The sequence below is a fragment of the Ruegeria sp. AM7 genome (genome assembly GCF_056535965.1).
The window spans coordinates 457,927-573,269 of the sequence record NZ_JBQFJE010000001.1 but is presented as its reverse complement, the minus strand read 5'-3'; the positions used below and the strand labels follow the sequence as shown (position 1 = coordinate 573,269).

The window sequence follows — 115,343 nt, the reverse complement described above, 5'->3', positions numbered from 1 at the left end:
AAGGTGCGGAAGAACACGCGCAGATCGACGGCGTTATAATCCTGACTGCCACCCTCGGGGCCGTAGATCAGGTATTTGTAATTCTCCAGCGTATAGACATCCTTGGGCCCGCCAATCTCGGGCGGGGGCAGGTTGGGCCGGAACGAGAAATCCAGCATCGACAACTGAGGCAGGATGATCAGGCCGATGGTCCAGAAGATCACCAGACCCAAGATCGCCAGCCCCATGCCGGTGCCGTTGCGGTTGAAAAACTCTTTCAGGAAACGGGGCATGCGATTTCCCCTATTCCGCCGCCAGCTCACCCGCCGGAACCAGAACCGCGTTGCGGGTCTCGTATTCCAGCCGGATGGTCTGGCCTGTGTGGTCCTCGAAGGACTGCCCGACATTGGGCAGGGACACTTTGATCTCTTTGCCGCCCTCGCCTTCGGTGAAGATGTTGAAGGCGTTGCCCTCGAACTCCTCATGCTTCACACGCGCCGAGACACAGTGATCGCCCGGCGCGTCGTCCGAGGCGATGGCAAAGGCTTCGGGCCGGACAAACATCATCGCCTCATCCCCTTCGCGCATCTTGCCCTGATTGGCGGTGGAAATCCGCGCCACCAGATCACCAGTGCGATTGGTCGAGATCACGGCCTCGGTCCCCATGACCTGCTTGATCCTGCCCCGGAACACGTTGTTTTCCCCGACAAATGAGGCCGCAAAGGCCGTGTTCGGGTCATTATAGATGGTCTTGCCATCGGCAATCTGGTCGATCACACCCGCGCGCATCACGGCGATGTTGTCGGACATGGTCAGCGCCTCGCCCTGATCGTGGGTGATGTAAATGAACGTGATGCCCACACGCTGCTGAATTTCGCGCAGCTCGGTGCGCATATGCTGGCGCAGCTTCAGGTCCAGCGCCGAGAGCGGCTCGTCCAGCAGCAATACGTCGGGTTCAGCACACAAAGCCCGCGCGATGGCAACTCGCTGACGCTGACCGCCTGACAACTCGCTGGGCAGTTTATCGCCCTGCCCCGGCAAAGCGATCATGTCCAGCAGCTCACCCGCGCGTTTACGGCGCTCCTTGGCGCTGGCTCCTTTGATCTCCATTGAGAAGGTGATGTTCTCCCAAACCTTCATCAGGGGGAACAACGCAAGGTTCTGGAAGATCAGTGCAGTGGGCCGTTTGTTCGGACCGATCCCGCGCATGTCGTTGCCACCGATCAGAACCTTGCCTTCGCTGGGATCAAGAAAGCCGGAAACGGCCCGCAAGATCGTCGTCTTGCCGCAGCCCGAGGGGCCAAGGAATGAAAAGAAATCGCCCCCGTTGATGTTCACATTGGCATCCCGCACGGCCACGAAATCGCCGAACCGAATCCACAGGTTTTCCAGATCTACACCGACCCCTGCACTCATTTTAGGTATCTCCGTCTGGTGCGGATGGGGACCACACCTAAATAGGGTCCGTCACGCCAAAGCGCACGGATGGATGGCCCCCCGCGACAGCGCGGAGGGCGTCGTTTCAAAGCGATCAGGCGCTTTTGAACTTGTTGACGAACTCGGTCCGGGTTTCGGCATACCACGGCGCTTCGGCCGGCCACGGGTTGAGGTTGGCCAGCGAGTCGCCCGGATAAGCCTCGGCGAAGTTCTTCTTGTAGGTGTCGCCCGAATATTGGTCGGCACCCAGAACCGGCGAGTTATAGCCGTGGCTGTCAATCGCCACACCAGCCGGCTTCGCCTGATAGGCAAAGTCGATGAAGGCGTAGATCTGATCCATATTCGCCGCACCGGTCGGGATCGACATGCCGTCAACCCAGGCCATCGCACCTTCGACAGGGGCTTGGTAATGCACCGGCTCACCTGCCGATTTCAACGCCAGCGGTGGGCCGTCCCAAGTCTGACCAACCACAACACCTTCGTTCAGCAGACCATTCTTCTGCGTATCCGCGTCGTTCCAGATCAGCTTGATCCGGTTCTTACGTTCGATGCACCAATCAGTAATCTGACCCCAGACCTTGCGCATGGTTTCTTCGTCATTATACGCCGACCAGACCGAACCCGGCTCCATCTCACCCGAACGCTCCATGTACAGACCTGCGCCCAGCATCATCGAATGCGCGCGCCCCATGGTTTTGCCGGCGTTTTCCTCGGACCATACATCGCCATAAGATGGCGCATCTCCTTCGGGCAGCCATAGGTCGGTGCGATAGGCAATGCCTTCGGTACCCCAGATATGCGGCAACCAATGCACGCCACTGTCGCCAAAGTTCCACGCATCCGTGCCGATCGAGGCCATAGCCGGGTTCACCAGATCAATCGGCACCTTGTTCATGTCAAAGGGCTGCAGCAACTCTAGCGGCTCCCACTGCAAGGACCGGTTGTTAGTGGGCGAGACGATGTCAAAGCCCTGGCCCTTGGTGGCCTTCATCTTGTTGATGATCTCTTCGTTCGAACCGATACCAGTATAGTTGACCTTGATTCCGGTCAGGGTTTCAAACTCCTGCAGGAAGGACGGCGGCAGGTAGTCCGACCACATCAGGATGTTGATTTCACCCGACGAGGCCAGCGCGCTTTTGCTGTAAAGCGGGGCAGCCAACGCCGCCGCACCAGCGCCTTTCAGGACTGTCCGCCGGGACAGGGGTTTACATTCAGTCATAGTCGTATCTCCCGTTTTCATTAGTTTTTTGTTTTTGTGTCTACACGCTAGACCTTTGCGAGACCTCTGTCAGTCCAAAAGTGACAGTTATCAATTTTCATAGGTCCAGTTTGCGCTGCTCTCTTGCACGATCCTGTACACAATTCAGCAAATGCACGGGTCTGGCCCGAAAAACATCAAAATTGCAGAAACGCTAAAAATATGCCGCTTGATCCACATGCCGATAAATGAGGCAAGACGGAGCAGACCCGCTTACCTTTCGAGTGAAGCAGGCAAAACCCTATACGAGAGTGCTTTAGTGATTTCCAAAAGAATCAGGATGTTGCGCGCATGCTTTTGCCATCATGGAACAAGTGCACTTTCTCAGGGCTAGCCGAGACTCCGACTGTTTGCCCTCTTTTGCCGCGTTGAATCCCTTGCAATTTGGCAATGACGGCTTCGGCGCCTTTACGACTCTCGAAATACAGCAAAGTCACCTCGCCCAATGCTTCTGTGAAATCGACAACGCCTTCGAACGCAGGGTTTTCGCCGGTGGGTACAAAGTGTTCGGGCCGGATGCCGACATTGACCTGCTTGCCCATGTCTTGCTCTTGGGTCGCGATACTGCTTGTAACCGTTCCGCCTGAATCCAGATCAACCACCGTCTCGGAACCAGTTTGCACGATGACACCTGGCAACAGATTCATCGCCGGAGAGCCTATGAACTGCGCGACAAACTCATTGTCGGGTGTTTCATAAAGCTCCAACGGAGTACCAACCTGTGCGATACCCTTGTTGGCCAGAACAACAATCCGAGTGGCCAGTGTCATGGCTTCAACCTGATCGTGGGTCACGTAGATCATTGTGCTGTCGGGCATCGCCTCTTTCAGGCGCGCAATTTCAATGCGCGTCGCAACACGCAGGGCGGCGTCGAGATTCGAAAGCGGTTCGTCGAACAGATAGACCTTGGGATCGCGCACAATGGCCCGCCCAATGGCAACCCGCTGACGTTGCCCGCCCGAAAGTGCCTTGGGGAGCCGATCCAGAAATGGTTCCAACTGAAGGATACGCGCGGCGCGTTCGACAGCGGCATCCACATCCGCCGCAGGCATCTTTGCGATCTTGAGGGCAAAGGCCATATTCTCGCGCACGGTCATGTGGGGATAAAGCGCATAGCTTTGGAACACCATCGCAATACCGCGCTGCGCCGGGGGCACATCGTTCATCACCTGCCCTTCGATCTCAAGCGTTCCACCCGAGATCTTCTCCAGCCCTGCAATCATGCGCAGCAAGGTGGATTTACCGCAGCCCGAAGGACCGACGAACACGATAAGCTCGCCTCGGTCAATGTCCAGGTTGATGTTTTTCAGGACGTCCACGTGGCCATAGGTCTTGGCCACGTCCGTGAGTTTGAGTTCCGACATAGCCTACCCCTTATCCCGCGCCAGCAGACAGAATTGCGCAGCGTCGAGGGACAACGTCCCTTCCCCGTCGACGCTGCCCAACTCCTCCCCGATTATGTGCCATTTTCCGTCCGGCAGAGTGACCTCAGCCGGGTCCGAACCCAGGTTGAAAGCGCAGAAAACCTGCTCGGTCGGGGCGTCGCGCAGAAAAGTCAGAACAGGGCCAGTTTGGGCCATCTCCATCTGTTCCCCGGACATCAGTGCCGGATGCGCATGCCGCAGCGCAATTGCGCGACGATAGTGGTGCAGCATCGAGTATGGATCCTGTTCCAGCCTATCCACGGCCCGTTCGGCTTGTGGTCCACTAACCGGCAGCCACGGTCGGCCAGCACTAAAACCCGATTGCTCGTCCTGCGCGGCCCAGACCATCGGCGTGCGGCACCCGTCGCGTCCCTTGAATTCTGGCCAGAATTCGATGCCATAGGGATCTTGCAGGTCTTCAAATGCCACATCCGCCTCGGGCAGGCCCAGTTCCTCACCCTGATACAGGCAGGCAGAGCCCCGCAAGCACATCATCAGAACTGCGTGCTGTCGAACGGCCTCGTCGCTTAATCCCCAACGCGTCGCGTGTCGCTGAACGTCGTGGTTCGAGAAGGCCCAGCAAGGCCACGCATCACCGGCCTTGTCCTCTAACTGATCGAAAACCTGTTTGGCGTAAGACGCGGTCAATGCGCGTTTTTCCAGAAACTCGAAGGCATAGCACATGTGCATCCGTTTATCGCCGGTGGTGTATTCGCCCATGATCTCAAGCCCGCGCTGCGCGTCGCCGACCTCACCCAGACAAGCGCGGCCTTCGTATTCGTCGGTTAACGCACGCAACCGTTCGAGGTAGGCAATATTCTCAGGCTGGCTTTTGGAGAAAAGGTGATCTTGATGGTTATACGGGTTCACCATCGGCGCAATCGAGGCGTTACGCTGATCCATCGGCAGGCCGGGGTTGTCGCGCAGCTGCTTGTCATGGAAGTAAAAGTTGATCGTGTCCAGCCGGAACCCATCGACGCCCAAATCCAGCCAGAACCGAGCCACATCCAGCAAGGCGTCCTGAACCGCCGGGCAATGGAAATTCAAGTCGGGCTGCGAAGTCAGGAAGTTGTGCAGATAATACTGCAACCGGCGCGAATCCCACTGCCAGGCCGAGCCTCCGAAGATCGACAACCAGTTGTTTGGCGGCGTTCCGTCCGGTTTCGGGTCCGCCCAGACATACCAATCGGACTTTTCGTTTTCGCGGTTGGACCGGCTTTCGCTGAACCACGGGTGCTGATCCGAGGTATGCGACAGCACAAGGTCGATCATCACTTTCAGCCCAAGCCCATGCGCCTGATCCAAAAGCTCTTTGAAATCCGCCATCGTTCCGAACATCGGATCGACATCGCGGTAATCGCTGACGTCATATCCGAAGTCCTTCATCGGAGATTTGAAGAACGGCGATATCCAGATCGCATCGACCCCAAGCGAGGCGATATAGCCCAGACGCTGAGTAATCCCTTTCAGGTCGCCAATTCCGTCGCCGTTGCTGTCCTGAAAGCTGCGGGGATAGATCTGATAGATCACACCGCCACGCCACCAATCGGACGCTGCTTGGGTTGCCTTCGTTGTGTCCACAGTGTTCTGCACGTTCATCAGAAGCCTCTATTTGACGGATCCGGCCAGCAGGCCCCGAACCAGATATTTTTGCATTGCGAAGAAAACGATCAGCGGCACTGCGATCGAGACAAAGGCCGCCGTGGCCAGAATTTCCCAGTTGCCGCCCCGCGTGCCCAGCAGCTCGACGATCTGGTTGGTCATGACGGTGGTCTGACCCGACGCGTCGATCAAAAAGACCTTGGCGACCAGCAGATCATTCCAAGTCCACAGGAACTGGAAGATCGCGAAAGAGGCCAGCGCCGGGAAACTCAACGGAAGGATCAGTTTGGTGAAGATCTGAAACTCGGTCGCTCCGTCGACCCGCGCGTTTTCGATCAGGTCTCGGGGAAGGCCAGCCATGTAGTTGCGCAGCAGGTAGATTGCCAGCGGCATCCCGAACCCGGTATGGGCCATCCAAACCCCAAGATAGCCTTTCCCGATCCCGATATTGAGGTGGAATTTCAAGAGTGGGATCAGCGCCAGTTGCAACGGCACCACCAACAATCCAACTACGGCAGCAATCAGCAGGGCGCGGCCGGGGAAATCCATCCACGCCAGCGCATAGGCCGCAAAGGCGGCCACCAAGATCGGAATGATCGTCGCCGGGATGGTCACAGTCAGAGTATTGAAGAACGCCCGCCCCATACTGTCTGAGGAATCTTCGGCCAACAAAACCTTGTGGTAATTGGCCAACGTGAACTCGGGCGGCAATTCTGCGGTCACGAATACACGGGCACCCCGGCTACCGGTAAATTCTTCCGAATTCTTCATCCGGTAGTTGCCTTGCGCGTCCACGGTGATCGTACCACCCCGACGCAGCTCAGCAGTGTCACCCGGAACAAATGCGTCCACGTCCCGAGAGCTGACACCCCATTGTGAGATCGTAGCCGTTGTGCCCGCGTCAAACAGGTTGCCTTCGATCACGTAAACCCCGTTTTCCAGAACCTGTGTGTCCGGCGCGGCGGACCGCAAAGTCAGGTTCTGTTCAGACGGGAAGAGAGATTTCCACCAGCCGCTTGTGGCAATCTGATCAGCCGTGCGAAAAGACGAGATCAACAGCCCAAGTGTTGGCACAACCCAAAGCACGACCAGAAATATGACCGAGGCATGGACGACCCAGCGCAGCGCCGGTTTGGTTCCTGCAATATCGCTCATGGCCTCACTCCATCTCTTTGCGCGCGTTGCGCACGTTCCAGATCAGGATCGGAGTGACCAGCAGCATGATCACCATGGCCGAGGCCGACCCCACACCCCAGTCATTGGCGCGGAACAGCTTGTCATACATGTAGTTGGCGAGAACCTGTGTCTCCCACTGGCCGTTGGTCATGGCAAAGACGATGTCAAAGACCTTGAGCACGGTGATGGTGATCGTGGTCCATACGACCAGAATTGTGGTCTTGATCTGCGGCACCTTGATACGGAAGAAAATCTGGAACGGGTTGGCGCCGTCCAGAATGGCGGCCTCGACGGTTTCTTCGGGGATGCCGCGCAAAGCCGCGGACAGGATCACCATGGCAAATCCGGTTTGTATCCAGATCAGGACGACCATCAGGAAGAAACTGTTCCAGAACGGGATGGTCAGCCATGTCTGCGGCTCTGTCCCTCCAAAAAAGATGTAAAGCGCGTTCAGCATCCCGATCTGATCCTGCTCGGCCGGGCGAGTGTCATAGACGAGCTTCCAGATCACCGATGCACCCACAAAAGAAATCGCCATCGGCATGAAGATCAGCGACTTGGCGATATTGCCCCAACGAATGCGGTCGGTCAGTTGCGCAACCAAAAGACCCAAAGCGGTGGACATCGCCGGCACGATGATCAACCAGAACATGTTGTTGCGCATGGCTTCCCAGAATTTGGGCTCATTCGCCATCTGGATGTAGTTTTCCAGGCCCACCCATTCATAGCCCCCACCGGGTACCCGATCCGTAAGGGACAAGCGCAGCGTTTCGACCACCGGATAGGCCAGATACAGGCCCAACGCCGCCAACGCCGGGAACAGAAACAACCACGGACGGATCATGTTAGCGCGGTTGATATTGCGCCCTGCATTCGGGCCGCGCGCCGGGAACAGCACTTTGTCCAGAAACTGGTTGGAGAGGTAGAAATAGCCCACACACCCTGACACGCCGATGGCGATGGTCAGCAGGCCCTGTAATGCCGGATGCATGCCGCGTCTCCCTTGCGACGGTGGCAGGCAACCCGAACTGGTGGGCTGCCCGATCAGGAACGCTTAGTCCAGCGCGTCCCAGGAGGATTGGATTTCGTTGGCAACCTCTTCCGCCGAGGTCCCGCCCGCATAGTCGACCATGCCGGTCCAGAACGTCCCTGCGCCAACACCGCCGGGCATCAGGTCAGACCCGTCAAACCGGAAGGTGGTCGCGCCCAGAAGGATGTCGTTCATCTTCTTCAACGTCGGGTCCGAGAACAGCGCGGTATCAACGCCCTTATGCGGTGTCAGGAACCCGGTCAATTGCATCCAGGTCTCGTGCGCTTCGGGGGTCTGCAGATACTCGATCAAAGCATGCGCGCCGGGGCTGTCATTGGTGATCGCCCAAAGCGTGCCCGCACCCAGAACCGGGCTGCCAAGATCCTTGCTTTCATAAGCGGGGAAGTAGAAGAAATCCGCATCTTCACCCACGACCGTGCCTTCCGGGAAGAAAGCCGGAATGAACGAGGCCTGACGGTGCAGATAGCATTGCGGCGGAGAGCTGAACATGCCTTTGGGACTGTCGCGGAAATCGGTTGTGGCCACGGCCCCTGCCCCACCGGCGACATAGTCGTCGTTGCGGGCGAAGGCTCCGAATTCCTCGATCGCTGCGATGACCTTGGGGTCATTGAACTTCATCTCATTTGCAACCCAGGCGTCATAATCCGCAGGCGATTGTGTACGCAGCATCATGTCCTCAACCCAGTCGGTCGCGGGCCAGCCGGTCGCTCCACCAGACCCCAGACCGATACACCAAGGCGTCTCGCCGTCCGCGACGATTTGGTCCGTCAGAGCTTTGAGTTCTTCCATCGTGGTCGGCACTTCGTATCCGGCGTCCTCGAAGTTCTCGGGAACATACCAGACCAGCGATTTCACATCGACCTTGTAGAAAAACCCGTAGAGGTTATCAGCACCGTCCGGGCCTGCGTAAGTTCCCAGATCGACCCAAGATTGGCCCGCAGCGTAATTGTCGCGAATCCAATCGGATGTGCCATCTGCCAAAGGCGTCAGAAAGCCGGATTTGGCCATGTCCGCCGCCAGACCGGGCTGAGGGAAAACCGCAACGTTGGGGGCCGATCCTGCTTCCGCGTCGATGCGGATCTGCTGTTCGAAACTGTCCGAGCCGACATAGGCGTACTCATGCCCGGTCGCAGCAGCAAAGCCGTCCAGCACCTTTTCGACATTTTCCTGATCCGGCCCCAACCAGGGGCCAAACACCGTGACCTTGTCGGCATGCGCCGCGCCCGCCATCAGGGCGAACGTTGCCGCGCCTGCGTAAAGCGAGTGTTTCATGAATTCTCCTCCCAACTCTGTCGCGCCCGTGAGACTCAGGTTTCAAAGCGCTTTGAATGCCGAGTTTTATCCGCTAACATTCAAGTTCTGTCAATATTAGGTTTGAATTTTGCCAATAAATTAATAAAACACGGGATGTGTAGAAACGGGTTGACCCAACAGAAAAACCCTCTCAAAACGGTTTGGCCACCAATTTGAAGGCGCTTTGAAGCGAAATGAACCTAAAGCAGCTCTCAGAAATCCTTGGTCTTTCGCAGACAACGGTCAGTCGCGCGCTGAACGGATACCCCGAGGTGAACGAGGCCACGCGAGAGCGGGTTCAGGCTGCGGCGACCAAACACGGCTATCGGCCGAACAGCCGCGCCAAGGGGCTGGCCACGGGGCGTTCTATGGTGATCGGGCATGTGATCCCCAGTTCCTCGCAACATGAAATGGTCAACCCCATCTTCGGGGATTTTGTCGCCGGCGCCGCCCGGACCTACGGTTCGCATGGCTATGACATGATGTTCACCAATGCCGACGATACCTCGATCGAACGCACCTATCGGGACTTGTTCCAACGCGGCGCAGTCGATGGGGTCGTTCTGCAAGGCCCCAAGGTCAACGAACACCGGATCGAGGTTCTGACCCGCATGGCGGTTCCGTTCATCGTCCATGGCCGCTCGACCGGGATCGAGGTGCCTTATGACTGGGTCGACGTGAACAACAAAAGCTCATTCCTGCGGGCGACCCGGTTTCTGATTGATCTGGGGCACAAACGTATCGCGCTGATCAATGGGTTAGAGGATATGGACTTCGCCCAACGTCGCCGCGAAGGATATCTGCAGGCTCTGCAAGAAGCCGATCTGACGCCCGAACCCGCCCTGATGCGCAGCGCCGAGATGACCGAGGTTTACGGCCATCACGAAGCCCGTGACATGCTGCAACTGGAGAACCCCCCGTCGGCCATCTTGGTCTCGTCAATGATTTCTGCCATCGGGGTGCGGCGCGCTTTGACTGAGGTCGGGCTGAAAATGGGGCGCGATGTGTCCGTCATCGCGCATGATGACGACCTGTCCTATCTCAAGAATGGGCAGGACGTGCCGATCTTTACGGCAACGCGATCCTCGGTCCGGCAGGCTGGGGAAATCGCCGCCGAAATGCTGATCGACCGGATCAAAGCACCGGACGACCCGGTTAAAACTAGATTGCTGGAGGCCGAACTGGTAGTTGGCGGCTCGACCGGCCCCGCTCCTGACAGGTTCTGAACATGAAATATACCCGCGCTGATTTCCCCAAAGATTTCCTCTTTGGTGTCGCAACCTCTGCCTATCAGATCGAAGGCCACGCGCAGGGGGGCGCAGGTCAGACCCATTGGGACACCTTTGCCCGCACGCCCGGCAACGTTGTGCGGGGCGAAAACGGAGATCTCGCTTGCGATCACCTCAACCGTTTCGATCAGGACTTTGATCTGGTGCGCGAGGCCGGGTTTGATTGCTATCGCTTTTCGACCAGCTGGGCGCGGGTTCTGCCCGAAGGACGCGGTCAGGTTAACGAAGTCGGGTTGGACTATTACGATCGTCTGGCCGATGCGCTGCTGGAACGCGGCATTCGCCCCTGTGCGACGCTTTACCATTGGGAACTGCCCTCGCCGCTGGCGGATCTGGGCGGCTGGCGAAATCGGGATATCGCTGGGTGGTTTGCCGATTTCACCGAGGTCATCATGGGCCGCATCGGCGACCGGATGTTCAGTGTCGCCCCCATCAACGAACCCTGGTGCGTCAGCTGGCTGAGCCATTTCGACGGCCACCACGCCCCTGGCCTGCGCGATATCCGTGCGACCGCCCGCGCGATGCACCATGTTCTGCTGGCGCATGGCCGTGCGATCGAGGCGATGCGCGGTCTGGGCATGTCCAATCTGGGCGCGGTGTTCAATCTGGAATGGGCCGAACCCGCCGATGACAGCCCCGAGGCGCGCAAGGCCGCCGATCTGTACGACGGTATCTACAACCGGTTCTTTCTGGGTGGCGTGTTCAACAAAGCCTATCCGCAAAATGTTCTGGACGGGCTGGAACCCTATCTGCCCGCGGGCTGGCAGGATGATTTCGACACGATCGGCGCGCCCGTCGACTGGTGCGGGTTGAACTACTACACCCGCAAACTGATCGCGCCCGCCGACACCGCCTGGCCCAGCCTGCAAGAGGTCCCCGGCCCCCTGCCCAAAACGCAAATGGGTTGGGAGATCGAGCCTTCTGCCCTTACACGTTTCCTGACCCGGGCCGCTCGTGAATATACCGGCGATCTGCCGATCTATGTGACCGAAAATGGCATGGCCAGCTCTGAGCGCCAGCAGGATGAGGACCGGATCGACTACCTCAACCAGCATTGGGCCGCTGTGAAAGACGCTTTGGATCAGGATGTGCCCGTCAAAGGCTATTTCATCTGGTCGCTGCTCGACAATTACGAATGGGCCCTTGGCTACGAGAAACGCTTTGGTCTGGTTGATGTGGATTTTGATACGATGGAGCGGACGCCCAAAGCGTCCTTTGAGGCGGTGAAAACTGCCCTCGCCGGTGCACAAGTCTCAGTCCCCCTGGCACAACCCGCCGGAGCCATGCATGAACACTGGAATCTGGTGGCTGATATCGGCGGGACTAACACCCGTTTGGGGGTTATCTCAAACGGGAAACTCACCGATCTGCGCAAATACCCAACGGGTCAGCTGCCGCAACTGCTCGAGGCATTTCACAGCCTGCGCGACGAGATTGGCACCGACCCCCGAGCGGTTGTCGCCGCCGGGGCGGGGCCGGTGCGAGATGGTACGATCCGACTGACCAACGCGCAGCTTGATTTGTCCGAGGACGACATCGGTCGTGCGACCGGCGCGCAGCATACCTTTGTGATCAATGACTTCACCGCAGCGGCGTGGTCTGTGGCCGAAATCGGTGCCGGTGACGTCGAAGTGTTGCAGGGTGCGGAAACCCCACCGGTCGGCACCCGCTTGGTCGTTGGGCCGGGCACCGGCCTCGGGGTTGGGTCGTTACTCTATTCCGAGGGGCACTATCATACGGCATCCGGCGAAGGCGGCCATGTGGGCCTATCCCCGCGCCACGCTGACGAGGTCGAAGTGTTTCGCGCCGCCCGCGAGGTCGCGCCCGAGTGTTTCTTTGACGACTCGCTAACCCTTGAAGCCGAGATGTTCCTGAGCGGCACCGGCCTGCCCATCCTCTACCAAGCCATCCAACTCGCAGCCGGTCAAGCCAACGCAGAAACCCAGCCTGCAAAGGATATCCTGCAAGACGCGCTGGCCCAAACCGACCCTCATGCGGTGCGCGCGGCCCATATGTTCACCACTCATCTGGGGGCCGTCATGGGCGATATGGCTGTGACCATGATGCCTGCGGGCGGTGTTTTTCTGGTGGGCGGCGTGGCCGAAAAGAACCGATGGCTGTTCAAGGACGCCTTCCGCGACGCTTTCAACGCCGGGGGTCGGTTCAGTGAGCTACGCCGGTCGATGAACCTCTATGTCTCGGAACAGGATGAATTTGGCATTGTTGGCGCTAACAATTTCTGCAAAAGTGCGCTCGCGCGTCGGATGGCCTGACGCGGCCAAACCGGAAAGGTCCCCGAATGATCTTGTGCTGCGGTGAAGCGCTGATCGACATGATCCCCGCCCCGACCACCGACGGTGGGCAGGGTTTTGTCCCCCATTCCGGCGGGGCGATTTTCAATACCGCCATCGCGCTGGGTCGTTTGGGCGCATCGGTCGGAATGCTCACTGGTTTGTCCCGCGATATGTTCGGGGATCAGCTTGCCGACGCCCTAACCAACAGCCACGTAGATCAGACGCACGTCATTCGCTCGGATCGTCCAACGACTTTGGCATTCGTACAGTTGAAAAACGGCCACGCGACCTACTCGTTTAACGACGAAAACTCGGCGGGCCGAATGCTGATGCCCGAAGACATGCCGCCGCAGTTGGCCGGTGTTACGGCCCTTTATTTTGGCGGGATAAGCCTTGCTTGCGAACCCTGCGCTGATGCCTACGCTTCGGTTCTGGAGCAGCATGGTTCTGACCGCGCCGTTATGCTGGACCCTAACATCAGGCCGGGATTCATCAAGGATGAGTCACGGTATCGAACGCGGTTGAACCGGATGATCTCGCAGTCGGATATTGTAAAAGTATCGGACGAGGATCTTGATTGGATCCTTCCCGGACAAAAAGGTACCGATGACAAAGCCCGGCGATTGCTACAAGACGGACCTAGCGCCGTGATTGTAACAAAAGGCAGCGATGGGGCTTCGGGCTATTTGGCAGACGGAACAGAAATATCGACACCCTCCAACCCGGTCGAAGTTGTCGATACGGTAGGCGCTGGCGACACGTTCAATGCAGGCGTTCTTGCAGAGTTGCAGAATTCCGGTCACTTGACCAAGTCAGCCGTACGCCATCTCACAACTGATACGCTAGGCGCAGCCCTAATCAAAGGAGCACAGGTTGCTGCGATCACTGTATCACGCGCCGGAGCAAACCCACCATGGGCGCATGAGCTTTGAGCTGAAGAGGCACAGATGAAACGATCTGAAATTAATTCCATCAAATCCGAAGCAGAGGCATTCATTCACTCTTTCGGCGCCGTATTGCCTCCGTTCGCCACGTGGTCGCCTGACCGTATGCGCAGCGATGATGCGCAAGGGATTCGAGACCGTGGTCTGGGCTGGGATATCACCGATTACGGGCAAGGCCGGTTTGATGAGCTGGGATTATTCCTTTTCACCTTGCGCAACGGCGACGTGACCGATCTGAATAAAGGCCGGGGGATGCTTTATGCCGAAAAGCTGTTGGTGTCCCGCGACAAACAGCTTTCGCCGATGCATCGCCACATTATCAAGGCCGAAGACATCATCAACCGCGGCGGCGGCGATCTTGTGATGGAGATTTATGCGTCGGACCCGGATGGTGACATTGACCGCGATAATCCTGTCGTCGTCCCCAGTGACAGTTGTCCTGTCACCATCAAACCCGGAGAGCTATTGCGCCTGCAACCGGGAGAAAGCGTTACGCTAATGCCCGGGATATGGCACGCCTTCTGGGCGGAAAAGGGCGACTGCCTGATCGGTGAAGTCTCCACAGTTAACGACGACCGCACGGACAATGTATTCGAAGACCCTATCCCGCGTTTTGCAACGATCGAAGAAGATGTTGGGCCTGACTTCTTGCTGGTATCGGATTACTAGCCACATAAGTCCGTTTTACTAAACGGAAAAACCCGGTATCATTCTCAGGCGCACTGCAAAGCTGTGATAATGTGTCAGCGGTGAAAGGGCCCGAGGATGGTAACAAAAGCCGAGTTGGAAGCAGAAGTTGCGGAGCTCCGTCGACAACTGGCCGAAAGGTCCCAGACTGAAAACCCTGCCAGAAGCGAAAGCGTAACTGAACAGATATCGGAAACGCTGGATCAATGGACCTCGCAGATTGACGAGGTGCTGACGGAATTTGAGGATATCCCTCATAAGAAATCGATTATGTTTGCCATCGGAATCTTCGCGGTTGGCTACCTGATGGGCCGTTCCCGGTAGGAGACCACGCATGAGCCGCATATCCCGAAATATTTCGATCATCCTGCGCGCCGAACGCCTGATTGCGCAACGGCAGGTTGCTGTCGCAGCGAAACGAACCGGCATCTACGCCGCGGCAGGATTTGCCATCGGTCTGGCGGTAGTGATGCTGAACATAGCCGGCTTCTTCTGGCTTTCGGCGACGCTGACCAAACCTGTGGCTGCTCTTATTCTGGCCGGGCTTAATCTGGTACTCGCCGTCTTGCTGGCATTGATCGCGAACTCGATGACTGCGTCGACGGATACAACCGCAGCCGTCGAGCTGCGCGATATGGCCCTGCAGGACATCGAGGTTGAAATAAAAGAGAACCTGACCGAAGCGCGAAATGTTGTCTCGGGCGTCCGGCGCGATCCAATGGGCGCGCTGACGCCAGAAATCGTCAGTGCGCTGTTGGGTTCCGCGCTCAAGTACGCGCGGAACCGCAAGACGAAAGCAGATTGATTACATCATCGCTGCAGCGGCCCGCGCAATCACCATCTCTTCATTCGTTGGGATCGACAGAATTCGGACTCGGCTGAAATCGGTCGATAGAACTGTACCGCCATCTGCATTGCGTGCGTGGTCCATATCAATTCCGATCCACCGCATCCCATCACATACCATTTGCCGAATTGGGGCTGAGTTTTCGCCAACACCACCGGTAAAGACCAGTGCATCAATCCCCTCCAGTGCGGCCGACAACGCGCCCAACTCCCGACGGATGCGGAACACGTAATAGTCGATGGCTTTGCGCGCATCGGGCGTATCGGCGGCCAACAGAGTCCGCATGTCCGAAGAAATACCTGAAAGACCCAACAGTCCTGACTTGCGATACAGGACTTCGGCGATTTCATCGGCAGACATGCCATCTTGCTGCATCATGTAAAGCACAACACCGGGATCCAGTTGCCCGCTGCGCGTCCCCATAGGCAAACCATCCAACGCCGAGAACCCCATAGTCGATGCAATGGCACGCCCTCCGGACACCGCGCACATTGAAGCACCGTTGCCTAAATGCGCGATAACCACTCGTCCATCGTAAAGACCCGGTGCGATCTCTTTCAGCTTTTGTGAAATGTAGTCATAGCTAAGTCCGTGAAAGCCGTACCGACGCACACCTTTGTCATAATAGCTTTGCGGCAGCGCGAAGGTGTCATTGACCCACGGGTGTGTACGATGGAAGGCGGTATCGAAACAAGCGACCTGCGTCGTGTCGGGGAAAGCCGCACTGGCGGCACGAATGCCCGCAAGGCTGTATGGTTGGTGCAGCGGCGCAAAGGGGATAAAGCTGCTGAGAGTATCAATAACAGCGTCGTCGATGCGAACAGGCTCGGAATATACGGTGCCCCCATGCACCACGCGATGCCCGATCGCACGGACATGAATGTCAGGCAGATATTCCTGCGCCAGTTCCAGAAACGCATGGATTGCTTCGTCATGGCTTTTGGTATTGCTCAAAGGCCGGTCTATCGACCGCCCACCAGCGGATTGCGCCAGCAGACGCGGCGCGTCGCCCAAGCGTTCAATCTGTCCACGCCACCGCATACTGGGGCGATTTTCATCCACCAGTTCATACAGCGCAAACTTGAGCGAAGAAGAGCCGGCGTTCAATGCCAGAACATGATCAGCCATGGATTTTGCCTTTGGTTGCATTGGCGTGCAGCGCTGCCACTGCACAAGATGCCAGGCGCGACGCGTCGTCGTCTGACCGGGACGTCAGGATAATGGGCGCTGCTGCCCCTAGAACGATGCCAGCGGCCTCGGCATGAGAGATAAAAGTAAGCTGTTTCGCCACCATATTTCCGGCCTCGATATTCGGAGCGACCAGAATGTCCGCAGCGCCGCCGACCTCGGACGTAATACCTTTGGTTCGTGCCGCGTTCAGGTCAACCGCGTTGTCCATCGCCAGAGGGCCGTCGACCAAACCGCCTGTGATCTGACCCCGTTCGGCCATCTTGGACAGCAGCGCTGCGTCTACTGATGAGGGCATATGAGGGTTTATCGTTTCAACCGCCGACAACACCCCAACTTTCGGGGTTTCGATCCCTATCGAGTGCGCCAGATGAATTGCGTTCTGGACGATATCTGCCTTGGTCTCGAGGTCAGGCGCGATATTGACTGCGGCATCCGTTACCATGATCGGCCGCGACATGCCCGGTACGTCCATCACGAATACATGCGACAGTCGCCGCCCGGTCCGCAGCCCCTTTTCCCGACGCAGAACCGCGTGCAACAGCTCATCAGTATGCAGATACCCCTTCATCAAGGTTTCCGCCTTTCCTTCGACCACCAGGTCTACTGCCTTATGCGCAGCTACCCCATGGCTGGCGGCTTCGACGATCTCGATACCTGTCAAATCGGCACCCAGTTCGGCTGCAGCGGCTTCGATCTTGCCTCGGTTCCCCACAAGTATGGGCGTGATGATGTTGTTGGCATGGCCCAGCAAGGCACCGCCAAGCGAATTGGCATCCTCGGGGGCGACAACCGCTGTTGGCATCGGATCAAGCGGGCGCGCCTTTTCCAATAGCGCGTCGAAATGGCGATGGCGCTGAACAACAAGACCCGGAACTTCGACCGAGTCGAACTCCATGTGTTGGGCGGGTGGCGTTACCTGAACACTTCCGCTGAGGACCAGAATATTGTCGCCAACGCGGTGCACTTCGGTTGTGCAGATCAGATCGCCGTCTTCCAGCTTTTCCGCGACAGTAACAAAGGCCGTCAGCTCATCCCCTGCCAAGACCGGAACATGAAAGGCTAAATCTGCACGTCGGGTCTGCGTCCCTGCGCCCGGCAGAATATTTCCCAACACCGCCGCCACGAGGCCCGCAGGCCACAACGCAGGTGCAACCGCTTCGGGCCGACCGTCGCCATCGCCATCATAAGCCGCCAGATGCAACGGGTTATGATCACCTGATGCCGAGGCAAACGCGTACAGGTCGTCGACTGTACACAGTCTGGTCAATTGCGCCTCATCGCCAACTTCCAGTTGCGAAAACGTTCGATTTTCGAGGATTTTCATTCTGTATCAACTCTGCTTGATTTCAGCAGGCCGCTTTGCAGGTCTGCGAGTCTTTGATGTTTGAAGTGCCGCTGTCTTAGGCTCTGGCGCAGGCAGGTCAAGCACTTGTCGCAAGTCTCGAACCATAGCTATCAGCTCGGTTGTAGGTTGCGGAATATCTCCAACAATCCTCTCGATCAGATCAACAGCTTTGCTGCGCTCTTCCTCGGCGGGTAATAGATCAGACAAACTGTCGAGGGCGCTTTGTTCGTCAAACGTCGTTATGATCGTCTGTTCGTGCAAAAGGCGGCGACGCTGTTCAACTGTCAGGTCTTTGAACGGGTCCTCATGTTTAAACACATGAGCCCAACGATCCAATATTTCCGAGCGAAAACTCTGATTGCTGTAGGCCAGCAGGATCAACATGCGGACGACAGCTTCGGCGACACCCCCTTGTTTCATATGGGCCAAAGCGGCCTGCACTTCGGGAAGGGCCTTCAGTCCTTCGGGGTCTGGCAAGGTTCGATGGGCCGCATTTTTTCGCCCAAACCACGTCGCCACCGGACCGCCCCACATAGAAAAGAACGCGGCTTCGTACCAGGCATCGCGCAGGTCCCGGCCCAGGTCCATCATCTGCTCGATCCAGTCCCCTGTCAGTTTCTCCAATTGCAAAAAGGGATTGTCCTGCGCAGCAACCAAGCGATTTTCCTTGGCCAAGTCAGCGGTCATTTTCACGGGCAACATCGTAGGCTGAGCAGAAGACGCCAACGCACGTTGCTGCCGCAAAGGATGAAGATCTTGCAAAGCCTGACCCGTGGTTGGCGTAACAGCAGATTGCACGAAAGGGCGGCCAAAGGTTTCGTAGATATTTGCCTGCGTTTCCGACATATGCGCTACAGCAGCAAAACATGTCTCGTCCTGCTGCCCGTCATCCAGCGCTGCCACATCTTTCAGTGTCCGCTCCAAAAAGCGGACTTCGAATTTCTTGTCGAGCCCCTCGCCCTCGACGTTTTCGATCTTCATCTCATAAAGCCCCGGCGCCATGGCTTCGACCGTTTCAAGGGTCGAGGCAAGCTCGGTATGCTCTTTCCGGGCGACCTTGGACGATACGAAAATACCCAGATGCCCGACTTCGTCGTGCAACATGTAAATGATCCGCTGACCGCGCAGGCGGATTTCTTCTTCGTCGGTATAGGTTGCGGCAATCCAGTTCAGCGCCTGTTGAGGCGGTGTGATATTGTCGCCCTGGCTGGCAAAAACAAAAATCGGGCCCTTCACTGCCTTGATGTCGATTGGCACGCCGGGCTCCAGCTGCGCCGTGTTCTTGACCAAACGATTGCCCACAAACAGCTGCTCGACGATCCAGTGGATTTCGGCTTCGTTCAAAATGAAGTAACCACCCCACCAGCGTTCAAAGTCCAGAAACCGCTGGCGGCCGCCTTCGGGATCACGATAGAGATCAAAGTACTTTCCAAAGTAATTCCGGCTGGGGTTCAGTTGTTCGAAATTCATCACCAGATTGGCACCGTCAAACTTGCCGGCACCCAGATCGGACCAAAACATCGGCTGCCATGTCCCGCCCAGAACTCCGGCATTGTACCGCATCGGGTTTTCCCCGACTTCGCCTGACCAAGGGGCAATCGGCGCTCCGTTCAGCACAAGCGGGCCCGTCAAATCGGGGTTGCAGGCCGCCATGATCAACGTGGCCCAACCGCCCTGACAGTTACCCGTGACAACAGGTTGAGGGCTGTTGGGATGGCGAGCGCTTACCGTTCTGACAAATCCAGCCTCGGCATGCATGACATCGGCGAGGGTCTGGCCCGGCACCGGGTCACGACCAAAGCTGACAAAATAAACCGGGTGCCCTTTGGATAGCGCTACCCCGACCTGACTGTCGGTTTTAAATCCGCCTATTCCACCACCGTGGCCCGCCCTTGGATCAATGATCACATACGGGCGTTTGGTGTCGTCGATTTTGACACCTTCAGGCGGCACGATCTGCAACAGCTGGTAGTTGCAAGGCCGCTTGAGCTGCGCGCCATCCACCACAACTTCGTAATCGTAAACCAATACGGGTGGGCACCCGGCAGCTTCGTGTTCAAGGAAAATATCGCCGCGCTCACGCAGCACATCCATCGTCAAAGCGACACGCTGGCTTGCGTCCTTCAGGTAATCCGCCCAATCCTTCGCAATAAACGATGAGCCAGCAATTCGCGCAGACGCGTCTGCAATGCCTTGAAGCAGGTTTCGCGTGCGCTCGGAGTGATCCGTCGCGATTTTACTGGATTGCAACGCAGCTGACTTTGACAGCAAGTTCCATTTGACCTGCGATTGTTCCAGCGCATTTTCAACGGCACTAAAGGTTGTGTCATTTGCGACGGCTGCATCGCGGGCCATATCGGCCCCGAACTGCAGAGACTTGGAATGTGTATTCGGTATCATGAGGACATCCTTTAACCGACGATACTGTATCCGCCGTCGATGGGATGGACCCCACCGGTGACGTTGAATGCTTCGCGACTGGCAAGAAAAGCGGCATAGGCACCAACATCCTCGATCGTCGCCAAATGGTGCGTGGGTGCTCGGGCGGCGGCATCTGACAGCAGGGCATCGAATTCAGCCAGCCCAGAGGCAGCCCGTGTTTGTAACGGGCCAGGCGACAAGGCGTGAACCGAGATATCCTTTGGCCCCAGCTCTGCAGCAGCATATCGAACAGCAGCTTCAAGCGCCGCTTTGACCGGGCCCATGATATTGTAATTCTCGACGACCCGGCTGGCACCCAGAAACGAGACCGTCATGCAGGTGCCGCCATGATCCATCAATGGCTCTGACAGACGGATCATCCGCAAGAAAGAATGGACCGAGATATCCATGGCCAATGCAAACCCCTCGGCCGAGCTGTCCACAACGCGACCATGCAAATCATCACGCGGAGCAAACGCGATCGAATGCACCAGTGTATCCAGCCGACCCCACCGCGCGCCAATCTCATCAAACAGCGCCTGCGTCTGGTCTGGTTTTCGGACATCCAGCGGCATAACGATTTTTGCCCCGACCTGATCCGCGAGGCCTCGCACATGCGGTTCGGCCTTGTCATTGAGATAGGTCAATGCGACCTCGGCCCCCTGCGCATGCAGGGCGCGGGCACAACCCCAGGCAATCGACTGATCATTGGCCACGCCAATAACCAGCGCTTTCGTTCCATCCAGGCGGAACATGGTGCCGATCCTCTCGTTTTTTCTGCGCTGCAGCATAGGCGATTCCACCCAAAACCACAAAGTTTACGCTACGGCATAGCGTCCAAAACCGCCCATGCCGCAGCGCCGCATAACAAGAGAATGTAACAACCGCACAAGAGTTGTGCTGAATATCGGCGGGTTGCCAATCAGATGTCTAAAGTGTGCTCTTTCTCCCAGCGTGAGAAATGGCTGACGAAGGAATTCCATTCCTGATGCTTCATCTTTAGGTAGGCGCTGGAAAATTCGTACCCCATAGCCGCCTTCAGCCCCGCGTCACTGTCATAGGCGCGCAGCGCGTCCAGCATGTTCAGCGGCAGTTTCGGTGCGTCGGTCACGGTGTGACCCTCAGCATACATGTCGATATCATGACGCGGGCCGGGATCGGCTTTGGAGCGCAGCCCAGACAGCCCCGCCGCGATGATCACCGCCTGCAACAAGTACGGGTTCGCGGCCCCGTCCGCCAAACGCAGCTCGAACCGGCCCGGACCGGGCACGCGCACCATATGGGTGCGGTTGTTGCCCGTCCACGTGACGGTATTGGGTGCCCAGGTCGCGCCCGACATGGTGCGCGGGGCATTGATGCGTTTGTAGCTGTTCACCGTGGGGTTGGTGATCGCAGCCAACGCGCTGGCGTGTTTCATGATACCGCCGAGGAAATGCTTGCCCTTCTCGCTCAGGCCCACTTCTCCGGTGGGGCCGTCGCCTTCACCCGCGAATACGTTGGTCTTGGCCTCAGCCCCCGGTGCATCCCAGACCGAGATATGGGCGTGGCAGCCATTGCCCGTCAGCCCCTCGACCGGTTTGGGCATGAAGGTGGCGCGAAAGCCGTGTTTCTCGGCCACGGATTTGGTCATGAACTTGAAGAAGGAATGCTTGTCGGCGGTGCGCAGAACGTCGTCGAATTCCCAGTTCATCTCGAACTGGCCATTGGCGTCCTCGTGGTCGTTCTGATAGGGACCCCAGCCCAGATCCAGCATATAGTCGCAGATCTCTCGCACCACGTCATAGCGGCGCATCACGGCCTGTTGGTCGTAACAGGGCTTGGCGGCGGTATCGAACGGGTCGCTGATCTGTTCTCCGTCGGGGGTCAGCAGAAAGAACTCGGCCTCGACCCCGGTTTTGACATGCAGCCCTTCTGCGGCGGCCTCGTCGATCAGACGGCGCAGAACGTTGCGCGGGGCTTGGGCCACATCCTCGCCCTCCATCACGCAGTCGGCGGCGACCCATGCAACCTCGGGCTTCCACGGCAGTTGAATGACCGAGGACGGATCAGGCACCGCCAACATGTCTGGGTGCGCCGGGGTCATGTCCAGATAAGTGGCGAACCCGGCAAAGCCTGCGCCTTCGACCTGCATCTCGGCGATGGCTTGTGCGGGGACCAGCTTGGCCCGTTGTCCACCGAACAGATCGGTGAACGAAATCATGAAGTATTTGACGCCTTTTTCCTTGGCGAAAGCTGCCAGATCTGTCGTCATGGTCGGCTTTCCTTTCCCTGTTGAACCCAAAAGAAAAGGCGCGGCCCCGGTCAGGGTCGCGCCCGCTTGTCTCAGAACCCCGGCTTGCCCGGATACCACTCTGTCCCCGCCAGAGGCACGCGCGCCATGGCGGCAGCCTCCATCGTCAGGGCGCACAGGTCTTCGGGCTCCAGATTGTGCAGATCATTGTGGCCGCAGGCGCGCGCGATGGTCTGCGCCTCAAGCGTCATGACCTTAAGGTAGTTCCGCAGACGCCGCCCGGCCTCGACCGGGTCAAGACGCGCGGCCAGTTCCGGGTCTTGCGTGGTGATGCCCGCCGGATCGCGGCCCTCGTGCCAGTCGTCATAGGCCCCGGTGGTGGTGCCAAGCTTCTGATACTCGGCCTCCCATTTCGGGTCGTTGTCCCCCAGCGCGATCAACGCCGCCGTACCGATAGCCACCGCATCCGCACCCAAGGCCATCGCCTTGGCCACATCCGCACCATTGCGAATACCGCCCGAGATCACCAGTTGCACCTCGCGATGCACGCCCAGATCCTGCAACGCCTGCACGGCGGGGCGGATACAGGCCAGCGTCGGGATACCCACATGTTCGATGAACACATCCTGTGTGGCCGCGGTACCGCCCTGCATCCCATCCATCACCACCACATCGGCCCCGGCTTTCACCGCCAGCGCCGTGTCGTAATAGGGGCGCGTCGCGCCGACCTTCACGTAGATCGGCACCTGCCAGCCGGTGATCTCGCGCAGTTCGAGGATCTTGATTTCCAGATCATCCGGGCCGGTCCAGTCCGGGTGCCGACAGGCGGATCGTTGATCGATCCCCTTGGGCAAGGTGCGCATTTCGGCCACGCGGTCGCTGATCTTCTGACCCAGCAGCATCCCGCCGCCACCGGGTTTTGCGCCCTGACCGACTACAATCTCGATTGCGTCTGCTTTGCGCAGATCGTCGGGGTTCATGCCATAGCGCGAAGGCAGATACTGATAAACCAGTTTCGAGGAATGACCGCGTTCCTCGGGCGTCATACCACCGTCACCGGTGGTGGTCGACGTACCGGCAGCTGACGCTCCGCGACCCAGCGCCTCTTTCGCGGGGCCAGACAGCGCACCGAAACTCATGCCTGCGATGGTGATCGGGATATCCAGCTGGATCGGGTTCTTGGCAAAGCGCGTGCCCAGCGTCACCGAGGTGTCGCAGCGTTCGCGATAGCCCTCCAGCGGATAGCGGCTGACCGAGGCCCCCAGAAACAGCAGGTCGTCGAAATGCGGTACCTTGCGTTTCGCGCCGCCGCCGCGAATGTCATAGATGCCCGTTGCTGCCGCCCGCCGGATTTCCGCATTGACCGGGTTGGAAAACGTCGCAGACTGTATCGGCATCGTGCGTGGTGTGTGATCGTCCATAACCGTCTTCCTCAGTATTCTGCCGCGTTGTCGACATCGAAATTGTAAAGCTGCCGAGCCGAGCCATAGCGTTTGAACTCTTCCGGCTTGGCATCCGCGCCCGCGCGCTCCAGCAGGTCTTGCAACAGGGTCAGATGTTCGGGACGCATCTCTTTCTCGACGCAATCAGCACCCAGACTTTTGACCGAGCCGCGCACGAACAGCCGCGCCTCGTACAAGGAGTCCCCCAACGCATCGCCCGCATCCCCACAAACCACCAGCGTACCCGCCTGCGCCATAAAGGCAGACATATGACCGATATTGCCATGCACCACGATGTCGATCCCCTTCATGGAAATACCGCAGCGCGAGCTGGCATTGCCCTTGATCACCAACAACCCGCCATGGCCCGTCGCCCCGGCATATTGGCTGGCGTCGCCTTCGACGATCACCGTGCCCGACATCATATTCTCGGCCACGCCCGGCCCGACCGAGCCTTCGACCCGAACGGTCGCCTGCTGGTTCATCCCCGCACAGTAGTACCCGGTCGAACCTTTGACCGTGACCTCAATCGGGGCATCCAGACCGACGGCGATGGCATGGCTGCCCTTGGGGTTCTGAACCTGCCACTGGGTCTGGTTTGTCTCGGTGCTTTGGGCCTGAAGGGCGGCGTTCAGCCCACGCAGGCCCTGTTCGGCAACATCATAGCTCTGCATGTCAGTGGCTCCAGAAATAGACGGTTGCGGGTTCGGGTTCCCAGACGCGGGCATCCTCGATTCCCGGCAGGTTGACCAAGGCGCGGTACTCGCTGCCAAAGGCCACATATTGATCGGTCTCGGCCATCACCGCCGGTTTGCAGGCGATGGGGTCGCGAACCACGCCGAACCCATCCTTGGTTCCGACCACAAAGGTAAAGAACCCGTCGAGATCCTCAAGGCTGCTTTCCAGCGCCTCACCCAGAGTGGCCCCGTTTTGCATTTTCCATGTCAGATAGGCCGCGCCGACCTCGGTATCGTTCATGGATTCGATCCGAACGCCTTCACGCATCAGCTTGCGGCGCAGGGCGTTGTGGTTGGACAGCGACCCGTTATGCACCAGACATTGATCCGCGCCGGTGTTGAACGGGTGTGCCCCTTCGGTGGTGACGGCGGATTCAGTGGCCATGCGTGTATGGCCGATCCCGTGGCTGCCGGACATCGAGGTCAATTGGAACCGCTCCGCCACCTCCCGAGGCAATCCCACCTCTTTATAGATCTCGATCGCGTCACCGTCGGACATGATCCGAAGGCCAGGGCGCAATTCCCTCAGGGCCTGCCGCGCAGCGCCGACTTTGTCGTTGGCCATGCTCAGAACCGCATGAGTGTCATTGCGGCCCAGGCTGACAGGGCTGGTCAAGACGTCGGCCAAATCTTCGGCCAGAGTCTGAAAATCCGCGTCCGGATTGTCGGATTGCACGGTGAGCTTTGCCTGATCTCCGACGGGTCCATAAATCGCGATCCCGGCGCTGTCCGGGCCGCGATCCGTCATTGTGATCAGCATATCTGTCAGCATCTCGCCCAGTTGAGGCTCGAGCGTTTTGTCCTTCAAAAAAAGGCCGACAATTCCACACATGTGTCAGCTTCTCCTGTGTTGAGTTGGGCAGACGCTAACACCTGAACTTTAGGTTATCAACAAAGGGAAATTAATATTCATATGGGGAATATTTTCGGCTATCTATTTCCCCCGCATTCAAAAATCACGGACAGCAACCCCGCAAAACCTCAGCAGCGGGTTATCAATCGCCGAATCGTGACTAACGCGTCTGCGGATATGAGATGATCGACAGGTAGCGGGCTGGCAGTTTGCGCAGCACCTCGGGTCCATGCGGTGCGTCCGCATCAAAGAACAACGTATCCCCCGGCTCGAGCAGATAAATTTGATCGCCGTGTCTGTAATCGACTTCGCCTTCAAGCATGTAGAGCATTTCAATTCCGTCATGCTGGAACGTCGGGAAAGTGTCGGACTTTTCCGTCAGCGTGATCAGATAGGGTTCAACCACAACACCGCTGGCATTAGACCCCATATGACCCAAAAGGCTGTATTGATGGCCTGCGCGTGTCCCGGCCCTCTCTGTTTCAACGCCCTTTCCCGCTTTGGTGTGGGTTGCGTTTCGGGTTTCTTCAAATCTGCGGAAAAATGCAGTGATCGGCGTGCTTAGGGCATTGGCCAGAGATTGCAGCGTCGTCAATGAAGGCGATGTGTATCCGTTTTCGATTTTTGACAGCATACTGATGGACAACCCGGTCAGCCCCGACAATTCCGCAATTGTTACGCCCTGCTGTAACCTCAACGCGCGGATTTCCCGACCGATCGCCGTTTCGAGGTTCTTTTCACCGGGGTCCCTGACCTTGTGTGGATCCTGAGAAAACTGAGGTTTGGACCTATCGTTTGATGCTTTCACCAACCTATCCTTAACGCCTTTCGCTTCGTCGTTATCGCCTGCAATTTTCCTGAAGGGAAACATATTTTCAAAACTATATTCCTGCGCAACCTCCGGTGATTTGTGTTGACCGGCGATCTGATCTCGGGCAGTGACGCATTTGATGGTTCCCTGGGGCATGCTCCAGCGGTGAAAAGGGAATACGGTGAGGTTTAAGTGCCAAGTCCGTAACTGCCCCCGCAACTGTAGGCGGTGAGCGAAGCCAATATCCCACTGACATGAATAATGTCGGGAAGGGTGGCCAAGCCTCGACCCGCAAGTCAGGAGACCTGCCATCGCAACCGAAACCAACCCGGGGCGGGGCGTCCTGGAAGGAGGCTTGATGGTACCTCGTATGCCTTTACGCGCGACCGCGTTTCAGTACGGCCCCAGTGGCCGTGGAACAGGCGCTTGATGGCCGAGCCCACTGATCATTTTCTTCTGATCTGCGCGACCTGTCAGGGTCTGGAGGCAGCGCAGCACATTGCGGATGCCTTGTGCCCTGAATTGCCTGAGGGTTTCGCAGTGCGCACAGTAGATTGTATGGCTGGATGCGATCACCCGGTCACTGTCGGATTTCAGGCCCTGGGAAAAGCCCAATACCTGTTTGGTGATATCGGCACCGAGCAGGAGCTGAATGCTCTTGCCCAATTCGCCACACAATACCTGGGCAGCGCAACTGGTTGGACAAAGGCCACAGACAGGCCTGCGCCTCTGATAAGCAAGACATTGGCGCGCATGCCGGCGTTGGCTGTTCGAGGAGCTCGATGATGAGCAGACCCTTCCTGCAGGCGCGTGGTGTAGCCTACTATTCTTTTCACGGTGACGTTCTGTTGCAGGACATCTCGTTCGATCTGGAAGAGGGGTCGGTTCTGGCCATTGCCGGTCCGAATGGCGCTGGCAAAACCACTCTGCTGAACTTACTATGTGGCGCTGAAGCTCTGTCTGAAGGCGACGTTCTGGTGCAAGAGCAGAGCTTGAAGACATTGTCAGCGACGGAGCGCGCCCGAAAAATTGCCGTCGTTAGTCAGCAGGAATATCCCGATGGGCGGTTGCATCTGCGTGACTATGTGGCACTTGGGCAAATTCCAATTCGCTCGGACCGCTCCTCTGAAGATCACGCAAACGACTTGACGCGAATTCTGGACCTGACCGGCCTTTTGGAGCTTGCCGACAAGCGCATGGCAGTGTTGTCGGGTGGCGAACGTCAGCGCGCCCATATCGCGCGTGCGCTGGCACAGAACCCTACACTTTTGTTTTTGGACGAGCCGACGAACCATTTGGATCCCGACGCCAAAGGGCGGATGTTGTCGCTGGTCGCTGGACTGGGGATAACCGTCATAATGATTGTCCATGACATTGTCATGATCCCCGAATTCGCCACCCATGTCGCGTTGATGAAATCTACCCGGCTGACCGGCTTTGGCCCTGTTTCCGAGGTCCTGACGACTCAACATGTGCGCGACACGTTCGGCGTCGACTACTTATTCTTTCAGCACGACGGTCGGATGATCCCCGCGCTGGACATACGAAAAACCACTGTTTCCCAACCCTCCAGGAGATTTCCAAAATGAAACATATCTTGTCCGTGGCTCTGGTTATGGCCATGGCGGGCGGTGTTGCTGCGCATGAAGTGACCGTAGACAATTGTGGTGAACCGTTAGTGTTTGAAACCCAGCCCGAACGGTTGGTCGTACATGACATGAACATGACCGACATGGCCTTTGCGCTGGATCTGCAAGACAAAATCGTCGGCCTCACGGGCATCACCGGCTGGTACAAAACCAGTCCTGAATTCGACACGCTACGTGGAGATATCCCCGAACTGGCACCGAAATATCCATCGGTGGAAAATATTGTCGCGGTAGAACCCGATCTGTTCTTCGCCGGCTGGTACTATGGAATGCGTCCCGGTGGTGATGTAACGCCAGAAACACTTGCCCCGTTCGGGATCAAAACCATGATCCTGACTGAAAGCTGCGTTCATTTGCATAAAGACCGCCCCGAGGCCAGCATGGACCTTTTGTTTGACGACATTCTGCGACTGGGCAAAGTCATGCATGTCGAAGACAAGGCCGAAGCGCTTGTATCTGGTTGGAAGGATGAACTGACCGCAATCGAGGCACAAACCGCAGACTTACCGAAACCTCGAGTGTTTCTGTTGGATGGCCCGGCGGACGCTCCGTTCACTGCTGGGAAATACGCAATCCCCAACGCTATGATAGCAGCGGCGGGTGGTCTCAACGTTACCCGTGATATGGACACAAGCTGGGGTCGCACGTCATGGGAAACCGTGGCAGCCGCGAACCCTGAGTTTTTAGTGCTGTTGGACTATCAAACCGGAAACGGAGCCGCGGATACGTTCAGGTTTCTGCAAGAACATCCTGTGATGTCACAAACCGACGCGGTCAAAGACGAGCGCTGGATCGGTTTGCGGTACGAAGAATTGACCCCTGGGCCGGCAAACATTCAGGCCATCGCAAAATTGGCAGCAGCCATGCGCACGGGTCTGAACTGATTTGGGCCGTCTGGGGCTGACACTTTTGATGGGGGTGGCCATTCTGGCCGCCCTTCTTCTGGTTTCGACAATCTACGGAACCACATCCATTCCTCTGTCCGATACGGTCTTAGCTATTCTGCTCGGCGCTGGTTTGGTCGAGGGAGACATGTCACCCCTTCACCGCATCGTCTTCGACCTGCGCCTGCCCCGCGCGCTTTTTGCCGCCGTGATCGGCGCTGGTCTCGGAGTTGTTGGAGTTGTGCTGCAAACGACTACGCGAAACGATCTGGCCGACCCGTTCCTGTTCGGTCTTTCCTCTGGTGCGGCGGCGGGGGCAGTGTTCGTCATTACGGTGACTGGTGACATACTGGGGTTCTGGACTTTGCCGATAGCAGCATTTTGTGGGGGTCTCGTGGCCTCGGGCATTGTGCTGGCTCTTGTCCACGGGCTGCGAACCAGTGCACCGGAAAAACTCATCCTGGCTGGGCTTGCCGTGTCGTTTCTGTTCTCGGCGTTGACTAATTACCTGATTTTCGCAGGCGACAACCGTGCTGCGCATTCTGTCATCTTCTGGATGCTGGGCGGATTGGGTCTGGCGCGTTGGGAAACCTTTCCGCTCGTCTGCGCGGGTTTGATCCTAATTCTGGCCTATTCACTATATCGCAGCCGTTGGCTGGACGCCTTGTTGACCGGTGACATGACGGCGTCGACACTGGGTGTCCCGGTCCAGTCGCTGCGGTTCAAGATGTTCTTTGTTGCTGCTTTGGCTACAGCTGTATTTGTCTCAGTCGCCGGGGTGATCGGGTTCGTCGGGCTGATGGTTCCGCATATCGCGCGCGGAATTGCCGGACCACTGCACACCCACTTAATCCCTGCGGCCGCGGTGGTCGGCGCTGTTCTGCTGACCGGGTCCGATATCCTCAGCAGGCTGCTGCTGGCCCCGCAAGAACTGCCGGTCGGCATAGTGACCACCTCGTTAGGGTCCGTTTTCGTGTTCATTTTGTTGCTGAGAACTGCAAACGCGAAACGGTAGGTCACACGGAGCCTGTTCACTCATTCCTGGGCTGAAAACTGTAGTCATCCGTCAAATTCCGACATTCATTTAAAAATATATCCTAGATCAACCTTAAGAGTGCCCAAAAAATGATCTAAATCAAAACCGGCTCGGTTCAAAAACGCTAAGCGGAAATTAGCGAACAGAAGAAACGACGAGAGCCAGGTCAAAAATGGACCAAGTGACGACCCGTCGCGCGTTCCTGCGCGCCCGATTTCAAGAAGAGGTCGGCAAAATAGCCCGACCTCCGGGATCGGACGACCGTGTCTTTTTTGATCAATGCACAAAATGCCGAGACTGCGTCGAGGCTTGCCCTGAAGGCGTTCTTTCAATCGCGGCAGATGGATTTCCCGCGTTCACTCCAGCTGACAATCCCTGCACGTTTTGCGGCACGTGCGCTGAAGCCTGCCCAACACCGGCGCTTGATATCAGCCGATTGGCCCTGTGGCCGTGGCGCGCGTCGGTTGAAAAGCAAGCATGCCTATCCATGAACGGCGTCAGCTGTCGCATCTGTCAGGACAATTGCGAGCAGAGTGCAATCCGCTTTTCGCTCCAAACCCAAGGGCGCGCGGAACCCGCTTTGAATGTTGACGCGTGCAATGGATGCGGATTGTGCGAGGCGCTTTGTCCTGCTGACGCACTTACACTGAAGCATAACCCTCAACCTCAAATGGAAGCGATACAATGAACATCTGCGGTTGCCTTGCCCATGTCGCGCCGGACTATGCCGCCAATGCGGCACAATCCATGGCCGCAACTCCGGGCGTCGAACTCCACGCCCAGACCGAAGACGGCCGTTTCGTCGTCGTTGTCGAAGATACCCCTGAACGCCTTGCGTCCGAGACCATCATGGATCTGCACCAGATCCCGGGGGTCGTGTCTCTGACGTTGACCTATCACCATTTCGAGGACCTCGCAGAGACCCGCCCGCGTCCCGATGCCCCAAGCCAAACCACCAGCCGGAGGCTCACGCTATGACACATTCTGAATCACGCCGGACATTCCTCAAGGCCACTGCGGCCACAGCCACAGCCTCGGCCGCCGGTATTCCGCTGGCCACAGGCGCAGCCGACGCTCAGGCGGCAACGCCGGATATCCGCTGGGACAAGGCCGCGTGCCGGTTCTGCGGAACAGGCTGTTCCGTTCTGGTTGGCACCAAGGAAGGCCGCGTTGTGGCCACTCAGGGCGACCCGGACGCACCAGTGAACCGCGGCCTGAACTGTATCAAGGGCTATTTCCTGTCCAAGATCATGTATGGCAAAGACCGCCTGACCACTCCGTTGCTGCGCAAGACCAATGGCGAATACGACAAGAATGGCGAGTTCGAACCGGTCAGCTGGGACGAAGCCTTTGATGTCATGGCCGCCAAGTGGAAAGAGGCGCTGGCCAAGAAAGGCCCAACCAGCGTGGGCATGTTCGGCTCGGGTCAGTGGACGGTCTGGGAAGGCTATGCCGCCGCCAAGCTGATGAAAGCCGGCTTCCGCTCCAACAACATCGACCCCAACGCGCGCCATTGTATGGCCTCGGCTGTTGTTGGCTTCATGCGGACCTTTGGCATAGATGAGCCGATGGGCTGCTATGACGATTTCGAACACGCAGACACGTTTGTTCTGTGGGGGTCGAACATGGCTGAAATGCACCCGATCTTGTGGTCACGCCTGACGGATACGCGCCTGACCAAACCGGGGGCCGAAGTGCATGTGCTGTCCACCTATGAACACCGCTCGTTCGAATTGGCAGACAATGGCATGGTCTTTGCGCCGCAAACCGATCTGGCGATCCTGAACTACATTGCCAATTACATCATCCAGAACGGCGCAGTGAACGAAGAGTTCGTCAAGAACCACGTCAACATCACCAAAACCGCCACCGATATCGGATATGGCCTGCGCGACAATCACCCGCTGCAGGAAGCCGCTGAAAACCCCAATGTAGGCAAGATGGAACCGATCAGCTTTGAGGAATACGCCGAAGCGGTTTCCAAATACACGCTGGAATACACGTCCGAACTGTCCGGCGTTCCCGCCGACAAGCTGGAGCGTCTGGCCAAGCAATATGCCGACCCCAACCGCAAGGTCATGAGCCTGTGGACCATGGGCTTCAACCAGCACACGCGCGGGTCGTGGGTGAACTCGTTGATGTACAACGTCCACCTGCTGGTGGGTAAGATCTCTGAGCCCGGCAACTCGCCGTTCTCGCTGACCGGCCAACCCTCTGCCTGCGGTACAGCGCGTGAGGTCGGCACCTTTGCCCACCGTCTGCCCGCCGACATGGTGGTGATGAACGACAAGCACCGCGAGATTTGCGAAACCGCTTGGAACGTGCCCGCAGGCACCATCCCGGCCAAGCCCGGGTTCCACGCCGTTTTGCAGCACCGTAAGCTGAAAGATGGCGATCTGAACGCCTATTGGGTGCAGTGCACCAACAACATGCAGGCCGCGCCCAACATCAACGAAGAAGGTTATCCCGGCTATCGCAACCCCGAAAACTTCATCGCCGTGTCGGACCCCTATCCAACCGTGACCGCCCTGTCCGCCGACCTGATCCTGCCCACCGCGATGTGGGTCGAGAAAGAAGGCGCCTATGGCAATGCAGAACGCCGCACCCAATTCTGGCGGCAGCAGGTCAAAGCGCCGGGCGAGGCGAAATCCGATCTGTGGCAGCTGATGGAGTTCTCGAAACGCTTCACCGTCGAAGAGGTCTGGGGCGAAGAATTGCTGGCCACCATGCCTGAACATCGCGGCAAGACCATGTATGACGTCCTGTTCGCCAATGGCACCATCGACAAATACCCGCTGTCGGAAACCGCCGAAGGGTTCGACAATGACGAATCCGAGCACTTTGGCTACTACGTCCAGAAAGGTCTGTTCGAGGAATATGCCGAGTTCGGTCGTGGTCACGCGCATGATCTGGCCCCGTTCGAGACCTACCACCAGGCCCGTGGTCTGCGCTGGCCGGTCGTGGACGGCAAGGAAACGCTCTATCGTTTCCGCGAAGGGTATGACCCTTATGTACCCGAAGGGGCCGACGTGAAATTCTATGGCCATAAGGACGGCAAAGCCAAAATTATCTTCGCGCCTTACGAACCTGCTGCTGAAGAGCCGGACAATGAATATGATTTGTGGCTCTGTACTGGTCGGGTTCTGGAACACTGGCATTCGGGTTCGATGACCCGTCGGGTTCCGGAACTGCACCGCTCCTTCCCGTCGGCTGTTGTTTTCATGCACCCCGACGACGCCCGGGATCGAGGTCTGCGGCGCGGTCAGGAAATTGTTCTGTCGACCCGTCGTGGCGATGTCACCAGCCGGGTCGAGACCCGTGGGCGCAACAAGGTACCACGCGGACTGGTCTTTATGCCCTGGTTCGACGAAGGCCAGCTGACCAACAAGCTGACGCTGGATGCAACCTGCCCGCTGTCGAAGGAAACCGACTACAAGAAATGCGCCTGCAAGGTCGAGCGCGCGTAAGAGACTGGCAAGGCAAAGGTAAAACCCATGTCAGGTGTTGGCTCTCCCCTCTCGCCGCAGCGGCGCCGGTTCCTTCAGGACTCGGCGCGCGCCGCAGGTGGCTGCGTGGCGGCCGGGTCCATGTTGGCCTGGTTGGCACACGACGCGCGGGCTTTGCCAGCCGAGGCATTGCGTCCCCCCGGTGCCTTGTCGGAACAAGACTTCCTGTCCGCCTGTATCCGTTGCGGTCTGTGCGTGCGGGATTGCCCCTATAACACGCTGAAACTTGCCGAGCTTGGCGTCGATGCCGTCGCCACCGGCACACCCTATTTCACCGCGCGAGACGTGCCCTGCGAGATGTGCGACGACATTCCCTGTGTCGCCGCCTGCCCCACCGGGGCGCTGGACCCTGCGCTGGACAATATCGACGACGCCGATATGGGAGTGGCCGTTCTGGTCGATCAGGAAAACTGCTTGAACTTCCTAGGGCTGCGGTGCGACGTCTGCTACCGTGTCTGTCCCGTGATTGACGAGGCAATCACGCTTGAGACCGCGCATAACACCCGTTCGGGTCACCATGCGCTGTTCCTCCCTACCGTCCACGGCGACCGCTGCACCGGTTGTGGTATGTGCGAGAAAAGCTGCGTTCTGCCCGAAGCCGCGATCAAGGTTCTGCCCACCCGGCTGGCGCGCGGCAGCAGTGCCGACCACTATCGCAAAGGCTGGGAAGAAAAAGCCGCCAATGGCGCGCCCGTGGTCGAAGGTATCATCGACCTGCCCGACCGCCTGCCCGGACCGGGCACCGATAATCTGGTCACGCCGGGCGGCTTTGCGCCGGAGTACAATTTGCCGGGGGCCGGACAATGAGCGCCCGCACTCATATGCCTGTCGGACAGGAAGCCGTCGAAGTTAGAGGCTGGATCGGCGCGCACAAGTACCTGCTGCTGCGCCGTGCCTCTCAACTGTTCTTTCTGGTCCTGTTTTTGCTGGGCCCATGGTTCGGCATCTGGATCGTCCAAGGCACGCTGGCCGGGTCGCTGACCCTTGGCGTGTTACCGCTGACCGACCCGCTTGTGCTGCTGCAAAGCGTGGTTGCCGGGCACTGGCCCGAGCTGACCGCCCTGATCGGAGGCCTGATAGTTCTGGGCGCCTACGCGCTGATCGGCGGTCGCGTCTATTGTTCCTGGGTCTGCCCGATCAACCCCGTAACCGATGCCGCCCATTGGCTGCATCGCAAACTGGACCTGCCCAAAGGCTGGCAACCCAAACGCGGTACCCGGCTGTGGATCCTAGCTACGGTGCTGATCGTCTCGGGTCTGACCGGCGTCATTGCGTGGGAGCTGATCAACCCGATTACCATACTGCATCGCGGGCTGATTTTCGGCGCGGGCTTTGTCTGGGCGATGATCGTTGCGATCTTCTTCTTCGACCTGTTCGTGTCACGCCACGGATGGTGCGGGCACCTGTGCCCGGTCGGAGCATTCTATGGCCTGATCGGCACCAAAGCGATGTTGCGTGTCAGCGCGCCCAATCGCGCAGCCTGTGACGACTGCATGGATTGCTTTGCCGTTTGCCCGGAAAACCACGTCATATCACCCGCGTTACGCGGCAAAACCGGCACCACACCGCTGATCCTGTCGCCCGACTGCACGAATTGCGGCCGCTGCATTGATGTCTGCGCAGTCGATGTCTTCAAGTTTACTCACCGGTTCGACGACCAGGTCGCCGCGCCTTTCGATACCGTTCCCGCGCCCGAGGGGCGCGCAGCCAGACCTACCTAAGGGAGTGCCAAGATGAACAAGCCAATCCTGACCGGCGTCGCCGCCTTGATCCCCGTCATCCTTCTGAGTGGGTTCGCCCTTGCCCAATCCGCGCAAGTCGAAGCCTTGCGCGGGGCCGAGGTTGATGAACCCGTTCCACTCGATCAGGTCCACCGCACGATCGAAGGGCGTATGCAGAGAAATTACCGACAGCAACCTCCGCTGATTCCGCATTCAATCGACCAGTACCAGATTGATCTGCGGACCAACCAATGCCTGTCCTGCCACGACTGGACAAAAGCTGGTGAGCGCAATGCACCAACCTTGTCTATGACGCACTACCTGGATCGCGAAGGACGTGAACTGGATCAAATCGCCGGTACTCGGTACTTCTGCAATCAGTGTCATGTTCCGCAGGCAGACACGCCCGCGCTCGTCGACAATGCTTTCGAACCTTCTTCCGGAAACTGATCCAACGCTTGACTGAAAGGAGCACCGACATGGCAGACTCCCCCGAAAAACGCGGCTGGATTGGCCGCATCTGGAACGCGATCTGGACACCGGCCGTCATGTTCAGCTCGGGTTTTCTGGTGCTGGCAGGTTTTCTGGCTGGCATCCTGTTCTGGGGCGGGTTCCACTGGACCCTGGAACTGACCAATACCGAAGAATTCTGCACCTCGTGTCACACGATGGAGACCAATCTGGGCGAATACCGCGAAACGGTTCACTATAACAACCACTCGGGCGTCCGGGCGATTTGTTCGGATTGTCACGTTCCCCATGAATGGAACCACAAAATCAAGGCCAAGATCATGGCTGTCAAAGACGTTTATCATGAATTGGCTGGCACAATCAGTACGCCTGAAAAATACGAGGACCATCGTCTGAGTATGGCCTCGGCTGTGTGGAAAAAGATGAAGGCATCGGACAGTCGCGAATGCCGCAACTGCCATAACTTCGACTACATGGACTTCACTATTCAGGAAACCCGCGCCGCGTCCGAACACCAAAGGGCGATCGACAACAACATGACATGCATCGACTGCCATCAGGGCATCGCACACAGCCTGCCGCCCGGATACCTGGAACAATACCAAGAGGTGACGGAAACTCTGGCGAGCAAAGCGTCTGGAACGCTGCAAGATCAGGTTGCTGACGGCAGCGCAGAAATCCGGTCATTCCTGACCAAGCAGGCCGACTGAGAAAGGGCACGATATGCTTGAACTTCTGGGAACAATCGGCGCCAACATTATCAGCCTGCCGGGCATCTTAGGCCTTGCGCTGGGTATGATGACCCGCAACCTGATGCTAGGCGCGGTTATGGGCGGTGTCGTCGGTGTGCTTGAAACGCTTATCTTTGCACACTGGTCCTTTGCCAATATCCAGACCATCGAATTGGTTATCGCAGTTGTCGTCGGCTTCTGTGCCGGAGCACTTGGATCGGCGATCCGCATCAAAGGTGCGACTGTCTAACCATACGGTATCGGCGACGCGAACCACCGCGTCGCCTACGCGCTTCCCGTTGCGCGCCTGAACGCTCAACTTGATCCAAAACCGTTTCCGCCGCATGATCCTGAAATGGGTTTTGAAGTCGGAACATGGCTGCAAGAACTTGGGATGGGTCAGTACACCGATGCGTTTCGGCAAAACGACGTCGATGCGCGTGCGCTGCCTCTGCTTACGAATGACGACCTCAAGGAAATAGGGGTGACATTGGGCCACAGGAAAATCCTGCTGGCTGCCATTCACGAATTTGATCAACAACACGTTTCCGATTCTTCGGCTACTTCTTTGCTTCCGGATCAAGCAGTCAAAAACGATGAGGCCGAACGCAGGCATCTGACGGTGTTCTTCGCTGATCTTGTCGGCTCGACAGAACTGACGAACCAATTGGACCCCGAAGACATGCGCCTGCTGTTGCAAACCTATCAGGACGCAGTTGCAGGTGCGGTATCACGCTATGGCGGCTTCGTCGCCAAGTATCTTGGCGATGGATTGCTGGTCTTTTTTGGTTGGCCGCGTGCATTCGAAGACCACGCCTTGCGCGCGGTTAAGGCCGGTTTAGAGGCTATCTCCCGGGTTCAAAAGCTCCGGACACCTTCCGGTCAACCGCTGGCCGCACGTATAGGCATCGCAAGTGGCGATGTAGTCGTTGGCGATACAATCGGCGAAAACACACATGAAGAAGGCGCGATGACGGGCCCGATCCTCAACCTTGCTGCTCGGTTGCAGGAAAAAGCCCCGCCGAACACGGTTGTTCTGACCCAAGAGGATTCGCAAGCGATGCTACATCGTATTTTCGAATTCTCGTCGCTTGGGCGCGTCGACCTTAAGGGATTTGAAGACCCCCGAGAGCTCTTGCAGGTGGTTAGTGAAAGGCAAGCTGAAAGCCGGTTTAAAGCAGCACATCGTGATGACGGATCAAACCAGCTTGTTGGGCGCAGTTCCGAAAAGGGTATCCTGCAACAAACCTGGCTTCGCGCCCGCGCAGGACAGGGTGAAGTCATTCTGCTGACCGGAGAAGCGGGCATAGGTAAATCACGCCTGACAGAAGAATTTCTGAACGACGTTACGAAGGCAGGTCAGGCAGATATCATCAGACTGAATTGCTCGCCATATCTAACCAGTAGTCCGTTCCATCCTGTAACCGAGCGGATATCACAGGATGCGGGAGTGGAGCCAGGATTCGACGATGACCAGGTGTTGCGCCACGTCCGGGCCATGCTCGAAGCGCGGCAAGGCATCGACTTGGATCAGGTTCTTCCCGTTTTTGCAGCCTTGGTCGCCCCCGCAAGCGCATTGGCTCGGGATATTCTGGACCTGTCTCCGCAGGAACAGCGCGACATAACCGTGCAAACGTTGATAAAGACGGTGCAGGCGCGGTCGCAGGTTAAACCGGTCGTTCTGTGCGTCGAGGATGCGCATTGGATCGACCCGTCGACGAACGCCTTGCTTGATCGGTTCCGGGCGATCTGCGCAGATTTGCCGCTGATGATCCTGATCACGCACCGCCCTGGCTGGGAACTACAGCACGACGCCGGTGATGCGCACGTCCAGACCCTGCACCTGCGTCGTTTCAACTTTGAACAGGTTGAAAACCTGATCCAAAACATATCGGGCCAGTCACCAGACGAGTCACTGGTTCGCCTGATCATGGAAAAAACCGACGGCGTGCCTCTATTCGTCGAAGAACTTACCAGCGCATATATGGAAGCCGGAGACGAAAATCTGGCCGTTCCGTCTTCGTTGAAGGGCGCATTGATGGCCAGGCTCGACGCCGTGTCGCCAGAGGCAAAGCAAATGGCGTTGACAGGCGCGGTCATCGGTCGCGAGTTTGCGCTGGACCTTCTGGCGAAGGCAATTGATCTGGAAAGACCGGACCTGCAGTCGGGGCTGGCAGAACTGGTGGAAACGGGACTGGTGTTCGAAAGCGGACACAGCGGCGGCCAATTTGTTTTCCGGCATGCCCTGATCCGCGATACCGCATACCAATCCATGCTGTCTGCGACCCGAAGAGCCCAACATGCAAACGTAGCCAAGGCCCTGACACGTCTGCGATCAGCCGAGATTGCGCGCCGACCTGAATTGGTCGCAAGGCATTTGACCGAAGCAGAAGACTGGCAGGTTGCGTTCACGCAATGGAAATTGGCAACAGAAATGGCCCTTGCCCGGTCTGCCAGTCAAGAAGCGATGGCCAACGCGACCGAGGCACTTAATGCTGCAGAGAACCTTGGAACGCAAAACAGCGCCGAAACAATCACGGCGATGGTTCTGGTTGGGCGCAGCTACGACAGTCTTGGGGATCTGCCTCAAGGGATTGCCAAGCTCAAACAAGCCTCCGACGCGGCCCGAACACTGGAACATGCCGAACTGTCCGCAGACATCGCGCAGCACTTCGCGGATTCGTGCATGATGTCCAGCCAACGTCACAATGAGGCGATCTCATTGTGTCTTGAGGCACTGAATGGTCTGCCCGAAGACGACGAAAGACGCCAGTGCCAGTTGATGAGCCAACTCGCTCGGGCCTATATGTTTATCGGTCAGTTTAGTGAAGGGGCGGAGTACGGCCACCGCGCCATGAAACTGGCGGCAAATCTCGGTGACTACAAATCGCAGTTCTCAGTCATGATGATGCGTTTTGGTGCCCCGTTTGTGGCTCGGCAGGATGAAGAGGCGCGAAATTGGCGGCAAAACCTGCAAGCCATGCACGACGTAGCCGAAAAACTAGGCACGATTGACCAAGGGCGCGACCGGACCCTCAGCCTGTTTGTTGGGGCCGAGATGGCTGACAGGGTTATGCTTGACCGCTCGCTCAAGCTGCTGACAGAGGTCTCGCAAAAGGACAATCACCTGCAGCTTTACTGGGTTCAAATCCACGCGCGCGCGATGGTTGCCATCATGGAAGGCGCATGGCAACAAGCCGAAGCATTCGCGACTGAGGCTGTAAAGATCGGCCGAAAAACCCACGGCAAACACATCGAAGGTGTGTTCGGAGTGCAGATGTTCACGATCCGACGCGAACAGAACCGGCTTCACGAGGTCGCTCCGGTAATTAAGAAACTGATGGAGGAAGACCCCGACGACATCACTTGGAAACCTGGCTTTGGTCTTATCGCCGCCGAGTTGGGCTATTCCGACCCGGCCGAGCGGATCCTCAACGAATTGGCGGCAAAAGGGTTCGACCTACCGGCAGATGCCATGTATTCAACTACGCTGTCATATCTTGCGGATATTTGTGTCGCGGTTGGCAGGCAAGACCATGCGCAAACGCTGTTTGACCTGCTTTTGCCCTACGAGGACCTGACGATCACTGCTGGTGCCACCACCGTTTGCACAGGGGCGGCCGCACGCCGGCTAGGCAATCTGGCAACCTTGCTGGGCGATCGCGACATCGCGGAACATATGCTGACCAAAGCAATCGAGATCGACACAAATATGGCCAGCCCACCTTGGATCGCGCACAGCAAGGCTTCATACGCGTCTGCTTTGCGAAAATTCGGGCATAAGCAGAACCTCGAACATGCGTTTCACCTAGAGGCCGAAGCGTTGGCAATCGCACAGAATTTGGGTATGATTTCCCTTATGTCTAAGCTTGAAGGAACCGTCACTTAGTTCATGAACGCATGCCCTGGGGGTGCATATGCCAAGATATATTATTGAACGCCATTTCGCCGAACAGCTGAATATCACGGACGACAGCAAAGCGCACATCAAGGAAATTAACGATGAGGAGGGGGTCGAATGGATCTTCTCGTTCCTTAGTGCCGATAAACGCAAAACCTATTGTCTTTACGAAGCGCCTGACGAGGAAAGCCTGAGAAAAGCAGCCGCGCGCCTGAATATTCCGGCAGATGTTATAACTCCGGTAGATCGGATAGATCCGGGAGTTTTCGCGTAAGACGCAATAATTGAAACTCCAATTTCTATCAGAGGCAAGTGGCAAGAGACCTTCCATTATTAAGGAAGGCATCGATTATGTTCGACGTAAAAACTCTGCATGGGACTTCGGCCCAAGTTGACCAGTCTTCACTGGATGATCTTAGTGCGGCTTTACGCGGTGGCGTGTATTGCGAAGGTACTGCGGAATACGACGCAGCACGCACAACCTGGAACAGTATCGTGGATCGCCATCCTGGATTCGTCATTCAGGCTTTGGGTGCAAGCGACGTACAAAAGGCAGTGAATTTTGTAAGGGACGCTGGTCTGGTCATGTCAGTTCGATCGGGCGGACATCAGATCGCCGGTCACGCTGTTGCTGACGATGCGGTTATGCTGGACTTGTCCCAGATGCGATCAGTCCACGTAGACCCGATGGCCAGAACTGCTCGGGTCGCACCTGGCGCCTTGCTGGGCGACGTTGACCGCGAGACGCAGGCCCACGGCTTGGCCGTTCCGCTCGGTATCAACTCGACAACCGGTACAGCCGGATTGACCCTGGGTGGAGGTTTCGGCTGGACCACACGCAAGTTTGGCATGACTATCGACAACCTTCTTTCAGCCGAGGTGGTCACAGCGGAAGGTATGATCGTCACTGCATCACCGTCCAGCCACCCCGATCTATTTTGGGCAATCCGTGGTGGCGGGGGGAATTTCGGCGTCGTCACCTCGTTTGAATTCCAACTGCATCCTCTCGGTCCTCAGGTCCTATCCGGACTGATTGTTCACCCCATCGAAGCCGCGCCAGGCTTGTTGGCCGAGTATGTGCAAATAGCGGATTCTGCACCCGATGAATTGACAGTCTGGAGCGTGATGCGCAAAGCGCCCCCTTTGCCCTTCCTGCCCGAAGAATGGCACGGGCGGGAAGTTCTGATCTTTGCCGCCTGCTATGCCGGCCCCATGGGAGATGGCGAGGACGCCATGAAGGAACTACGCGGGTTGGGCTCTCCGATTGTGGATGTCATTTCGCCCCACGCCTTTGTGGACTGGCAGGCGGCGTTTGACCCGCTTTTGACACCGGGTGCGCGAAACTACTGGAAAAGTCACGATTTCAGCACGTTGTCATCAGATGCGATAACGGGGTTGCTGAATGGTATCTCCAGCTTGCCCGACCCGGCATGCGAGGTGTTTATTGCGCATGTGGGCGGTGCCATGGCCCGCGTGTCTTCCGACGCCACTGCATATCCGGAACGGTCCGCCCATTTCATCATGAACGTCCATACCCGGTGGGAGGACCCGCAAAAAGACGACGAATGCATTGCATGGGCACGCGCCCTCTATGATCGTATGACGCCCCATGCCACCGGCAGCGCCTATGTCAATTTCATGCCCGAAGATGAGGCCGATCACATGGCCGGTGCCTACGGTGAAAACGGGATGAGACTGGCCAAGGTCAAGGCGCATTATGATCCGGAAAACCTGTTCCGGCTGAACCACAACATTCTGCCTGCCTGACGCGCGGCGCTATACGGGAAAAGATGATCGGGCCAACCAGCTGCTGAGGTCTTTCTCTGCCGCGACGATGGCTTCGTTGTTCAGAATCTGAGACGTCATTGCTTTTGATACGGCGCGGACACGTTTGTTGATCGCGACATCGCCGGTATCAATCAGCAAATCGTTCACATCCAGTTTTTCGTATATCGAAAGCAGTCGGTTTTGTATCGTCCGCAGCGCCAGTTTGCGACGGGCAGCAATCGCCTTATCCGGCAAGCCAAGCGCAAGATCGGTCAGGATGGCTAGTTCAACCTCGGTCAGGGCTTCACCGGACCGGCTCTGATCCCTTTGAATCTGATGAATCTCGCGATCCACCATGATCTGAGCCTCAAGCAACACCGCCCGCAACGCCAGATGCATCCGGGATGGGCTGGCCGTCTTTAGGACATAACCATAAGCCGCCTCTTTCGGCACGATCCGAGCGATGCCACGCAAGTAAGCCTCATCCGAGTAGTTTGACCAGAATAGAATACGCGTGTCAGGTCGTTCTGACCAAATGGTGCGCGCGGCCTCGATACCATTGCGCTCTTTCATGCGCAGGTCCATGACAATGGCTTCAACGGCGTCTTGACGGGCCTGAATTTCTCCGTCCCGGCCATTTGTCGCCAGACTTACCTCTGACGCCTCGGGCAAAGCTTCTTGAACCAATTCCTTCAAGTAATTGGCATGCATCGCGTCGTCTTCGACCAACAGAACTTTCATGCACTCACCTTTCTGTTGGGACATTCGGACACCGGAAGACAAACACTGATTTCAGTGCCTTCAGAACACCGTATGTCAAACTGCGCGGCGATCAATCTGGCGCGTGTGCGCATATGGGTCAGACCACCAGACGCCTTTTTTGTCTCGAGTGCGGAGGCGCTTGCGCCATTGTCCCTGATCCGCAAGTGAAGCCCTTCGCGACATTCGATCTCGACCAGGATCGAAGAAGCATCCGCATGACGTACAGCATTGTTGATGGCTTCTTGTGCAATCCGAAACAAAGCGATCCGCTTGGTTTGTGGCAGGTCATCTATCAGACCATCAGAAAAATCACGCACGTCGATCTCGATGTCCTGATCAGCGCCTACCGCGCGCTCTAAATGAGTCCGGACAGCGTGTTGAAAGCCAAACAGCTCCAACAACGATGGAATGGATGTATCGATTATTTCCCGCAGACCCTGAATGCAGATCTGCAAATTGCCGCGGAGCACTTCGATGTCTTTAGCTGTCTTACACCGCTCCAACTCACGACTGATACGGGTCATGTCGGCCAAAGTCTGATCATGCAAGTCCATGCCGATCCGTTGGCGCTCCAGTTCCAACGCATCTGTCAGGCTAAGTGCACCTAGACGCAACCCTTCCTCACGGGCTTGTAGTTCCGCACGCATGATCGCTTCGCGCCGTGTTTGTTCATTTGCACGCAAGGCATAGAAATATGGGGCAAGGATATCTGCGATATTGCGCACTTGTTCCAAGGCCTGTTCATCGTAGAAATCGGGCTTTCGGGAAGAACAGTTCAGCGCCCCGATCGTACGGCCAAGTACCTTCATCGCAACATTCACACGGCTGCGCATTTCGTGCCTGATGATGGGTCCGCAGTCTGCGCCTTCGAAAACGTATCGCGGGTCCTCCAAAGCATTTCCAGTGAGTAGACTGTCACATTCACCGCGCAGTATATCGCGCACCGGAGATACCTCGACAGGAGCCCGCGTGCGGCTCCAACTCGTGCGAAGACCTACTTCGTAGCTTGTATTCCAGTTTCCTTTGTCGTCGATGAGACAAACATCCAAATGATCGACCTGCAGAATGCGGTCGATCTCGGACTTGACCGAGCGCAGCGCGGATTTGATGTCCAGGTTTCCCGCCAGGTGGTTGGAAATCCTAAGGTAGTAGGCAAGATCAGCCATCGACGCACTTTCAGTAAATCGGCCAACACACCAGAGTATAGAAGTCTGCCCCGATCCTGTCATGCGGATTACCGCAACAGTTTTGCGGGAACCCGCAAGCTTTGCGCGCATCCTACTCTTAACCTTTCGGACCTGCCGGGGAATCTTTTCGACATCGTCCCGGAGGAGCGGGCGCGGTTTTTGTGCGGCGGATCGGCCGCCGAGGGAGGAAAGAATGACACTCAAGGCCATTATGCTCGGCACAGCCGCCGGGATCACGGTATTCGCAGCCACCAACGTCGTGGCGGACACATCTGACAAGCGCATCGCCTTGTCCAACAACTATGCCGGTAATTCATGGCGCCAAGCGATGCTGGAAAGCTGGCAAAAAGTCGGAGAGGCCGCGGTTGCAGACGGTAAAGTTGCTGCCGCTGATGCCTTTACGACGTCCGAAAACCAGGCCACCGAGCAGGCTGCGCAGATCCAAAACATGATCCTGCAGGGGTATGATGCGATCGTGATCAACGCAGCCTCGCCCACAGCGATCAACGGCGCCGTCAAAGCTGCCTGTGACGCCGGAATTACCGTTGTATCCTTTGACGGTATCGTACAGGAACCCTGCGCATGGCGCATCGCCGTCGATTTCCAACAAATGGGTCGCGAACAGGTCAAATACTTGGCTGAACGCTATCCCGAAGGCGGTAATCTGCTTGAAATCAGGGGCTTGGCAGGCGTTTTCGTGGACGACGAAATCAGCGCCGGCATCCATGACGAAGTGAAGAACTCCAACTTCGAAATCGTGGGTTCGGTCCATGGCGATTGGGCTCAAGATGTGGCTCAGAAAGCCGTTGCGGGTATTTTGCCCAGCCTGCCCGAGATTGTCGGTGTCGTGACCCAAGGCGGTGACGGCTATGGAGCCGCACAAGCCATCGGAGCCACCGATCGGGCAATGCCAACCATCGTTATGGGTAACCGGCAGGATGAGCTGCAGTGGTGGTCAGATGAAAAAGCCGCGAACGGTTATGAAACGACTTCGCTGTCGATTGCACCCGGTGTCAGCACCCTGGCCTTCTGGGTGGCACAACAGGTTCTGGACGGAAATGAGGTGCCCAAGGACCTTACCGTTCCCTTCCTTGCTATTTCACAGGACGAACTTGAAGACGCGTTGAAAACCACGCCCAAGGGTTCGGTTGCGAATGTCGAATACTCCTTGGAAGATGCCAAGGCCGTGATCGCTTCGTCCAAGTAAATCGATGAAAGACTTGCAAACGATATCCGGCGCACCTGATGCGCCGGTTGTCGCGCTGGACGCGGCCCATATGTCATTTGGGCCGGTTCAGGCGCTTCGGGCCGCGTCGATCGAGATCAAAGCCGGGGAATGTGTTGGTCTTGTTGGCCATAACGGCGCAGGGAAATCAACGCTGGCCAATGTGATCAATGGGCGTTTAACCCCAACAGAAGGTGCGGTTCGGTATCGGGTCTCGGACCCCGCCCATAAAAACAGCGAAAACGCGCAGGCGTCCGGAGTGCGCAGCGTGTTTCAGGAACTCTCGCTTTGTCCAAATCTGACGGTTCTGGAAAACCTGCGGATCCCGTATCGCAATATGCCGCGCAAAGGCTGGCGCAAAATCGCGTCGCAGAAAATGTCGGACGCTCTGGACCTTGTCTTTCCCGGCCATGGCATTCGCCCTCGCGCCACAGTTGGCGATCTTAGTATTGCCGAACGTCAAATGGTCGAGATCGCCATCGCTTTCGCCGACCGCGACAGCGAGCCCAGTCTTGTCATTCTGGACGAACCAACCTCGTCGCTGGATGCGGCAATCGCTCAGCAGTTGCTGGACCATATCAAGCGTTACTGTTCCGAGGGCGGAGCGGTTCTGTTCATTTCGCACATGATGGGCGAAATTTTCGACGTCTCAACCCGCATCGTGATCATGAAAGACGGTCAGATCGTCGATGACAAGCCGGCACAGGCGTTTACCCGTCAATCCATCGTTGACGCAATGGGGCATGTCGCACCAGATGACGACGGGCAGGGCAGCGCGCGATCCGAACGGGAGCTGGGGCCTGTCCTTGTCAGCTCTGCTATAGGGCTGAACGCGCGCCAGGGCGAGATTGTGGGTTTGGCCGGTCTGGCCGGGCATGGGCAGGCCGAAGCGCTGGCTCAGATCTTCTTTGACCATTCCTCCGTCTGGAAATCAGGCAAGCGCCCCGAGGTTGTTTTCGTGGCCGGTGATCGCGCCCGAGACGGTGTGATGCCCTTATGGTCCATTTTGCGGAACCTATCTTTGACGACCTTACCGGAGTTCAGCAAACGCTGGATGGTCGACCGACCGGCCGAGTCGGGGCTGGTTCAGAAATGGAAAGACCGGATCGGGATTCGCACAGACAACCTGCTGAACCCGATACTATCTCTGTCCGGCGGCAATCAGCAAAAGGTCCTGTTTGCCCGTGCCCTTGCGTCCTCGGCCCCTTTGGTCGTGATGGACGATCCGATGCGCGGCGTGGATATCGGAACGAAAAAAGAAGTCTATCAAATGATTCAAAACGAAGCCGCCAAAGGCCGCAGCTTTCTTTGGTACTCGACCGAGACCGACGAAATTCTGGAATGTGACCGGGTCTTTGTGTTTCGCGCTGGCGAAATCGCTGCAGAACTGGTCGGTGATGCGATCAACGAAGAAAACATCCTGCATGCTTCATTCGAAATGCAGGAGGCAGTGCAATGAGCGGCGATCGTCTACGCCTGGCCCTACCGGTTTTGTCGCTTGTTGTTTTGTTGGGGGCCGTGTTCTACCTGCAGCCCCGCGCGATGAGCTATTTTGGTCTGAACCTGCTGTTCAATCTTGCCATACCAGTGGCTTTGGCCACCATCGCCCAGATGATGATCATCATGGTCAATGACATCGACTTGTCCATCGGGACGTTTGTCAGTTTTTGCGCCTGCGTTACGGCGACATTTGTCCATGACACCCCTGTCATTGGCTACATGATCCTTGCCGCAGCCATCTTGGCTTACGCGCTGCTGGGTGCATTGATCCAATTACGCGGATTGCCCGCCATCGTTGTTACATTGGGCATGTCCTTTGTCTGGGGAGGCCTAGCGGTCTTGATCCTGCCATCCCCCGGTGGAGCGTCGCCGGAATGGCTGAAAACACTGATGAGCCTGAAGACTCCGCTGGTTCCGATCGCCGTTGTTGCACCACTGGTCATTGCATTGGCCGTGCACTTCTTGATCAAGCGATCTTGGATCGGAGTGATCCTACAGGGTGTCGGCGGAAATGACCGTGCAATGGAACGTGCCGGATGGTCCTTGGTGCGATTGCGGGCTTCGGCCTACGGGCTGGCGGGGCTGTTTGGCGTACTTGCAGGGATGTCTCTGGTCGGGCTGACAACCGCCGCGGATGCCAATATCGCGCTGCGTTATACGCTGTTGTCGATAGCTGGCGTCATTCTCGGCGGCGGAGAATTCGTCGGCGGTCGCATTTCTCCTTTCGGGGCCGTGATTGGTGCTTTGACTTTAACGCTGGCCGCCAGTTTCCTGTCGTTTCTGCGCCTGTCACCGGACTGGCAGATTGGCGCGCAGGGCGCGATCCTGATCCTTGTTCTTGCCGTTCGGCTTGTGTTCATCCGCAAAGGGGCCGCTGCATGACCGACAACGCATCAGAACCGATGACCGCTGAAACCCCCGTACGCGCGTTACTAAGCAAACCCTGGATTTGGGCGTTTCTTGCGGCTGCCATTACCTTCGGCGCAACCAGTCTGATCGCCGGATCCGGGGCCGGGTCGCTGTTTTACGCCGCCCTGACCTTTGCGTCTTTTTCGGCCATTGTCGGCATTGGTCAGATGTTGGTTATCACTTTGGGGCCCGGCAACGTGGACCTGTCCATTCCAGCTTCGATGACTTTGGCAGCCACGCTTGCTTTGAAGTTCATGGACAGTGAAACCGCGATGATCTTGCCCGGCCTGCTGGTCGCAATCGGGGTTGGAATCGGCTGCGGGATCATTAACTTTGGCCTGATACTGTTGCTGCGTATCCCGCCTATTATCGCCACGCTTTCAGCCTCGTTCCTGTACCAGTCGCTTGCGATCTGGTCGAACCGGGGCCTGCGGATCAAACCGCCCGAACCGTTGGCAGAATTCGCAACCGGTGGCGCACTTGGTATTCCGAACATCGCCGTAGTCGGCATCCTGTTGGCCATCCTCGCGTGGGTCGTGCTAGAGCGCGCAATTGCCGGCCGCTGGATTTCCGCAATCGGTCAAAACCTGCGCGCCGCCCGTCTCAGCGGAGTGCCCGTCAACGCAGTACGTTTTGGCGTCTACGTGAACTCGGCCGTCTGCGCTGCACTTGCGGGGTTTTTACTCGCCAGCTTCTCGGGCGGGGCCAACCTGAACATGGGAACCGAATACATGTTGATGTCAATTGCCGTGGTCGTGATCGGAGGGTCATCCATCGGTGGCGGCAATTCAAATGTGCCCGGTATCTGGGGTGCCGCTCTCTTTATGTTTTTGATCGTCTCAATGCTGAACTCGTACGGGCTAGGGGCCGGAATTCGGTTGATCCTGACCGGTGTCGTTATCGTCGGGGTCGTCGCATTGGCCAGTCGCAAAGGATATGATGTATGACCCTTTCGCAGACATATGAAATTATACGCCCGGAATTTCGCGATCTGATCCACACCAATGTGGGGCTTTCCCGAATATCTGCGGGACATATCTGGACTGAAGGTCCTGTTTGGTTTCCTGCTCATAATCTGCTGCTGTTTTCAGACATTCCGAACGCGCGGATATGTCAGTGGACACCCGACGGAGGGGTGAGTGTTTACCGGCAGCATTCGGACTATGCCAACGGCAACACCCGCGATCCGATGGGTCGTCTGGTAACCTGCCATCACGGAACCAGATCGGTGATCAGGACCGAGCACGACGGCAGCAGGTCTGTGATTGCAGATCGCCACGCGGGGAAACTCCTGAACTCTCCCAACGACGTGGTCGTGCGACAGGATGGTTCCATTTGGTTCTCGGATCCAACCTATGGAATACTGTCAGACTTGGAAGGGTACAAAGCCGAGCCCGAACAGGACGGCAGTTTCGTGTATCGTGTCGATCCCAATTCGTTTGAAATCACTGCGGTCACGAAAAGCTTTGTCCAACCAAACGGGCTGGCATTTTCAAAGGATGAAACTCGTCTTTTCATCGCTGAGTCCGGCAGCAGCCACGATCCATCTGTACCGTCTGTTCTTCGCGTTTTTGATGTGGGCGAAGATGGCACTCTTGCGAACGGCGCTGAGTTTTGTGAGATTGACAACGGCCTTCCTGATGGGCTGCGTGTAGATCGACACGACAATATCTGGTGCTCGGCAGCGGACGGGGTTCATGTATTTTCTCCTGACGGTGATCTGCTAGGAAAAATCAGAGTGCCCGAAACCGTTGCCAACCTGACTTTTGGTGGAGCGCGGGGAAATGTTCTGTTCATCACCGCATCGACGTCCGTCTACTCGATCTTTGTCAATTCGGCCGGAGCCAGACCCTAGTCTATAGGGCCTTTAAAACCGACCAGCTTTTTGGCGAACTTACCTGTTTTGCCCGAAACCTTTATGTTGTTGAGCGCGACAACGGCTTCTGTATTCTCAAGACCCGTGCCGCTCGCGGTACACAACTCGTGCAGCAACTCAAGCAACCCACCCAAATCTCGTGGCACATCGTCGGGCAGGTCCACCAACATCCAGGACAAGGCGCGTCTGACCGCCTTGCCATGCTGAGCGGACACACCTGCCACCTCGGCCAAACGCTTGGTCCATCGCCGCAGCGGCAACGCTGCGAAAAAGACAAGCTGACGGGCGGCGGCAGCGAATTCGGTCGGACTGAACGTCCTCTGCGCGATGACCGTCGCAAGCGCATCAACCGAGCTTGTTCCGATCCCTTCATCGGCGCTAGCCAAATACCAAGCCAACATTGCGTGAGACATCGGACCGGTGTTTAGTCCCGGTCTGAAGAAAGGGTCCAAAAACATCAGACAGAAGTGGTTGGTTAACTTCTGATCGAGTTCCAACTCGAAGATACCAGACAGAAAAAACAGTTCTGATTGCGAGGGTCTAAGTAAACCGACCCACGGGCTTGGGTGAGTGAACCAACTGACACCTGGATCACCAAGATATGTGTGCGCAAGCTTTGCCGGCACAGCAAAACCCAATTCTCGGGGTAGATGCTTGGGTATCTCAGGCGAAATGTCCACCCGCGGCATAGGCCAGAAATATTCGTCGATCCGACGAATTTCGGCGTGGAACGTATAAATTGCTGGTACACCCGCTCCGGGAATGGAGTTTCCGACCAACTTCTGAACTGCGGGATCAGGTCTACATGGCAGCCGTGAAGCCCAGGCAAGCGCCCATAATTGCGGATCTTTCTCGGGAATGTGATCTGCGCCCATTGCGTAGGCCAGGGCTCTTTCTTCCTCGGTTTCGGGCGTGAAATCCAAAAGGGCTGCTTCGCGATCCTCTGGCGCGAGTCGCATTAGCGCCAACTTAAAATCCGCCTGTCCCGGAACCAACTTCTTCTGCCGGTACTCATTCATACGCTGGATCAGCTGTTGCGGAGCCAGGTATCCACGATTGTCGGTCGGAGCAGACAACATGGGTACCGATAGACCGGCCTGCACAAATGCCAGCAGTTCAGCAGAACGCGCAGAGAACATACCAACAAAGCTGTTTGGATCGGTTCCCAAAGGAATATGACCGGAGTATCGGGGCTGCAGGGAAGGTTCTATTTCCGCCACAAAATCGCTACCGCGCGCCCACGCGAGGGCCGTAGCTGCAATAGGAATCTGCAGATGGCTTCTGCTTTCAAGCCCAGCATCAATCCCGCGCGCCCTCAACTGGTTTGCCCGCTTGGCCAACGGATTCAGCAAAGGCTCTGCTGACGCGCCAAAGCGTGCCATGCCATCCAGAGCACGCTCGGTCAGTACTGCATCATCGCAGTGTTCAAGCAGCGCCAAAAACGTTTCAACAGCTTCTTCCGCCGACGCAACTGGAACGACGTCTTCGAGCACTGGAGTTGGGTAAGGGGTTTCATTGGTTTGGACAGGAGCGTCTTGCAGATGAGCGGCAAGTCGAGTTTGAACAGTAGGAGCTGCCAACTCCAGGTAATCCCGCATCCCAGCCTGTATTTCGGCATCTTTCACCTGATCAAGTTCTTCGACCAAATCAAGCGCCAGCGCCTGAACCTCTCCGGCCTCAGATATCAGGGCCGAAACGGCGACTTTGGCCAAGTCATGCACGCATTGGGGATGCCGTTTGGCACTGCTTTTCAATAGCTTTATCGCGAGTTTTGCCGATGATTTTTGCCTACTTTGAAGCGCCGGTTCAATAGAAGTCACAAGTAAAGTCGGGTCCACCCCCCCATTTGTGTCCATCCGTTTCAAAAACTTAAGGGCGAATGCAACAGTGGGTGGAACAGGGCTGCTCAGCAAGTCGAGGTAACGGTTTGCCCGGTGTGCAATCTCATCTTCCGTGGGATTCATAGCGACGTGGAACCGGGAATACCACCCAGCCCTGAACTGGCCAAAGTCCCGCTCTAACGCATCCAAAGATGCATCCAGAAGCCTTTGCCTGTCCAAAGCTCCGTCCTGGCTGAGTTCAATCAGTAAGTTGGCCCATGAAACATTTCGCCCACAGTACTTATCGCATGCGGCTAGGCTGAGGTCGCCGCCACCTTCGACCTCAAAAAACCGCCAGACATCCTCGGCAAGAAATTGTGTGCGAGCCAATTCCGGAATGCCGGCCTGTCCAGCATAATATCCAAGTATGTAAGCATCAGTTTTGGGGATGGTGCAAAGCCCCTTGTTAACAAGGGCCTGGATTGTAGTAATCAATCGAGGGTTATCTTCGACCGCAGCTTCGGCCCACGCGTTCATCCAGCTTGGGTTCAGTACGGCAAAAACCTCCTCCAGCGGAATTGAACTTGGCAGAATGCGCCAATCGCCGCAGCTGTATTCGGACGGGCGCGCCGTTGCCAAGACAGCCACGCCCAAAGCCTCCAAATCCTTGGCGAGATCAACTGGAGGTTTGAGACCTTTGAACTGAACGTCCCAGGCTGCTTTCTGCTGACGCTTTTGAACTTTCAGCGCAGTTGGAGCAAGTTTACGGCGGTCTTCTTCGGAAAGATCGGCCAGTGCCTTCAGGACACGCTTGGCCGACTTTGTCGTGACCAACCGGATGAAATCCGCTTCGTTCAATGCAAACGCTCCAACTCCATCTCCACTGCAAGAACATGCTTGCAGGGCCCCCGCGTCGTCTGATGTTTGGCGTACCACGGACAAGTACAACTGTATCCGCCTTGAGAGAGACGCACCCGGTGAGTAACGTTTTCACTGACTACGTCGGCGCCATTTTGCGACAACGTCACAGCCTTGCTGTCAAAAAGCGCCCGCGCGGACTTGAGACGAGGGTTGAGCGCCCGCAGACGCTCCAGACCAAACGGGAGCTGCCGGTGGAACCAGGCGTTACGAGAAAGGTCAAAACCAACTTGGCCAATTGCCGCCAGATGTGAGATCGCCTGACGAATGTCTGCGCCTGATACGCCACGTTCATGCCCCATAAACGCTAGGTCGAGACTATCTTGCCAATTCAAATGGGCGCGAATGATCGGAACGCAGCTGTTCGGATGAACCAAATCAGACAGCAACCGTCCATCCCCCGAAAAGCCGCGCCAAGGCTCTGCGTTCAATACCAACGTGAATCTCTGAGAGCCGAAATCCAACTCCCAGGCAGAACTTCCAAGTGACGGGTTTCCATAAACATTCAAATATCGCGCTTTACTCGCCAGAGTCTCCAAAACACGTAAACGATGCGCCCCACGCAAAGGTACACTATCAGCGCTTTTACGCGTCATCGTTCGCACACGGTTTCCCGCGGCAGAAACCCAGAGCAAATGATCGGATTTTGAACGCGGCAACGTACGCAAAAACCTTTGTGCCGGCACGGACGGAAGGGAAAAAACCTTCTCCATACCTGCAAGATGCCCTTGTACTTCGGCGAACCCTTTCAGCCAGCGCAACGGCAGCGGAACTTTGCGTTCTGTCACGCAGCCTTTTTCATGCGCAATATCTACAAAGGATGAACCGATTCCGATTGTTAGTTCGCTGCTTGGTTTCACCTGCGCCAACAGAGCACGCAATTCAGGCCCAAAATCCACATTCGCAGTGCCAGTTCTCCGCTTTTCCACCTCAAGCGACTCCTGCTCGAGGTCCAGTCGCGCATACACACTGCAACAGGCGGAAAACCCTTCAAACCGGACACATTCTCGCCCGACGGTCGCAACCGGGTCAGCTTCGCGCAGGATTCGCGCCAGCATGGCGGGCGGAACATAGAATCGTGAACCAACAATTTCAGATATCGCGCGCAGAGCTTTTGCGGTCAAGTCCGGCTGAATGGCTTTCGCTTTCAGATAAGTTTGCGCGCTTTCTGGCTGGCCTTTGTCCGAAGCCAATCGCAGAAACTTTGCTTGTCCGGAACCCGCCAAGAACGAGCGGCCATCATAGCTATAGATATAATCAATTCCGCTCATTCCGGAGCCCTAAAAACCTGTCAAAGGATGTAAATACTCTGAGCAATGTTAGCTAGCTGAATGAAATCTTTGCAACCATCGCAACTCGGGATTTGGTCTTTTCTTTCAAATAACCCGAGCTCGATATATATACTTTTCTAATAAATGCGGATGTAAATTCAGGTTTTCTCAATGCTTAAATCCGAGCTCAGATCTTTCCATGCGGTTGCGACATTCCGAGGGTTCTCAGCTGCCGCGAGGGAGCTCAACATCACGCAACCTACGCTCTCGACACAGGTAAAAGACCTCGAAAGCCGCTATAATATTCAACTTTTCAACCGCGTTGGGCGTGAAGTACATCTGACAAACGCAGGCGAAGAATTGTTAGCCATTACATCGCGATTGCACCAGGCTGAGATTGACGCCGAAACGCTGCTGGAGTCGTTTCGGGGATTTCACGCCGGTCGCCTCAGTATTGCCGCGGTCGGTCCTTTTCATGCAACGGATATGATCGTTGCCTTCAAATCCAAATACCCGGCGATCGACATTGAGGTTTGGTTTGGCAATTCGCAAAGGTGTTTTGATCGGATTCTGTCCTACGACGCTGATGTCGCCATCCTGGCCGAAGTTCAATCTGACCCCCGAGTGACAACTCAGCTCTATAGTACACACCAAGTAGTGGCGTTCGTAAATTCCGACCACCCTTTTTACCATAAGGAAAGTATCTCAATTGCCGACCTTCACCGACAACGAGTAGTCCGACGCGAGGTCGGTTCCACCACGCGGTTGGCCATCGAAACCGAAACGGAAAAACGAGGAGTCGTTCTGGATCCAATTCTGGAGTTGGGGAGCAGGGAAGCTATTTGGAAGGCTGTAGAACAGGGTATCGGAATCGGCTTCGTCGCCGATTTCGAATTCGTTTCACACCCCAATCTGCGCGCAATTCCGCTTAGAGATGCAAAGGTTGAGACCCGCTATTATCTAGCACATTTGAAAGAGCGCGGAGACTCTCGACTTGTCCAATCCTTCTTTAAAACAGCATTAGAAGCCAAGTGACGCTGGCTGCTTCCGAACCATTTCGGCTGGCTCATTTGTTGCGAACACCACGCTGTTTTCTGGCTTCAGCCTAGACTGGCATTTTCTCTTTCTGACCATCAGTCTAAGATGTGTCAAAGCTCTCAGGACCCAGGGTTCCGTTCGTGAAAAATGACTTAGTACCACCACCTGCCCCTCGCGAGGAGCTTAGAGCCGCGCGCAATCAGGGTGCAAAATTCTTGGCGCTTGCTTTCCTGTTCAGTGTGTTTGTTAACCTTTTGATGCTCACCGGCCCTCTTTTTATGTTGCAGGTCTACGACCGGGTGCTTGGTTCACGCGCGGTGGAAACGCTGGCAGCGCTTTTTTTGTTAGTCGCTCTGCTATATGCCCTGATGGCCATGTTAGACTATGCCCGCGGTCGGATTGTTGCGCGGTTTGGTGCACGGTTCCAATCCCAGCTGGATGAACGGGTGTTTGACGCCACTATGCGCAGATCTCTGCATCCACAAGTCCGTGCAGCTCCGGCAACGGCCCTGCGGGATCTGGAATCCATTCAAAACCTATGCTCATCACCGGTATTGCTGGCTGTGATGGATATTCCGTGGACACCCGTTTTTCTGGCGGCCATTTTCCTTTTTCATCCGCTGCTAGGATGGTTGGCCATCGCAGGAGGTGCGGTTTTGGTCGTCATCGCTCTGATGAACCAACAACTGACGCATCGCAAAATCGCCGCCGCACAATCTGCTTCGGCCAAGGCCAACTCATTTTCGGAACATGCCCGCCAAGCCGCTGAGATTGTGCGCGCTCAGGGTATGCAAACAGACATCACCAACCGCTGGCAGCGACAGCGGACGGACGCATTGCGGCAAACGATTTCCGCCAGTGATTGGACGGGCAGCTTTTCATCTCTGACAAAGTCCCTCCGTCTGTTCTTACAATCTGCCATGTTGGCCCTTGGCGCGTTGCTGGTGTTGCGCAACGAAGTGACGCCAGGTGCTATGATCGCCGCGTCGATCCTACTGGGCCGAGCATTGGCCCCGGTTGAACAGGCTATAGGACAGTGGTCGATGGTTCAGCGCGCCAAAACTGCATGGGGCTCATTGAACGAGTTCCTGCAATCTACGCCGCCCGACGCTCTGCGCACAAAACTGCCCACACCCGAGGCCAATTTAACGGCCAAGACGGTCACGCTAATTCCGCCTGGCGCGGAAAGTCCGACATTGCGCAATGTGTCCTTGTCTTTGGAGCCGGGAAAAGCGCTCGGCGTGATCGGGAAAAGCGGGTCAGGAAAGTCAACACTGGCAAAGGCGCTTTTGGGCCTTTGGCGTCCCGTAAATGGAGAGGTCCGCTTGGGCGGGGCAACCTTGGATCAATACGATTCCGGCGAGTTGGGACAGCACATTGGATACCTGCCGCAGGATGTGACGCTGTTCAACGGAACCGTCTCGGAAAACATCGCGCGCATGTCCGAGAACCCGGATGCTCAGGCCGTGGTAGACGCCGCCAAAAAGGCAAATGCTCATGATCTGATTTTAACGTTGCCCAAAGGCTATGACACGTTTCTTGATGGCAATGACAGCCAGCTATCAGGTGGCCAGAAGCAACGTATTGCTCTAGCACGCGCGCTCTATGGAAATCCGGTTCTGCTTATATTGGATGAGCCGAACTCGGCCTTGGATGCCGATGGAACCGAGGCACTGAACGCGGCAATTCGCGGTCTCAAGTCCGAAGGAAAATCCGCCATCATAATGACCCACCGCCCGCAGGCAATTTCAGAATGCGACGACCTGGTCGTTATTGAAAAAGGGCAGGTCGTGAAATCCGGAAATCGGGACGAGGTTTTAGGAGCTATGGTACAAAATGCCAACGTGATCAAACGCGACCTTAGCAAAACGACTGTCAAGGTAACCCGAGAAAAGGCGAGCGACTGATGCCGGAACAGGACGCAAATAATATACGGCCTGTCTGGCGCATAACTTTCCCTGCTATCGTCGGGTTTGTTGCCTTGGCGATCCTAGTTGGTGGGTTGGGTATATGGTCGGTTCGTACACGACTTGCCGGTGCCATCGTGTCCCAAGGTACCATCGAAGTGGAAAGCAATCGTCAGGTCGTTGAACATCCCGACGGCGGCGTAGTCGGAGAGCTTTTTGCCCGCGACGGAGATGCAGTGGATAGCGGCGACTTGCTGGTGCGGCTTGATGATACTTTCCTCACCTCTGAAAAAACCATTGTCGAAGCGCAGCTGTTCGAGCTTCTGGCGCGCAGAGCCCGTTTGGAAGCCGAACGCGACGGTGTTTCTATCGACAACCTGGCGGCGCAGTTGCATGAGCTTCAAATGCAAGAAGGTTTGGCCGATGACCTTGTCTACGGACAACAGCGTCTGTTCGAAGCGCGCCTGGAAACGCTGACACAACAGACCGGACAATTGCGCAACCAGCTTGTTCAGATTGAAAGTGAGATCAAAGGCAACGATTCTCAACTGGCTTCCCTGCGCCGTCAGATGGAGCTGATCAACGAAGAACTGGAAGACCAGCAAAGCCTGTTTAAACGTGGTTTAACCCCTGCAAGCCGCGTTCTGGCCCTGCAGCGTGAACAGGCTAGCCTGACCGGGGAAATCGGACGTCTTGAGGCATCCATCGCGCGACTTCGCGGGCAGATCGCTTCGACGGAAATTGAAATCGTCGAGTTGACCGCGACACGGCGCGAGGAAGCCATTGCAACACTGAGGGACATTCAGGCCCAGATCGCAGAACTTGCGGAAAGGAGATTGTCGTTAACCGTTCGCTTGTCGCGCCTGGATATTCGGTCTCCGGTCACCGGCACCGTTTATGGCAGCGAGGTATTTGCCTTGCAATCGGTGATTCAGGCAGGTGAGCCTATGATGTATATTGTGCCGCAAGACACACCGTTACTGGTTGCAGCACGAGTGGATGCGATCCATGTGGATCAGCTGCATGTCGGGCAACCCGTTCTGCTGCGCTTCACAGCCTTTAACCAACGTGAAACGCCGGAAATAGCGGGCAAGGTGATCAATGTGTCAGCCGACACTTTCACTGACGAGGCAACAGGTCAAACCTTTTACCGCGCTGAAGTAACACCCGATGACGGCCAGGTCGAACGTCTGAATGGCCAGGAACTGCTACCTGGTATGCCTGTTGAGACTATGATCAAGACGGACGAAAGAACGCCCCTTTCCTTCCTCGTCAAACCGCTATCAGACTATTTCAATCGAGCATTCCGTGAATGACCTGAGAACGGGCTTAAACTGACTCGAGGTTACCTAGCAGAATTGAGGTCATGTCAGCAGCCAGGACATTGTCGACCACCACGATATCTGCGCCCGTCTCGTAATTGACATTGGTTCTGGTGACACCAGAAAGGTCGGCATCGGCGTCGATAAAAACCCATTCCGCCTGGTGTGAAGAAGATTGCCCAACGGCCACTTGCAAGACCGCAAGCGCATCCAACGCGTTCACTGCACCGTCCCTGTTGATATCCGCCGCAATCAGATTTTCGGCGGTAGCCGGCCCCCATGTCGGGTCAAGTCCAACCGCAATACGAAGAACCTGAAGAGCATCAAGGGCTGTAATGTCTCCTGACGCCGTTGAATACCCTTTCACGATATCCAACTCACCCGTGAAGGTTCCTGATGGCAGGCCCAAGTCGAACACCCCATCGTCGTCAGCCCGCACGCTCACGGTCCCGCCTCCATCTATCGAAAAGCGGATCTCAGCGTCGCTTAACCCCGCATTTGTAGATGTGGAATCAATCGTAATGTCACCCTGAATGCCGTCCGAGCTGCCGGGATCAAGCCCACCGAAGTTGCCAAAATCGACGGGAATGTGGTCCGGCCCTCCAAATCCCGCCCCGAACACCTGTACAAGCGACAACGGGCTACCCGTGTTCGAATTTACCTCGATCGTTTCATTCAGGTACTCGATTACCGCACCTGTTGCCGTGGACGTAAAGGTCAATTGTTCGGGCGTTCTGAGTAGAGGGTAATCAAACACATCCAACCGATCGATCCCGGCCTGAAAATCCGTAATCGTAATAGGGTCACTTCCGTATTGGGCAACAAAAATGTCCGCACCAGCCCCGCCCGTCATTATTGTCGCTCCGGTGCCCGCAATCAGAATATCGTCCCCTGCTCCACCGTTCAAAGTTGTTTCCAGAATGCTGCCGCTGAGGATGTCGTTCTGACTTGTTCCGTTCACAGTACCGAACCCGTCACGTACGATGCCCAAATTGGACACATCGACGGACAGCTGTGTCAGTCCCGCATCCTGCTGCGAGGCTACAAGTATCTGCAACTCGTCACCCACATGTGCAACGCTGAAGGCTTCTACGTTTTGCAGACCGCTTTGAAGCGTATCTTCGAAACTGTTTTGGTGAATCAGTTGCCCGTCAGGCGTCATGGTGAACAGTGTAATACCGTCATCTCCTCCGCCGGCGACAACGAAAACATGGCCGTTCACCTCGACAACCTCGAGATCCTGAACATTGCCAAATCGTGTGTGCAAAGAATCCAGCACATGATCTGTGGGGGTCAAACTGCCGTCACTGCCAAGCATCATGACACTCAACGAGTTGCTCTGGGCACCGGCAACCACAACCCAGGACTGACCGTAAGCCTGAACGACTTCCACTGCGGTCGGTGTCGCAATCCCCAAGGTGCTAAGCGTGTCAGCATTATCCACTTCACTGATTGCGCCTGTTCCGTGATCGATACTGAAGGTTTCGACTGTCCCGGAAGTGGCATCGCTGGTCACCAGAATCGAACTGGACCCAATCTGTATCACTTGCATCGAATCAGCTTTGCCCGTGCTTGACCCCGCAAGACGCACAGTCCCATCACCGTTGAGGTTATAGGTCGCAATCTCCCCGGTGGTTTCATGAGCTACAGCCAAAATTCCACCAGACAACTGGGCCACGGCAGAGACATCCCCGCCTCCCACAAGTGTTCCTGTTTCTTGTAGCGCCCCGATTGTGCCGTCTGGATTCAGTTCATACCCAACCAATCCGCTGGCCGAGCGCACGTCCAACACCAGTTGGTCCCCGTCAGCAAAGGAAACAGGTGTTCCAATACGTCCAACCTGAAACGAGATCGAACCCGCAAAATACTCGGTGTCTTGCACTTGCGGGATCGCACCGTCGATCAGTTTCCAAACAACCACGCCGCCGCCTGGGCCCGTCACGCTGTACAGATACGTTTCTCCGTTAAACGTTTTTAAAGCCGTATCGCCGATACCTGAATCGAGCGCTGCACTTCCCGTTGCAACCACTCCTTCGAACTGAAGCATCATAACCATCACCCCACGCCACATCTGGCTTCGTGAATAGGATGACCTGATGCCCAGACCGAAACAAAAGCGCGATTGTGGTGAAAACGAGGAGTTCAGTTTCAGATTAACACAAATTTTTCAGGTCCGACCGCATGAGTCACAGATGGGAAAGACAGATGAACAGCAACTTGCCCCATCGGGCGGACGCGGACACCACATATGAGGGTAAGATGACCAAAGAACCTGAATCCAGAACCCCTACGCACGAATTGCAGGCGAAGGCAGCTGACAAGTCCAAACTACACAAGTGGATCGACGGAAAGATGCGCCGTTGGGCCGGAACAGGACTAGCCGGTGGTCTTGGTTCAACTCTGTTGGCATTGCCCGCACTTGCTCAGGCCACTATCGAGGAACTCTACGCCTTCCAATTCGCGGAAACCATTCCAGGTGTTCGATCGGTCAAGCTGTTGAAGGACGGAGATGTTCTTCTGAAATTGGCAAATGGTCAAACGATGGTCGTTGCAGCTGAAAAGGTTCAAATTCTTGAAAGCGGCGCCATTATGATAGCCGAGGATGCGGTGGCCGAAATTGCACAATTCAGCCTGGCGGCCGAAGCTGGCGGCGCGGCTAGTGCCGGTGGCATCAGCGGCGTAGGCGCTGCACTTGGGGGGCTTGGGCTGGCAGGGGCTGCAGCAGCCGGCGCAGGAGGAGGAGGCGGTGGCGACTCTGCTCCTCCCCCGGCTCCGACCTACCCTCACCTGAACCTTTCTGGTGTACAATCCACCGCATTGAGCAGTGCCGCATTGAACATAAACTCGGCTGAAGGCGCGGAGTCAGTCCAAGTTGCTATTGGAAGTTTTGTCGCGCCGGCCACCTTGAACAGCGATGGAACCTGGAGCCTGTCTTTATCGCCTGCACAGGCAGCCAACCTACCTCAAGGCGTGACAAGTGTTGTCGTCCGCAGCCTCGACGTTGATGGGAACGAAATCTCGACTGAGACGGTCATTTTTGACATCGATACATTGCCACCAAACGTGGCAATTTCAGGACTCTCAGCTGGGAACGTGATGAACGCAGCCGAACAGGCAACTGACTTGATAGTCTCTGGCACAACAGACGCGGAAGATGGACAAACAATTACGGTTACCGTCGGAGGTCAAACCTATACCGGATCAATCTCAGGAGGACAGTGGGCCGTCACGGTTCCCAGCTCGGATCTGGCTGCATTGTCCGATGGTTCTACGATTACTGTTACCGCTGACGTCCAGGACGAGGCCGGAAACCCGGCCGTTCAGGCTACGACCAGCATCGAAACCGATTTCACCGCACCGGCTGTCACTTTAGATCAGGTTGCAGGTGGGTCGATTGACCTTATTGATGTAGGCAGCGACTTGTCACTGACCGGCACGACCACGGCCGCCGACGGGGAAACAATTACGGTAAACTTCAACGGTCAAACATATTCGACAACGGCCTCGAGCGGCAGCTGGAGCGTTTCGGTTCCGGTCGCCGATCTTTCGGGGTTAACGACGGGAACGCCGGTATCTGTAAACGCGGTTGCCTCTGATGCCGCCGGTAACGTTTCACCTCCGGCCTTCAGTTCTGTACCCGTGGACCTGACTGGCCCCACTATCGCTATCTCACCACTGCCCGTTGGAAGTGTCATCAATGCCGCTGAAGTTGGGGCAGATCTGACCATCAGTGGAACAAGCGGAAATGTACAGGATGGACAGCAGGTCACAGTAACAGTGAACGGGCAGACATATACCGGCAATATCACGAGTGGCAGCTGGAGTGTAACCGTCCCCACAGCTGATCTGGTCGCCCTCAGCGACGGTGGCTCATTCACGATTACGGCAGACGTGATGGACACAGATGGTCTTAATGCCCCTCAGGCCAGCGCGACTTTAGACAAAGACGTGACCCCCCCGACCCTGAGCATCGACAGCTTTTCTAGTGGAACCGTTTTAAACGCATCCGAGCGGGGAACTGATTTGACGGTTACTGGATCGTCGACAGCGGAAGACGGCCAAGCTGTCACTGTTGAAATCAATGGGCAGACATACATTGGAACCGTGTCCGGTGGCACCTGGAACGCCACCATCCCTGCGGCACATCTGTCGGCGTTGACTGATGGCGCTACGATTTCTGTCGCTGCCAATGTTTCGGATGCAGCGGGCAATCCTGCATCCGAGGCCAGCAGCAGTTTTAACACGGACTTTTCGGCTCCGACGATCAATATCACCGGGCTATCCGATGGCGCTGTCCTAAACGTATCTGAGCAAACCACCGACATGACAGTTTCTGGGACATCGGATGCTGCAGACGGCACGGTTGTCACTGTTAAAATTGTTCGCCCAGACGGAACCGTGGATGTTTCCGGGACGACAACGGTCTCAGGTGGCACATGGAGTTACACTGCCTCTTCAACGGCGTTGGGTACATTGCAAGATGGGGTCACGTACAATGTCACATCGACGATTGCGGACGCAGCCGGAAATGTTTCCAGCGACACCGGGACTTTGCAAACCGATTTTAGCGCACCTTCCATCACGTTGGATGCGCTGCCAATAGGGCCAATCCTGGATATCAATGAAGCAACCAGCGATCTTGTGGTCTCGGGGTCGACCAGTGCAGAAGACGGACAGATTGTTTCAGTCACATTGAACAATCAAACTTACACAGCTGTTGTCACCGGAGGGACTTGGTCCGCGACAATCCCAACGCTCGACCTTTCATCTTTGTCGGACAGTACCGGATTCACCTTGTCAGCGACGGTCAGCGACACAGCAGGCAACTCGGCGACGCCAGCTACGACAAGCCTTACGACTGATTTGCGCCCGATTTTGACTATAAACCAGACGGGATCAAATAGTGCGGTTGACCTTGGTAGCGCCCAGAGCTCGGGCGTTACAGTTTCCGGAACATCAGTTGGTTTGAGTTCAGGACAAAGTGTTAACATTACGCTGAACGGGTCTCCGGTCGGGTCTGCGACTGTGGCCGCCGATGGCAGTTGGTCTTTGCCGGTCAGCGCGACAGCTTTCACCGGCATTGATGCAGGGGACAATTTGAACTTTCAGGCTTCGGCAACAGTAAGCGGAGGTTCCGATCCTCTTCCGGTTTCGGACCAGAACAATGCTCACGAACCTGGAGCGTATACGATTGTCCAAACAGACAGCAACGGCTCAACTCTGACTTTCGAAATTTACGCAGACCCTGGCCGAGATATATCGAGTGGCTTGGCAATCACTGCAGAACTCGGGTTTGACCCATCGGTCGTAACGTTCGATTCCGGATCGGATGTTGAAAACGGGGCTTTTGACCTGTTTCTCACCAATCCGGTTGGAGCATCGGCAGTAAGTTTCGGCGGAGCAGCCACTGTGTTCACGGATCTTTCCCAACCTTTAGTAACTTTCACCATGACGGTACAAGACACCAGCCAGCCTGTAGTGTTGTCCGTGACAACACCTGACGGTGGTCCAACAGTTTATCACTTAGGCACGGACGGTGACGAAACCCTCACGGCAACCGATGTCGACAACGTTTTGCGCGGTCAGGGAGGCGACGATTCGATCGACTTGACCAGTACGGGACGAGACCTTGTAGTGTTTGAAGCCGACCCAGCGGAAAACGGGGTGGACACGATTACAGGTTTCACTTTGGGTCCCGTTGCCGACGTCACCGACGCATTGATGTTCAGCGGTCTCAACGTAAGTTCCTTGCGCGGCAATGGAACCGGAGTTGAGACCCTCGGCGCAGGGGACGCTTTGGGCGGGAATACCGGCGTTGTGGGCTTCACGACTGTCTTGTCAGATCTGACAACTGGCACCATCGAAACGGCAGTTGAAAGCCTGACTGGCGTACAGAATGGGGACGAGATCTTCGTACTCGCCACCGACGGCACGGACAGCGTACTGGTCAAGGTTGATTATTCGGCTCCGGGATCGGCAACGGTCGATACTGTCGCTCAGTTCACGGGATTGAATGATCTAAGCGGACTGAGCGCGGACAACATCCTACATACCGACCCGACCGGCGCGTCGGTTTAAATTCCTGCCACGCTGCCGGCAATTATTGCTGGCAGCGACTCCAGAACGGAAGTCCGCACATGTCAAAAACTAACTTGGCACCAGTGACCTACTGTCGCCACAAAGACAAAGGTTGGTCTCGTTTCAAGACCTACCACTTCGCAGAAAACATTACGCATTGCTCTGTTGTTCTCCAGGAAATTTTTCAGGCAGCGTCAGCATATCCAATTGTTTTCAGACAAATTGGTCAACACATCATGCCGGTCGCTCTGCTTTCAATGAGCGAAACACAGACTTCACCTTTTATTGCGCCGGATGGTCGCTGGCTTGCAAGCTATGTGCCAGCTGGATTGCGCTGCCCCCCTTTTGAGGTGGAAGTAACAGACCCGCAAACCGAAGACTACAGACTAATGGTCAACGAGCGTTCCGAGTTGATTGGACTAAAATCCGACGGAGAACCTTTTTTCGATGACACTGGTGGACTGTCGCAAGAATTACGCCGCGTTCTAGTCTTTCTAAAAGCCTGCGCGATCGAGACCAACAAAACACGCAAGCTATGCCAGATGATCTCTGATCTCGGTTTTCTTAAGCCCATAGAAACTTTCGAAAGCGTTTCACTACCTGAAGGTTGCTTTGGTGCATCGCTTCCAAGAGTACGAGAAATGCCATCAGACACCTTAGCGTTTTTATACGAAAGCGGTGCCCTGCTTTTGATCCATGCACATAAGGTTTCTATGGCTCATTGCACCTGGATTTCGCGCGCTCAAGAAAAATTGACTTATGATCGCCTTGCAAAACCATTCACAGAAAATTCAGAAGTATCTGATTTCATTCAAGCATTAGCGTGCGCCCAGTCGGATGAAATGATAGAAACCGGTGAAATGTGAACTGTAATGTCAAATCTCAGATTCACCCCCATCACAAAACTGCTCTTTGTTCTTTGTTGCTTATCAGGATGTGCTTCCGCACCTGACTTGGCGTTTGTTGAAAAGTCTTTTGAGCACGGATCGGTCGGCTTTGGCGCAACCGCGCCTTCACATGAATTGGCAAAAAGTGAGTTCGGTCAACTCGTACGTTCGGCCGTTCAAAATAGTCCCTCCAACGCACGTAGCGCAAGCAGATATGACCTTGCAATTGCAGATCGCGATTCCGCCCGGGGCGCATTTCTGCCACGCGTTTCAATGGGGATTAACGCCAGATCCGAACGCGTGGACAGCGATATTGCAGGTGTGACGCCCTTCGTTCGGATATCGCAACTAGTATATGACGGCGGCGCTGCGTCCGGAGAATTGACTGCCGCGAAAGCCCGAGTTCTTGAAAGTCGCGGCGATCAACTGCAAACTGCCGCTGCCATCGCCCTAACCGCAATTGAGGCATATGTCTCAGTTACTAATCAAAGAGAGATTCAAAGAATTTCCCTTGAAAACGTGGGCGTCCATGAGGAAATAACGCGCCAAATTACAGAGCGTTTTGAACAGGGCGCCGGTTCAAGCGCCGATGTATTGACCGCGCAGTCCCGCATGGCAGACGCGCGGACACGGTTCGCAGATGCCAGAGCCCGCACAGATCGAGCTGAAGCTCAGTTTCATGAAGTGTTTGGCCACGAACCTGGCACCTTATCACCAGCGATAGAAGCTCCAAGCGTGCCAAAAACAGATGCACAGATCATTGCCGAAAGCCCTCAGGTTCGCCGCGCTGATGCTTCTTTGCTGGCGGCTAAATCGCAACAGTCAGCGGCGATTGCTAGACGCCAACCCGACATAGAAATAGCGGCCTTCACGGATCGCGATGACGACAATGATGCGAATTTCGGCGTTGATCTATCGTTCAACTACGAACTTGACAGCACAGGCCAACGAAAAGCGGCGATTGCCTCAGCAGAAGCTCAGGTCAAAGAGGCAGAATATGCAAGAGAAGATCTGGTTCGTCAACTTCGCCGTGAGTTAGAATTCGTGCGCTCTGACCAAATGGCGGGAGCGGAAAGACTACAGGCAGCTCGGATTGCAGCAACCGTTAATGCTGACAGCGTTAAAGCTGCTCGCGCTCAGTTCACCATAGGACGGCGCAGCCTGATCGAAATCCTCGACGCACAACGCGACTTTGTCAACGCACAGGAACGGCTAATTCTCGCCGAACAGAGTTTCTTTCTGACAAACTATGCGGTGCTCAGTTTGACGGGGGACATCCTTGATCTGTTGGGAATCCAGACGTTTGAGCATGGAGCAAATCAATGATCGACCTGCGTTCCCTAACCAAAAGGACAGATTTACCTGATCTGGAAACGTGTTTGATTCACGTAGCCTCATCTTTGGAAAGATCGATTTCAGTAGCCAGTTTGCAGGCTGCACGGTCCGGGGTATCGGGGAACTTAACCATTCCCCACGCGATTCAAGTTGCGCAAAATGCCGGACTCCAAGCTGGTTTTGGCGCTTGGACGCTCTCGAGTTTCGACAATACGTTGGCTCCTGCCCTGTTGTTTTTAGAAGACGATCGCGTCGTGGTTTTTCATGGGCGCTCGACCAGTGGCAGGGTCTTAATTTATGATCCAAGTCTGGGTGAAGAGATTGGTGAAGTCTTGGAAAACAATCTCCAAGATGTTTATACCGGTTATGCGATCGTATTTCGCCGGTCTCAATCCGAAGATACAAAAAACAGCGGGAACCCCACTGCGGGCCATTGGTTCTGGTCCGCGATGGCAGCAAACCGTTGGTCCTATTTTCAGGTTGTCCTGGCGGCCTCGATTGCCAACCTGCTAGGTTTGTCCACCTCTGTTTTCATCATGGTCGTCTATGACCGTGTTTTACCTAACGAAGCCAAGGAGTCACTAATTGCGCTGACAATAGGCGTTGGGTTGGCTTTGCTGTTCGACTTCGCCCTAAAGTTGTTGCGGGCAGGGTTCATTGATCAGGCTGGGCAGAAAGCCGACTTGATCATCGGGCGTCGGATTTTCAATCAATTGGTTGATCTGCGCATGACTTCTCGTACCGGTTCGACCGGCGCTATGGCGAGCACAGTTAGGGAATTCGAAACTCTGCGAGAGTTCTTTACTTCGGCAACCCTCGTCGCCTTAGTGGATTTGCCGTTCATTGGCTTGTTCATATTTGTAATTTACTTGGTCGGGGGCCCTTTAGCACTTGTGCCCGCTTTGGCAGTGCCGGTTGTTCTGATGACGGGTCTGATTGCTCAACCAATTCTGTCACGGCTGGCCGAGCAAAGTTTTTCAGACGGGCAATCCAAGCAATCCGTACTGGTCGAAACTGTGTCAGGGTTGGAAACCATCAAAACAACGGCGGCGGCACAACAAATGCGTGCCCGTTGGGAAGATGCTTTGGAACGGCAGTCTTCCCACGGCGTGAGAAGCCGTGCAGTTACGCAATTTGCACTAAATTTAACGGGTTTCACGCAACAAGCGGCCCAAGTGTTGATCGTGTTCTACGGAGTTTTTCTAATTGCCGATGGTCATGGAAGTATGGGTGCGCTTATAGCTTCGGTTATGTTGACAGGACGGGCATTGGCGCCGCTTGGGCAACTGGCCCAGACACTTACACGGATCAATCAGGCCCGAAGTGCCTTTAAGAACCTTAACGCACTGATGAACGCCACGAATGAACGACCTCAAGGTCAAAAGTGGATACGTCGACCTGAATGCCAAGGCCAAATAACATTCAGAAACGTGGAGTTCACTTATCCAGAGCAGGCGGACGCTACTTTGTCGGGCCTTTCCTTTGATATCAAACCCGGAGAAAAAGTCGCAATTCTCGGCCCAATCGGCTCGGGGAAAAGCACAGTCACACGGCTGTTGCTTGGGCTATACCAGCCCCAATCCGGGTCTGTGATGCTTGACGGAGTGGACATTCGCCAGTTGGACCCCGGGGATCTGCGTCGAAACATCGGGACCGTTCTACAGGATATCTGGCTCTTCTCAGGGTCGATACGGGACAATATTGCAAGTGGCAGCACCAGGCCTCGCGACCGGGACATTATCGAGGCCGGTAAAATTGCAGGTGTAGAAGATTTTACCGCCAACCGATCCGGGGGGTATGACTTAATGTTGTCAGAACGTGGCGAGGGTTTATCAGGTGGGCAGCGGCAGTCTATTGCCCTAGCCAGGGCTCTAGTAACTCGCCCTCCAATTTTGTTGTTGGATGAGCCGACCAGTGCGATGGACGTCAAAACTGAAGCGAAAGTAATAGACCGCCTCAAAAAAGCGACGACGGATACTACGATGGTCATCGTCACCCACAGAACCAGCCTGCTGTCATTAGTGGACCGTGTCATTGTTATCGAAAATGGACAGGTCAGCGCCGATGGTCCCAAGAGTATCCTAACTAGCCACACCCCTGCTCAGCGGAGGCATCTGAATGTCGCAGCATCATGATTTCGCGTCATTGGCACGGGAAATGCGCGGACGGTCACCTTTTAAGGGCTCGATCCTGTTATTGCTCATATTGGCGTGTCTTATCAGCGCGGGTTTGTGGGCCTATCTTACGGAACTGGACGACGTAACACGTGTAGACGGCCGGGTGGTTCCATTGGCGGACGTCCAGCTGATCGAAGCAACAGAAACTGGTGTGCTCCAGCATCTGCACGTGAACGAAGGTCAATTCGTGGAAAAAGGCGCGCTGCTGATGGAGTTCGACACGACGCAAATCGATAGTCAATTCAGTCAGGAACAACAGCGCGCTTTTGGATTAATGGCACGGGCGGAGCGGCTGATGGCCGAAATTGAAGACCGTGAGCTCTTTTTTTCCAAGGAACTGATGGAAGGTGCGCCGGACGTGGTCCGATCGGAAACTGCTTTGTACCAAGGTCGTCAGTCAGAGCTCATCGCTGAGATCGCGATCCTCGAGCGTCAACGGGAGCAGAAACAAAGGGAGTATGAAGAAGGGCTGGTAGACAAGTTAACAGCCGACGAAACTCTTAAGATCCTAGCTGAAGAGCGCGCCATCATGACGCCGCTTGTAGAAAAACGGATGGAACCCGCCACGACGCTGTTGACTCTGCGCCGTAATGAAGCCGAGTGGCATGGGCGCAGAACACGTGCGCAAGCGGTGACCAACAGGCTGCAAACCGGCCTCGCAGAGATTGACGACCGAATTCGTGCGACGCGCAGCCGGTTTCACACCGCAGCCTTGACTGATCTTGCTATTACAACGGCGGAATTGGCAGCGCTAAAACCCGTTTTGCCGGCTTTGCAGGATCGCGCAAGTCGCGCGCAAGTTAGATCTCCGGTTCGAGGCGTGGTCAACCGGATTCACAGAACCACGATTGGTGGGTTGGCCCGCAGCGGAGAGGAATTGATCGAGTTAGTTCCACTCGGGGACAATTTGCTTGTCGAAGCCTACGTGCGTCCAGATGATATCGCGTTTTTGCACGCCGGACAGCCGGTGAAGGTCAAAATCACCGCTTATGACTTCGCGCGATACGGTGCGTTGGATGGGGAAATCGTCCGGATCGGTGCGAACACGATAACGCGGTCAGAACGAAATGACGAAGAAGTTTTTGTCGTTGAGATCCAAACCCAACAGTCTTTTCTGGATGCCAACGGAGTGGCAGTTGAGATCATTCCTGGCATGATCGCCGAAGTCGATATTCTAGCGGGACGAAAAACTGTGATGGAATACCTGATAAGACCCGTCGTCAAAGTCAAAGAGCAAGCTCTGCGGGAATAGAAAGAAGTTCTGAAGGCGGGCCAACCGAACTAATAACCTGAAATCACTTGGCGACCATGGACTGAAAAACTCATAATGCCGCACGCTTATTGCCAAACGACATCTCCCAGAAAAATGTAGCCTGCACCATAGATCGTTTTGATTAATCTGGGGTTTTTGGGGTCTTCACCCAATTTTGTACGCAGTCGGGATATTCTGACATCCATCGCCCGATCGAAACTATCCCCTGCGGCACCGCCCAAAGTCTCTTGCATATGTGCCCGACTGATCAACCTTTTTGGGCTTTCCAGAAACAGCCGCAAAACTTCCCCTTCGGCGTGGCTGAATGGGGTCTCGGTCCCTGCTCCATCATCCAGAATGTAGCGATCGAAATAGGCAGTCCAGCCGTTAAAATGCGCCACATCAGAATGAGTTGGTCGCACCCGCGGCGCTCGCAACCGGGCCCGTATACGCGCGACAACTTCGGCAGGATCAAACGGCTTGGTGATATAATCATCAGCACCCAATTCCAAACCGGTAACCCGGTCCTGTACCTGCGCTCGGCCCGAGATGATTATGACCGCTGCGCCTTGCTCTAGCGCCAGGCGATGCACCAGCGCCAGACCATCTGTGTCAGGCAATGAAAGATCCACCAGGCACACGTCTGGAGTAACACGTTTCAACGAGGCTTCGAACTCGCGCGCACGAGAGAAACTCTGGGTCCGGAAGCCTGCCTCCTCCAACGCATCGGTCAGTATCCGTCGAATTTCAGGTTCGTCATCAACGATCGTGACCAGTGGTTGGGTCATCAGGCGGCCTCGGTTCTGATCAGGGCGCAAAGTTGAGCGCGGGTGAATGGCTTGCGTAAAACTGGTGCTCGGACAAGCGCTTGTTTGTGCAATGGGTCGGAATAAGGCAGCGAAGTCATTAGAATGCAGGGCACCGATGCGTTTATGTCGTCCAAAAGATTCAATCCGGTCTCCTCTCCCTCCAAGCGGATATCCGACAGTACCAAGACTATGTCCTGTAAATTTTGAACCAAAGCCAAAGCCTCGGATTTCGAAGTTGCCTCGATCACGGAAAATCCCAGTTCGACCAGCATGTCGCGGAATTGGCTTCTGAGCGCGTCGCTGTCTTCGACGAGCAGCACAAGCCCCTCTTGCACGGGCGGAGCCGATCTGTACGGCAAACGCAGCACCACAGAGGCGCCAGACGGTGTGTTGCGCAGATCCAAATCGCCGCCAGCCAGTTTGACCGTGTCATAAACCATTGGCAAACCAAGCCCAGACCCCTTATTCCCCTTGGTGGTAAAAAACGGGTTGAGTGCTTTGTCCAATGCTTCAGGAGAAAAGCCGGGGCCGGTATCGGAAACCGCGATTTCCGCCCAGATGCTACCCACCTTATGCGCGCTGATGGTAATCTGACCTGTTTCACCACAGGCATCGCGCGCATTTAACACAAGGTTCAGCAGGGCATCCTGCACCATGCCCGAATCCAGCATCAAGGCGACGTCTGGCAGTGTATTGACCACCGATAGCCCAACACCGCGCGGCAACGACGGCGAGGCCAGAATGCGCAGGTCTTCAAGTAACCCACGCATATCGGTTGCCTTGGGTTGAGGAGTGCGATTGCCCGTCATATCCGCTATTCTGTTCAGCAATTGCCCTCCGCGGCGGGCGGTCTGCTGCGTGGCGGTGACCAACTCACGGGCATATTCCGGCAAGTCCATCTTTTGCAGTCGGGATTGCATTCCAAGAATGATCGTCAAGAGGTTCGAGAAATCATGGGCAAGGCCGCTGGTCATCTGGGCCGCCATGGCCCGACGGCGCGTTTGCTGCAAGGCGACCCGGGCTTGTGTTTCTTCGGTGATATCAACTGACATGACATAAACCCCGCCTTCTTTGTCTGGCGTGAAAGAAACACGAATACGTCGCGAACCCTGGTTTTCGGTGAACTCGAAAACGGATGTTTCCCCGTCATACGCTTTCTGAAGGTGCGGCTCGACTTTGTCATACGCCGCAGCACCCAATGCCTCAGAGATATGAATCCCTATTATATCGGAAGGACGGCCTGGCATCACTGAGTTCAGACGTCGATTGGAATAGTCATATCTTCCTTCAATATCCAAATGCGCTATATGAGCAGGCATCATTTCAGTCGTCATGCGCGTGCGGGCTTCGATTTCGGTCAACTGCCGCTTGGCTTCTTCCAATGCCGAATTTGTAGAAGCCAGCTTTCGGTTCGCTGCCGACAGTTCCTCGGCCCTGTCCAAAAGTTGCCCAGACAGTTCTACCGAACGGGCGCGCAGCAGGGCCTCAGCCTGTTTGGTGCTTGTGATATCTGTATAAACTGCTACCCACCCCCCCTTCGGCAACGGCGCGCCCTCGACCGAGATAACCTGACCGTTGGCTCGAACGCGTTCAAGGTAGTGGGGTTCAAAAGTCAAAGCCTGTCGGATTCGGCGTTCGACGATCTGGTCAGCATCCGCATCATCGCCATACTCACCATGTGTCGCCAGATAGTGGATGGTATCCCGAAACAGCGCACCGGGTTTGACGAGGTCATCGGGCAGGTCAAACATCACCTGAAACGGTCGATTGCTTACAACCAGTCGCAGCTGACTGTCATAGATCGACAACGCCTGACCAATCAGATTCAACCCGGCCGACGTCATCGCTTTGATCTGTTCTTCGGTGATGTCCAATTTCACCCTCCCCGAGTTATATCCGTAACATCGGAAATCTCGCAGGTGTAGAGGCGTTAGCGCCCAAGGCCACGCAGAATTCGATCAATGCCTAGAGCGAGACTTTGGGCCGTCGGATGTAATCGCACATAATGACAACGTGTGGTCCATATTGCGCATTCGGTGCCGCAACATTTGGCGCGTAAGCCGGGCCAGTTCGGGTGCGTAGTCGGGGTTGAACGCCACGTTTTCATGCTCTCCACGGCCCGTGTGGTCAAAAAGCATGGGAGGCAGGTCCGCAGCGAACTCGACCAGAGTAAAGCGGTCATCCCGCAATATTCCAAGGGATGAATCGCTGGGATCAGTCCCTAGCTGTTGCTGCCAGATCGTGGGGTTCAAAGGTTCCGAAAAGTCCAGCTCACTAAAGGAATAGCTGCGCCAGTCCTCGGGCAGGTTCCCACGCAGCAAAGGCAGCAGAGACCGCCCATCCATCGAATTCGGAATGGATTGCCCAATCCAGTCGAGAATAGTCGGGGTAACATCGATGGATTCGGTCGGAGCAGAAATCACGGAACCCGCTTGGTCTCGATTGCCAGGCAACCGGATCATAAGGGGCGTGTGATAGGCCCCATCATAGACGGTCATTTTACCCCAGCTGTTTCGATCTCCGAGCATCTCTCCGTGGTCAGCAGTGATAATGATCAAAGTGTCGTCATACTGGCCACTGTCCTTCAGGAACTGGACGACCCGTCCGATATGGTGATCAACTTCCGTCGCCAACCCCAGATAAACGGACCGCAGAATTTGGATATTCTCAGGCGTCGGATCAACGTTCTTAAAACCCAGGACGAAATCAGCAGCAGTCTGTTTTTGCATAGTAGGTGCAAAGAACGGATGAACTTCGGCCTCGCTGTTCGCGCCCCCAAGCCCGGCAGGCAGAGGGAGCGACGTCGGGTCATACATGTTGTTGTAGGGGGCAGGTGCCACAAGGGGTGGATGCGGGCGGATATAGGTGAGATGCGCAAACCAATTCTGCCCAACAAACGGCGCCATACTATTAAGGAATACATCCGTCAAAAACGCGGTGTCACTGTCTTTTGCCGCGTACAACGCTGGGTCATTCAGTTTGGGCTGCCCACCGGATTCAGAGACCGGTGAATGGACATCCCAATAGCTGTCAAAGGAATAGCCCTGTTTCATCAAGTGCGACCGCCATGGATAAGACTCTTCTAGTCGCATCTCGACCACTTCTTCGAACCCGGCCATGGGTTGTTCATAAGACCGAAGAACAGGGTCATTTGGGTCGTGTATCCTAGGGTCGGCCGTTGTGTCGGTATAGCCAAACAACAAAGGCGAATAGCCAGCCTTTCGCATTTCACTTGCTATGGTCGGAGTGTCGTGGCGCAAAGGTGTTCCGTTTCGCACGGATCGATGGTTCATCGCATATTGCCCGGTCAGGATAGAGGCGCGCGACGGGCCACAAGGGTTGGTCACTGAAAAATGCCTGTCGAACGTCACCGCCTCTTGCATGAAGGCGCGCATGTTGGGCAGGTCGACATGTCCCGCCAGTGCGCCGTTCAGACAATCGGCCCTAAGCTGGTCAATAATGATAAAAAGGACATTCCCGGCGCGTTGCATCCCAATTCCTCTGATCCTGCTGGCTTGGCTTTTGATGCGGACATTGTCCGGGTTCTGCCCAAGCAGCAACAGATTCGTCACACTTGGCCTTAGTTAAGATCAGACTTGAAACGTGTTTGTCGGCTTGGTCGATCAATCCTGCGTCTGAAACTGTCACACATGCGCTATTGAGAGGAGAGAATTACCCGAATCTTTCGAAAAATACGTTGCAGCGCACGCGTGTTTTAAATCACATACGCTCATGACCCGACCAACCGTAAATTTGAACCATGATGCTGAAGGCATCAGCATTCTAGTGTCGGGTGAACTTCTAACCCAAACCCTAAGCAGTATAGAAGCCGCATTCACATCCTTCACGCCTACGGGGAACAAGGTCGTTGTCGACCTGTCAGACGTTAAGGCAATGGATACAAGCGGCGCATGGCTGGTCGCCGATCTGACGCGCCGGGTACAAAAGGCAGGGGGTGAGATTGATCTTCATGGTGCGTCACCTGCCTATTCCGACCTCATTGCGACTGTGTTCAAAAGCATCCCCGATGACCCAGTAACTGAAATTCACCATCGCAGCTTTGGAGACTGGGTGGAAAGCGTCGGCAAGCGGACGGCGGGCGGGTGGAAAGACACCCTGTCGATGCTGGACTTTCTTGGCCTGACGCTGCACCGACTAGGTCGGACCCTTCTGAACCCACGCAGGCTACGGCGAGCGGCTCTGGTCTCGCAGATGGAAGAGGTCGGTTTCAAAGCCATTCCGATCGTTGCCTTGATGGGTTTTCTGATTGGCGTCGTTTTGGCATTCCAAGGTGCAACCCAGTTGAAACAGTTCGGCGCCGAGATTTTCGTAGTCGAACTGATCTCGATCTCGGTTTTGCGGGAATTGGGCATCCTTCTGACGGCTATTATTGTGGCAGGTAGGTCCGGTTCGGCTTTCACGGCGTCCATAGGCTCGATGAAAGTGCAGGAAGAGATTGATGCCATGCGCACCTTGGGCCTGGACCCAATCGAGGTTCTGGTCATCCCGCGGGTGGTCGCCTTGCTGATCATGTTGCCGATCCTTGGCTTCATTTCCGATATCTCCGCCCTGATCGGCGGCGGACTGATGAGCTGGATCGACCTCGACGTCAGCCCCGGAATGTTCGCGACGCGGTTAAAGGAAAACACAGGCATTTGGCAATTTGCGATCGGCATGATCAAAGCCCCCTTCTTTGCGCTGGTCATTGGGGTGATAGCCTGCTGGCAGGCAATGCAGGTCAAAGGGTCTGCTCAAAGCGTCGGGCAAAGAACAACTTCATCAGTTGTCCAATCCATATTTATGGTTATTGCACTGGACGCGCTGTTCTCGATCTTCTTCTCGGTCATGGGGGTCTGACATGGATGGAACCGTGCTGCAGAAAACTACCCAGGCCGACACACAGCGCGAAGCCGTCATCCGTGTACGTAACCTGACCAACCAGTTCGGGCCGCAGGTGGTCCACCAGCACCTTGATCTGGACGTCTGGCGCGGTGAGGTACTGGGCATCGTCGGCGGGTCAGGTACTGGTAAGTCCGTTCTGCTACGGACAATTGTCGGGCTGAACAAACCTGCAGCTGGCAGTATCGAAGTTCTGGGCGTCGACGTGCTGAACGGTCCAGAACAGGAGCGTCGAAGGATTGAACAGCGCTGGGGCGTTGCATTTCAGGATGGGGCGCTGTTTTCGTCACTGACCGTTTTGCAGAATGTCATTGCTCCTTTGCGCGAACATACTGGCATAAGTGAAAGTCTTATGTGCGCTCTTGGCAGTTTGAAAATCAGCCTGGTTGGTTTGCCACAACTGAGTTGCGGCAAGTTTCCTTCGGAACTTTCGGGCGGGATGCGCAAGCGGGCTGCGCTGGCCCGTGCGTTGGCAATGGATCCCGAAATCGTTTTCTTGGATGAGCCCACGGCCGGGTTGGACCCGATCGGAGCCGCCGCTTATGACGATCTGATCGGAGAACTGCAAAATGCGCTGGGATTAACTGTATTCATGGTCACGCACGATCTGGACAGCCTGTATGCCATTTGTGACCGTATTGCCGTTCTCGCGGAAAAACGCGTTTTGGTTGAAGGGCCGATTGAAGAAATGACCAAAGTCGATCATCCTTGGGTGCAAGAATATTTCACCGGCCCTCGGGCGCGCGCAGCGCAAGAGAAAGGGCAAAGCAGGTAGAACCATGGAAACCCGAGCGAATTATATCCTGATCGGCGCCTTCACCCTTGCGGGCATACTAGGTGCTTTCGGGTTCTTTCTGTGGCTCGCCAAATTCGAAATCTCGCGGCAATACGCTTATTATGATGTGTTGTTCGACAACGTCTCGGGCCTATCCGCTGCTGGTGGAGTCAGCTACAATGGCCTGCCGGTAGGTCAGGTGATTTCTCTGAATCTCGATGAAAATGACCCTTCAAAAGTACGCGTTCGTCTGGAAGTCGACGCAGAAATCCCGGTTACGACAGAGACAATCGCTCAGTTACAATCGCTTGGTGTAACAGGTGTCAGCTATGTCGAGCTGGCCGGTGGTTCGCCCACAGCCGAGCGTCTACCGCAAGATAGCCTCATCAAAAGCAAACGCAGCGCGATACAATCCTTATTCGAAGGCGCTCCGCTGCTGATGGAAAAAGCAATAACGTTGCTAGAAGACATCAATGAGGTCGTCGACGACAAGAACCGGCAGGCGGTTTCGGATATTCTTGAAAACGTCGCTTCGGCCACTGGTCGCCTAGATAAGACACTGTCAGACTTTGAAGGCCTGTCGTCTGATCTGGGCGGAGCAGCGCGTGAGATTTCTGCTTTCTCAAAACGGCTTGATAATCTGGCCGACACAGCGGAAACAACGCTGGAAACTGGTACTGACACTTTAAAAAGCGTTAAAACAGCGTCCGAATCCGCCGCAGCTGCCTTGGACAGTGCAAAGGTTACTTTTGAAACAGCGGATCAGGTCATCCAACAGGATCTCAAACCATTCATTGAGCAAGCTTCGTCTTTGGCTGAGAACTTGTCGGGCCTGTCCGATGAAGGCAGCGTCGCGCTGGCAACCGTTTCCGAGACTTTCCTGAATGCAAACAAAACCCTTGGTACGATCACAGGTGCGATGGAAGCGGCCAAGGGAACCCTCACCTCGGCCGAGCGTGCCTTTGACTCGGCGAACCGAGTGATTAACGAAGACGTGGGAGAGGTGGTTGCAGACATTCGTAACGCAGCCAATCAGGTGGCGAACACGGTCACGCGGGTAACCGACCGGCTGGACGAAATATCAGCTGATGTTCTCAGTGCTTCAAAGTCCGCTTCTGAATTGCTAGGCACGATTGACGGCATCGTTCAGGAGAACCGTCGTCAACTGTCTGATTTCATGCGAGTTGGCTTGCCCCAATTCACTCGCTTCATCGAAGAATCCCAAAGGCTTGTCGTTAGCCTCGATCGGTTGGTCGACAAGGTTGAACGCGATCCTGCACGCTTTTTGCTGGGAACCCAAGCATCGGAGTTTCGCCAATGATCAGGATATTCCTTGCTTTACTGGCGGTTGCGGCCATCTCGGGCTGTACAGGGCTGGGAACGCTTACGCAGGCGTCTAAACCGAACGATCTCTACTTGCTCACGCCAAAAAGCACATTTTCAACGTCCTTGCCGCGAATCCAACGACAGATTGTAGTGGAAGAACCGACCGCAACAGCGGCGGTCAATACGGATCAGATCGCGGTGCAACCTACACCGCTTCAGGTGCAATACCTACCGCGGGCGCGTTGGGTGGACCGGGCACCTTTGATTGTTCAATCCCTGCTGGTCGAAAGCTATGAAAACAGCGGAAAAGTCGCTGCAGTCGGACGGTCCATTGTGGGTTTGCGCGCGGACTATGTCATAGTACCAGACCTACGCGAATTTCAGGGAATCGTCGTAGCACAGCCCGACGGCTCATCAATTGTACGGGTCGAAGTCAGAATGAATATCAAAATCATCGATGAGTTCGAGGATAAGATCATCGCGTCGGACTCGTTTCAAGAATATGTCATTTCAGAAAGCGACCAGACACCCGATCTGGTCAATGCTTTTGACGTCGCATTGGGCAAGACCATGCGCGACGCTGTCGAATGGAGTATTCGGAGAATACACACCCACGCCAGCAACAACCCTAGGTCTTTCTGACAGAGGTTGTTGGGTGCCGCGTAGGACGGCACCCGTTGTGACTAACGTTCAAGCGATTGCGCGAGGCGCATCAGCGTCACAGCTTCTGAACGATACCCAAACGGATCATCGCCACGGGATGTGCTGGCCAGTGCGATGGCTTCATCATAAGACCAACCATTTAGATATTCACCTCGGCGTAGTAACTGGCCGAACCCAGCAATGGCATATGAGAAACCAATATCTTTGGTCACGTCGCCCTGCTCTGTGAAAATCGGTTCCTGGATCAATTGGCTTTCTTCTGAGCCCGGTGCTTTGAAGCGCAGCTTCAAGTAGCCAATCTCTTCAGACGCGTCGGACACCACGCTGTCGGCATAGCGAAGAGGTTGGTTCCTAATGGCTTCAGACCCCACCGGTGTCACTTCGTATATCGCCGTGACCGAATGCCCTGCCCCAATATCTCCGGCATCGACTTTGTCGTTTGTAAAGTCCTCGCGTCGGAGGCTTCGGGTTTCATAGCCGATCAGGCGGTATTCAGCGATCTGAGCGGGATTGAACTCGACCTGAATCTTCACGTCATTTGCGATCGGGAACAATGCACCTGTCAGTTGGTCGACCAGAATTTTACGCGCCTCGCTTAAGGTGTCGATGTAAGCGGCCTGACCGTTCCCATTCTGAGCCAGCGTCTGCATGACCTCATCGTCAAGATTGCCGCGCCCAAATCCCAGAACGCTGAGATATGTTCCGCTGTCTCGCTTGCGAGCAATAAAGTCCCGCAGCGCTTCGGGATCAGCCATCCCAACATTGAAGTCACCATCCGTCGCCAAAAGGACTCGGGTAACCTCACCTTCAGCAGACATAGTTTCCGCCACTTCATATGCTTGCTGTAAGCCGGCCTGCCCTGCAGTCGAACCACCGGCTTCAAGGCGCTGAAGGGCAGCTAGGATCTTACCTTGATCAGAGGCAAATGTCGGTTCCAGAACTTGTCCAGCGCTGCCTGCATAGGTGACGATGGACACCTGATCCTCGGGCCGCAACTCAGCCAGCATTAAGCGGAAGGACTTCTTGAGCAGCGGCAGTTTATTGGCGTCCTGCATCGAACCCGACGTATCGATCAGAAAGACAAGGTTAAGCGGCGGGCGTTCCTCGACCACTGGCGTCGTACCTTGAATTGCGACATGGACAAGCTGAGTCCCATCGTTCCAAGGGCTTGGGCTTACAGTGATCGAAGGTCGGAAAGGCGCCTGACCCTCGGGCAGAGGATAGGCGTAGGGGAAGTAGTTTATCATTTCCTCAATACGCACCGCATCACGCGGGGGCATTTTGCCATTCAGCAACGACGACCGAACGATTGAATATGAGGCCGTATCGACGTCGATCGAAAATGTGGACACGGGATCGTCTGCTGTAATTTTCAGCGGGTTTGTTTCGGCAGTGGCAAACGCCTCAGTATCCCTCTCGAGGGACAAGCCATGCAGGCGCGACAGCTCAGATGGCGTGCTGCCGCCCTCATCCGCAGTCAGGGCATTACCGTCTACGACGGATTTCTGGCGTGTAGCCCGCTGGTTTCTCGGCTCAGACAATGGGGCGGCGAGTTCGGCCAACACTGGGGCTTCAAACCCTGGCTCACTGTTACCGAGAGCATCTTCAGCATCTGCCACCACATTTTGTTGGGCATCGGATTGGACTTGTTCCCAAGACGTCGGGTTCGGCACATAGCCACGTGTCTGCGGCAGGACCACAATCAAAGCAACGGCTGCAACAGCTGTCGTGGCTGTCAGCAGACCACGGTGTGAGAGGGCATTCAACATGGATTTCGCTCCTTTTGTCACGCGGGCCAACGGACCTCGCCTGACAGTGGGACGGTCCTGGGCGGACGATCCTTGGAGCGCCGCAAAGTTTTTTTGCGCCAGTTTCATATTGGCAGCTCGACGGGTTGCGTCTGGTCCCGGGGTCGAGACGTCCATTACTTTCTTCAACTGCTCAAGATCATCGGTCATTGCGCCAACTCCTCTTGTCGCATTGCACGTAGACGCTTTCGAATTTCAGCAAGACGCCATGACACGGTACCTTCGGACACTCCCAATACTTCACCCGCCTGCGCATGCGTCATCTCATCTTCAAGGGTCAGGGCCAGCGTCTCCTGCAAGTCGGGGGGCAACAACCGCATCGCTGTTTGCAGCCACTCGACGGCTTCCGCTACCTCGGCTGCTTCGGCGCGGCGCAACTGCTCAACGTCGCCCCACCCAAGCGCGGCTCTGCTGCGCGTCGCCTGCCTGCGGCGTGTGTCCTCGACGGCGTTCACCACAACGCGATACAACCAAGTGGTAAATTTCGACCGCGCTTGAAACCCGGCAATCTTGGACGGCAAACTGGCACAGATATCCTGAGTAATATCCTCGGCCTGTTCCTCGCGGCCGGTCAATCGATAGGCCAGACGGAAAATTCGATCGTAGTGACGCTCCAGAAGGGTAGCAAACGCTTTAGCGTCCCCTTCAATCGCGGCTTGAGCCAAGTCTTCATCCGACGTTTCCATGCGCATCACGATGAGTAAGACGCATCTGAAAGGTCAATCCTTGGCGGCATTCGTAAAAAAATCAGAAATGTTCGGATGTGGCTTGTTCCCAATCAGCCGCATACTCATTCGGAATGGAACCTGAAAGGAAAGCACCGGAATCCACCAGCGTATATAGATCAGCATAGGAATTCTCACGCTCATCCGCGGTACGGCGCCGGATATCTGATGGGTGCAACTCGGCGGTGGTTTCTTTGCCCATAGCCCCAAGGATTTCTACAAAGCTTTCCACAGTCGCGTCATGGTAGCGTTGAACACGCTTGCGTTTTTGCGGTACGTTCACCGCTCTCCCCCTGATCGGGTCTTGGGTCGCCACGCCGGACGGGCATCTGTTTGTGTTGCAGTGCAAGGCCTGAATGCAACCTATCGCGAACATCATCGCCCGGGCCGAGTTGCACATATCGGCACCCAACGCGAATTTCTCGATCATGTCATATCCCGTCGCCACTTTGCCCGAGCAAATGATCCTGATCTGATCCCGCGACCCTACACCGCGCAGGCAATTGTTGACGAAGATCAGAGCCTCGTTCAGAGGCATCCCCAGTCGATTGGTAAATTCGACCGGGGCTGCGCCGGTGCCACCTTCGGCACCGTCAATGGTGATGAAGTCCGGCACAATCCCTGTTGCAAGCATCGCCTTGCAGATCGCCATGAACTCAGACGGACGTCCAATACACAGTTTAAACCCGACCGGCTTACCACCTGATATTTCGCGCAGATGCTGCACGAAATGCATCAGACCTGTTGGCCCCTCAAACGCAGAGTGCACCGGCGGAGAAATAACGTCCTGATGCACCGGCACACCCCGGATTTGAGCGATTTCTTCATCAACTTTCGCGGCAGGCAGCACACCGCCATGAGATGGCTTGGCCCCTTGCGACAGCTTGATTTCAATCGCCTTGACAACTTCTGTGCCGGCTTTTTCGGCAAATTTGTCCTTGTCAAAACCGCCATCGGCCGTCCGACACCCAAAGTAACCGGTTCCAATCTGCCATATGATGTCTCCGCCCTCGGCCAAATGGTGCGGAGACAACCCACCTTCACCAGTATTATGGGCGAATCCACCATCCTTAGCGCCACCATTCAAAGCTCTGATCGCGTTTGCGCTCAAGGCACCAAAACTCATGGCAGATACATTCAATCGCGAGGCGTTGTAGGGCTGGCTGCACTGGGGGCCACCCAGCAAGACTCGCTTTTCGCTTTCATCCACATGTTTGGGCGCGAGCGAGTGGTTGGCGCGGTGATACCCAACGGTGAGGATATCGTATTGCGTACCAAACGCCTGCGTATCCACCTGCCCCTTGGCACGCGCATAGACCAACCCACGAATGATACGATTAAAAGGTCGGCCACTTTCGTTGGTCTCAACGAAATACTGACGTATCTCGGGGCTGACGAACTCCAACATATATCGGAAGTGACCTAGAACCGGATAGTTGTTGAGCACATTGTGCTTGGTGGTCAGAACGTCATAAAGCCCGATCACTGAATATGGCACCAAGAATATCAACAACCAATGCGCAGGAGGCCAAAAGAGTCCCCAAACAACCGTCAGCGGCAGACACACATAACTGAGAAAATAAAATAGTCTGCGGACGATCATCCTAGCTCTCCAAATCAGATGGCGGTTCGATCAAATCGTGGGGGCATTTGGCATTTGATTGCAAGCATTTGTATCAGTGTATGTATTTTGACCGTGCTTTTGAGGGCAGGGCTTCAGGTCGGCTCATAGTTGATCCTACTTTAGTCACACGGTATCCAACTCAAACGCTTGAAACGGACGAAACCATTGGCCCAAAAATCTACCCACCCGAAGGTTTCAGCCACAGCGTGGATGTTTTTGGCTGTTTTCGTGGGTGGCGCAGCAGGGTCATTGTTTCGAGAGGCTTTTTCTATAGAGATCCCAGGCATTCGGATCCTAACGACAACCTTCGGGATTAATATTGCGGCCTGTTTTGTCTTGGGCTGTCTATATTCCATAAGGCACCGCGTACATGCCCATGTCCTGCACTTTGGCGCTGTCGGGTTTTGCGGCGGGTTATCTACCTTTTCCTCTTTTGTCGCAGACTTAGACATGTTGGCCGCAATAAACCCCTGGTACGCCGTAATGGCTGCCGTACTTGAAATCGCATGTGGCCTGATTGCCGCTGTCGGGGGCGAAGCAATAGGTCGCCGCGTTTTCAACACGAGGTCCGGGTGTTGAGCGAATTTTACCAGCATATAATGTTTGGTTTAGGCGGAGGTCTAGGTGCGGTCCTGCGCCATTGGGTGGCTTTGAAAATCAATCACGATTTGCCTTTTGCGACGTTGATCGTAAATGTTGCAGGAAGCTTCATTCTGGGTCTCTGGATCGGGTATCTCGGCGGGGTGACTGAGATAAGCGAGGAACAAAAACACCTTATTTTCGGATTCTGCGGTGGCTTCACAACCTTTTCAAGCTTTGCTTATCAATCGCTGGAGTTGCGGCGCAAGAACACATTTGCCCTGGCTGCGGGCAACATATGCCTCAGCCTTGCCTTATGCTGGATAGCGCTTGGATTTGGTCTTTTATTGACGAGGCTTTGAATACCGAAGCGTTCGCGTTTCCAACTTGGTCACTACATTGGAAACGTGTGCATGCGCACCGCCAAATTTCCCATGATCCAGATTGTACCGACTATGATGATCAGCAAAACCAGCGTTGAAAACAACACAAGATCCAAATCTTCACGGCTGCTGCGCCTGCGGTCAATGTGAAGGAAGTAGACCAGCTGTAAAATCAATTGCGCAAGTCCCAGCAATCCAATGGTCAGATAGACGCCCTTGGTCGCAATGCCGAAGACAAACGCTGCCATGAAGACAGAGATGGTCAGCAGCAGTGAGCCGCCATATCCTATAAGATAACGGCGGCGTTCCCGACGGTGCATTTCGCTTCGCTTATCCATAGGCAAGCCCTCCGAAATAAACGATTGTGATGATCCCGATCCAGATCAGGTCAAGGAAATGCCAAAACAAGGCCAACCGCACGACCCGCGACATAAGCAGGTCTGTCAGACCAAAAACGCGAAGCTGGATGCCAAGCACGATCAACCAGATGCAACCGGCAGCAACGTGCAGGCCGTGCAGTGGAACGAGGCCATAGAAAGCGGACAGAAACCCGCTGCGTTGGGGAATGCCTCCCTTTTCAGCCATCGCCATAAAATCACTCATTTCAAGAACCAGAAAACTCAGCCCCAGAACCAGCGTCACGCCAAACCACATCACAATGCGTGAGCGTGGCAGGTTGTACTTCAGAGCCAGCATCGCCAATCCCACAGTCAAGCTGCTCGTTAGCAAGATGAGCGTTTGGGCAAAAATGCTCTTTAGGTTGAACAGCTCATGCGGACCGGGTCCACCGGCCTGCGCGTCTATCATGGTGATGTAGATCGCGAACATCAGACCAAAATAGACAAGGTCGCTCATTAGAAAGACCCAAAAACCGAAAGTGACGACTTCACTTGCCTTGTCCGCTTCGGGATGCCTGCGGCCCAGATTCAATCCGGGGTAACTATGGGTTGGAGCGCGCTTCATATTGCGGCCTCCATATCTGGTCGCGCAAGACCACGGTTCTCAGGTGCGCATTCATGGTCGCGATTGACAGGGTCCGCATTGCGCACGATCTCAAGCCATGCTTCGTGCTGTTTGCGCACCTCGGCGGCCGGTATGACCTCTTCGGTGTCCGTTTGGAACGTCCAGGCGATGAACGCCACGACGATAAGGACGCTCATCAACGCGGCCAACCACCAGATCCACCAGACAAGCGCGAACATCCAAACACCACTGAAGACACACAAAACGAAACCGATCGCTGTATTGCGCGGCAGCAAAATATCCTCGTAAGCCTCAGGCTGCGGGTAAGCTTCGTTTCGTTCCTTGGCCGCAGCAAAATCATCCCGCTCGGTCACGTTGGGAATGATGGCGAAGTTGTAAGGCGGCGGCGGCGCCGGCGTCGACCATTCCAGAGTGCGGGCATCCCATGGGTCGCCAACCGGCACGCGTGTTTTCTCGCGGTCTCTGATACTGATCCATAGCTGCGCAACGACCGCCAGCAATGCTGACAGGATCACCAGTGATCCAAGCGCCGCAACGATCATATAGGGGTGGAAGCTGGGGTCCTCCCAACTGAAAGACCGTCTGGGCATCCCCATCAGACCGACGAAATACAGCGGCAAAAAGGTCAACATGAACCCAACTGTCCACAGAACAACCGTCAGTCGCCCCCAAACTTCGTTCAGTCGAAACCCAAAGGCCTTGGGGAACCAGTAGTTATATCCGGCCAGCAACCCAAACAGCACCCCGGGCAACAACACGTTGTGGAAATGCGCGACAAGAAACAGCGTGTTGTGAACCTGATAATCCAACGTTGGATTAGCCAGAAGAACGCCACTGAGGCCGCCAATCACAAACAGCATAAGGAATGCGAGGCCATACAGCATCGGGACCGAGAAACGGATACGGCCCCGAAACAGTGTGGCCATCCAGTCATAAACCTTCACTCCGGTCGGAATAGCGATCAGCATCGTCGCAATCCCAAACACCGCATTTATCAGCGCGCTTTGACCCATCGTGAAAAAATGGTGCAGCCAAACCGTGAACGACATAATCGCGATCGACATCGTGGCGATGACAAGCGAGTTGTAGCCGTACAGTCGTTTCGCCGAAAAGGTTGCGAAAATCTCGGAATAAATCCCATACGCGGGAAGGACCAGCAGATAGACCTCGGGGTGGCCGAACAGCCAGAACAGATTGGCATAGTTCATCATATTCCCACCAAGGTCGTTGGTGAAAAAATGGAAGTCCAGATATCGATCCGCCGCCAACATCAGAGCCGCCACGCCAAGCGGTGGCATTGCGAAAACGATCAGGATCGAACTGCAGATGATCGTCCAACAATACATCGGCAGTCGCATGAAGGTCATACCGGGCGCGCGCAATTTATAGATCGTTACCGCGAAGTTTATGCCTGTCAGAGTTGTTCCGATACCCGACACAACAATGGCCCAGATCCAGTAGTCCGGCCCTACACCGGGGTTAAAGGCTGCTCCGGTATAGGGTGGATAGGCCGTCCAGCCACCGGTCGAGAACTCTCCGACCACCAGTGACACCATCAGCATCATGCCTGCGGAGACCGTAAGACCAAGGCTGATCTGGTTCATGACCGGAAAGGCGACATCTCGTGCACCGATCATCAGGGGAACCAAAAAATTCGCAATGCCGAACACGAAAGGAACCGCGACAAAGAAAATCATGATTGTGCCATGGGTACTGAACAGTTCGGCAAAGTGTTCAGCTTCCAGAAAACCTTCACCTGGGCCTGCGGCTTGCTGAGCGCGCATCACAACACCTTCAAGAACGCCCCGAGCCAACATGACGATGGCAAAGACGATGTACATGATGCCGATTTTCTTGTGATCCGCGCTGGTCAGCCAATCGCGCCACAGTGGACCCCAAAGACGAAACCAAGTCAGTAAGCCGACAACGGCTATTGCTCCGACTATCACAATCGCAGCGGCGGCGTTGGCGACGATCTCATTGGCGTTCGGAGACTGGATCAGCCCCGCAATCGGAAAAGATTCCCAACTCAGGCGGCCGAATATTCCGCTGTACTCAATCGTCATTGTCCGCCCTCCTGACCATATGAAACGGTCCCGGGCTGTTGCGCTGCCGACAAAGGTTGGCCGCTGTGGTAACGGTGCAGAATAGAATGAAACAAGTTGCCGTCATCCAGTGTGAAATACAAGGCGTTCAGAGGCATCGTCGCGGTACCCAATGCAGCCTGAACTTCGTCCCTGTCGCTGCGCATTGCCAGTGTTTTATAGGTCTCGGTTGTTAGCGGAATACCGTTGGCGCGCACGCTGTTTACCCACGCATCGAAATCCTGCAACTGCATGGCCTGTGTCAGGAATTTTTGCTTGGTAAAGCCCCTGCCATTATACTGCGTGTTTTCACCCTGCATGGTCTTTGGCGTGTTGGCGACGAGATGCAGTTGAGTGGTCATTCCCGGCATCGCGTAAATCTGGCCGGCTAACGCAGGGATCATGAAAGACTGCATAACGGTGTCAGTCGTCAACGTTATCGCGACTTGTTGCCCTACAGGTATCCCAAACTCTCCTACAGTGGCGATGCCGTGGTCAGGATAGATAAACAACCATTTCCAGTCTAAGCCTACGACCTGCACATTGATGGAAGGCGCTTCACCAAATGAGTTTGCATAAGGATCCAACCGGTGAGTTGCCTTCCACAGATAGAAAGACAAGACCGCGACGATCACGACCGGAACGCCCCACATCAAGAACTCCAGACGCGCCGAAAAGTCCCAGTTTGGGGCATAAGCTGACTGACTTTGTTTGCGCCTGCGATACCTGATTGCGATCAAAGGTACGAGGCATAAAACCGGCACAACAGCAATCAGGATCAACAGCGTTGCTCGCACCAGATGTGTTTTCTGAACGGCTGCGATGGGGCCTTGCGGCTCCAGAAAACTGTCGGCAGCATGGGCCACATGTGCAAACAACCCCGCGGTCAGAACCAATGCGGCGATTGGCAACACAGCGGATGACACTCTGAAATGGGCCACGCCTGTTCGCCCTCCTACGGCATATGGTCTGGCTGAACTATCAACAGAGTCAGCCGATTTCTCAAGAGTTTTCCAAAACCCCAAATTGTTCGTATTCCTTTGCGATCAACCCCTGCCTTATACAAACGACACTATTGACTTGCGGAACACCTAGGTTGAGACAATTCGGAAATGCGTTGGATTTTTTGTTTTCTTGCTCTTCTGCTTTGCACGACTGTTGCGCGGGCTCAGGACCGCGCTGCTATCGAACACCAATTTCAGGCTTGGATTGGTGAAACCATTTGGCCGAAGGCAAAAGCCAAGGGCGTTTCAAAACACACTTTTCAGCGAGCATTTGACGGTGTGATGCTCAACTGGGATCTTCCCGACCTGGTTCCACTCGGAACACACAGGGTGCAGCCGACGCAACAGAAACAGGCCGAATTCGGTGCGCCTGCCCGCTATTTCAACCCTGGCTCAGTGCAAGGTGCCACCTCGGTTGGGCGTAAGATGGCCCGCCGCCATGACGCAGTGCTTGCCCGAGTTGAAACTGAAACCGGTGTCCCTGCCCGCATAGTGTTGGCTATTTGGGGACGAGAAAGCGGATACGGTCAAGTGCCCATCCGGCATGACGCCATACAGGTTCTGGCTACCAAAGCGTTTATGAGCACGCGGGCGGAACTGTTCACCAAAGAACTGATCGCAGCGCTCGAGATTGCCGAGGCGGGCCACGCCCCACCAGGTAGGATAAAAAGCAGTTGGGCCGGAGCTCTTGGGCAGCCCCAGTTCATGCCCTCGAATTATCTTGAACATGCGGTTGACGGAAACGGAGACGGACACGCAGACATCTGGACTTCGGTTGACGATACTTTGTCTTCAATTGCGTACTATCTTGCGCGGCATGGCTGGGTGCCGGGCCGCGATTGGGGATTTGAAGTCACGGTTCCCCTATCTGTGTCCTGCGCAAACGAGGGGCCTGATCAGGGTAAGCTTATTCGTGATTGGGCCAAACTGGGCATTCAGCGAGTGTCGGGGAAACCATTCCCACAGCATGAACTGCCCGAAGAAGGATATCTGATGATGCCTGCTGGTCGAAACGGGCCAGCATTTCTGGTTACACCAAATTTCTATGTGCTGAAACGATACAACAACAGCGATCTGTATGCACTGTTTGTCGGCCACGTAAGCGATCGCATCCAGTACCAAATCGGCGACTTCAAGGGACGTTGGGGTGCGATAGACCCGCTTTACCGATCAGACATTGCAGCAATGCAGAAAGCATTAGAAGCTCAAGGGCACGACGTGGGCGGAGCGGATGGTTTACCTGGATTCAAGACGCGCCGCTCTATCGGCCGGTGGCAGGAACAAACCGGCCGTATCCCGACCTGTTTCCCCGCAGCTTCAATGAAAGCGACTCTGGCCAAATAGCGATTCGCTGTTTTCACAGACTATGCTAGAGCCATTACCAAGCGTAAAGCGTCAACCCGTTTCCGAGTGGCTTCACAAAAGTGTCAAGAAGCGCCCGCGCTAAATTATTTTATTGCCGGATAGGACCCGTTTTCATTCACAATTGACGTTAGATTGCCCAATTTGCAGGCAAAGGCTTTAACCTTTTTTGAAATAATGCCAACGTCAGCCCCAGTGAAGGGCGACTTTCGCAACCACGTTTCCGACTGCAACCGAAAGACTGCGACGCGGTGTTTATTGCGATCTGACAAAGCAAACTGTGAACCCGTCCCGAGCTCGATCCGAGCCGGACAATCAGAGAGGTCAGTGACCGCTCTGACGGGCTATGCGTGTGTCGCCCCCAAAAACGGGAGAATACAAACATGAACAAATATATTCGAACTTCACTAGCAGGTCTGCTGACCTCAACCATGATCAGCGGCGCGGTCTTGGCAGCTGGCACGCATCCCGAAACCGGCGAAGCGCTGGCAGATGACCAGACGTTTACCTACCGCATTCTGGACGAGCACAGCTCGGTCGATCCACAGGTGGTCGAAGATGTGTCAGGCGCTGAAATCGTCCGCGACCTGTTCGAAGGTCTGATGAATCAGGACGAAGACGGAAATCTGGTTCCAGGTGTAGCAACGGGCTTTACAACGAATGACGCCAAAGATGTCTACACCTTCACCCTGCGAGACAACGCTAATTGGTCCAACGGCGATCCGGTTACAGCAGGCGATTTCGTTTTTGCCTGGAAACGTGCCGTCGATCCCGCTCTATCCTCGCCCTATGCGTGGTACATGGAGCTGATGTCGATCGAAAACGCATCCGAGATTATCGCAGGTGAAAAATCCGTTGATGAACTGGGTGTCACAGCCATCGACGACCATACTCTGGAAGTGAAACTAAGCGCTCCACTACCCTATTTCGCCCAGATGACCACGCATTCGACCACCTTCCCTGCTCCTCAGAAAGTAGTTGAAGAATTCGGCGACGAATGGACCAAGCCCGGCAACATCGTGTCGAACGGCGCCTATGTCCTGACCGAGCATCTGCCGCAGGAACGTTCGGTCCGCGAGCGTAACGAGATGTATTGGGACAACGACAACACGATTATCGAAAAGGTCGTAGCCCTCGTCATCAACGATGAAAACGTGGCCCTGACCCGCTATCTGGCTGGTGAGTTGGACCGCACCGAAGTTCCCGCAGGTCAATTCCCACGCCTGCAGAAAGAACACCCGGAAGAGGCCATCAGCTTCCCGCGTCTGTGCAACTATTACTATACGTTCAACCTGTCAGAAGGCGGCCCTGAAGAGTTCAAGGACCCCAAGGTCCGTCAGGCTCTGTCGCTGGCCGTTGACCGTGACATCATTACCCGCAATGTAAAAGCCGGTGGCGAACCGCCAGCCTATACCTTTGTTCCCGAAGCGACCGCAGGTTTTACGGTTCCGGCTGTTGAAATGGCATCAATGTCGCAGCAAGAACGCGACGAACTGGCCAAAGAACTGCTTGCCGAGGCAGGCTACGGCCCCGACAATCCGCTGAGCTTCGAGATGGTCTATAACACCGACGAAGCCCACAAGAAGGTCGCCGTTGCCCTAAGCCAGATGTGGAAGCAAAAGCTGGGTGTGCAGGTCGAACTGGCCAACATGGAATGGAAAGTCTTCCTGGAAGAACGCGGCAACCAGAACTTCGATTTGGCCCGTGGCGCATGGTGTGGCGACTATAACGAAGCCTCGACCTTCCTGGACCTGTTGCAATCGGATTCGGGCTATAACGACGGCAAGTACAACAATCCGAAAGTGGATGAGCTGCTGACGCAAGCCAAAATCTCGGACGATGCCGCGCCGCTTTACACCGAAGTTGAGCGCATTATCGCGCAAGAGACCCCCGTCATCCCGATCTATCACTATGCTGGCGTCTACATGATGGACAGCGATGTGGGGAACTGGCCGGTCAATAACGTAGAGCAGAACTGGTACTCCAAAAACCTCTACAAAACAGCCGAGTAATCACCTTTAGATCCCGCTGTGCCCCAAGAACCGCTTTTGGGGCACAGCCAATAATTGGGGGCATGAAATGCTTGCCTATATCATCCGGCGGCTGTTGGTCGCCGTTCCGACGATCTTGTTGCTGATCGTCGCCTGTTTCTTTTTGATGCACTTCGCGCCCGGTGGGCCTTTCACCTCGGAACGGCCTCTGCCGCCTGCGGTACTGGCCAATATCGAGGCACGCTATGGGCTGGACCAGCCGCTGTGGAAACAGCTTTGGGACTATCTTTATAACATCGTGGTGCATTTCGATTTCGGACCATCCTTCAAGTTCAAGGACCGCGATGTAAACGACATCATCGCCCAAGGTTTCCCGATCTCGCTGACTTATGGGTCGCTGTCGTTCCTGTTTGCTACCACGATTGGCGTGGGCCTGGGGATTGCGGCGGCCATCAAGCACAATAGCTGGATCGACTATTTCGCCGTCGGTCTGGGCATTGCAGCACAGGCGCTGCCGAACTTCATCATGGGCCCGATCCTGATCCTGACCTTCACCCTGTGGCTGGGCTGGCTACCGGGCGGTGGCTGGAACGGAGGGCAATGGCCCTACCTGATTATGCCCGTCATCGCGCTCGCGACCTCGTATGTCGGCTCGATTGCGCGGATCACACGCTCGTCGATGCTCGAGGTTCTGAACTCGAACTTCATCCGCACCGCGCGGGCCAAAGGCCTGCCGACCAGAACCGTGATCTGGCGCCATGCGTTGAAACCGACGCTCTTGCCTGTGGTGTCCTATCTGGGCCCGGTCTTCGTCTATGTTCTGACCGGCTCGGTCTTCGTGGACATCTATTTCTCGACCGGCGGGCTGGGACAAGCCTATGTCAGCTCGGCCCTGTCGCGCGACTATGCGGTGCTATTGGGGGTGACGATCCTCTATGGCGCGTTGACCGTCATCGTGAACCTTCTGACCGACCTGGCCTATGCCTGGTTCGATCCGAAAATCCGGTACTAAGGGGCGAAACATGCTTGGGAAATCTCAAAAAGCCGCCCATCTGGCCGAAGATGTCACCGACTACACGGTCATTCAGGGGCGTTCACTGTGGCAGGACGCACGGATGCGCTTTGTGCGCAACAAGGCCGCGATGGCCAGCGTAATCATATTGGCGCTGATCGTTCTGTTCACCCTCATCGGGCCCTACTTCGCGGTCTGGAACAACGAAGAGATCGACTGGAACGTCATGGGTGACGTGCAGGGCATGGGTATGCCCTCGGTCGAAACGGGCCATTTCTTTGGCGTCGATGATTTGGGGCGCGATCTGTACAGCCGCGTCATACAGGCCACCACCACATCGCTGCTAGTCGGTCTGATCGGGGCGGCCACGGCGCTAATCGTGGGCACCTGCTATGGCATCGCCGCCGGCTATATCGGCGGCAGGACCGACAGCGTCATGATGCGCTTTGTCGACATCTTGCTGGCGATCCCGGCAACACTGGTGATTATTCTGCTGCTTGTCGTGGCGGGTCGATCCTTCTTCATGCTTTTCATCGCCCTTGGCGCGGTAGGCTGGCTGACCATGGCGCGGATCGTACGGGGTCAGACCCTGACCCTGAAAAACCGTGAGTTTATCGAGGCCGCCCGCGCCGCAGGCGTCAGCGAATTCACGATCATGTACCGCCATATCCTGCCCAACTTGCTGGGCGTGGTGATCGTCTATGCCTCGCTTCTGGTGCCTGAAATGATCCTGACCGAGAGCTTTATCTCGTTCCTTGGGCTGGGGATTTCAGAACCTTACACCTCGCTGGGTCGTTTGATCGCGGAAGGGGCCGGAACCATGGGGTATGGCACCTTGTGGCAATTGATGTTCCCGCTGACTTTCTACGTCGCCATCATCATCACGATGTTCTTCATCGGGGATGGTCTGCGTGACGCTCTGGACCCGAAGGATCGCTGATATGAGCCTGTTTTCCGTAAAAGACCTGAAGGTCCAGTTCGACACCCCCGATGGCGTGGTCGAGGCCGTCAAAGGCATCAGCTTCGACATAAACCCCGGCGAATGCCTTGGCATCGTGGGTGAAAGCGGGTCGGGCAAAAGCCAAACCTTCATGGCGGCGATGGGCTTGCTGCCACCTGCTGGTCGGGCGCTTGGGTCAGCCAAATTGAACGGCACCGAAGTCCTGAACCTACCGATCAACCGCCTGAACAAGATCCGTGGCTCAGACGTGGGCATGATCTTTCAGGACCCATTGACGGCGCTTACCCCGCATCTGCGGATCGGCCAGCAAATGCGCGAGGTTCTTCAGGTGCACGAAGGGCTACAAGGCGCGAAGGCGCGGGCCCGCTGTCTGGACTGGCTGAACCGCGTCCGCATCCCCGAGGCCGCGCGGCGACTGGATCAATACCCGCACGAGCTGTCAGGCGGGATGCGTCAGCGCGTGATGATCGCCATGTCGATGCTGTGCAATCCCAAACTGCTGATCGCGGACGAACCGACAACGGCGCTGGACGTGACCGTTCAGGCCGACATTCTTGACCTGATGGTGCGCCTGCAAAAGGACGAAGGCACCGCGATTGCCCTGATCACCCATGATATGGGCGTAGTCGCCCGTATGTGCGACCGCATTCAGGTCATGCGCATGGGCGAATTTGTCGAAGCCGGAGACACCCGCGAAATCTTCCGCGACCCGCAGCACGACTATACCCGCACCCTTCTCGAGGCGATGCCACGCATTGATGCGGGCGATGCGCCCAAGGCGTTGGAGAAGGTCGAAGAACCGCTGCTCAAGGTCGATGACGTCAAGGTGCATTTCCCGATCAACGTCAAAGGCGGGCTGTTCGGGCGCAAAGTGCCGCTCAAGGCCGTCGATGGCGTCAGCTTTGACATCCGCAAGGGTGAAACTCTGGGCGTTGTGGGCGAATCCGGCTGCGGCAAGTCCACGCTGGCGCGCGCCGTGTTGCAACTGATAGAACCCAGTGGCGGAAATGTCAGCTGGTTGGGCCATCCTATTGTAGGTCTGAAGCGCGCCGAGCTGAACAAGTACCGCAAGGACTTGCAAATCGTCTTTCAAGACCCATTGGCTAGCCTCGATCCGCGCATGACAATCTCGGCTTCGATCGCCGAGCCGCTCAAGACCTATCGCCCTGATCTGACGGACCGCGAGCGCAAGCAGATGGTCAGCGAAATGATGGAGCGTGTGGGCTTAAACGCCAACATGATCAACCGTTATCCGCACGAGTTGTCGGGCGGTCAGAACCAACGGGTTGGCATCGCGCGCGCTATGATCAACAAACCCAAATTGATCATCTGCGACGAGGCGGTCTCGGCTTTGGACGTGTCCATTCAGGCGCAGATCGTGGAGTTGCTTCGTGAGTTGCAGCAAGAATTCGGTCTCTCCATGATCTTCATTAGTCACGATCTATCGGTTGTCCGTGCCGTGTCCAATCGGATTATGGTTTTATATCTAGGCCGCATCGTGGAACTTGGCGATGGCGAGGTGATCTGTTCTGATCCGATCCATCCCTATACCAAGTCTCTGATATCGGCTGTTCCGATCCCTGACCCAGATGTGGAACGGAGCCGCCAACGCTTGAAGATCCCGGGTGAGCTTCCCTCGCCGATGGATCCGAAGGCTGCCCTGCGGTTTCTCCCCAGTCGCCTGTCCGCTGGCCAAGAGGACTATGTCCCGCAACTTAACGAAATTAAGCCCGATCACTTCGTTGCGGAACATGATCCACTGGAAAGCATTATGGCCAATGCATAATGCAAACCTGCTTGTTTTTCCATCAATTAGGCGCCCTTTTGGCAACTATCTCACTCTAAAATATAAGATAGTTTCCAAATATAACACGAAAGGTAAAGTTTCATTCGCATGTGACAATGGATCGTTTTGACTTCGCTGCGTAGGGATGGCACGATTTCTCCTGTTTCCCTAGCGGTCTCGCGAGGTCATTGAACATTCCGGGTTCACGGCCTAAGACAACGTACCGAAGCCTCTGGACTTCGGTGCAAATTTTAAAAACTGAGAGGTACAATGGTACGCAAGGTTACCAAAGCGATTTTCCCGGTTGCGGGACTGGGTACCCGCTTTCTGCCTGCGACGAAATCCGTCCCCAAAGAGATCATGACTCTGGTCGATCGTCCGCTGGTCCAATACGCAATTGACGAAGCGCGCGCGGCTGGCATCAAGGAATTCATCTTTGTCACATCACGCGGCAAATCCGCGCTTGAGGACTATTTTGATCACAACCATATCCTGGAGCAAGAACTCAAGGCCAAGGGTAAAGACGAGCTGCTTGAAGTGCTGGATGAAACCAACATGGAAAGTGGCGCAATCGCGTATATCAGGCAGCACAAAGCCTTGGGGCTAGGCCATGCTGTGTGGTGTGCTCGCCGATTGATCGGGGATGAGCCCTTTGCCGTCATGTTACCTGATGACGTCATCGCCGCGGACAAACCATGCTTGCAGCAAATGGTCGAAGCCTACGAGGAAACCGGCGGAAACATGGTTGCCGCGATGGAAGTTCCTCAGGAAAAAACTATCTCATATGGTGTTTTGGACGTAGGTGAGAATATCGGACAAGTCGTTCGCGCCCGTGGCATGGTCGAAAAACCCAAACCGGATGAGGCACCTTCGAACCTCGCCGTGATCGGCCGCTACATTCTGGGCCCATCGGTTCTGTATAATCTGAACCAGAAGAAAAAAGGCAGCGGTGGTGAGATTCAGCTGACGGACGCGATTGCCGAGGATATCGGAAATGGTGTGCCAGTATTTGGGCACAAGTTCGAAGGACAACGTTTCGACTGCGGCTCGAAGGCTGGATTTCTACAAGCAACCGTGGCTTTTGCATTGGCCCGACCCGATCTGCGCGACGACCTGCGGGAATATCTGCACGATACGATGGCGACTGACCAAGCAGCCCAATAATTTCCGCCCCATTATCTCAGTACAAAGGCACCCGGTTTTGGGTGCCTTTTCTTTTTCGGGCAACCTGACAGAAAACTTACCACTTTCTTTCGGAAGCGTTCTGCCCGCTTAGCGTGGATTCATCCATTTGATGGCAGTTTGGCGCGCAAAGCAATTGTCGGACCAGCATCTTCAGGAGGACACGCCCCAATGCCACAAGTTTCACCCCGCTTGGATTTACCATTCATTCAACCCTCGCAAGCGCAAAAGCACGTCACTCATAACGAAGCCTTACGGCAATTGGATGTGATTGTTCAATTAAGCGTCGTGGCAACCGGTGCATCAAACCCACCAGTGGCCCCAGCGCAGGGTGAAGTTCATGCCGTGGGTGAAGCTCCGGTTGGTGAATGGTCAGGTCAGGAAAACATGCTTGCGGCATGGTTGGATAATGCGTGGCACTTTGTAGCGCCAGATATTGGCTGGAGAGCGTGGGACATCAGCGCCGGGCGTGTGAAAGCCTGGACGGGCTCGGATTGGGTTGTGCCGGCAGGGGCAACGCAGAATCTGGACGGGATAGGCGTCGCAACGACCTCGGACGCAACAAACCGCCTCTCGGTTCGTTCTTCTGCCACATTGCTGAGCCATGAGGGCAATAGCCACCAGTTAAAGATCAACAAGGCAAGCGCGGGGGATACCGCTTCGCTTTTGTTTCAATCCAACTGGACCGGTCACGCCGAAATGGGACTGGCAGGCTCAACTGGTTTTTCAATCAAGGTTTCGGCGGATGGGAATACATGGACAGATGCCCTTGTTTTCGATCCGACAACTGCAATTGCAACTGGTGCAGCGATTCAAAGCAGTGCTTCGGACGCAACTGCGGGTCGTTTGATGCGGGCGGATTTTGGCTATAGCCCCGGCAACGTGCTAGGATCTGTGTCACAAACATCAGGCACGCCGACAGGCGCGGTGATCGAGCGGGGCTCGAACGCAAATGGTGAATTTGTTCGTTTCGCAGACGGCACTCAAATCTGTACAGTCAATCTGAGCGCAGTAGGCTGCACCATCGGCGAAGGCGCGATTTTTTCAAGCGGGCAAAACAGTTGGACCTTTCCAATTGCCTTTGCCTCTGGGACCAAACCTGCCCTAAGTGGCAGCGGTGGATCGGTCTCGCGATTTGTCGGGTTTGATGCGCCGGCAGCCACAGATGTGTCCTACCAAGTACTATCAACGGTTTCCGACCCTGCACCAGTCGCGCCGACGGCAATCGCCACAGGGCGCTGGTTCTGATCAAAGGCTTTGTGATCTGAGCTTTACTTTGCCCGCAAGTCAGCATCTGTCTGTTCCAGAAACCACGCATAGGTTTCGTGGATGCCGTCTTGCAAGGTGATCCGCGCACGCCAACCCATATCCGCCAGTCGTGACACATCCATGAGCTTGCGCATTGTGCCATCTGGTTTGCTGACATCCTGAGTGATCCGCCCGGTGTAACCCACCGTGCGGGCCACCAGAGTTGCAAGCTCCGCGATCGAGATATCCTCGCCACAGCCGACGTTGATATGGCTTAGCATGGGTTCTGTGTTCGCTTCGTAAACATCGCGTGGCAGATCGAGCACAAACAGAGACGCTTCGGCCATATCGTCTACGTGCAGAAACTCTCGGCGAGGCTTACCGGTTCCCCAAATGACTACCTCGTCCAGACCGTCCCGCTTGGCTTCGTGAAAACGACGGATCAAAGCCGGCAGAACATGGCTGTTTTCAGGGTGAAAGTTATCGCCTGGGCCGTACAGATTGGTTGGCATAACCGAGCGATAGTCAACGCCGTGCTGCCGGTTGTAGCTTTCGCACAGCTTGATACCTGCAATCTTGGCGACTGCATACGGCTCATTTGTCGGCTCAAGCACTCCGGTCAGCAGAGCATCTTCTCGCATCGGTTGCGGCACAGCCTTGGGATAGATGCATGAGCTGCCAAGTTGCAGCAGGCGCTGGACTCCCACTGAAAACGCCTGATGGATCACGTTGCATTCGATCATCAGGTTTTCGTAAATGAAATCTGCCGGGTATGTATTGTTCGCGTGAATACCTCCGACCTTGGCCGCCGCCAAAACGACAACATCGGGCCGTTCGGTCTCCATGAAGTGCCGAACTGCGGACTGATCAGTCAAATCCAGTTCCGCATGAGTGCGGGTAACAATCGTCAATGCCTCACCTGCCGCCCGACGATCTTGCAACTGCCGTAGTATGGCCGCACCGACCATACCACGATGACCGGCAACATAGATTTTCCGCATTGCGCCCACCTCAGCCATTTTCCAAGCTTACTGGCAAATCGAAGCCGTGCTCTTTCAGCAAGGCATGACGTTTGGCGGTCTTGAGGTCTTCGCTTACCATTTCAGAACACATTTCCTGAACGGTCAGTTCCGGCACCCATCCCAGTTTGGTTTTCGCCTTCGACGGGTCGCCCAACAGGGTCTCGACCTCGGCGGGTCGGAAGTATTGCGGATCGATACGCATGACGACGTCCCCGGACTTAAGCGCGGGCGCTTTTTCGCCTTCGACCGTTTTGACAGTCGCAACTTCCTGAACGCCTTCACCAGAGAACTCCAGCGTGACGCCCAGTTCCGCAGCGGACCACTCGATAAACTGACGGACAGAGTACTGTACGCCTGTCGCGATAACGAAGTCTTCTGGCGCATCCTGCTGCAGCATTAGCCATTGCATCCGCACATAGTCTTTCGCGTGCCCCCAATCGCGCAGACTGTCGATGTTGCCCATGTACAGGCACTCCTCAAGCCCCTGCGCAATATTCGCAAGACCCCGTGTGATTTTCCGCGTCACAAAGGTTTCACCCCGGCGCGGGCTTTCGTGGTTGAACAGAATTCCGTTGCAAGCATACATCCCGTACGCCTCACGGTAATTCACAGTAATCCAGTATGAATAAAGCTTGGCTACGGCATATGGGGACCGGGGATGGAACGGTGTGGTTTCTTTCTGAGGAATTTCCTGCACCAAGCCATACAACTCGGAAGTTGACGCCTGATAGAAACGTGTCTTCTTTTCCAAGCCCAAAAACCGTATCGCTTCCAGCAATCGCAGCGTCCCAATCGCATCGACATCCGCTGTGTATTCTGGCGATTCAAAGCTGACGGCAACATGGGATTGCGCGCCCAGGTTATAGACCTCATCCGGCTGAACTTCCTGAATGATTCGGGTCAGGTTGGACGTGTCGCTGAGATCACCATAGTGCAAGTGGAGTTGAGGGTTCGGATCGTGCGGATCCTGATAGATATGATCAATGCGTTGCGTATTAAACGACGAGGCGCGGCGCTTGATTCCGTGAACTTCATACCCTTTCTCCAAGAGAAACTCGGCCAGATACGATCCGTCTTGCCCTGTGATGCCGGTTATTAAAGCAGTTTTTGTCATTGTCTCGTTCCACAAAACTCAATCTGGCTGGTAGGACTCTCAGAAACAGCAAGAACACCCAGAATGCAACCCGGCGGCAGGAAACGGCATTGAAACCCGTTGAACTTTGCGAAATGCTGGCGCGCGTTAAACAGTCTTTTGTTGAAGGACATTGAAAAATGCGGATAGCGATGATCGGCACAGGTTATGTTGGCCTTGTGTCGGGCGTTTGCTTCTCGGATTTTGGCCATGACGTTATTTGCGTCGACAAAGCCGAAAAGAAAATCGAGATGTTGCAAGCCGGCCAAGTTCCCATCTACGAACCGGGACTTGATGTCCTGATGGCCAAGAATGTAGCAGCAGGGCGGTTGAGTTTCACGACCGATCTGGCTGCTGCCGTGGACGGTGCAGACGCAGTTTTCATTGCAGTGGGAACCCCAACCCGGCGCGGCGACGGGCACGCTGATCTGACCTACGTGATGGCCGCCGCGCAAGAGATTGCTCAGTCCGTCACTGACTATACTGTGATCGTCACCAAATCGACCGTTCCCGTCGGCACCAACAGAAAGGTGCACGAAGCGGTTCTTGAGGCCAATGCGAATGCAGACTTTGACGTCGCTTCAAATCCTGAATTCCTGCGCGAAGGGGCGGCGATTGACGATTTCATGCGCCCCGATCGCGTTGTCGTTGGCGTTGAAAGCGACCGCGCCGCCGAAGTTATGGCCGAGATTTACCGGCCGCTCTATCTGCGAGACTTCCCGATCCTGACGACGGACCTGGAAAGCGCCGAGATGATCAAATATGCGGCAAATGCATTTCTTGCGACCAAGATTACTTTCATCAACGAAATCGCCGGCCTGTGCGAACGTGTGGGCGGTGATGTCAAAGAAGTCGCGCGCGGCATTGGTCTGGATGGTCGTATCGGCAACAAGTTCCTGCATGCTGGTCCGGGTTATGGTGGCTCGTGCTTTCCTAAAGATACCGCTGCTTTGGCGAGGATCGGTCAGGAACACGCTTATCCGATGCAGATCACCGAAACGGTTATGCGCGTGAATGACGGCGTCAAACACCGCATGATCGAGAAAATTCGCGACGTATGCGATGACAGCTTCAACGGTAAGACCATCGCGGTTCTGGGTGTTACGTTCAAACCCAACACAGATGATATGCGTGATGCCCCTTCGCTGACCATTGTCCCCGCACTGATCGGCGGAGGCGCAACGGTTCGGGTTGTGGATCCGCAGGGCCGAGCCGAGGGATTAGCCTTGTTGCCGGGCGTGGAATGGTGCGACGACCCTTATACCGCAACCGCCGATGCGGATGCGGTCGTATTGCTGACCGAATGGAATGAGTTCCGCGCCCTGAACCTGCCGGACATGGCACGTTCAATGAGGTCCCCCCGGATGGTGGATCTGCGGAACATCTATTCGAAATCGGCTGCCCGGAAATCGGGCTTCGAAACCTATATCGGTGTGGGCCGCTGACCGCCGCTTTAAGAATTGGCGTATAGCGGCACAGAACTGCCTGCTCCCTCGGCCAGGGCCTTGCTCTGATCTTGCCGTACCTGCTCGTAAAGCGCCAACGCCTCGGGTGAAAACAGCGTTTCTGGCGCAGGTACCGGCACGAAATTGCTTTGCGTATCTTCGCCCCGTGCCAACAGGGCATAATCGCGTTCGGCCACCAATTGCTTTGCATTCGGGTTCAGATAGCGGATGGCCAGACCAATCCGCCGGTCATCCGAGCGGTTCGGCCCGGAGCCATGGATGGTCAACCCGTGGTGCAGCGACATCTGACCCGGTGCCAGCTCGATATGGGTTTTATCCTCATCCGCGACCTCTACCGCGATTTCCTGCCCGCGCGACAATAAATTCGTATCCGAATAGGTGTCGTTATGCGGCAGGATCGGGTTTTTGTGGCTGGCGCGTACGAAATCCATGCAGCCGCTGTCACACGTCGCAGGAGACAGCGCGATCCACGCCGTCACCTGATCCGGCGTTTCTCCCATCCCCCAATAGGTCAGGTCCTGATGCATACCGACTGTTTGGCGGGTGTGCGGTTCCTTAACAAAAAACTCGGCCGACCAAACCATGATATCCGGCCCCAGAATACCCTGAACGATATCCAGCACCCGAGGGTCCGTCGCAACACGCGCGGCCAGCGGCATAACAAGATGTGCGTTGACCCGTTTATAGGTATTCAGGGGTAGCGGAAGATCTGCGCCAAGCCAGTCTTTCTCGATCTGTTCGAACTCTGCCCTGATCTCGGACGTTTCCTGTTCCGAAAACGTAGTGAGCGGGTACAGATATCCGTCCTCCCAATAGCTTTCTATCTGCTCAGGCGTCAGGCAGCCAATCGGCACGGAATTCAATGCAGACATGCGTGTCTCCTTCTCAGGCATGTCTTCAAACCTTAGACGTTATCCGAAGTTGGGCAGAATGTTGTGTCTTGCCCTTGAGGATAAGTTGAGCTTAGCCTGAATTCATGTCGTCCCGCATCCCATCCCTCAATTGGCTTCGTGTCTTCGAGGCTGCGGCCCGCACCGAAAGCTTTGCGCGCGCGGCTGGGCAGTTGAACATGTCTTCAGCCGCCGTCAGTCAGCAAGTCAAAGCCCTGGAAAATCAACTGGGAACGCCCCTGTTCCATCGCCATGCCCACTCTGTGACACTGACCGAGGCAGGTCGCGCCTATTTGCCGTCGGTCCAGCAATCGCTTTTGATGCTGGAAACGTCGACCACGGGTCTTTTTGGCGAAACGCGCGGGCAACGCTTGTACGTTCAGTCGGTACTTTTGTTTGCGCATGGTATTCTGGCCGGCGGGTTGCCGACGTTTCAGGACCTTTACCCCAGAATCAACCTGTCTTTGACAACAGGTAATCTGACGGCAGACTTTGCCAATCGATTTACTGATCTTCAAATCGTTTTCGGTAACCCGACACTTTTCGGCACTGAGGGCGACGAATTGTTGCGCGAACGCCTTTACCCCGTCGCTCTGCCAGATATCGCGGATCGCATCCATAGCCCTGAGGACCTGTTTCAATTCACCCTCATCGAAGTATCAACCCATCGCGCCAGCTGGCTACATTTGTTCGAAACACTGCGCCTTCCAGCTGGACGGGCCCGGTTTTTCTTTGCCGACAATTCCATAATGGCAGCTGAGCTGTCCGCCAACCGAGGCGGTATTGCCTTGGCGCGTGCCCCAGCATCTGACCGGGTCATGACCCTGTCGGGCCTTGTGCCCTGCCTGCCCGGCATCGACGTCGCGGGGCAGGAAGCCTATCATCTCATTTACCCGTCCAAATCTGCTTTGCGACCCCCCGCCCGGGACTTTCGCAACTGGATCCTGGATTACAGTGCTGCGGTCCAGACACGGTAACGCCCCTGCCCTGTCACCTCGCGGATCAAACCGCGCGACGTGAAAAGATCAATGTTACGTTGCGCGGTCGCTCGTGATGCCTTGGTCAATTCTTCGGCCAAAGGAACCGAAACCATTGGCCACGCGGCTAGCACATCAAGCAGCATTGGCGGGGTTTTCCCACTCAGATCGGACGTCAGATCCCGAGCACGAAGTTCCCACGCGCTGACACGATCCAAGTGAAGCAATGCAGCCAAAACGGCCTGACCCAACCCCTTGATCCATGCACTTAGCTTATCGTTGACCTCTCCAACCCCACGCAAAGCACCCGGCCCAGACAGTGCAACCGGCACGAAAAGGGCGCCTCCCCGGCCCATCGTTGCCGCGTGCCGGGCCGCAATGACCGCAGCCTCTGTGTCTTGTCCCATTCCCTGAGACAGAGCACGCCATGCGTGGAATGCAATCGCTGCTTGCGTAACCGGGTGCAGGCTTGCAACCCCGTCCATCACGTCCGCCAAATCAGCAATCGCCTCGGGGACCTCGTCCATGCCAAGCGCCATACGATCAAGAAATGCGGTCAATCCAGTGGTCCAGCCACCCTCGGCCGGGCCAGCTCCGGTTGTCAGGCGTCTGACGGCCCAACCTGCCCGAAACAACGCCTGAACGTCATCTCCGGTCGATCCGATCCGCAACCCTGTCCACAGCGCCAGGCGATCAACGCCAATCCGGTCACCAGTCCACCAACCTAGGTCCGAAACATCCATCAGTGCCAACCGATGCGTCCACCCCTCTGGACCTGCTCGTAGTCTTTCGTCCAGAGCTCCGAAACTTGCCGCAAGATCCGCCAGTTCATAGGAGAGTTCGGCCTGCGCGGCCCGCCAATCTCTGAAGTCGAAAAGTGTTCTGCGGTCGGCCTTCGGACCCGGCGGCAGAAAATCTTCGTCAATCTCGGCGTCGGCGGGCAGAAACCACAGATCGTCTTCCTCTGGCGAGTCAGCATCATAGATGCTGCGCGGCCCCAGCGAGTCGTCGTCTTCCGGGTCTGGCCTGACAGGTTTAGTGGTCATACCCGGCATATTTCGGGTATTTCCACCAGTTCACAAGGCGTTTCTGCAGCGGATGGATCAGCTGGCGAAACTTGTGGTCAGAATATCCAGCTGCCCTTCCAGTGGTGTCTGCGGATTGTTGCCAATCAGCATATAACCATAGCCACCCTCGGACCACGTCGCCGTTGCCAGACCGCTAAGCTCGGCAAGGTTGACGTCCTTACTGGGGGCACCCTCACCTTGTCGGATGATACAGAAGGCGAATGGTTGGCCTTGTTCGTCGGCAAATACCACCTGAACCAGCGGTTTGCCATTAAATGACAAAACCTGCGCGCGTTTCAGTTCCATTCCCGGCAAAGCTTCAAGCGTTTCGCGGTTCAAGGACCGTCCCAGCTCTGCCTCTGCCAAATCGAACTGCATTTTCAGCGCCTGTTCCGAATTGTCCAGCGACGCAATCGTGTCAGGTACATAAAGCGACTGATAGATCGCCGCCTGTTGTGCCCAACCCAAAGGTTCGGGCCGGGTTGTCCAAAACGTTGCTGACACAGCGACAACTGCGACCGAAGCCGCAACGGCCATCAGGCGCCATGGTCCGCCTGAAGAATGCGCAGATTCCACCGGCTGCGGCTCTGGCAGCTCAACTTTCGGCGCCTCGGCGGGCACCTTTTCAAATACCGCCTGCACCATAGGTGCGAACGGGTCCAGCGCCATCAGGCGCGTCTCCAGCTCAGGGTCGTCCTCGACCGCGCGTTCAATCGCGGTTGCCTGGTCGTCATCCACTGTGCCTTCCAGATACGCTATCAGCGTCTCATCGGAAAACTTCATTTGCCACTCCGTCGAACGGCGTCTGCAGCACTAAGCTGCATCACGGTTTTAAGTTTCTGCCGGGCGTTAGACAACCGGCTCATAATGGTTCCAATCGGCACATCCAGCATCGCAGCCGCTTCGCGGTAGCTATAGCCCTCAACGAACACAAGCATGACCGTTTCCCGCTGCGCTTCTGGCAGGTGCATCACTTGAGTAAACACCTCAGCTGCGAAAATATTCGTTTCCGAGTCAGCTTCAGGCGAAATTAATTCTGCTTCGGGTGTGACAGACAGCGCCTGAGCCTTCCGAACCGAGCGCGCCCGGACTTCATTCAGCCAGATCGAGCGGCAGATCGTCATCAGCCAACTGTCCAACCGGTCATGTGATGTCACCTGATGATGGCGCTCGAGCGCGCGAAGGCAAGTGGATTGCAATAAATCGTCGGCTACGTCGGAGGCGCCGGACAAGGCCAGCCCAAACCGCCAGACGCGTTTTGAATGCGTCTGTATCGCGCCGCGTACGGCTTGTTCGGAACTAATTGCACCAACCATTGAATAAATAGTGACCTGTGTGTGTTTGACATTCACGAGCCGGGCCCGCCTGGTCAGAATTGACATAACCCGTGGAGGAAAGAAATGAAACTTCTGTTGAAAGCAGTCACGATTGCGTCGGCAATTGTTGCAACGCCAGCACTGTCCGAGCATTGGACCCTGTCGCCTGAAAACTCTCATTTGGCGTATGGTACGATCAAGAAAGACACCGTGGGCGAGGTCAATTCCTTCACCAACCTATCAGGTCACGTGGGCCCCGATGGCAAGGCCGAGATCGAAATCGATCTGTCTTCGATCGAAACAAATATCGACATCCGTAACGAGCGTATGATCGAGCACGTCTTCCGCAAAGCGGGCACTGCCGCCCTGAAGGCCGAATTCGATATGGCCGAGGTCAAGGCGCTTGGAGTAGGTGAAACCACAGTCGTTGACGTCGAAGCCGTGCTTACGCTGGTAGGGACAGATGTGGAATTCGACGCAGAAATGTTCGTTGTCCGCGTATCCGAGACGTCGGTTATGGTGTCGACCAATGACATGGTGTTTATCAGCACCGAAGACGCAGGCGTGAATGCAGGTGTCGACAAGTTGATGGAACTGGCCAGCCTGCCCGGCATCACCCGCACCGTACCGGTCACTGCGCGTTTGTTCTTCAACATGGATGAAAACAAAGCCGAGGCAACACCTGCTGCCGCTGCAACCCCTGTCGCCGTCGCTGCGGTGGAAGGCGACATTAAAGCCGGTAAGAAAGTCTACCGCAAATGCAAAGCCTGCCATCAGATCAAAGAAGGCAAGAATGGCGTTGGACCGTCATTGTACGGAATCGTCGGTGCACAAGCAGCACAAGCGGAAGGGTTCAAATACTCGGACGCTCTGAAGGCGTCAGGGCTGGTCTGGAACCCTGAAACTCTGGCTGCCTTTTTGGCTGACCCCAAAGGCGCCCTGCCCGGCAACAAAATGCAGTTCCCCGGCCTGAAGAAAGAGGAAGACATCACCAACGTGATTGCCTATTTGCAGGACGAGGCGCAGAGCTAAGGCTCAAAACCGTTTCCCTCACCTGCCCCGCCGCGCTATGCCTGTCATAACCAAATGACAGCGCAGGGGCGGGGCATGAACGAGACGGTCAAACTGGAACTGGACGAGATTAAGGCCCTTTGCCTCAACATCTTGATGAAATCCGGTTTTGGACCGGACCACGCAACCGCAATTGCAGGGATGCTGGCGACCTGTCAAATCGACGATTGCCAGTCTCACGGGTTGTTCCGCTTGTTCATGTGCAATGACACCATGAAAGCGGGCAAGATCGATGGGCATGTCGCGCCGGTGTTGGAACATTCGGACAATGCCATCGTTCGGGTGGATGCGCAGGGCGGCATGTCCTTGCTGGCCTTCGAACAGGCGCTGCCGGTACTGATCGAGAAGACGCGAACCCACGGCATTGCCGCCATGGCGATCAACCGCTGCTTTCACTTCTCGGCGCTCTGGCCCGAGGTCGAGCGCTTGTCTGCGGTTGGCCTGGCCGCGATGGCGATGGTGCCCAGCCATTCCTGGGTCGCCCCTGCGGGGGGCACGCGCGGTAGCCTCGGCACCAACCCTCTGGCCTTCAGTTGGCCGCGTCAGGGGCAAGACCCGTTTACCTTCGACTTTGCTACCAGTGCCTTCGCCCGCGGTGAAATTGAACTCTATCGACGCGCGGGCAAGCCCCTGCCCGAGGGTGTGGCCATCGACAAGGACGGCCGACCCACGACCGATCCACAGGCGGCGATGGAGGGCGCAATGCTGACCTTTGGCGGCTATAAGGGCTCGGCCCTGTCGATCATGATCGAGCTGATGGCAGGCCCTCTGATCGACGATTTCACCAGCCTTGAAAGCATGGAATACGCCGAAGGCGCGGGCGGCGCGCCCTATCACGGCGAGATCATTCTTGCTTTTGATCCGGCCCAGTTCAGCGGCGGCCGTTTGGCCGCAAATGACACCCGCGCCGAGCGTTTGTTCGCCGATATCATCGGTCAGGGCGCACGCCTGCCCTCGCAAAGGCGCTTTGCCGCAAGGGCCCGCAACACCGAACGTGGTTACGTCGAAATTGCCAAAACGCTGCACGACGATTTGCAGGCGCTAGCCGCTCAGTTCTAAGGCCTCTTTCCCTTCGGCATATGGCTGGCTAAGTAGGTCCTCCGGATAATATTCAGGAGGCACCCTTGGATCGCATCGCCCGCACCATCGCCACAGAGATCAGCGCACGCCCCGAACAGGTCGGTGCTGCGGTGAAATTGCTGGACGAAGGAGCCACCGTTCCCTTTGTCGCGCGGTATCGCAAAGAGGCAACGGGTGGGTTGGACGACACTCAACTGCGCACGCTGTCTGACCGGCTGACCTATCTGCGCGAACTTGAAGCGCGGCGCGAAACGATTCTGGGCTCGATTAAGGATCAGGGCAAACTGACCGACGATCTGGTCAAGTCCATTACTCGGGCGGACACAAAGGCGCAGCTGGAAGATATCTACCTGCCTTACAAACCCAAGCGCCGCACCAAAGCCATGATTGCGCGCGAAAACGGGTTGGAGCCGCTGGCCGATGCGATCCTGACAAACCGCTCGGCCAATCCTGAGGCACTAGCCGAGCGCTATGTAACCGAAGCCGTGCCCACCACCAAAGATGCCCTGAACGGCGCGCGTGACATCATCGCCGAGCGATTGACCGAGGATGCGCGCTTGCTGGGCGATTTACGCGGCTTCATGCAACGCGAAGCGTATCTGACGTCCAAAGTCATCGACGGCAAACAAACGGAGGGCGCCAAGTTCAGCGACTATTTTGAGCATGTCGAGCTTTGGGCCAATACGCCCTCTCATCGCGCGTTGGCGATGCTGCGCGCGTCCAAGGATGGTATTGTCACACTTGATATTGCGCCTGAACCCGAGACCGGAGTGGCGCGCGCCGAGGCCATCGTTGCTGCGTGTTTGCACACGCGCAGCGATGCACCCGGAGACGTCTGGCTTCGCAAGGTGGCGGGTTGGACGTGGCGGGTTAAACTGTCCCTGTCCCTTATGGTTGAATTGATGGCCGATCTGCGCAGCAGGGCGCAGGATGACGCAATTCAAGTGTTCTCGAATAACCTCAAGGATTTGCTGTTTTCCGCGCCAGCAGGTGCCAAGGCAACGCTGGGATTGGACCCCGGCATTCGCACCGGTGTAAAGGCGGCTGTTGTCGACCCAACCGGCAAAGTCATCGCCACCACCACGCTGTATCCGTTTCAACCGAAAAACGACCTGAAGGCCACGCAGACAAGCATTCTGGCTATGATCGAAGCGCATCAGATCGAGTTGATCGCGATCGGCAACGGCACAGCAAGCCGCGAAACTGAGAAGATGGTCGCCGACACGTTGAAACTGCTGCCCAAGTCAGTGAAAGCGCCCACTAAGGTGGTGGTATCCGAGGCAGGCGCTTCGGTATACTCGGCCTCGGAACTCGCGGCGCGTGAGTTTCCCGATCTGGATGTGTCACTGCGCGGCGCTGTTTCAATCGCACGGCGCCTGCAAGATCCGTTGGCCGAGCTGGTCAAGATCGAACCCAAATCAATCGGAGTGGGCCAATATCAGCACGATGTGGATCAGCACCGGTTATCGCAGTCGCTGGCATCCGCCGTCGAAGATGTCGTGAACGCCGTCGGGGTGGACCTGAATACCGCCTCTGCCCCGCTCCTTTCACACGTCTCAGGCCTGGGGCCTGGCCTTGCCGAAGCCATTGTGTCACATCGTGACATCAACGGCCCGTTCGCCACGCGGTCCGAACTTTTGGACGTCGCGCGGTTGGGTCCACGCGCCTACGAACAATCCGCAGGGTTTCTGCGCATCCGGGACGGCAAAGAGCCCCTGGATGCATCCTCGGTGCATCCCGAAGCCTACGACGTAGCCCGGCGCATCGTTTCTGCCTGCGGTCGAGACATTCGGCAGATTATGGGGAATGAACAGGCCCTGAAACGGCTGAAACCGCAGCAATTCGTCGATGCCAGATTTGGCCTTCCGACTGTCCAAGACATCTTTGCCGAGCTTGAAAAACCCGGGCGCGACCCGCGTCCAAGTTTTGTAACAGCGACTTTCCGCGAAGGTGTCGAGGAGATTTCCGATCTAAAGCCCGGAATGGTTCTGGAAGGCACCGTGACCAACGTCGCCGCCTTCGGCGCGTTTGTTGATATCGGTGTTCATCAGGACGGGCTGGTGCATGTCAGCCAGTTGGCCGACAGGTTTGTCAAAAATCCCCATGACGTGGTCAAAACCGGCCAGATTGTCAAAGTGACCGTGGTCGATGTGGATACCAAGCGCAAACGCATTGGTTTGAGCATGCGCAAGAAAAAAGGATAGCCTTGGGTGCGCTGCACAAGCAAAAAACCCCGGCAATTCAACCGGGGTTTTCAGAAATCTACAGTGCGGCGACTACCCTGTTACTTGACGATCTTGTGCGAATAGCCAGCCGCTTGTGACGCGTGGAAGTCTTCGACCCAGTCAACGGTAAACGCGTAGTCATCCTCGGTCAGCGGCTTGTGGCAGGCCATGCACGGAGCTTCGTTCACACCAGCCTTGTTCGAGCCGTCGACTTCAAAGACCGAATAACGCCAATCGTCATTCTTATAGATTTCAGGGACATCATCCCCCCACCCGTCGCGCTTTTCCATTGCCGTAAAGAGCTTACGCTCGCCAGCAATCAATTTACCCTCAGCGTCCTTTAACAGATTACCATCGGCGTCTTTTTTAGCGTCGTAAATCTCGACCAGGAAATACGAACCAGGTTTGAACGGCAGACCGGTCTTGACGCCCTCGAGCGCCAAATCGTTACCACTGAAGAACCGAACCTGTTTACGGTCGTCATAGTCTTTGCGGTGATAACGGGTGAACGTGGTTTCATGATCCTTCGGGAACGCCATCAACGATCCGTCAAGACCCGTGTCATTGCTGGCAACCGCCCCAGCTTCGCCCCCGGGCAGGCTGGCGAAATAAGCGGCCAGATTATCGATCTCTGCATCGGACAGGTTCGCTGCGATGGCGTTCATCAGATCATCCTTGCGGCTTTCGGTTTTGAACGCCATCAACTGCTTTTTGATGTAGCCTTCTTTTTGACCGGCAAGGTTTGGGAAGTTGTCGGCCGTACTGATACCAGCACTACCGTGGCAGGCGGCGCATTGCGCGGCCGTTTCACTACCAGCCTGGATATCTCCGGCATTCACAACGGTCCCTAAAGAGGTGCCAACTATGGCGGCCCCTAGTGCGGCTTTTACCAACGATTTCATCAAATGTCCTTTCACTGGCTGGCAGCCGCCCGAAACATGACAAACGGCGATACTTGCTGTGGTCAGGACATTAGGCACATGGACTACGCGCGCAATGGATGCACCGTTCACAAACGCGCACAAAAAAATGAGACCGTTTTTAAGCTTGGTACAGGCCGAAACGCATCATTCAATCCGCATAGCTTCGGTTTCGATTTTTATGTTCACAAGGTCACCCACAAGGCCATTCTCGACCGCGTAAGTCATGCCATAGTCGCTGCGTTTGATGGAGGCACCTATCGAAAGCCCAAGCACAAACCGTTTGTGCCCAAATGGGTAGGGTTCAGCCTTGTTCAACGTCACGTTCAGTGTCACCGGCTGGGTCACACCCAATATCGTCAGGTCTCCGGTCACTGTGCCCGCATTGTCCGTGGCGGCTGTACCAGACTCTGCGTCAAAGGTGATTTCGGGGAATTCCGAGACATGCAGAAAATCCTTATTTTTAACGTGCCCGTCACGCGCCTTGTTAAAGGTGTTGACGCTTTTGGCGTCGATCGCGACTTGAACATTCGCCAGTTCCTGCGTTTCGGTGTCATAGTCGAAAATACCCTGCACATTGCCGAATATCCCCAGCGTGTCGGCATATCCAATGTGTTCTATGGTAAAAAACACCGTCGTATGCTCAGGGTCCAGTTCGTAGCTCGCCATTTCGGCGGCCGCTGCGATTGGAGAGGTTGCGATCAGAAAGCTTAAAGCAATATTGCGCATGGCTGGTCCCTTGACGATTGTCGAACTAGATAAAGTTAGTCAAACAACCATATAGCCCGTGCCCTGCACCGACAAAGTAAACTAAATGCGCTTAACCCGTCTAACTTGTGCCACTTGGAACATTCACCGCGCCAAGGGAGCGGACAAGCGGGTTGATCCCGATCGTATCCATCGAACCATCGCTGCTGATCTGGCCCCTCTTCGGCTGGACGTTTTAGCCTTGCAGGAGGCCGATGGCGAGTGCCGGCCACATGCGCGAATTTTGGACATGCGCCGCATACAGGCCGACACCGGCTTGGTTTACCAGCATGATCAGCAGGCCATGCGATGGGGATCACAAAGCGACGGATTCCTGGGAACCATTCTATTTCTTCATCCGCTTTTTGAGGTGACCCACCGCGATGTTGTCGATCTTCCGGGGCATTGCCACCGCGGCGCGGTCGTGGTCGAGACCCTGCGAGACGGCGTCGGTATGCGAATTCTCTCAACGCATTTATCGCTGTTCCAACCCTTGCGCGTCATACAAATGCGTATCATCGGGCAATATTTGCGGCGCCGCCCTAAGATGCAGACAATTCTTCTGGGTGACTTGAACGAATGGCGGCCGTGGGGTGGTTTGATGTTTCACAGACGTCTTGTTGGGCAACAGCTTGCAGGACCCGCGCGGGCGACCTTTCCGTCACACCGCCCTTTGTTGCCTCTGGACCGAATTATGACCGATCGGCCTGATGCGGTCTTTGATGCACAGGCTATGTCGACACCGAATCTGCGCATGGCGTCAGACCATTTACCATTGATTGCTTCGGTCAAGGTTTCGTGATCACCTGAATAATGACGCTCGGCATTTGTTAAGAGATTAGTCAAAAGGGAAATCTACGCTAGATCACAATAGATTATGACACTGCAAACCAAAGCCCAAACGTCACAGCGCGTGACAGCGGATCGCCAGTCTCTCTGGCTGATGTCGCCCATGACCTCCTTTTGGCTTCAGGTAGGCTTGATTGGGTGTGGGCTGACAATCCTGGCATGGTTAACCCTGCCAAACGTGTTTTGGGTTCTGCTTGCGTTCTTCGTGGCCTCGGCCCTTGCCGGGCTGGGGTTGGCAACTTCTTACCCTCACAGGGTGCTGGGCCTTTGCAATACCGTAACCTTGCTGCGTGCGGCCCTTGTGGCGTTCTTGTTCGGCACGCTTTTTGTCGCCGACACTGTGTCGGGCTGGGTGGTATTCTGTATAGGAGCAAGCGCGTTTGCAATGGACGGGCTGGACGGCTGGCTGGCCCGCCGCTCTGGCTTGAAATCCGACTTTGGCGCGCGGTTCGACATGGAAACCGATGCCGCCTTGGGTGCAATGCTTGCGCTGTGGCTGATGCTATCCGGAACCACACAGGCCGAAGTTCTGATCCTTGGTTTTGCTCGCTATGCCTTTGTTATCGCTGGTTGGGCAATACCACGACTGCAAGGAGAGCTTAGGCCATCCTTTCGTCGCAAAACCATCTGCGTGGTACAGATCGCGGCACTTTTGATCCTGATTTGCCCGCTGGCACCACCCTTTCTGATCGCGCCGATTTCCATCAGTGCGTCAATCGCGTTGAGTTACTCATTTGGCGTGGATATCCGTTGGCTGCTGAGCCGCAACTCATGAGGTTATCTTTCGCACTTGTCCTCGGCGCTTTTTTGGTCTTTTGCGCTTTGGTCCTGCCCAACCATCCCGGCACGATGAATTGGTCTGCGCTGAATCGCTGGCCGCTGGAATTGCCCGTGATCCTTTTGTTCATGATCGCGTTTGGAAGGATCCCTGGGGTGGCGTCAATTCTGGCGGCCCTTTTGGTCGCAGCCGGCCTGATGAAACTCGCTGACTACGCCACGTTCACCGCGTATAACCGCACCTTCAATCCAATCGTCGATACATTTTTGATCGAGGCAGGTTTTGGCTTGTTGCAAGACAGTGTTGGCAGGCCCTTGGCCATCGCAATGGCTGTGACAGGCGGCGCGCTGGTGGCCATCTATTTCGTATTGCTGCGTTTTGGGTTGAAAGCCTGGGGGTCTCTGTCACCCCCCGTTTGGGCGAGGACGGCTGCGGTTCTTGGCATAATGATCACAGGATCCTGGGCCGTGGCAGACGCCGGGCATCACCTTAAATACTGGCGTTTTGATCAAAGCCCTCCGGGCACGGCGTGGACATCCCGGCTTGTGTTCAAGCGTGGGACCGAGATGCAGGCAACCGTTGACGATCTGGCTGTGTTCCGTCGCGAGGCGCGGGCAGATCCGATGCGCCAGGCGCAAGGTCTGCTGGATAGGCTTTCGGGTCGCGATGTTCTACTGATCTGGATTGAAAGCTATGGCCGCGCGAGCTTTGATAATCCACTGTATTCCGACACCCACCTGCCGACGCTGCAAAGTGCCGAGACAGCCCTTACACAAGCGGGATTGTCCGTCAAAAGCGGCTGGCTGACCTCACCCACGGCAGGTGGCGAAAGCTGGCTGGCACATGGCGCTTTGTCGACCGGCCTTTGGACGTCGGATAACGGACGCTACAATGCAATGCTGGTCAGCAATCGAAAGTGGTTGTTCCACTATGCGCGGGATGCCGGCTATCGCACGGCAGCGATCATGCCTGCGATTACGCTGGCGTGGCCCGAAAGCGCCGTGATGGGATTCGATCACATATTCGCAGCCGCGGACATTCCTTATCGCGGAAAACGTTTTGGCTGGGTGACTATGCCTGATCAGTTCACACTGGCGACCTATCAGGATTTGCTACCGCCCGACCCACGGCCTGATTTCATTCAAGTTGCGCTGATCTCTTCCCACGCACCATGGACACCGATCCCGCAGATGATCAGGGATCAGGACCTGGGCGATGGAACCGTTTTCACACCGATGGCCGAGCAAGGCCCTCCGGCGCGGGAGTTATGGAAGGATCACGATGACGTGCGGGACGCCTATCGCCGCGCGGTCGACTACAGCTTGCAAGCAGTGTTTTCGCATGTGGCAAAACTAGGTAAGCAAGCACCACTGGTTATTGTCGCAGGAGATCATCAGGCCGCAGGTTTTGTGGCCGGCAGTGACAATCGCGATGTCCCGATCCATGTAATCGGCCCCACTGATGTGCTGTCTTTGATTGACCACTGGGGGTGGACTGACGGTCTAGCGCCCGCCGCGGATGGCCCGGTGCGTCGGATGGATACATTTCGCGATGATTTCCTGTCAGCCTTCACTTCTTCGGGGCAATTGGCGGGGGAACCGAGATGAGCGGCCGCTTGTTCCGCCTGTTCGGATCACTCGCGCTGTTGGGCGTCCTCTTGTGGTGGAGCGCGGCCGGAGAGGTCTGGGAAAGACTGCGCGAAGCTCAGCCGTTCTGGATTGTGATAGCAATCCTTGCACTGAATTGCAGCACCTTATCAATGGCACGGAGATGGCAGCTAACCGCGCGAGCGTTGGAGCTGAAGATCACTTACCGCGCAGCGCTAAAGGAATATTATCTAGCCCTTCTCGCCAATTCCCTGTTACCCGGTGGCGTCGTTGGCGATGTCAGCCGTGCAATCCGAACACGCCAGCATGGCGACCTGAAACGCGCAGCGCAATCCGTCGTGGCCGAGCGGCTTATGGGTCAGGTGGCTCTGTTTGTGGTCCTTGTTGCCGGTCTGTCCGTTAGTCTGTTGTGGCCGGGGGGAATCGAATGGCCCAGCGGGACAGGATGGATGCTGGGAGCTGGCATTGCCCTGACTTTCGGTGTGTTGATCTGGCTGGCGTCAGCCCAGAAGACAGCCCGTTTTACGAAGTTCTGCCTTGTGCTGATGGTCCGCCCAGAGATTTCGGCTCATGCCATAATGGCCGCTGCTCTGTTGATCTTCGGCCTCTATGCATGCGCCCGTGCTACTGGAACGGAACTGTCGATTGAGGCAAGCGTGACAGTTCTGCCCTTGGTCTTGTGCGCCATGCTGGTGCCTTTGTCGATCGCCGGTTGGGGATGGAGAGAGGGCGCCGCCGCCGCGCTTTTTCCCATACTGGGGGCATCGCCCGAAGCTGGGATCGCGATGGGTATCTGTTATGGTGCTGTGATGCTGTTGGCCGCCCTTCCTGCGGTTGCTTTTGTTTTTATGCCCTCCGAAGCTGAGTTGAACACAAATCCCTTGGAAAACGCATCATGAGCGCCGTTTTTGCGATACCCGGAGACAAAGACCAGCGCACCGGCGGTTATATCTATGATGCGACCGTATTGGATTTGTTGAACCAAATCGGCTGCCCAACCGCGCATCTGGAACTGCCCGGCAGTTTTCCGAATGCACCTGCGCATGACATGGAAACTTCGCTGAATGCTCTGCGGGCCGTTCCTGCCTCTACCCCGGTTATCGTGGACGGTTTGGCACTGGGCGCCATGCCACCCGAAGGTGTCGCCAGTATTGCCGCACCTGTGATCGCGCTTGTCCACCATCCGCTTGGGCTGGAAACCGGGACAGATCCCGCTCGCGCACAGGATTTGATCCGCAACGAGGCCGCAGTGCTGGAACATGTCGCCCATGTCATCGTGACCAGCACCCATATCGGGGAGACGCTTTGGGCCGATTTTGGTGTGTCCCCAGATCGGATCACTGTGGCAAGCCCCGGCTTCCTGCGCCCCATGACTGGTTCGGCACCTGTTTCACCACCGCTAATCCTGAGTGTTGGATTATTGTCATCGCGCAAGGGCCACGACGTTCTGATCTCTGCTTTGGCGCAAATTTCCGACCTGCCATGGCAAGCGGAAATTATCGGCCGCCCGCAAGACCCAGACTATACAGCAGAATTGCAATCACAGATCT

The 115,343-nt window shown here is 55.9% G+C and carries 97 protein-coding genes, 1 pseudogene and 1 riboswitch (2 of these 99 only partly in view); of the genes and pseudogenes, 58 read left to right on the top strand and 40 right to left on the bottom strand.

Annotated elements, in window-relative coordinates; genetic code table 11:
• From ACR3EG_RS02475 to ACR3EG_RS02440, 8 genes are all read right to left on the bottom strand, one after another.
• Positions 1-272, bottom strand: the 5' portion of a protein-coding gene (locus ACR3EG_RS02475; protein ID WP_480482614.1) for an ABC transporter permease. Its footprint begins 649 nt before the window's first position; only the first 272 of its 921 coding nucleotides appear in the window; it begins with the start codon at positions 270-272; its stop codon lies beyond the left edge, outside the window.
• A gap of 10 nt (positions 273-282) precedes the next feature.
• Entirely contained in the window at positions 283-1,395 is a 1,113-nt protein-coding gene (locus tag ACR3EG_RS02470; protein WP_480482612.1) for an ABC transporter ATP-binding protein, read from the bottom strand.
• Positions 1,396-1,510: 115 nt separating this feature from the next.
• On the bottom strand, positions 1,511-2,635 hold the full coding sequence (locus ACR3EG_RS02465) for an extracellular solute-binding protein (RefSeq protein ID WP_480482610.1): 1,125 nt from the start codon (positions 2,633-2,635) through the stop codon (positions 1,511-1,513).
• A 314-nt stretch (positions 2,636-2,949) separates the two neighbouring features.
• Positions 2,950-4,038 carry an ABC transporter ATP-binding protein gene (locus ACR3EG_RS02460; RefSeq protein ID WP_480482608.1) on the bottom strand — a complete coding sequence of 363 codons (1,089 nt, stop codon included), beginning with the start codon at positions 4,036-4,038 and terminating at the stop codon, positions 2,950-2,952.
• Between the two features lie 3 nt (positions 4,039-4,041).
• A complete protein-coding gene (locus ACR3EG_RS02455; protein ID WP_480482606.1) occupies positions 4,042-5,697 on the bottom strand; it encodes an alpha-glucosidase in 1,656 nt (551 codons plus the stop codon).
• Between the two features lie 9 nt (positions 5,698-5,706).
• Positions 5,707-6,855, bottom strand: a complete 1,149-nt coding sequence (locus ACR3EG_RS02450; RefSeq protein WP_480482604.1) for a carbohydrate ABC transporter permease — start codon at positions 6,853-6,855, stop codon at positions 5,707-5,709.
• A 4-nt stretch (positions 6,856-6,859) separates the two neighbouring features.
• On the bottom strand, positions 6,860-7,867 hold the full coding sequence (locus ACR3EG_RS02445; protein WP_170754134.1) for a carbohydrate ABC transporter permease: 1,008 nt from the start codon (positions 7,865-7,867) through the stop codon (positions 6,860-6,862).
• Between the two features lie 63 nt (positions 7,868-7,930).
• Positions 7,931-9,199, bottom strand: coding sequence for an ABC transporter substrate-binding protein (locus ACR3EG_RS02440; protein WP_480482601.1), 1,269 nt, complete (start codon positions 9,197-9,199; stop codon positions 7,931-7,933).
• Positions 9,200-9,414: 215 nt separating this feature from the next.
• On the opposite strand from ACR3EG_RS02440, the gene ACR3EG_RS02435 reads away from it, so the two are divergent.
• The 7 genes and pseudogenes from ACR3EG_RS02435 to ACR3EG_RS02405 all read left to right on the top strand — a co-directional run bounded on the left by ACR3EG_RS02435 (position 9,415) and on the right by ACR3EG_RS02405 (position 15,239).
• The gene (locus ACR3EG_RS02435; protein ID WP_480482599.1) at positions 9,415-10,446 is read left to right on the top strand and encodes a LacI family DNA-binding transcriptional regulator; all 1,032 of its coding nucleotides are present in this window, start codon (positions 9,415-9,417) and stop codon (positions 10,444-10,446) included.
• A 2-nt stretch (positions 10,447-10,448) separates the two neighbouring features.
• Positions 10,449-11,750: pseudogene (locus ACR3EG_RS02430) on the top strand (GH1 family beta-glucosidase); the annotation flags it as partial.
• Between the two features lie 42 nt (positions 11,751-11,792).
• The gene (locus ACR3EG_RS02425) at positions 11,793-12,782 is read left to right on the top strand and encodes a glucokinase (RefSeq protein WP_480482866.1); all 990 of its coding nucleotides are present in this window, start codon (positions 11,793-11,795) and stop codon (positions 12,780-12,782) included.
• Positions 12,783-12,808: 26 nt separating this feature from the next.
• A complete protein-coding gene (locus ACR3EG_RS02420) occupies positions 12,809-13,735 on the top strand; it encodes a carbohydrate kinase family protein (protein WP_480482598.1) in 927 nt (308 codons plus the stop codon).
• Positions 13,736-13,750: 15 nt separating this feature from the next.
• Positions 13,751-14,416 (top strand): D-lyxose/D-mannose family sugar isomerase, encoded by a 666-nt coding sequence (locus ACR3EG_RS02415; RefSeq protein ID WP_480482596.1) that lies wholly within the window; start codon positions 13,751-13,753, stop codon positions 14,414-14,416.
• A gap of 96 nt (positions 14,417-14,512) precedes the next feature.
• Positions 14,513-14,758, top strand: a complete 246-nt coding sequence (locus tag ACR3EG_RS02410; protein ID WP_480482594.1) for a hypothetical protein — start codon at positions 14,513-14,515, stop codon at positions 14,756-14,758.
• 10 nt (positions 14,759-14,768) lie between these two features.
• Positions 14,769-15,239 (top strand): hypothetical protein, encoded by a 471-nt coding sequence (locus ACR3EG_RS02405; protein ID WP_480482592.1) that lies wholly within the window; start codon positions 14,769-14,771, stop codon positions 15,237-15,239.
• On the opposite strand, the gene ACR3EG_RS02400 is transcribed toward ACR3EG_RS02405, so the two are convergent.
• The 9 genes from ACR3EG_RS02400 to ACR3EG_RS02360 all read right to left on the bottom strand — a co-directional run bounded on the left by ACR3EG_RS02400 (position 15,240) and on the right by ACR3EG_RS02360 (position 26,308).
• Entirely contained in the window at positions 15,240-16,409 is a 1,170-nt protein-coding gene (locus ACR3EG_RS02400; protein ID WP_480482590.1) for an acetate/propionate family kinase, read from the bottom strand.
• Positions 16,402-17,796 carry a bifunctional enoyl-CoA hydratase/phosphate acetyltransferase gene (locus ACR3EG_RS02395; RefSeq protein WP_480482588.1) on the bottom strand — a complete coding sequence of 465 codons (1,395 nt, stop codon included), beginning with the start codon at positions 17,794-17,796 and terminating at the stop codon, positions 16,402-16,404. The genes ACR3EG_RS02400 and ACR3EG_RS02395 overlap by 8 nt, the downstream gene beginning before the upstream one ends.
• A 6-nt stretch (positions 17,797-17,802) precedes the next feature.
• Positions 17,803-20,217: a DUF3141 domain-containing protein gene (locus ACR3EG_RS02390; RefSeq protein ID WP_480482587.1), complete on the bottom strand. Its 2,415-nt coding sequence runs from the start codon at positions 20,215-20,217 to the stop codon at positions 17,803-17,805.
• Positions 20,218-20,228: 11 nt separating this feature from the next.
• Positions 20,229-21,029 (bottom strand): enoyl-ACP reductase FabI, encoded by an 801-nt coding sequence (gene fabI / locus ACR3EG_RS02385; RefSeq protein WP_480482585.1) that lies wholly within the window; start codon positions 21,027-21,029, stop codon positions 20,229-20,231.
• 131 nt (positions 21,030-21,160) lie between these two features.
• Positions 21,161-22,489: a type III glutamate--ammonia ligase gene (gene glnT / locus ACR3EG_RS02380; RefSeq protein ID WP_480482583.1), complete on the bottom strand. Its 1,329-nt coding sequence runs from the start codon at positions 22,487-22,489 to the stop codon at positions 21,161-21,163.
• A 71-nt stretch (positions 22,490-22,560) separates the two neighbouring features.
• Positions 22,561-23,889, bottom strand: a complete 1,329-nt coding sequence (locus tag ACR3EG_RS02375) for an FMN-binding glutamate synthase family protein (RefSeq protein WP_170789331.1) — start codon at positions 23,887-23,889, stop codon at positions 22,561-22,563.
• A gap of 11 nt (positions 23,890-23,900) precedes the next feature.
• The gene (locus ACR3EG_RS02370) at positions 23,901-24,584 is read right to left on the bottom strand and encodes a protein GlxC (RefSeq protein WP_480482581.1); all 684 of its coding nucleotides are present in this window, start codon (positions 24,582-24,584) and stop codon (positions 23,901-23,903) included.
• A gap of 1 nt (position 24,585) precedes the next feature.
• Entirely contained in the window at positions 24,586-25,479 is an 894-nt protein-coding gene (locus ACR3EG_RS02365; RefSeq protein ID WP_480482579.1) for a class II glutamine amidotransferase, read from the bottom strand.
• A gap of 181 nt (positions 25,480-25,660) precedes the next feature.
• Positions 25,661-26,308 carry a helix-turn-helix domain-containing protein gene (locus ACR3EG_RS02360; RefSeq protein WP_480482577.1) on the bottom strand — a complete coding sequence of 216 codons (648 nt, stop codon included), beginning with the start codon at positions 26,306-26,308 and terminating at the stop codon, positions 25,661-25,663.
• A gap of 126 nt (positions 26,309-26,434) precedes the next feature.
• A riboswitch (cobalamin riboswitch) is annotated at positions 26,435-26,638 on the top strand.
• Between the two features lie 102 nt (positions 26,639-26,740).
• Here ACR3EG_RS02360 and ACR3EG_RS02355 point away from each other — a divergent pair.
• The 15 genes from ACR3EG_RS02355 (at position 26,741) to ACR3EG_RS02285 (ending at position 41,977) form a co-directional block, all read left to right on the top strand.
• The gene (locus ACR3EG_RS02355) at positions 26,741-27,097 is read left to right on the top strand and encodes a DUF1636 family protein (protein WP_480482575.1); all 357 of its coding nucleotides are present in this window, start codon (positions 26,741-26,743) and stop codon (positions 27,095-27,097) included.
• Positions 27,097-27,900, top strand: coding sequence for an ABC transporter ATP-binding protein (locus ACR3EG_RS02350; protein ID WP_480482573.1), 804 nt, complete (start codon positions 27,097-27,099; stop codon positions 27,898-27,900). Before ACR3EG_RS02355 ends, ACR3EG_RS02350 begins: the two co-directional genes overlap by 1 nt.
• A complete protein-coding gene (locus ACR3EG_RS02345; RefSeq protein ID WP_480482571.1) occupies positions 27,897-28,844 on the top strand; it encodes an ABC transporter substrate-binding protein in 948 nt (315 codons plus the stop codon). The genes ACR3EG_RS02350 and ACR3EG_RS02345 overlap by 4 nt, the downstream gene beginning before the upstream one ends.
• A gap of 1 nt (position 28,845) precedes the next feature.
• Complete coding sequence (locus ACR3EG_RS02340; RefSeq protein ID WP_480482569.1) at positions 28,846-29,859, top strand: FecCD family ABC transporter permease; 1,014 nt, start codon at positions 28,846-28,848, stop codon at positions 29,857-29,859.
• 193 nt (positions 29,860-30,052) lie between these two features.
• On the top strand, positions 30,053-30,568 hold the full coding sequence (napF, locus tag ACR3EG_RS02335) for a ferredoxin-type protein NapF (RefSeq protein ID WP_480482567.1): 516 nt from the start codon (positions 30,053-30,055) through the stop codon (positions 30,566-30,568).
• The gene (locus ACR3EG_RS02330) at positions 30,565-30,858 is read left to right on the top strand and encodes a chaperone NapD (protein ID WP_170355149.1); all 294 of its coding nucleotides are present in this window, start codon (positions 30,565-30,567) and stop codon (positions 30,856-30,858) included. The genes napF and ACR3EG_RS02330 overlap by 4 nt, the downstream gene beginning before the upstream one ends.
• The gene (napA, locus tag ACR3EG_RS02325) at positions 30,855-33,347 is read left to right on the top strand and encodes a nitrate reductase catalytic subunit NapA (protein ID WP_480482565.1); all 2,493 of its coding nucleotides are present in this window, start codon (positions 30,855-30,857) and stop codon (positions 33,345-33,347) included. The genes ACR3EG_RS02330 and napA overlap by 4 nt, the downstream gene beginning before the upstream one ends.
• Positions 33,348-33,374: 27 nt before the next feature.
• Positions 33,375-34,193, top strand: coding sequence for a ferredoxin-type protein NapG (napG, locus tag ACR3EG_RS02320; RefSeq protein WP_480482563.1), 819 nt, complete (start codon positions 33,375-33,377; stop codon positions 34,191-34,193).
• On the top strand, positions 34,190-35,107 hold the full coding sequence (gene napH / locus ACR3EG_RS02315; protein ID WP_480482561.1) for a quinol dehydrogenase ferredoxin subunit NapH: 918 nt from the start codon (positions 34,190-34,192) through the stop codon (positions 35,105-35,107). The genes napG and napH overlap by 4 nt, the downstream gene beginning before the upstream one ends.
• Positions 35,108-35,119: 12 nt before the next feature.
• Positions 35,120-35,557 carry a nitrate reductase cytochrome c-type subunit gene (locus ACR3EG_RS02310; protein ID WP_480482559.1) on the top strand — a complete coding sequence of 146 codons (438 nt, stop codon included), beginning with the start codon at positions 35,120-35,122 and terminating at the stop codon, positions 35,555-35,557.
• A 29-nt stretch (positions 35,558-35,586) separates the two neighbouring features.
• Complete coding sequence (locus tag ACR3EG_RS02305; RefSeq protein WP_209196289.1) at positions 35,587-36,288, top strand: NapC/NirT family cytochrome c; 702 nt, start codon at positions 35,587-35,589, stop codon at positions 36,286-36,288.
• 13 nt (positions 36,289-36,301) lie between these two features.
• Positions 36,302-36,559: a hypothetical protein gene (locus ACR3EG_RS02300; RefSeq protein WP_170355155.1), complete on the top strand. Its 258-nt coding sequence runs from the start codon at positions 36,302-36,304 to the stop codon at positions 36,557-36,559.
• 105 nt (positions 36,560-36,664) lie between these two features.
• Positions 36,665-40,198: an AAA family ATPase gene (locus tag ACR3EG_RS02295; protein ID WP_480482557.1), complete on the top strand. Its 3,534-nt coding sequence runs from the start codon at positions 36,665-36,667 to the stop codon at positions 40,196-40,198.
• A 28-nt stretch (positions 40,199-40,226) separates the two neighbouring features.
• Entirely contained in the window at positions 40,227-40,484 is a 258-nt protein-coding gene (locus tag ACR3EG_RS02290; RefSeq protein ID WP_480482555.1) for a DUF4242 domain-containing protein, read from the top strand.
• Positions 40,485-40,561: 77 nt separating this feature from the next.
• Positions 40,562-41,977 carry an FAD-binding oxidoreductase gene (locus ACR3EG_RS02285; protein WP_480482553.1) on the top strand — a complete coding sequence of 472 codons (1,416 nt, stop codon included), beginning with the start codon at positions 40,562-40,564 and terminating at the stop codon, positions 41,975-41,977.
• A gap of 9 nt (positions 41,978-41,986) precedes the next feature.
• On the opposite strand, the gene ACR3EG_RS02280 is transcribed toward ACR3EG_RS02285, so the two are convergent.
• Both ACR3EG_RS02280 and ACR3EG_RS02275 read right to left on the bottom strand, forming a co-directional pair.
• A complete protein-coding gene (locus tag ACR3EG_RS02280) occupies positions 41,987-42,718 on the bottom strand; it encodes a response regulator transcription factor (protein ID WP_480482551.1) in 732 nt (243 codons plus the stop codon).
• On the bottom strand, positions 42,715-43,905 hold the full coding sequence (locus ACR3EG_RS02275; protein WP_480482549.1) for a GAF domain-containing sensor histidine kinase: 1,191 nt from the start codon (positions 43,903-43,905) through the stop codon (positions 42,715-42,717). Before ACR3EG_RS02275 ends, ACR3EG_RS02280 begins: the two co-directional genes overlap by 4 nt.
• 214 nt (positions 43,906-44,119) lie before the next feature.
• Between ACR3EG_RS02275 and ACR3EG_RS02270 the strand changes: the two genes are divergently transcribed.
• Genes ACR3EG_RS02270 through ACR3EG_RS02250 form a run of 5 tightly spaced genes read left to right on the top strand, consistent with a single transcriptional unit; the run spans position 44,120 to position 49,415 of the window.
• A complete protein-coding gene (locus tag ACR3EG_RS02270) occupies positions 44,120-45,133 on the top strand; it encodes a substrate-binding domain-containing protein (RefSeq protein WP_480482547.1) in 1,014 nt (337 codons plus the stop codon).
• A 4-nt stretch (positions 45,134-45,137) separates the two neighbouring features.
• Positions 45,138-46,610: a sugar ABC transporter ATP-binding protein gene (locus ACR3EG_RS02265; RefSeq protein WP_480482545.1), complete on the top strand. Its 1,473-nt coding sequence runs from the start codon at positions 45,138-45,140 to the stop codon at positions 46,608-46,610.
• Positions 46,607-47,533, top strand: coding sequence for an ABC transporter permease (locus ACR3EG_RS02260; protein WP_480482543.1), 927 nt, complete (start codon positions 46,607-46,609; stop codon positions 47,531-47,533). Before ACR3EG_RS02265 ends, ACR3EG_RS02260 begins: the two co-directional genes overlap by 4 nt.
• On the top strand, positions 47,530-48,507 hold the full coding sequence (locus tag ACR3EG_RS02255; protein ID WP_480482541.1) for an ABC transporter permease: 978 nt from the start codon (positions 47,530-47,532) through the stop codon (positions 48,505-48,507). The genes ACR3EG_RS02260 and ACR3EG_RS02255 overlap by 4 nt, the downstream gene beginning before the upstream one ends.
• A complete protein-coding gene (locus ACR3EG_RS02250) occupies positions 48,504-49,415 on the top strand; it encodes an SMP-30/gluconolactonase/LRE family protein (RefSeq protein ID WP_480482539.1) in 912 nt (303 codons plus the stop codon). Before ACR3EG_RS02255 ends, ACR3EG_RS02250 begins: the two co-directional genes overlap by 4 nt.
• Here the strand turns inward: ACR3EG_RS02250 and ACR3EG_RS02245 are convergent.
• Entirely contained in the window at positions 49,412-52,192 is a 2,781-nt protein-coding gene (locus ACR3EG_RS02245) for a DUF6493 family protein (protein WP_480482537.1), read from the bottom strand. The two genes, ACR3EG_RS02250 and ACR3EG_RS02245, sit on opposite strands and share 4 nt — an antisense overlap.
• Complete coding sequence (locus tag ACR3EG_RS02240) at positions 52,111-53,445, bottom strand: SWIM zinc finger family protein (RefSeq protein ID WP_480482535.1); 1,335 nt, start codon at positions 53,443-53,445, stop codon at positions 52,111-52,113. Before ACR3EG_RS02240 ends, ACR3EG_RS02245 begins: the two co-directional genes overlap by 82 nt.
• A 171-nt stretch (positions 53,446-53,616) precedes the next feature.
• On the opposite strand from ACR3EG_RS02240, the gene ACR3EG_RS02235 reads away from it, so the two are divergent.
• From ACR3EG_RS02235 to ACR3EG_RS02225, 3 genes are all read left to right on the top strand, one after another.
• On the top strand, positions 53,617-54,480 hold the full coding sequence (locus ACR3EG_RS02235; protein ID WP_170754209.1) for a LysR substrate-binding domain-containing protein: 864 nt from the start codon (positions 53,617-53,619) through the stop codon (positions 54,478-54,480).
• Between the two features lie 143 nt (positions 54,481-54,623).
• Entirely contained in the window at positions 54,624-56,390 is a 1,767-nt protein-coding gene (locus tag ACR3EG_RS02230) for a type I secretion system permease/ATPase (RefSeq protein ID WP_480482533.1), read from the top strand.
• Positions 56,390-57,706, top strand: coding sequence for an HlyD family type I secretion periplasmic adaptor subunit (locus ACR3EG_RS02225; RefSeq protein ID WP_480482531.1), 1,317 nt, complete (start codon positions 56,390-56,392; stop codon positions 57,704-57,706). Before ACR3EG_RS02230 ends, ACR3EG_RS02225 begins: the two co-directional genes overlap by 1 nt.
• A 13-nt stretch (positions 57,707-57,719) precedes the next feature.
• Here ACR3EG_RS02225 and ACR3EG_RS02220 read toward each other — a convergent pair whose 3' ends face one another.
• Positions 57,720-59,768, bottom strand: coding sequence for a dockerin type I domain-containing protein (locus tag ACR3EG_RS02220; RefSeq protein WP_480482529.1), 2,049 nt, complete (start codon positions 59,766-59,768; stop codon positions 57,720-57,722).
• 203 nt (positions 59,769-59,971) lie between these two features.
• Between ACR3EG_RS02220 and ACR3EG_RS02215 the strand changes: the two genes are divergently transcribed.
• The 5 genes from ACR3EG_RS02215 (at position 59,972) to ACR3EG_RS02195 (ending at position 69,441) form a co-directional block, all read left to right on the top strand.
• Positions 59,972-63,790, top strand: coding sequence for a beta strand repeat-containing protein (locus ACR3EG_RS02215; protein ID WP_480482527.1), 3,819 nt, complete (start codon positions 59,972-59,974; stop codon positions 63,788-63,790).
• 59 nt (positions 63,791-63,849) lie between these two features.
• Positions 63,850-64,656 carry a SapC family protein gene (locus ACR3EG_RS02210; protein ID WP_480482525.1) on the top strand — a complete coding sequence of 269 codons (807 nt, stop codon included), beginning with the start codon at positions 63,850-63,852 and terminating at the stop codon, positions 64,654-64,656.
• Between the two features lie 87 nt (positions 64,657-64,743).
• Entirely contained in the window at positions 64,744-66,003 is a 1,260-nt protein-coding gene (locus ACR3EG_RS02205; protein WP_480482523.1) for a TolC family protein, read from the top strand.
• Positions 66,000-68,147: a type I secretion system permease/ATPase gene (locus tag ACR3EG_RS02200; protein WP_480482521.1), complete on the top strand. Its 2,148-nt coding sequence runs from the start codon at positions 66,000-66,002 to the stop codon at positions 68,145-68,147. Before ACR3EG_RS02205 ends, ACR3EG_RS02200 begins: the two co-directional genes overlap by 4 nt.
• Positions 68,148-68,157: 10 nt before the next feature.
• Positions 68,158-69,441, top strand: a complete 1,284-nt coding sequence (locus tag ACR3EG_RS02195; protein WP_480482519.1) for an HlyD family type I secretion periplasmic adaptor subunit — start codon at positions 68,158-68,160, stop codon at positions 69,439-69,441.
• 86 nt (positions 69,442-69,527) lie between these two features.
• On the opposite strand, the gene ACR3EG_RS02190 is transcribed toward ACR3EG_RS02195, so the two are convergent.
• The 3 genes from ACR3EG_RS02190 to ACR3EG_RS02180 all read right to left on the bottom strand — a co-directional run bounded on the left by ACR3EG_RS02190 (position 69,528) and on the right by ACR3EG_RS02180 (position 73,741).
• Complete coding sequence (locus ACR3EG_RS02190) at positions 69,528-70,229, bottom strand: response regulator transcription factor (RefSeq protein ID WP_209196309.1); 702 nt, start codon at positions 70,227-70,229, stop codon at positions 69,528-69,530.
• Positions 70,229-72,094, bottom strand: coding sequence for a PAS-domain containing protein (locus ACR3EG_RS02185; protein WP_480482864.1), 1,866 nt, complete (start codon positions 72,092-72,094; stop codon positions 70,229-70,231). Before ACR3EG_RS02185 ends, ACR3EG_RS02190 begins: the two co-directional genes overlap by 1 nt.
• A 114-nt stretch (positions 72,095-72,208) precedes the next feature.
• Complete coding sequence (locus ACR3EG_RS02180) at positions 72,209-73,741, bottom strand: alkaline phosphatase family protein (protein WP_480482862.1); 1,533 nt, start codon at positions 73,739-73,741, stop codon at positions 72,209-72,211.
• 241 nt (positions 73,742-73,982) lie between these two features.
• Here ACR3EG_RS02180 and ACR3EG_RS02175 point away from each other — a divergent pair, with 241 nt between their 5' ends.
• From ACR3EG_RS02175 to ACR3EG_RS02160, 4 genes are read left to right on the top strand one after another with little or no spacing between them, the layout of a single operon-like run.
• Positions 73,983-75,107 (top strand): MlaE family lipid ABC transporter permease subunit, encoded by a 1,125-nt coding sequence (locus ACR3EG_RS02175; RefSeq protein ID WP_480482517.1) that lies wholly within the window; start codon positions 73,983-73,985, stop codon positions 75,105-75,107.
• 1 nt (position 75,108) lies between these two features.
• Positions 75,109-75,924 (top strand): ABC transporter ATP-binding protein, encoded by an 816-nt coding sequence (locus ACR3EG_RS02170; RefSeq protein WP_480482515.1) that lies wholly within the window; start codon positions 75,109-75,111, stop codon positions 75,922-75,924.
• Between the two features lie 4 nt (positions 75,925-75,928).
• On the top strand, positions 75,929-77,245 hold the full coding sequence (locus ACR3EG_RS02165; RefSeq protein ID WP_480482513.1) for an MlaD family protein: 1,317 nt from the start codon (positions 75,929-75,931) through the stop codon (positions 77,243-77,245).
• Positions 77,242-77,892 carry an ABC-type transport auxiliary lipoprotein family protein gene (locus tag ACR3EG_RS02160; RefSeq protein ID WP_480482511.1) on the top strand — a complete coding sequence of 217 codons (651 nt, stop codon included), beginning with the start codon at positions 77,242-77,244 and terminating at the stop codon, positions 77,890-77,892. Before ACR3EG_RS02165 ends, ACR3EG_RS02160 begins: the two co-directional genes overlap by 4 nt.
• A gap of 41 nt (positions 77,893-77,933) precedes the next feature.
• Here ACR3EG_RS02160 and ACR3EG_RS02155 read toward each other — a convergent pair whose 3' ends face one another.
• The 3 genes from ACR3EG_RS02155 to ACR3EG_RS02145 form a co-directional block, all read right to left on the bottom strand.
• The gene (locus ACR3EG_RS02155) at positions 77,934-79,871 is read right to left on the bottom strand and encodes a vWA domain-containing protein (RefSeq protein WP_480482509.1); all 1,938 of its coding nucleotides are present in this window, start codon (positions 79,869-79,871) and stop codon (positions 77,934-77,936) included.
• On the bottom strand, positions 79,868-80,407 hold the full coding sequence (locus tag ACR3EG_RS02150; RefSeq protein ID WP_480482507.1) for an RNA polymerase sigma factor: 540 nt from the start codon (positions 80,405-80,407) through the stop codon (positions 79,868-79,870). The genes ACR3EG_RS02155 and ACR3EG_RS02150 overlap by 4 nt, the downstream gene beginning before the upstream one ends.
• A gap of 61 nt (positions 80,408-80,468) precedes the next feature.
• Positions 80,469-81,944 carry an FMN-binding glutamate synthase family protein gene (locus ACR3EG_RS02145; protein ID WP_480482505.1) on the bottom strand — a complete coding sequence of 492 codons (1,476 nt, stop codon included), beginning with the start codon at positions 81,942-81,944 and terminating at the stop codon, positions 80,469-80,471.
• A 336-nt stretch (positions 81,945-82,280) separates the two neighbouring features.
• Between ACR3EG_RS02145 and ACR3EG_RS02140 the strand changes: the two genes are divergently transcribed.
• Both ACR3EG_RS02140 and ACR3EG_RS02135 read left to right on the top strand, forming a co-directional pair.
• Entirely contained in the window at positions 82,281-82,649 is a 369-nt protein-coding gene (locus tag ACR3EG_RS02140) for a fluoride efflux transporter FluC (protein ID WP_480482860.1), read from the top strand.
• Positions 82,646-83,011 carry a fluoride efflux transporter FluC gene (locus ACR3EG_RS02135; protein WP_480482503.1) on the top strand — a complete coding sequence of 122 codons (366 nt, stop codon included), beginning with the start codon at positions 82,646-82,648 and terminating at the stop codon, positions 83,009-83,011. Before ACR3EG_RS02140 ends, ACR3EG_RS02135 begins: the two co-directional genes overlap by 4 nt.
• Positions 83,012-83,043: 32 nt before the next feature.
• Here the strand turns inward: ACR3EG_RS02135 and ACR3EG_RS02130 are convergent, their stop codons facing one another.
• From ACR3EG_RS02130 to ACR3EG_RS02115, 4 genes are read right to left on the bottom strand one after another with little or no spacing between them, the layout of a single operon-like run.
• Complete coding sequence (locus tag ACR3EG_RS02130; protein WP_247742559.1) at positions 83,044-83,370, bottom strand: cytochrome o ubiquinol oxidase subunit IV; 327 nt, start codon at positions 83,368-83,370, stop codon at positions 83,044-83,046.
• Positions 83,363-83,995: a cytochrome c oxidase subunit 3 gene (locus ACR3EG_RS02125; protein ID WP_170754238.1), complete on the bottom strand. Its 633-nt coding sequence runs from the start codon at positions 83,993-83,995 to the stop codon at positions 83,363-83,365. Before ACR3EG_RS02125 ends, ACR3EG_RS02130 begins: the two co-directional genes overlap by 8 nt.
• Positions 83,992-86,082: a cbb3-type cytochrome c oxidase subunit I gene (locus tag ACR3EG_RS02120; RefSeq protein ID WP_480482500.1), complete on the bottom strand. Its 2,091-nt coding sequence runs from the start codon at positions 86,080-86,082 to the stop codon at positions 83,992-83,994. Before ACR3EG_RS02120 ends, ACR3EG_RS02125 begins: the two co-directional genes overlap by 4 nt.
• Complete coding sequence (locus ACR3EG_RS02115; RefSeq protein ID WP_480482498.1) at positions 86,079-87,041, bottom strand: cytochrome ubiquinol oxidase subunit II; 963 nt, start codon at positions 87,039-87,041, stop codon at positions 86,079-86,081. The genes ACR3EG_RS02120 and ACR3EG_RS02115 overlap by 4 nt, the downstream gene beginning before the upstream one ends.
• Before the next feature lie 171 nt (positions 87,042-87,212).
• Here ACR3EG_RS02115 and ACR3EG_RS02110 point away from each other — a divergent pair, with 171 nt between their 5' ends.
• The 7 genes from ACR3EG_RS02110 to ACR3EG_RS02080 all read left to right on the top strand — a co-directional run bounded on the left by ACR3EG_RS02110 (position 87,213) and on the right by ACR3EG_RS02080 (position 96,646).
• A complete protein-coding gene (locus ACR3EG_RS02110; protein WP_480482496.1) occupies positions 87,213-88,448 on the top strand; it encodes a lytic murein transglycosylase in 1,236 nt (411 codons plus the stop codon).
• A 401-nt stretch (positions 88,449-88,849) separates the two neighbouring features.
• On the top strand, positions 88,850-90,478 hold the full coding sequence (locus ACR3EG_RS02105) for a peptide ABC transporter substrate-binding protein (protein ID WP_480482494.1): 1,629 nt from the start codon (positions 88,850-88,852) through the stop codon (positions 90,476-90,478).
• A gap of 67 nt (positions 90,479-90,545) precedes the next feature.
• Entirely contained in the window at positions 90,546-91,469 is a 924-nt protein-coding gene (gene oppB / locus ACR3EG_RS02100) for an oligopeptide ABC transporter permease OppB (protein WP_480482492.1), read from the top strand.
• A 10-nt stretch (positions 91,470-91,479) separates the two neighbouring features.
• A complete protein-coding gene (locus ACR3EG_RS02095; protein WP_480482490.1) occupies positions 91,480-92,409 on the top strand; it encodes an ABC transporter permease subunit in 930 nt (309 codons plus the stop codon).
• A 1-nt stretch (position 92,410) separates the two neighbouring features.
• A complete protein-coding gene (locus ACR3EG_RS02090) occupies positions 92,411-94,216 on the top strand; it encodes an ABC transporter ATP-binding protein (protein WP_480482488.1) in 1,806 nt (601 codons plus the stop codon).
• Between the two features lie 270 nt (positions 94,217-94,486).
• Positions 94,487-95,380 carry a UTP--glucose-1-phosphate uridylyltransferase GalU gene (galU, locus tag ACR3EG_RS02085; RefSeq protein WP_209196326.1) on the top strand — a complete coding sequence of 298 codons (894 nt, stop codon included), beginning with the start codon at positions 94,487-94,489 and terminating at the stop codon, positions 95,378-95,380.
• Between the two features lie 189 nt (positions 95,381-95,569).
• Entirely contained in the window at positions 95,570-96,646 is a 1,077-nt protein-coding gene (locus tag ACR3EG_RS02080) for a DUF2793 domain-containing protein (RefSeq protein ID WP_480482486.1), read from the top strand.
• A 23-nt stretch (positions 96,647-96,669) separates the two neighbouring features.
• Here ACR3EG_RS02080 and fcl read toward each other — a convergent pair whose 3' ends face one another.
• Positions 96,670-97,647 (bottom strand): GDP-L-fucose synthase, encoded by a 978-nt coding sequence (gene fcl / locus ACR3EG_RS02075; RefSeq protein WP_480482484.1) that lies wholly within the window; start codon positions 97,645-97,647, stop codon positions 96,670-96,672.
• 10 nt (positions 97,648-97,657) lie between these two features.
• Positions 97,658-98,782: a GDP-mannose 4,6-dehydratase gene (gmd, locus tag ACR3EG_RS02070; RefSeq protein ID WP_480482482.1), complete on the bottom strand. Its 1,125-nt coding sequence runs from the start codon at positions 98,780-98,782 to the stop codon at positions 97,658-97,660.
• Between the two features lie 158 nt (positions 98,783-98,940).
• On the opposite strand from gmd, the gene ACR3EG_RS02065 reads away from it, so the two are divergent.
• Positions 98,941-100,245: a UDP-glucose dehydrogenase family protein gene (locus ACR3EG_RS02065; protein ID WP_480482480.1), complete on the top strand. Its 1,305-nt coding sequence runs from the start codon at positions 98,941-98,943 to the stop codon at positions 100,243-100,245.
• 8 nt (positions 100,246-100,253) lie between these two features.
• On the opposite strand, the gene ACR3EG_RS02060 is transcribed toward ACR3EG_RS02065, so the two are convergent.
• On the bottom strand, positions 100,254-101,138 hold the full coding sequence (locus ACR3EG_RS02060) for a phytanoyl-CoA dioxygenase family protein (RefSeq protein WP_480482478.1): 885 nt from the start codon (positions 101,136-101,138) through the stop codon (positions 100,254-100,256).
• Positions 101,139-101,242: 104 nt separating this feature from the next.
• Here ACR3EG_RS02060 and ACR3EG_RS02055 point away from each other — a divergent pair, with 104 nt between their 5' ends.
• Positions 101,243-102,133 (top strand): LysR family transcriptional regulator, encoded by an 891-nt coding sequence (locus ACR3EG_RS02055; protein ID WP_480482476.1) that lies wholly within the window; start codon positions 101,243-101,245, stop codon positions 102,131-102,133.
• Here ACR3EG_RS02055 and ACR3EG_RS02050 read toward each other — a convergent pair.
• The 3 genes from ACR3EG_RS02050 to ACR3EG_RS02040 are packed head-to-tail and all read right to left on the bottom strand — an operon-like array spanning position 102,106 to position 104,516.
• Positions 102,106-103,179: a helix-turn-helix domain-containing protein gene (locus tag ACR3EG_RS02050; RefSeq protein WP_480482474.1), complete on the bottom strand. Its 1,074-nt coding sequence runs from the start codon at positions 103,177-103,179 to the stop codon at positions 102,106-102,108. The genes ACR3EG_RS02055 and ACR3EG_RS02050 overlap by 28 nt on opposite strands.
• A 57-nt stretch (positions 103,180-103,236) precedes the next feature.
• A complete protein-coding gene (locus ACR3EG_RS02045) occupies positions 103,237-103,983 on the bottom strand; it encodes an anti-sigma factor (RefSeq protein ID WP_480482472.1) in 747 nt (248 codons plus the stop codon).
• Complete coding sequence (locus ACR3EG_RS02040) at positions 103,980-104,516, bottom strand: RNA polymerase sigma factor (RefSeq protein ID WP_170355203.1); 537 nt, start codon at positions 104,514-104,516, stop codon at positions 103,980-103,982. The genes ACR3EG_RS02045 and ACR3EG_RS02040 overlap by 4 nt, the downstream gene beginning before the upstream one ends.
• 84 nt (positions 104,517-104,600) lie before the next feature.
• On the opposite strand from ACR3EG_RS02040, the gene ACR3EG_RS02035 reads away from it, so the two are divergent.
• From ACR3EG_RS02035 to ACR3EG_RS02025, 3 genes are all read left to right on the top strand, one after another.
• Positions 104,601-105,548, top strand: coding sequence for a c-type cytochrome (locus ACR3EG_RS02035; RefSeq protein ID WP_480482470.1), 948 nt, complete (start codon positions 104,601-104,603; stop codon positions 105,546-105,548).
• A gap of 75 nt (positions 105,549-105,623) precedes the next feature.
• The gene (locus ACR3EG_RS02030; RefSeq protein WP_480482468.1) at positions 105,624-106,646 is read left to right on the top strand and encodes an Ldh family oxidoreductase; all 1,023 of its coding nucleotides are present in this window, start codon (positions 105,624-105,626) and stop codon (positions 106,644-106,646) included.
• Between the two features lie 65 nt (positions 106,647-106,711).
• Positions 106,712-108,871: a Tex family protein gene (locus ACR3EG_RS02025; protein WP_480482466.1), complete on the top strand. Its 2,160-nt coding sequence runs from the start codon at positions 106,712-106,714 to the stop codon at positions 108,869-108,871.
• Between the two features lie 80 nt (positions 108,872-108,951).
• On the opposite strand, the gene ACR3EG_RS02020 is transcribed toward ACR3EG_RS02025, so the two are convergent.
• Together ACR3EG_RS02020 and ACR3EG_RS02015 are read right to left on the bottom strand one after the other, a co-directional pair.
• Entirely contained in the window at positions 108,952-109,794 is an 843-nt protein-coding gene (locus ACR3EG_RS02020; RefSeq protein WP_480482464.1) for a cytochrome P460 family protein, read from the bottom strand.
• Positions 109,795-109,959: 165 nt separating this feature from the next.
• The gene (locus ACR3EG_RS02015; protein ID WP_480482462.1) at positions 109,960-110,541 is read right to left on the bottom strand and encodes a YceI family protein; all 582 of its coding nucleotides are present in this window, start codon (positions 110,539-110,541) and stop codon (positions 109,960-109,962) included.
• 85 nt (positions 110,542-110,626) lie between these two features.
• On the opposite strand from ACR3EG_RS02015, the gene ACR3EG_RS02010 reads away from it, so the two are divergent.
• The 5 genes from ACR3EG_RS02010 to ACR3EG_RS01990 form a co-directional block, all read left to right on the top strand.
• Entirely contained in the window at positions 110,627-111,361 is a 735-nt protein-coding gene (locus tag ACR3EG_RS02010) for an endonuclease/exonuclease/phosphatase family protein (protein WP_480482460.1), read from the top strand.
• Positions 111,362-111,586: 225 nt separating this feature from the next.
• Positions 111,587-112,183, top strand: coding sequence for a CDP-alcohol phosphatidyltransferase family protein (locus ACR3EG_RS02005; RefSeq protein ID WP_480482458.1), 597 nt, complete (start codon positions 111,587-111,589; stop codon positions 112,181-112,183).
• 74 nt (positions 112,184-112,257) lie between these two features.
• Positions 112,258-113,793 (top strand): sulfatase-like hydrolase/transferase, encoded by a 1,536-nt coding sequence (locus tag ACR3EG_RS02000; protein ID WP_480482456.1) that lies wholly within the window; start codon positions 112,258-112,260, stop codon positions 113,791-113,793.
• Complete coding sequence (locus tag ACR3EG_RS01995; protein WP_480482454.1) at positions 113,790-114,692, top strand: lysylphosphatidylglycerol synthase transmembrane domain-containing protein; 903 nt, start codon at positions 113,790-113,792, stop codon at positions 114,690-114,692. Before ACR3EG_RS02000 ends, ACR3EG_RS01995 begins: the two co-directional genes overlap by 4 nt.
• Positions 114,689-115,343: the 5' portion of a glycosyltransferase family 4 protein gene (locus ACR3EG_RS01990; RefSeq protein ID WP_480482452.1), read on the top strand. Its footprint extends 419 nt past the window's final position; only the first 655 of its 1,074 coding nucleotides appear in the window; the start codon lies at positions 114,689-114,691; its stop codon lies beyond the right edge, outside the window. Before ACR3EG_RS01995 ends, ACR3EG_RS01990 begins: the two co-directional genes overlap by 4 nt.

Coding starts and splice junctions, on each gene's coding strand:
- ACR3EG_RS02470 (WP_480482612.1), bottom strand. CDS start 1,395: ATGAGTGCAGGGGTCGGTGTAGATCTGGAAAACCTGTGGATTCGGTTC.
- ACR3EG_RS02465 (WP_480482610.1), bottom strand. CDS start 2,635: ATGACTGAATGTAAACCCCTGTCCCGGCGGACAGTCCTGAAAGGCGCT.
- ACR3EG_RS02460 (WP_480482608.1), bottom strand. CDS start 4,038: ATGTCGGAACTCAAACTCACGGACGTGGCCAAGACCTATGGCCACGTG.
- ACR3EG_RS02455 (WP_480482606.1), bottom strand. CDS start 5,697: ATGAACGTGCAGAACACTGTGGACACAACGAAGGCAACCCAAGCAGCG.
- ACR3EG_RS02450 (WP_480482604.1), bottom strand. CDS start 6,855: ATGAGCGATATTGCAGGAACCAAACCGGCGCTGCGCTGGGTCGTCCAT.
- ACR3EG_RS02445 (WP_170754134.1), bottom strand. CDS start 7,867: ATGCATCCGGCATTACAGGGCCTGCTGACCATCGCCATCGGCGTGTCA.
- ACR3EG_RS02440 (WP_480482601.1), bottom strand. CDS start 9,199: ATGAAACACTCGCTTTACGCAGGCGCGGCAACGTTCGCCCTGATGGCG.
- ACR3EG_RS02435 (WP_480482599.1), top strand. CDS start 9,415: ATGAACCTAAAGCAGCTCTCAGAAATCCTTGGTCTTTCGCAGACAACG.
- ACR3EG_RS02425 (WP_480482866.1), top strand. CDS start 11,793: ATGCATGAACACTGGAATCTGGTGGCTGATATCGGCGGGACTAACACC.
- ACR3EG_RS02420 (WP_480482598.1), top strand. CDS start 12,809: ATGATCTTGTGCTGCGGTGAAGCGCTGATCGACATGATCCCCGCCCCG.
- ACR3EG_RS02415 (WP_480482596.1), top strand. CDS start 13,751: ATGAAACGATCTGAAATTAATTCCATCAAATCCGAAGCAGAGGCATTC.
- ACR3EG_RS02410 (WP_480482594.1), top strand. CDS start 14,513: ATGGTAACAAAAGCCGAGTTGGAAGCAGAAGTTGCGGAGCTCCGTCGA.
- ACR3EG_RS02405 (WP_480482592.1), top strand. CDS start 14,769: ATGAGCCGCATATCCCGAAATATTTCGATCATCCTGCGCGCCGAACGC.
- ACR3EG_RS02400 (WP_480482590.1), bottom strand. CDS start 16,409: ATGGCTGATCATGTTCTGGCATTGAACGCCGGCTCTTCTTCGCTCAAG.
- ACR3EG_RS02395 (WP_480482588.1), bottom strand. CDS start 17,796: ATGAAAATCCTCGAAAATCGAACGTTTTCGCAACTGGAAGTTGGCGAT.
- ACR3EG_RS02390 (WP_480482587.1), bottom strand. CDS start 20,217: ATGATACCGAATACACATTCCAAGTCTCTGCAGTTCGGGGCCGATATG.
- fabI (WP_480482585.1), bottom strand. CDS start 21,029: ATGCTGCAGCGCAGAAAAAACGAGAGGATCGGCACCATGTTCCGCCTG.
- glnT (WP_480482583.1), bottom strand. CDS start 22,489: ATGACGACAGATCTGGCAGCTTTCGCCAAGGAAAAAGGCGTCAAATAC.
- ACR3EG_RS02375 (WP_170789331.1), bottom strand. CDS start 23,889: ATGGACGATCACACACCACGCACGATGCCGATACAGTCTGCGACGTTT.
- ACR3EG_RS02370 (WP_480482581.1), bottom strand. CDS start 24,584: ATGCAGAGCTATGATGTTGCCGAACAGGGCCTGCGTGGGCTGAACGCC.
- ACR3EG_RS02365 (WP_480482579.1), bottom strand. CDS start 25,479: ATGTGTGGAATTGTCGGCCTTTTTTTGAAGGACAAAACGCTCGAGCCT.
- ACR3EG_RS02355 (WP_480482575.1), top strand. CDS start 26,741: ATGGCCGAGCCCACTGATCATTTTCTTCTGATCTGCGCGACCTGTCAG.
- ACR3EG_RS02350 (WP_480482573.1), top strand. CDS start 27,097: ATGAGCAGACCCTTCCTGCAGGCGCGTGGTGTAGCCTACTATTCTTTT.
- ACR3EG_RS02345 (WP_480482571.1), top strand. CDS start 27,897: ATGAAACATATCTTGTCCGTGGCTCTGGTTATGGCCATGGCGGGCGGT.
- napF (WP_480482567.1), top strand. CDS start 30,053: ATGGACCAAGTGACGACCCGTCGCGCGTTCCTGCGCGCCCGATTTCAA.
- ACR3EG_RS02330 (WP_170355149.1), top strand. CDS start 30,565: ATGAACATCTGCGGTTGCCTTGCCCATGTCGCGCCGGACTATGCCGCC.
- napA (WP_480482565.1), top strand. CDS start 30,855: ATGACACATTCTGAATCACGCCGGACATTCCTCAAGGCCACTGCGGCC.
- napG (WP_480482563.1), top strand. CDS start 33,375: ATGTCAGGTGTTGGCTCTCCCCTCTCGCCGCAGCGGCGCCGGTTCCTT.
- napH (WP_480482561.1), top strand. CDS start 34,190: ATGAGCGCCCGCACTCATATGCCTGTCGGACAGGAAGCCGTCGAAGTT.
- ACR3EG_RS02310 (WP_480482559.1), top strand. CDS start 35,120: ATGAACAAGCCAATCCTGACCGGCGTCGCCGCCTTGATCCCCGTCATC.
- ACR3EG_RS02305 (WP_209196289.1), top strand. CDS start 35,587: ATGGCAGACTCCCCCGAAAAACGCGGCTGGATTGGCCGCATCTGGAAC.
- ACR3EG_RS02300 (WP_170355155.1), top strand. CDS start 36,302: ATGCTTGAACTTCTGGGAACAATCGGCGCCAACATTATCAGCCTGCCG.
- ACR3EG_RS02295 (WP_480482557.1), top strand. CDS start 36,665: ATGGGTTTTGAAGTCGGAACATGGCTGCAAGAACTTGGGATGGGTCAG.
- ACR3EG_RS02290 (WP_480482555.1), top strand. CDS start 40,227: ATGCCAAGATATATTATTGAACGCCATTTCGCCGAACAGCTGAATATC.
- ACR3EG_RS02285 (WP_480482553.1), top strand. CDS start 40,562: ATGTTCGACGTAAAAACTCTGCATGGGACTTCGGCCCAAGTTGACCAG.
- ACR3EG_RS02280 (WP_480482551.1), bottom strand. CDS start 42,718: ATGAAAGTTCTGTTGGTCGAAGACGACGCGATGCATGCCAATTACTTG.
- ACR3EG_RS02275 (WP_480482549.1), bottom strand. CDS start 43,905: ATGGCTGATCTTGCCTACTACCTTAGGATTTCCAACCACCTGGCGGGA.
- ACR3EG_RS02270 (WP_480482547.1), top strand. CDS start 44,120: ATGACACTCAAGGCCATTATGCTCGGCACAGCCGCCGGGATCACGGTA.
- ACR3EG_RS02265 (WP_480482545.1), top strand. CDS start 45,138: ATGAAAGACTTGCAAACGATATCCGGCGCACCTGATGCGCCGGTTGTC.
- ACR3EG_RS02260 (WP_480482543.1), top strand. CDS start 46,607: ATGAGCGGCGATCGTCTACGCCTGGCCCTACCGGTTTTGTCGCTTGTT.
- ACR3EG_RS02255 (WP_480482541.1), top strand. CDS start 47,530: ATGACCGACAACGCATCAGAACCGATGACCGCTGAAACCCCCGTACGC.
- ACR3EG_RS02250 (WP_480482539.1), top strand. CDS start 48,504: ATGACCCTTTCGCAGACATATGAAATTATACGCCCGGAATTTCGCGAT.
- ACR3EG_RS02240 (WP_480482535.1), bottom strand. CDS start 53,445: ATGAGCGGAATTGATTATATCTATAGCTATGATGGCCGCTCGTTCTTG.
- ACR3EG_RS02235 (WP_170754209.1), top strand. CDS start 53,617: ATGCTTAAATCCGAGCTCAGATCTTTCCATGCGGTTGCGACATTCCGA.
- ACR3EG_RS02225 (WP_480482531.1), top strand. CDS start 56,390: ATGCCGGAACAGGACGCAAATAATATACGGCCTGTCTGGCGCATAACT.
- ACR3EG_RS02220 (WP_480482529.1), bottom strand. CDS start 59,768: ATGGTTATGATGCTTCAGTTCGAAGGAGTGGTTGCAACGGGAAGTGCA.
- ACR3EG_RS02215 (WP_480482527.1), top strand. CDS start 59,972: ATGACCAAAGAACCTGAATCCAGAACCCCTACGCACGAATTGCAGGCG.
- ACR3EG_RS02210 (WP_480482525.1), top strand. CDS start 63,850: ATGTCAAAAACTAACTTGGCACCAGTGACCTACTGTCGCCACAAAGAC.
- ACR3EG_RS02200 (WP_480482521.1), top strand. CDS start 66,000: ATGATCGACCTGCGTTCCCTAACCAAAAGGACAGATTTACCTGATCTG.
- ACR3EG_RS02190 (WP_209196309.1), bottom strand. CDS start 70,229: ATGACCCAACCACTGGTCACGATCGTTGATGACGAACCTGAAATTCGA.
- ACR3EG_RS02185 (WP_480482864.1), bottom strand. CDS start 72,094: ATGACGTCGGCCGGGTTGAATCTGATTGGTCAGGCGTTGTCGATCTAT.
- ACR3EG_RS02180 (WP_480482862.1), bottom strand. CDS start 73,741: ATGCAACGCGCCGGGAATGTCCTTTTTATCATTATTGACCAGCTTAGG.
- ACR3EG_RS02175 (WP_480482517.1), top strand. CDS start 73,983: ATGACCCGACCAACCGTAAATTTGAACCATGATGCTGAAGGCATCAGC.
- ACR3EG_RS02170 (WP_480482515.1), top strand. CDS start 75,109: ATGGATGGAACCGTGCTGCAGAAAACTACCCAGGCCGACACACAGCGC.
- ACR3EG_RS02165 (WP_480482513.1), top strand. CDS start 75,929: ATGGAAACCCGAGCGAATTATATCCTGATCGGCGCCTTCACCCTTGCG.
- ACR3EG_RS02160 (WP_480482511.1), top strand. CDS start 77,242: ATGATCAGGATATTCCTTGCTTTACTGGCGGTTGCGGCCATCTCGGGC.
- ACR3EG_RS02155 (WP_480482509.1), bottom strand. CDS start 79,871: ATGACCGATGATCTTGAGCAGTTGAAGAAAGTAATGGACGTCTCGACC.
- ACR3EG_RS02150 (WP_480482507.1), bottom strand. CDS start 80,407: ATGGAAACGTCGGATGAAGACTTGGCTCAAGCCGCGATTGAAGGGGAC.
- ACR3EG_RS02140 (WP_480482860.1), top strand. CDS start 82,281: ATGTTTTTGGCTGTTTTCGTGGGTGGCGCAGCAGGGTCATTGTTTCGA.
- ACR3EG_RS02130 (WP_247742559.1), bottom strand. CDS start 83,370: ATGGATAAGCGAAGCGAAATGCACCGTCGGGAACGCCGCCGTTATCTT.
- ACR3EG_RS02125 (WP_170754238.1), bottom strand. CDS start 83,995: ATGAAGCGCGCTCCAACCCATAGTTACCCCGGATTGAATCTGGGCCGC.
- ACR3EG_RS02120 (WP_480482500.1), bottom strand. CDS start 86,082: ATGACGATTGAGTACAGCGGAATATTCGGCCGCCTGAGTTGGGAATCT.
- ACR3EG_RS02110 (WP_480482496.1), top strand. CDS start 87,213: ATGCGTTGGATTTTTTGTTTTCTTGCTCTTCTGCTTTGCACGACTGTT.
- ACR3EG_RS02105 (WP_480482494.1), top strand. CDS start 88,850: ATGAACAAATATATTCGAACTTCACTAGCAGGTCTGCTGACCTCAACC.
- oppB (WP_480482492.1), top strand. CDS start 90,546: ATGCTTGCCTATATCATCCGGCGGCTGTTGGTCGCCGTTCCGACGATC.
- ACR3EG_RS02095 (WP_480482490.1), top strand. CDS start 91,480: ATGCTTGGGAAATCTCAAAAAGCCGCCCATCTGGCCGAAGATGTCACC.
- ACR3EG_RS02090 (WP_480482488.1), top strand. CDS start 92,411: ATGAGCCTGTTTTCCGTAAAAGACCTGAAGGTCCAGTTCGACACCCCC.
- galU (WP_209196326.1), top strand. CDS start 94,487: ATGGTACGCAAGGTTACCAAAGCGATTTTCCCGGTTGCGGGACTGGGT.
- ACR3EG_RS02080 (WP_480482486.1), top strand. CDS start 95,570: ATGCCACAAGTTTCACCCCGCTTGGATTTACCATTCATTCAACCCTCG.
- fcl (WP_480482484.1), bottom strand. CDS start 97,647: ATGCGGAAAATCTATGTTGCCGGTCATCGTGGTATGGTCGGTGCGGCC.
- gmd (WP_480482482.1), bottom strand. CDS start 98,782: ATGACAAAAACTGCTTTAATAACCGGCATCACAGGGCAAGACGGATCG.
- ACR3EG_RS02065 (WP_480482480.1), top strand. CDS start 98,941: ATGCGGATAGCGATGATCGGCACAGGTTATGTTGGCCTTGTGTCGGGC.
- ACR3EG_RS02060 (WP_480482478.1), bottom strand. CDS start 101,138: ATGTCTGCATTGAATTCCGTGCCGATTGGCTGCCTGACGCCTGAGCAG.
- ACR3EG_RS02055 (WP_480482476.1), top strand. CDS start 101,243: ATGTCGTCCCGCATCCCATCCCTCAATTGGCTTCGTGTCTTCGAGGCT.
- ACR3EG_RS02050 (WP_480482474.1), bottom strand. CDS start 103,179: ATGACCACTAAACCTGTCAGGCCAGACCCGGAAGACGACGACTCGCTG.
- ACR3EG_RS02045 (WP_480482472.1), bottom strand. CDS start 103,983: ATGAAGTTTTCCGATGAGACGCTGATAGCGTATCTGGAAGGCACAGTG.
- ACR3EG_RS02040 (WP_170355203.1), bottom strand. CDS start 104,516: ATGGTTGGTGCAATTAGTTCCGAACAAGCCGTACGCGGCGCGATACAG.
- ACR3EG_RS02035 (WP_480482470.1), top strand. CDS start 104,601: ATGAAACTTCTGTTGAAAGCAGTCACGATTGCGTCGGCAATTGTTGCA.
- ACR3EG_RS02030 (WP_480482468.1), top strand. CDS start 105,624: ATGAACGAGACGGTCAAACTGGAACTGGACGAGATTAAGGCCCTTTGC.
- ACR3EG_RS02020 (WP_480482464.1), bottom strand. CDS start 109,794: ATGAAATCGTTGGTAAAAGCCGCACTAGGGGCCGCCATAGTTGGCACC.
- ACR3EG_RS02015 (WP_480482462.1), bottom strand. CDS start 110,541: ATGCGCAATATTGCTTTAAGCTTTCTGATCGCAACCTCTCCAATCGCA.
- ACR3EG_RS02010 (WP_480482460.1), top strand. CDS start 110,627: ATGCGCTTAACCCGTCTAACTTGTGCCACTTGGAACATTCACCGCGCC.
- ACR3EG_RS02000 (WP_480482456.1), top strand. CDS start 112,258: ATGAATTGGTCTGCGCTGAATCGCTGGCCGCTGGAATTGCCCGTGATC.
- ACR3EG_RS01995 (WP_480482454.1), top strand. CDS start 113,790: ATGAGCGGCCGCTTGTTCCGCCTGTTCGGATCACTCGCGCTGTTGGGC.